Annotated in this window: 106 protein-coding genes and 1 pseudogene (2 of these 107 running past the window's edge); 45 read left to right on the top strand and 62 right to left on the bottom strand. The window is 70.1% G+C overall.

From position 1 onward, the window contains the following. The 3 genes and pseudogenes from LV780_RS07740 to LV780_RS07730 all read left to right on the top strand — a co-directional run. Positions 1-822 carry the 3' portion of a cytochrome c oxidase subunit II gene (locus tag LV780_RS07740; RefSeq protein WP_108220270.1) on the top strand. Its footprint begins 153 nt before the window's first position, so 822 of the gene's 975 nt are visible here — the last part of the coding sequence; its start codon lies beyond the left edge, outside the window; its stop codon occupies positions 820-822. Next, positions 819-2,545: pseudogene (gene ctaD, locus LV780_RS07735) on the top strand (cytochrome c oxidase subunit I); the annotation flags it as partial. The gene LV780_RS07740 and the pseudogene ctaD, both read left to right, overlap by 4 nt. Beyond that, on the top strand, positions 2,522-3,454 hold the full coding sequence (locus LV780_RS07730) for a c-type cytochrome (protein ID WP_233863957.1): 933 nt from the start codon (positions 2,522-2,524) through the stop codon (positions 3,452-3,454). The pseudogene ctaD and the gene LV780_RS07730, both read left to right, overlap by 24 nt. 3 nt (positions 3,455-3,457) lie before the next feature. Here the strand turns inward: LV780_RS07730 and LV780_RS07725 are convergent, their stop codons facing one another. The 15 genes from LV780_RS07725 to LV780_RS07655 form a co-directional block, all read right to left on the bottom strand. Next, entirely contained in the window at positions 3,458-3,811 is a 354-nt protein-coding gene (locus tag LV780_RS07725) for a DUF4112 domain-containing protein (protein WP_011908725.1), read from the bottom strand. Beyond that, a complete protein-coding gene (locus LV780_RS07720; protein ID WP_108220269.1) occupies positions 3,808-5,259 on the bottom strand; it encodes a phospholipase D-like domain-containing protein in 1,452 nt (483 codons plus the stop codon). The genes LV780_RS07725 and LV780_RS07720 overlap by 4 nt, the downstream gene beginning before the upstream one ends. Positions 5,260-5,338: 79 nt before the next feature. Further along, entirely contained in the window at positions 5,339-6,682 is a 1,344-nt protein-coding gene (locus LV780_RS07715; protein WP_108220268.1) for an NADH-quinone oxidoreductase subunit N, read from the bottom strand. Further along, positions 6,682-8,130: a complex I subunit 4 family protein gene (locus LV780_RS07710; RefSeq protein ID WP_180325204.1), complete on the bottom strand. Its 1,449-nt coding sequence runs from the start codon at positions 8,128-8,130 to the stop codon at positions 6,682-6,684. The genes LV780_RS07715 and LV780_RS07710 overlap by 1 nt, the downstream gene beginning before the upstream one ends. Further along, positions 8,121-10,223, bottom strand: a complete 2,103-nt coding sequence (locus LV780_RS07705; protein ID WP_108220267.1) for an NADH-quinone oxidoreductase subunit 5 family protein — start codon at positions 10,221-10,223, stop codon at positions 8,121-8,123. The genes LV780_RS07710 and LV780_RS07705 overlap by 10 nt, the downstream gene beginning before the upstream one ends. 1 nt (position 10,224) lies before the next feature. Then, positions 10,225-10,533 carry an NADH-quinone oxidoreductase subunit NuoK gene (nuoK, locus tag LV780_RS07700; RefSeq protein WP_011908720.1) on the bottom strand — a complete coding sequence of 103 codons (309 nt, stop codon included), beginning with the start codon at positions 10,531-10,533 and terminating at the stop codon, positions 10,225-10,227. Continuing rightward, positions 10,530-11,024, bottom strand: a complete 495-nt coding sequence (locus LV780_RS07695) for an NADH-quinone oxidoreductase subunit J family protein (RefSeq protein WP_108220266.1) — start codon at positions 11,022-11,024, stop codon at positions 10,530-10,532. Before LV780_RS07695 ends, nuoK begins: the two co-directional genes overlap by 4 nt. Next, positions 11,021-11,515, bottom strand: coding sequence for an NADH-quinone oxidoreductase subunit NuoI (gene nuoI, locus LV780_RS07690; RefSeq protein ID WP_011908718.1), 495 nt, complete (start codon positions 11,513-11,515; stop codon positions 11,021-11,023). The genes LV780_RS07695 and nuoI overlap by 4 nt, the downstream gene beginning before the upstream one ends. Continuing rightward, positions 11,512-12,468 carry an NADH-quinone oxidoreductase subunit NuoH gene (nuoH, locus tag LV780_RS07685; RefSeq protein ID WP_044248085.1) on the bottom strand — a complete coding sequence of 319 codons (957 nt, stop codon included), beginning with the start codon at positions 12,466-12,468 and terminating at the stop codon, positions 11,512-11,514. The genes nuoI and nuoH overlap by 4 nt, the downstream gene beginning before the upstream one ends. Before the next feature lie 103 nt (positions 12,469-12,571). Further along, positions 12,572-15,154 carry an NADH-quinone oxidoreductase subunit NuoG gene (nuoG, locus tag LV780_RS07680; RefSeq protein WP_108220265.1) on the bottom strand — a complete coding sequence of 861 codons (2,583 nt, stop codon included), beginning with the start codon at positions 15,152-15,154 and terminating at the stop codon, positions 12,572-12,574. Then, positions 15,151-16,401, bottom strand: a complete 1,251-nt coding sequence (locus LV780_RS07675) for a complex I 51 kDa subunit family protein (RefSeq protein ID WP_108220264.1) — start codon at positions 16,399-16,401, stop codon at positions 15,151-15,153. Before LV780_RS07675 ends, nuoG begins: the two co-directional genes overlap by 4 nt. Next, on the bottom strand, positions 16,398-16,871 hold the full coding sequence (gene nuoE / locus LV780_RS07670) for an NADH-quinone oxidoreductase subunit NuoE (protein WP_108220263.1): 474 nt from the start codon (positions 16,869-16,871) through the stop codon (positions 16,398-16,400). The genes LV780_RS07675 and nuoE overlap by 4 nt, the downstream gene beginning before the upstream one ends. Then, positions 16,868-18,610, bottom strand: a complete 1,743-nt coding sequence (gene nuoC / locus LV780_RS07665; RefSeq protein ID WP_108220262.1) for an NADH-quinone oxidoreductase subunit C/D — start codon at positions 18,608-18,610, stop codon at positions 16,868-16,870. The genes nuoE and nuoC overlap by 4 nt, the downstream gene beginning before the upstream one ends. Then, entirely contained in the window at positions 18,607-19,224 is a 618-nt protein-coding gene (locus LV780_RS07660; protein WP_011908712.1) for an NADH-quinone oxidoreductase subunit B, read from the bottom strand. Before LV780_RS07660 ends, nuoC begins: the two co-directional genes overlap by 4 nt. Then, positions 19,221-19,607 (bottom strand): NADH-quinone oxidoreductase subunit A, encoded by a 387-nt coding sequence (locus LV780_RS07655; RefSeq protein ID WP_011908711.1) that lies wholly within the window; start codon positions 19,605-19,607, stop codon positions 19,221-19,223. The genes LV780_RS07660 and LV780_RS07655 overlap by 4 nt, the downstream gene beginning before the upstream one ends. Positions 19,608-19,990: 383 nt before the next feature. Here LV780_RS07655 and LV780_RS07650 point away from each other — a divergent pair, with 383 nt between their 5' ends. Together LV780_RS07650 and LV780_RS07645 are read left to right on the top strand one after the other, a co-directional pair. Beyond that, complete coding sequence (locus LV780_RS07650) at positions 19,991-20,590, top strand: TRAP transporter small permease subunit (protein ID WP_011908710.1); 600 nt, start codon at positions 19,991-19,993, stop codon at positions 20,588-20,590. Beyond that, positions 20,587-22,551, top strand: a complete 1,965-nt coding sequence (locus LV780_RS07645) for a TRAP transporter large permease (RefSeq protein WP_117344978.1) — start codon at positions 20,587-20,589, stop codon at positions 22,549-22,551. Before LV780_RS07650 ends, LV780_RS07645 begins: the two co-directional genes overlap by 4 nt. Positions 22,552-22,719: 168 nt before the next feature. On the opposite strand, the gene LV780_RS07640 is transcribed toward LV780_RS07645, so the two are convergent. Both LV780_RS07640 and LV780_RS07635 read right to left on the bottom strand, forming a co-directional pair. Further along, positions 22,720-23,817: a TRAP transporter substrate-binding protein gene (locus LV780_RS07640; RefSeq protein WP_101341114.1), complete on the bottom strand. Its 1,098-nt coding sequence runs from the start codon at positions 23,815-23,817 to the stop codon at positions 22,720-22,722. Positions 23,818-24,056: 239 nt separating this feature from the next. Next, on the bottom strand, positions 24,057-25,511 hold the full coding sequence (locus LV780_RS07635) for a mannitol dehydrogenase family protein (protein WP_233863748.1): 1,455 nt from the start codon (positions 25,509-25,511) through the stop codon (positions 24,057-24,059). Here LV780_RS07635 and LV780_RS07630 point away from each other — a divergent pair. Continuing rightward, positions 25,462-27,606, top strand: a complete 2,145-nt coding sequence (locus LV780_RS07630; RefSeq protein ID WP_233863746.1) for a response regulator — start codon at positions 25,462-25,464, stop codon at positions 27,604-27,606. The genes LV780_RS07635 and LV780_RS07630 overlap by 50 nt on opposite strands. Positions 27,607-27,629: 23 nt before the next feature. On the opposite strand, the gene LV780_RS07625 is transcribed toward LV780_RS07630, so the two are convergent. Continuing rightward, on the bottom strand, positions 27,630-28,439 hold the full coding sequence (locus LV780_RS07625) for a hypothetical protein (RefSeq protein ID WP_181318451.1): 810 nt from the start codon (positions 28,437-28,439) through the stop codon (positions 27,630-27,632). Between the two features lie 94 nt (positions 28,440-28,533). Here LV780_RS07625 and flgB point away from each other — a divergent pair, with 94 nt between their 5' ends. From flgB to LV780_RS07560, 13 genes are all read left to right on the top strand, one after another. After that, on the top strand, positions 28,534-28,920 hold the full coding sequence (gene flgB, locus LV780_RS07620) for a flagellar basal body rod protein FlgB (RefSeq protein WP_044248733.1): 387 nt from the start codon (positions 28,534-28,536) through the stop codon (positions 28,918-28,920). Then, a complete protein-coding gene (gene flgC / locus LV780_RS07615) occupies positions 28,920-29,336 on the top strand; it encodes a flagellar basal body rod protein FlgC (protein WP_011908693.1) in 417 nt (138 codons plus the stop codon). The genes flgB and flgC overlap by 1 nt, the downstream gene beginning before the upstream one ends. Before the next feature lies 1 nt (position 29,337). Continuing rightward, on the top strand, positions 29,338-30,015 hold the full coding sequence (locus LV780_RS07610) for a flagellar hook assembly protein FlgD (protein WP_108220254.1): 678 nt from the start codon (positions 29,338-29,340) through the stop codon (positions 30,013-30,015). 25 nt (positions 30,016-30,040) lie between these two features. Then, the gene (locus tag LV780_RS07605; protein WP_101341123.1) at positions 30,041-31,312 is read left to right on the top strand and encodes a flagellar hook protein FlgE; all 1,272 of its coding nucleotides are present in this window, start codon (positions 30,041-30,043) and stop codon (positions 31,310-31,312) included. An 8-nt stretch (positions 31,313-31,320) separates the two neighbouring features. Next, the gene (locus LV780_RS07600) at positions 31,321-32,076 is read left to right on the top strand and encodes a flagellar basal body rod protein FlgF (RefSeq protein ID WP_011908690.1); all 756 of its coding nucleotides are present in this window, start codon (positions 31,321-31,323) and stop codon (positions 32,074-32,076) included. Between the two features lie 53 nt (positions 32,077-32,129). Next, entirely contained in the window at positions 32,130-32,918 is a 789-nt protein-coding gene (flgG, locus tag LV780_RS07595) for a flagellar basal-body rod protein FlgG (protein WP_108220253.1), read from the top strand. Positions 32,919-32,925: 7 nt separating this feature from the next. Continuing rightward, positions 32,926-33,594, top strand: coding sequence for a flagellar basal body L-ring protein FlgH (locus LV780_RS07590; protein ID WP_101341124.1), 669 nt, complete (start codon positions 32,926-32,928; stop codon positions 33,592-33,594). After that, positions 33,591-34,706, top strand: a complete 1,116-nt coding sequence (locus tag LV780_RS07585; protein WP_011908687.1) for a flagellar basal body P-ring protein FlgI — start codon at positions 33,591-33,593, stop codon at positions 34,704-34,706. The genes LV780_RS07590 and LV780_RS07585 overlap by 4 nt, the downstream gene beginning before the upstream one ends. Continuing rightward, a complete protein-coding gene (locus LV780_RS07580) occupies positions 34,706-35,008 on the top strand; it encodes a rod-binding protein (protein ID WP_101341125.1) in 303 nt (100 codons plus the stop codon). Before LV780_RS07585 ends, LV780_RS07580 begins: the two co-directional genes overlap by 1 nt. 95 nt (positions 35,009-35,103) lie before the next feature. Beyond that, the gene (gene flgK / locus LV780_RS07575) at positions 35,104-39,201 is read left to right on the top strand and encodes a flagellar hook-associated protein FlgK (protein ID WP_117344977.1); all 4,098 of its coding nucleotides are present in this window, start codon (positions 35,104-35,106) and stop codon (positions 39,199-39,201) included. A gap of 7 nt (positions 39,202-39,208) precedes the next feature. Continuing rightward, positions 39,209-40,438, top strand: a complete 1,230-nt coding sequence (gene flgL / locus LV780_RS07570) for a flagellar hook-associated protein FlgL (RefSeq protein ID WP_108220250.1) — start codon at positions 39,209-39,211, stop codon at positions 40,436-40,438. A 5-nt stretch (positions 40,439-40,443) separates the two neighbouring features. Further along, positions 40,444-41,238, top strand: a complete 795-nt coding sequence (locus LV780_RS07565; protein ID WP_108220249.1) for a transglycosylase SLT domain-containing protein — start codon at positions 40,444-40,446, stop codon at positions 41,236-41,238. 145 nt (positions 41,239-41,383) lie between these two features. Beyond that, positions 41,384-42,484 (top strand): sigma-54 interaction domain-containing protein, encoded by a 1,101-nt coding sequence (locus LV780_RS07560; RefSeq protein WP_011908682.1) that lies wholly within the window; start codon positions 41,384-41,386, stop codon positions 42,482-42,484. Positions 42,485-42,511: 27 nt separating this feature from the next. Here the strand turns inward: LV780_RS07560 and fliD are convergent, their stop codons facing one another. Beyond that, positions 42,512-44,164, bottom strand: a complete 1,653-nt coding sequence (gene fliD / locus LV780_RS07555; RefSeq protein ID WP_011908681.1) for a flagellar filament capping protein FliD — start codon at positions 44,162-44,164, stop codon at positions 42,512-42,514. A 10-nt stretch (positions 44,165-44,174) separates the two neighbouring features. On the opposite strand from fliD, the gene LV780_RS07550 reads away from it, so the two are divergent. Both LV780_RS07550 and rpoN read left to right on the top strand, forming a co-directional pair. Continuing rightward, positions 44,175-45,881, top strand: coding sequence for a flagellin N-terminal helical domain-containing protein (locus tag LV780_RS07550; protein ID WP_233863944.1), 1,707 nt, complete (start codon positions 44,175-44,177; stop codon positions 45,879-45,881). A gap of 193 nt (positions 45,882-46,074) precedes the next feature. After that, positions 46,075-47,400: an RNA polymerase factor sigma-54 gene (gene rpoN, locus LV780_RS07545; RefSeq protein WP_011908679.1), complete on the top strand. Its 1,326-nt coding sequence runs from the start codon at positions 46,075-46,077 to the stop codon at positions 47,398-47,400. Between the two features lie 5 nt (positions 47,401-47,405). Here the strand turns inward: rpoN and LV780_RS07540 are convergent, their stop codons facing one another. From LV780_RS07540 to LV780_RS07455, 18 genes are all read right to left on the bottom strand, one after another. Beyond that, on the bottom strand, positions 47,406-48,071 hold the full coding sequence (locus LV780_RS07540) for a hypothetical protein (RefSeq protein WP_108220248.1): 666 nt from the start codon (positions 48,069-48,071) through the stop codon (positions 47,406-47,408). Positions 48,072-48,077: 6 nt separating this feature from the next. Next, a complete protein-coding gene (locus LV780_RS07535; protein ID WP_117344976.1) occupies positions 48,078-48,818 on the bottom strand; it encodes a hypothetical protein in 741 nt (246 codons plus the stop codon). Between the two features lie 69 nt (positions 48,819-48,887). Continuing rightward, on the bottom strand, positions 48,888-50,030 hold the full coding sequence (gene flhB / locus LV780_RS07530) for a flagellar biosynthesis protein FlhB (RefSeq protein ID WP_117344975.1): 1,143 nt from the start codon (positions 50,028-50,030) through the stop codon (positions 48,888-48,890). Further along, positions 50,017-50,817: a flagellar biosynthetic protein FliR gene (fliR, locus tag LV780_RS07525; RefSeq protein WP_117344974.1), complete on the bottom strand. Its 801-nt coding sequence runs from the start codon at positions 50,815-50,817 to the stop codon at positions 50,017-50,019. The genes flhB and fliR overlap by 14 nt, the downstream gene beginning before the upstream one ends. Further along, on the bottom strand, positions 50,817-51,083 hold the full coding sequence (gene fliQ / locus LV780_RS07520) for a flagellar biosynthesis protein FliQ (RefSeq protein ID WP_011908674.1): 267 nt from the start codon (positions 51,081-51,083) through the stop codon (positions 50,817-50,819). The genes fliR and fliQ overlap by 1 nt, the downstream gene beginning before the upstream one ends. Further along, on the bottom strand, positions 51,083-51,823 hold the full coding sequence (fliP, locus tag LV780_RS07515) for a flagellar type III secretion system pore protein FliP (protein ID WP_011908673.1): 741 nt from the start codon (positions 51,821-51,823) through the stop codon (positions 51,083-51,085). The genes fliQ and fliP overlap by 1 nt, the downstream gene beginning before the upstream one ends. After that, positions 51,820-52,077 carry a flagellar biosynthetic protein FliO gene (locus LV780_RS07510; protein ID WP_101342208.1) on the bottom strand — a complete coding sequence of 86 codons (258 nt, stop codon included), beginning with the start codon at positions 52,075-52,077 and terminating at the stop codon, positions 51,820-51,822. Before LV780_RS07510 ends, fliP begins: the two co-directional genes overlap by 4 nt. Before the next feature lie 76 nt (positions 52,078-52,153). Next, on the bottom strand, positions 52,154-52,450 hold the full coding sequence (fliN, locus tag LV780_RS07505) for a flagellar motor switch protein FliN (RefSeq protein ID WP_011908671.1): 297 nt from the start codon (positions 52,448-52,450) through the stop codon (positions 52,154-52,156). 42 nt (positions 52,451-52,492) lie between these two features. After that, on the bottom strand, positions 52,493-53,464 hold the full coding sequence (gene fliM / locus LV780_RS07500) for a flagellar motor switch protein FliM (protein ID WP_011908670.1): 972 nt from the start codon (positions 53,462-53,464) through the stop codon (positions 52,493-52,495). A gap of 3 nt (positions 53,465-53,467) precedes the next feature. Then, positions 53,468-54,046 (bottom strand): flagellar basal body-associated FliL family protein, encoded by a 579-nt coding sequence (locus LV780_RS07495; RefSeq protein WP_011908669.1) that lies wholly within the window; start codon positions 54,044-54,046, stop codon positions 53,468-53,470. A 10-nt stretch (positions 54,047-54,056) separates the two neighbouring features. Beyond that, the gene (locus LV780_RS07490; RefSeq protein ID WP_233863956.1) at positions 54,057-55,031 is read right to left on the bottom strand and encodes a flagellar hook-length control protein FliK; all 975 of its coding nucleotides are present in this window, start codon (positions 55,029-55,031) and stop codon (positions 54,057-54,059) included. Between the two features lie 865 nt (positions 55,032-55,896). Then, on the bottom strand, positions 55,897-56,310 hold the full coding sequence (locus LV780_RS07485) for a flagellar biosynthesis protein FliJ (RefSeq protein ID WP_101342207.1): 414 nt from the start codon (positions 56,308-56,310) through the stop codon (positions 55,897-55,899). Position 56,311: 1 nt separating this feature from the next. Next, complete coding sequence (locus tag LV780_RS07480; protein WP_108220243.1) at positions 56,312-57,640, bottom strand: FliI/YscN family ATPase; 1,329 nt, start codon at positions 57,638-57,640, stop codon at positions 56,312-56,314. Beyond that, positions 57,637-58,431: a FliH/SctL family protein gene (locus LV780_RS07475; RefSeq protein ID WP_108220242.1), complete on the bottom strand. Its 795-nt coding sequence runs from the start codon at positions 58,429-58,431 to the stop codon at positions 57,637-57,639. The genes LV780_RS07480 and LV780_RS07475 overlap by 4 nt, the downstream gene beginning before the upstream one ends. A 3-nt stretch (positions 58,432-58,434) precedes the next feature. Next, entirely contained in the window at positions 58,435-59,454 is a 1,020-nt protein-coding gene (gene fliG / locus LV780_RS07470; RefSeq protein WP_011908664.1) for a flagellar motor switch protein FliG, read from the bottom strand. Between the two features lies 1 nt (position 59,455). Then, entirely contained in the window at positions 59,456-61,174 is a 1,719-nt protein-coding gene (gene fliF, locus LV780_RS07465) for a flagellar basal-body MS-ring/collar protein FliF (RefSeq protein ID WP_108220241.1), read from the bottom strand. A gap of 19 nt (positions 61,175-61,193) precedes the next feature. Next, positions 61,194-61,517 (bottom strand): flagellar hook-basal body complex protein FliE, encoded by a 324-nt coding sequence (gene fliE / locus LV780_RS07460; protein ID WP_011908662.1) that lies wholly within the window; start codon positions 61,515-61,517, stop codon positions 61,194-61,196. Between the two features lie 13 nt (positions 61,518-61,530). Continuing rightward, positions 61,531-62,667 (bottom strand): sigma 54-interacting transcriptional regulator, encoded by a 1,137-nt coding sequence (locus LV780_RS07455; protein ID WP_117344973.1) that lies wholly within the window; start codon positions 62,665-62,667, stop codon positions 61,531-61,533. Between the two features lie 426 nt (positions 62,668-63,093). Between LV780_RS07455 and LV780_RS07450 the strand changes: the two genes are divergently transcribed. The 12 genes from LV780_RS07450 (at position 63,094) to LV780_RS07395 (ending at position 75,210) form a co-directional block, all read left to right on the top strand. Next, on the top strand, positions 63,094-63,399 hold the full coding sequence (locus tag LV780_RS07450) for a hypothetical protein (RefSeq protein ID WP_011908660.1): 306 nt from the start codon (positions 63,094-63,096) through the stop codon (positions 63,397-63,399). 185 nt (positions 63,400-63,584) lie between these two features. After that, a complete protein-coding gene (locus LV780_RS07445; protein ID WP_108220239.1) occupies positions 63,585-64,784 on the top strand; it encodes a chemotaxis protein CheA in 1,200 nt (399 codons plus the stop codon). After that, on the top strand, positions 64,781-65,590 hold the full coding sequence (locus LV780_RS07440) for a CheR family methyltransferase (protein WP_011908658.1): 810 nt from the start codon (positions 64,781-64,783) through the stop codon (positions 65,588-65,590). The genes LV780_RS07445 and LV780_RS07440 overlap by 4 nt, the downstream gene beginning before the upstream one ends. Beyond that, positions 65,590-66,738 carry a protein-glutamate methylesterase/protein-glutamine glutaminase gene (locus LV780_RS07435; RefSeq protein ID WP_101341911.1) on the top strand — a complete coding sequence of 383 codons (1,149 nt, stop codon included), beginning with the start codon at positions 65,590-65,592 and terminating at the stop codon, positions 66,736-66,738. Before LV780_RS07440 ends, LV780_RS07435 begins: the two co-directional genes overlap by 1 nt. Next, on the top strand, positions 66,723-67,235 hold the full coding sequence (locus tag LV780_RS07430) for a chemotaxis protein CheW (RefSeq protein ID WP_011908656.1): 513 nt from the start codon (positions 66,723-66,725) through the stop codon (positions 67,233-67,235). The genes LV780_RS07435 and LV780_RS07430 overlap by 16 nt, the downstream gene beginning before the upstream one ends. A 3-nt stretch (positions 67,236-67,238) precedes the next feature. Then, entirely contained in the window at positions 67,239-67,976 is a 738-nt protein-coding gene (locus tag LV780_RS07425) for a ParA family protein (RefSeq protein WP_181318450.1), read from the top strand. Further along, positions 67,973-69,937, top strand: coding sequence for a methyl-accepting chemotaxis protein (locus tag LV780_RS07420; protein ID WP_108220238.1), 1,965 nt, complete (start codon positions 67,973-67,975; stop codon positions 69,935-69,937). The genes LV780_RS07425 and LV780_RS07420 overlap by 4 nt, the downstream gene beginning before the upstream one ends. An 84-nt stretch (positions 69,938-70,021) precedes the next feature. Continuing rightward, entirely contained in the window at positions 70,022-70,426 is a 405-nt protein-coding gene (locus LV780_RS07415) for a response regulator (protein WP_011908653.1), read from the top strand. Positions 70,427-70,454: 28 nt separating this feature from the next. Beyond that, the gene (locus tag LV780_RS07410) at positions 70,455-73,634 is read left to right on the top strand and encodes an Hpt domain-containing protein (RefSeq protein ID WP_108220237.1); all 3,180 of its coding nucleotides are present in this window, start codon (positions 70,455-70,457) and stop codon (positions 73,632-73,634) included. A 137-nt stretch (positions 73,635-73,771) separates the two neighbouring features. Continuing rightward, positions 73,772-74,368 carry a hypothetical protein gene (locus LV780_RS07405; RefSeq protein WP_233863942.1) on the top strand — a complete coding sequence of 199 codons (597 nt, stop codon included), beginning with the start codon at positions 73,772-73,774 and terminating at the stop codon, positions 74,366-74,368. A gap of 114 nt (positions 74,369-74,482) precedes the next feature. Then, positions 74,483-74,872: a flagellar export chaperone FliS gene (locus tag LV780_RS07400; RefSeq protein ID WP_101341914.1), complete on the top strand. Its 390-nt coding sequence runs from the start codon at positions 74,483-74,485 to the stop codon at positions 74,870-74,872. Then, complete coding sequence (locus LV780_RS07395; protein ID WP_233863941.1) at positions 74,869-75,210, top strand: hypothetical protein; 342 nt, start codon at positions 74,869-74,871, stop codon at positions 75,208-75,210. The genes LV780_RS07400 and LV780_RS07395 overlap by 4 nt, the downstream gene beginning before the upstream one ends. A 68-nt stretch (positions 75,211-75,278) precedes the next feature. On the opposite strand, the gene LV780_RS07390 is transcribed toward LV780_RS07395, so the two are convergent. Both LV780_RS07390 and LV780_RS07385 read right to left on the bottom strand, forming a co-directional pair. Next, entirely contained in the window at positions 75,279-75,467 is a 189-nt protein-coding gene (locus tag LV780_RS07390; RefSeq protein ID WP_044248074.1) for a hypothetical protein, read from the bottom strand. A 50-nt stretch (positions 75,468-75,517) separates the two neighbouring features. Then, on the bottom strand, positions 75,518-76,021 hold the full coding sequence (locus LV780_RS07385; RefSeq protein WP_011908648.1) for a hypothetical protein: 504 nt from the start codon (positions 76,019-76,021) through the stop codon (positions 75,518-75,520). Between the two features lie 180 nt (positions 76,022-76,201). Between LV780_RS07385 and LV780_RS07380 the strand changes: the two genes are divergently transcribed. Together LV780_RS07380 and LV780_RS07375 are read left to right on the top strand one after the other, a co-directional pair. Continuing rightward, complete coding sequence (locus tag LV780_RS07380) at positions 76,202-76,597, top strand: hypothetical protein (protein WP_011908647.1); 396 nt, start codon at positions 76,202-76,204, stop codon at positions 76,595-76,597. Next, positions 76,594-77,214 carry a tetratricopeptide repeat protein gene (locus tag LV780_RS07375; RefSeq protein WP_011908646.1) on the top strand — a complete coding sequence of 207 codons (621 nt, stop codon included), beginning with the start codon at positions 76,594-76,596 and terminating at the stop codon, positions 77,212-77,214. The genes LV780_RS07380 and LV780_RS07375 overlap by 4 nt, the downstream gene beginning before the upstream one ends. 91 nt (positions 77,215-77,305) lie before the next feature. On the opposite strand, the gene LV780_RS07370 is transcribed toward LV780_RS07375, so the two are convergent. Genes LV780_RS07370 through flgP form a run of 5 tightly spaced genes read right to left on the bottom strand, consistent with a single transcriptional unit; the run spans position 77,306 to position 80,337 of the window. Further along, positions 77,306-77,683, bottom strand: coding sequence for a hypothetical protein (locus LV780_RS07370; RefSeq protein WP_011908645.1), 378 nt, complete (start codon positions 77,681-77,683; stop codon positions 77,306-77,308). Between the two features lie 28 nt (positions 77,684-77,711). Next, a complete protein-coding gene (gene flgM / locus LV780_RS07365) occupies positions 77,712-78,011 on the bottom strand; it encodes a flagellar biosynthesis anti-sigma factor FlgM (RefSeq protein WP_011908644.1) in 300 nt (99 codons plus the stop codon). Between the two features lie 36 nt (positions 78,012-78,047). After that, positions 78,048-78,725, bottom strand: a complete 678-nt coding sequence (flgA, locus tag LV780_RS07360) for a flagellar basal body P-ring formation chaperone FlgA (protein WP_108220236.1) — start codon at positions 78,723-78,725, stop codon at positions 78,048-78,050. Continuing rightward, positions 78,722-79,804 carry a flagellar assembly protein T N-terminal domain-containing protein gene (locus tag LV780_RS07355; protein ID WP_108220235.1) on the bottom strand — a complete coding sequence of 361 codons (1,083 nt, stop codon included), beginning with the start codon at positions 79,802-79,804 and terminating at the stop codon, positions 78,722-78,724. The genes flgA and LV780_RS07355 overlap by 4 nt, the downstream gene beginning before the upstream one ends. Then, positions 79,801-80,337 carry a flagellar assembly lipoprotein FlgP gene (gene flgP, locus LV780_RS07350; protein ID WP_044248071.1) on the bottom strand — a complete coding sequence of 179 codons (537 nt, stop codon included), beginning with the start codon at positions 80,335-80,337 and terminating at the stop codon, positions 79,801-79,803. Before flgP ends, LV780_RS07355 begins: the two co-directional genes overlap by 4 nt. 188 nt (positions 80,338-80,525) lie before the next feature. Here flgP and flhA point away from each other — a divergent pair, with 188 nt between their 5' ends. From flhA to LV780_RS07325, 5 genes are all read left to right on the top strand, one after another. Beyond that, entirely contained in the window at positions 80,526-82,634 is a 2,109-nt protein-coding gene (gene flhA / locus LV780_RS07345) for a flagellar biosynthesis protein FlhA (RefSeq protein WP_117344972.1), read from the top strand. Positions 82,635-82,637: 3 nt separating this feature from the next. Continuing rightward, positions 82,638-83,657 carry a hypothetical protein gene (locus LV780_RS07340; RefSeq protein WP_117344971.1) on the top strand — a complete coding sequence of 340 codons (1,020 nt, stop codon included), beginning with the start codon at positions 82,638-82,640 and terminating at the stop codon, positions 83,655-83,657. Next, the gene (locus tag LV780_RS07335; RefSeq protein ID WP_011908638.1) at positions 83,654-84,373 is read left to right on the top strand and encodes a sigma-70 family RNA polymerase sigma factor; all 720 of its coding nucleotides are present in this window, start codon (positions 83,654-83,656) and stop codon (positions 84,371-84,373) included. The genes LV780_RS07340 and LV780_RS07335 overlap by 4 nt, the downstream gene beginning before the upstream one ends. 70 nt (positions 84,374-84,443) lie before the next feature. After that, positions 84,444-85,262 carry an aldo/keto reductase gene (locus tag LV780_RS07330; protein ID WP_117344970.1) on the top strand — a complete coding sequence of 273 codons (819 nt, stop codon included), beginning with the start codon at positions 84,444-84,446 and terminating at the stop codon, positions 85,260-85,262. A gap of 87 nt (positions 85,263-85,349) precedes the next feature. Further along, complete coding sequence (locus LV780_RS07325; protein WP_101341537.1) at positions 85,350-85,655, top strand: hypothetical protein; 306 nt, start codon at positions 85,350-85,352, stop codon at positions 85,653-85,655. A 5-nt stretch (positions 85,656-85,660) separates the two neighbouring features. Here the strand turns inward: LV780_RS07325 and LV780_RS07320 are convergent, their stop codons facing one another. From LV780_RS07320 to LV780_RS07285, 8 genes are read right to left on the bottom strand one after another with little or no spacing between them, the layout of a single operon-like run. After that, positions 85,661-86,905: an NAD(P)/FAD-dependent oxidoreductase gene (locus LV780_RS07320; protein ID WP_117344969.1), complete on the bottom strand. Its 1,245-nt coding sequence runs from the start codon at positions 86,903-86,905 to the stop codon at positions 85,661-85,663. Positions 86,906-86,922: 17 nt separating this feature from the next. Next, positions 86,923-88,068, bottom strand: a complete 1,146-nt coding sequence (locus tag LV780_RS07315; protein ID WP_108220231.1) for an iron-containing alcohol dehydrogenase — start codon at positions 88,066-88,068, stop codon at positions 86,923-86,925. Further along, complete coding sequence (locus LV780_RS07310) at positions 88,065-89,453, bottom strand: aldehyde dehydrogenase family protein (RefSeq protein WP_108220230.1); 1,389 nt, start codon at positions 89,451-89,453, stop codon at positions 88,065-88,067. Before LV780_RS07310 ends, LV780_RS07315 begins: the two co-directional genes overlap by 4 nt. 13 nt (positions 89,454-89,466) lie before the next feature. Continuing rightward, positions 89,467-90,846, bottom strand: coding sequence for a glutamine synthetase family protein (locus LV780_RS07305; protein WP_108220229.1), 1,380 nt, complete (start codon positions 90,844-90,846; stop codon positions 89,467-89,469). Positions 90,847-90,905: 59 nt separating this feature from the next. After that, entirely contained in the window at positions 90,906-91,943 is a 1,038-nt protein-coding gene (locus LV780_RS07300) for a TRAP transporter substrate-binding protein (protein WP_011908631.1), read from the bottom strand. Between the two features lie 57 nt (positions 91,944-92,000). Beyond that, positions 92,001-93,326 carry a TRAP transporter large permease gene (locus LV780_RS07295; protein ID WP_011908630.1) on the bottom strand — a complete coding sequence of 442 codons (1,326 nt, stop codon included), beginning with the start codon at positions 93,324-93,326 and terminating at the stop codon, positions 92,001-92,003. Beyond that, entirely contained in the window at positions 93,326-93,832 is a 507-nt protein-coding gene (locus tag LV780_RS07290) for a TRAP transporter small permease subunit (RefSeq protein WP_011908629.1), read from the bottom strand. The genes LV780_RS07295 and LV780_RS07290 overlap by 1 nt, the downstream gene beginning before the upstream one ends. Positions 93,833-93,835: 3 nt before the next feature. Beyond that, positions 93,836-94,615: an N-formylglutamate amidohydrolase gene (locus LV780_RS07285; RefSeq protein ID WP_117344968.1), complete on the bottom strand. Its 780-nt coding sequence runs from the start codon at positions 94,613-94,615 to the stop codon at positions 93,836-93,838. A gap of 126 nt (positions 94,616-94,741) precedes the next feature. Between LV780_RS07285 and LV780_RS07280 the strand changes: the two genes are divergently transcribed. Then, the gene (locus LV780_RS07280; protein WP_181318449.1) at positions 94,742-95,641 is read left to right on the top strand and encodes a MurR/RpiR family transcriptional regulator; all 900 of its coding nucleotides are present in this window, start codon (positions 94,742-94,744) and stop codon (positions 95,639-95,641) included. Between the two features lie 21 nt (positions 95,642-95,662). Here LV780_RS07280 and rodA read toward each other — a convergent pair whose 3' ends face one another. Genes rodA through LV780_RS07255 form a run of 5 tightly spaced genes read right to left on the bottom strand, consistent with a single transcriptional unit; the run spans position 95,663 to position 101,267 of the window. Then, positions 95,663-96,802 carry a rod shape-determining protein RodA gene (gene rodA, locus LV780_RS07275; RefSeq protein WP_108220226.1) on the bottom strand — a complete coding sequence of 380 codons (1,140 nt, stop codon included), beginning with the start codon at positions 96,800-96,802 and terminating at the stop codon, positions 95,663-95,665. Between the two features lie 7 nt (positions 96,803-96,809). After that, a complete protein-coding gene (mrdA, locus tag LV780_RS07270) occupies positions 96,810-98,756 on the bottom strand; it encodes a penicillin-binding protein 2 (protein WP_108220225.1) in 1,947 nt (648 codons plus the stop codon). Next, positions 98,753-99,292: a hypothetical protein gene (locus LV780_RS07265; protein WP_011908624.1), complete on the bottom strand. Its 540-nt coding sequence runs from the start codon at positions 99,290-99,292 to the stop codon at positions 98,753-98,755. Before LV780_RS07265 ends, mrdA begins: the two co-directional genes overlap by 4 nt. Then, positions 99,285-100,199 (bottom strand): rod shape-determining protein MreC, encoded by a 915-nt coding sequence (mreC, locus tag LV780_RS07260; RefSeq protein WP_011908623.1) that lies wholly within the window; start codon positions 100,197-100,199, stop codon positions 99,285-99,287. The genes LV780_RS07265 and mreC overlap by 8 nt, the downstream gene beginning before the upstream one ends. Positions 100,200-100,229: 30 nt before the next feature. After that, complete coding sequence (locus LV780_RS07255; RefSeq protein ID WP_011908622.1) at positions 100,230-101,267, bottom strand: rod shape-determining protein; 1,038 nt, start codon at positions 101,265-101,267, stop codon at positions 100,230-100,232. A 322-nt stretch (positions 101,268-101,589) separates the two neighbouring features. Here LV780_RS07255 and LV780_RS07250 point away from each other — a divergent pair, with 322 nt between their 5' ends. Beyond that, positions 101,590-102,546: an acyltransferase family protein gene (locus LV780_RS07250; protein ID WP_108220224.1), complete on the top strand. Its 957-nt coding sequence runs from the start codon at positions 101,590-101,592 to the stop codon at positions 102,544-102,546. Between the two features lie 57 nt (positions 102,547-102,603). Here LV780_RS07250 and LV780_RS07245 read toward each other — a convergent pair whose 3' ends face one another. Continuing rightward, complete coding sequence (locus tag LV780_RS07245) at positions 102,604-104,193, bottom strand: 2-isopropylmalate synthase (protein WP_101341547.1); 1,590 nt, start codon at positions 104,191-104,193, stop codon at positions 102,604-102,606. A 429-nt stretch (positions 104,194-104,622) separates the two neighbouring features. Between LV780_RS07245 and LV780_RS07240 the strand changes: the two genes are divergently transcribed. Continuing rightward, positions 104,623-105,084, top strand: coding sequence for a pseudoazurin (locus LV780_RS07240; protein ID WP_108220223.1), 462 nt, complete (start codon positions 104,623-104,625; stop codon positions 105,082-105,084). Positions 105,085-105,142: 58 nt separating this feature from the next. On the opposite strand, the gene LV780_RS07235 is transcribed toward LV780_RS07240, so the two are convergent. The 3 genes from LV780_RS07235 to LV780_RS07225 form a co-directional block, all read right to left on the bottom strand. Continuing rightward, a complete protein-coding gene (locus LV780_RS07235; RefSeq protein ID WP_233863940.1) occupies positions 105,143-105,937 on the bottom strand; it encodes a formylglycine-generating enzyme family protein in 795 nt (264 codons plus the stop codon). 221 nt (positions 105,938-106,158) lie between these two features. Further along, a complete protein-coding gene (gene nirK, locus LV780_RS07230; protein WP_181318448.1) occupies positions 106,159-107,283 on the bottom strand; it encodes a copper-containing nitrite reductase in 1,125 nt (374 codons plus the stop codon). Positions 107,284-107,499: 216 nt separating this feature from the next. After that, the gene (locus tag LV780_RS07225) at positions 107,500-109,002 is read right to left on the bottom strand and encodes an MORN repeat-containing protein (RefSeq protein WP_101341549.1); all 1,503 of its coding nucleotides are present in this window, start codon (positions 109,000-109,002) and stop codon (positions 107,500-107,502) included. A 182-nt stretch (positions 109,003-109,184) separates the two neighbouring features. Here LV780_RS07225 and LV780_RS07220 point away from each other — a divergent pair, with 182 nt between their 5' ends. Next, positions 109,185-110,849, top strand: coding sequence for an NAD+ synthase (locus LV780_RS07220; RefSeq protein WP_108220222.1), 1,665 nt, complete (start codon positions 109,185-109,187; stop codon positions 110,847-110,849). A gap of 210 nt (positions 110,850-111,059) precedes the next feature. On the opposite strand, the gene LV780_RS07215 is transcribed toward LV780_RS07220, so the two are convergent. Further along, positions 111,060-112,004, bottom strand: a complete 945-nt coding sequence (locus LV780_RS07215; RefSeq protein WP_011908614.1) for a 1-phosphofructokinase family hexose kinase — start codon at positions 112,002-112,004, stop codon at positions 111,060-111,062. Positions 112,005-112,146: 142 nt separating this feature from the next. Between LV780_RS07215 and wrbA the strand changes: the two genes are divergently transcribed. Beyond that, positions 112,147-112,665, top strand: the 5' portion of a protein-coding gene (gene wrbA, locus LV780_RS07210; protein WP_108220221.1) for an NAD(P)H:quinone oxidoreductase type IV. Its footprint extends 75 nt past the window's final position; the window shows 519 of its 594 coding nt (coding positions 1-519); the start codon lies at positions 112,147-112,149; its stop codon lies off the right edge, out of view.

Below are 112,665 nucleotides of genomic sequence, written 5' to 3'. Positions count from 1 at the left end.
TGGATCTCGCTGAACGGGCTCTTCTTCCATGTCACGCGGCGCCGCACCGGGCACATGTCGCGCAAGCTGGCCGAGGCGGTCATCATCGGCGGGGGCATCCTGCTGCCCGTGGTGGTCCTGACCGCGCTGCTGGCCTGGGGGCTTTCGATCATGCCGGATCAGCGGGCGCCGGGCGAGGGGCTGCGGGTGCGCATCACCGGCGAGGAATGGTGGTGGCGGGTCGAGTATCTGCCCGAAGGCGCGGCGGGGCCGGTGATCTCGGCCAACGAGCTGCGGCTTCCGGCCGGCCGGCGCACCGAGATCGAGCTTCAGGCCGGGCGCGTCATCCATTCCTTCTGGGTGCCGGGTCTCGGTGGCAAGACCGACATGATCCCGGGGCGGACCACGCGCATGTCGCTCGAGCCGGTGACGCCCGGCACCTACCGGGGCCAGTGCGCCGAGTTCTGCGGGGCCTCGCACGCGCTGATGGCGCTGAATGCGGTCGTGCTGGAAGAGGGCGACTTCGCCCGCTGGCTCGAGGCCGAGGCGGCGCCCGCCCGGCCGGAGGAGGGCGAGGGCCGCGCGATCTTCTTCCGCGAGGGCTGCGGCGCCTGCCACACCATCCGCGGCACACCGGCCGCCGGGGCCGTCGGTCCCGACCTCACCCATTTCGGCAGCCGCACCAGCCTCGCCGCGGGCATCCTGCCGATGGAGCGCGCGGCGCTGGTCTCCTGGATCGCCAACGCGGGCGCGATCAAGCCCGAGGCGCAGATGCCCGCCTTCGCACATCTGTCGAAGACCGAGCTGGACCGGCTCGCCGGCTGGCTGGAGGCGCTGGAATGACGCGCTCTCATGCCAGCGACGCGCCGCTGCCCGAGGGTGCGTTCCCGCCCACCGAGGCGATGCTGTCCGAGCCCGTGCCCTCTGCCCTGGCCGAGGCGCAGGCCGACCGGCTGCGCGCCGTCTGGGCCACGCCAAAGGGCTGGCGCTACTGGTCGGCGGTGAACAACAGCGAGGTGGGCGTGTGGTATGCGCTGACGGCGCTGGCCTTCATGCTCTGCGCCGGGGTGCTTGCGCTGCTGATGCGGGTGCAGCTGGCGGTGCCGGACAACGACTTCCTCTCGGCCGATCGCTTCAACCAGTTCTTCACCATGCATGGCTCGGCCATGATGTTCCTCTTTGCCGTGCCGATGTTCGAGGCGATCTCGATCATCCTGCTGCCCGCGCTGCTCGGCGCGCGCGACCTGCCGTTCCCGCGGCTGTCGGCCTACGGCTACTGGTGCTTCCTGATCGGCGGCGTCTTCGTGATGGGCTCGATCCTCTTCGACGCGGCGCCGAAATCGGGCTGGTTCATGTATCCGCCGCTGGCCACGCAGGACGAGGGGCTCGGCTCGGACATCTGGCTGCTGGGGCTGTCCTTCATCGAGGTGGCCTCGATCGCCGCCGCGGTCGAGCTGATCGTGGGCGTCCTGAAATGCCGCCCGCCGGGGATGCGGGTCAACCTCATGCCGCTCTACGCCTGGTATGTGCTGGTGGTCGGGGGCATGATCCTCTTTGCCTTCCCGCCGCTCATTGCGGGCGACCTCCTGTTCGAGATGGAGCGTGGCTTCGACTGGCCCTTCTTCGACCCCGAGCGGGGGGGCGATCCGCTGCTCTGGCAGCACCTGTTCTGGATCTTCGGGCACCCCGAGGTCTATATCATCTTCCTGCCCTCGATCGCGCTGGCGGCCATGATCGTGCCGACCGCGGCACGCCAGCCCATCGTGGGCTATTCCTGGATCGTGCTCTCGGCCGTGGGAACCGGCTTTCTCAGCTTTGGCCTGTGGGTGCATCACATGTTCACCACGGGGCTGCCCGCGCTCTCGCTGGGGTTCTTCTCGGCCGCCTCCGAGGCGGTGGTGATCCCGACCGGCATCCAGCTCTTTGCCTTCGTGGCGACGCTGATGGTGGGCCGCGTCAAGATGATCCTGCCGATGCTCTGGATCGCGGGCGGGCTTGCCGTCTTCACGGCCGGCGGGCTCACCGGCGTCATGGTGGCCATCGCCCCCTTCGACTGGCAGGTGCACGACACCTATTTCATCGTGCCCACCTGCATTACACGCTCTTTGGCGGCATGGTCTTTCCGATCATCGCGGGGGTCTATTACTTCTATCCCGTCATCACCAAGAAGGCCCTGTCCGAGCGGCTGGGGCGCTGGTCCTTCTGGCTGCTGTTCACCGGCTTCAACGTGACCTTCCTGCCCATGCACCTGACCGGGCTGAAGGGGATGCCGCGGCGGGTCTTCACCTACCCGGGCCATGTGGGCTGGGACTGGCTGAACCTGATCTCGACAGTGGGCGCCTTCGTGATGGCGGCGGGCTTCCTTGTCTTCGTGGTGGACCTGCTGCGCCCCAAGCGGACGAAGATCGGTGACCGCAACCCGTGGGGGGCGGGGACGCTGGAATGGTCGCTCGACCTCGAGGACGACAACTGGGGCGTGCGCTCCATTCCCCATATCGAGACGCGCTACCCGCTCTGGCAGCAGCCGAAGCTGGTGGAACGGATGGATGCGGGCCGGTTCTACCTCCTCGGGGCGCGCCACTACGACTCCGCCTGCCGCGTCTGCCATGGCGCGCCGGGGGTGACTCAGGGGGCGACGGTGCGCGCGATGCTGCCCGCGCCGCCGCCCATTGGCGACGCGGTGCGCGACTGGCGGCCGAACGAATTGGGCTGGATCGTCCGCGAGGGGGTGAAGATGTCTGGGATGCCCGGCTGGCCCTCGGCCCGCAACGACGAGGTCTGGCCGGTCGTGGCCTTCCTCACCCGCGTGCGGGGCATGAGGCCCGAGCACTATGCCGCCCTCGTGGGCCCGGCCACGGCAGAGGGCCCACCGGGCTTCGGCTCTTGCGCGGGCTGCCACGGCATCGACGGCCTCTCGGGCAACGAGCGGATCCCGAGGCTGGATATCCAGACACCGGACTATCTCGAGATGGCCTTGCTGACCTACCGCGACGGGCGCCGCCAGAGCGGCTACATGCGCCACGCGGCCAGCGCCGTGCCCGCCGAGACGCTGCGCCCGCTGGCGCAACGGTTCGGCCGACTGTCAGATGCAACCGCACGGGGGGCGGGGCAGGCCGCGAGGGCTGCCGGCTCGGGCGCGGCAGGGGCCGCCGGGGCGTCGGACGATCCCGTCGAAGAGGGCCGCAGGCTGGCCTTCGCCCTCGACCGCCGCCGCGACCTTCCGGCCTGTCACTCCTGTCACGGACCGGATGCCGAGCGGCGGCGTCCCGACACGCCCTCGCTGTCGGGCCAGTATCGCGGCTATCTCGAGACGCAGCTCATCCTCTGGCGCGACGGACTGCGCGGCGGCGGCCCGCGCGCGGAGCTGATGTCCGAGGCGGCGCGCCGATTGAACGATGACCATATTGCGGCGCTCGCGGCCTGTTATTCCTCGCTGGCGCCCGAGGTGCCGGCGGCGGGCGGCGCGGCGAACTGATAGTCAGGAAGTGCGCCCCTCTTCCTCGAGATGCCGGCGCAGGAGCGCCATGTTGCGCAGGTTCGACTTGAAGGCCACGTCGAAGATGGTGCCCAGCACCGGGACGCTGCCGCCGACGAAATCGATGCCCGTGTTCGCCGCCATCCGCAGGATGACCGGAGTGGGCACGCCCAGTTGCCGGGCCCGCCAGATCAGCCAGGCCCCCGGAACGAGGGTCACCGCATCGCCCAGACCCGGCACGATGCTGGCGATCCCGTCCCAGCCGAAGCGGATGCCGAAGAGGCGGAACCGCGCGTCAAGAAGCCGCGCGAGCGTATCCAGTCTGCGGATCTCGCGGTCGAAGTCCTGCCGGGTCATTTGGCCCTCCGCAAACGGGACCAGCCGCTGCGCCCGCGCCAGAATCGGGAGACGCGCTCGGGGTCGAGCATCTCGTTGTCGGCGATCAGGGTCTCGCCGATCGCGCCCAGTTCCGGCGGCTCGAAGGGGCGGAGCGACCGGCCCGGCCCCCGCAGCGATTCGATGGCGGCGATCAGCGACCCCTTGGCCCTCAGCACCGCCTCGAAGGTCTCGCGCGGAACGCCCAGATGCTCGGCGATCAGGTCGTCGCGCAGGGCGGCGATCCGCTCCTGCAGCCCGGTCTCTCCGGCCGCCGCCTCGACCGACAGGTCGCATTCCGTGTCAAAGCCCATCGACCGGTTGTTGAGGTTCGACGAACCGACCTTGAGCAGCCTCTCGTCCATCGCCAGCACCTTGGCATGGACATAGATCGGCTGACCCTGAACCGTCACCGGATGGTAGATGCGGAAGCGGTCATAGCGGTCGGCCTCGGCGATCATGCCCAGGAGCTTCGCGCGCGAGGCGCCCATCACCGTCTCCTCGAGCCAGCCGTCGGCCGTCAGCGGATTGACGATCACGATCTCCGGCCCGCCCTCCTCGCGCAGCCGCACGGCGATCGCCTCGGCGATGCGGCGTGCGGCGAAATACTGGCTCTCGATGTAGAGCGTGCGCTCGGCGCGGCCGATGATCTCGAGGTAGAGCTTCTCGATCTCATGCACGCCCGGCCGCTCGCCATAGTCGGGCAGCGTGCGCGAGATGCCGACCTCGGCGCCTTCCAGCAGCGGCTCGAGCCCGTCGAGCCAGCGGGTCTCGCAGGCCGGAGGCGGCTCGAGTCGCTCGCCCGTGGCCTGTTCCCATCGGTTGCGCGTGATCTCGCCCAGCGCCGCCGCCGCCGGCCCGTTCACCGCTGTCGTCACGTCGTGCCAGGGGCCATAGTGGCGCCGCGTGGTGGGGCGGCGGCGGCGCGGCTCCGTGTCGAGATGGTCCCGCGTGTCCCATCGGTCGGCGGTCATGTCGATCCCGCCGCAGAAGGCCAGCACATCGTCGATCACGACGATCTTCTGGTGATGCACCGAGGAGACGGGATGGGCACCGTCGAGGCGGAAATGCATCCGCTTGTCGCTGAGCCAGTTGAGCACGAAGAGGGGCGTCGATCCGCGTCCGAGCGCCTTGACCGTGCCGAGATCCCATTTCAGCACGCGGATCTCCAGCTCCGGCCGGTGGCGGATCACCCAGTTCAGGAACCGGCCGAGCGTGTCGGGCGCCTGGTCGGGCGGCGCGCGCGGGTCGAGCCGGATGCGCGCGTCGAAATCCCAGGCGACCATGATCACCGAATGCCGCGCCTCGAGGATCGCCTGCTTGACGCGGGCGAAATAGTCGGCGGCGTCGATGATCACGGCCAGCCGGTCTGCGCGCTCGATCCGCCAGCAGGTCTCGCCGGACCGGAGGATGGGGCGGTGCTGGTTCATGGCAAGAGGCTCCCTTGACGTCCCCTGTCCAATGAGCGCGACCCACCCCCGGTTCCTGCCGCTCACCGTCGGCGGCAGGTCAGGGAAGTGCGGCCCGGATCTGGTCGAGCAGCAGATCCGGCCGAATCCCAAGGACCAGGATGATGGCCGTGGCGGCGCCCAGAAGCGTCCTCTCGGGCCAGCGGACGGCCGGATCGGCCGGGTCGGGCGCGCGGCGGAAGATCAGGGCCACGAAGCGCAGGTAGTAATAGGCGCCCAGCGCCGACCCGGCGATGGCGAGCGCCAGGAGAGCCCAGGCCCGGCCCTCGATCAGGGCGGTGAAGATAACGTATTTCCCGAAGAAGCCCGCCGAGACCGGCAGCCCCGCCAGCGAGACGAGCGCGGCGGCCATGGCCGCACCCGCCAGCGGGCGCCGCCATACGATCCCGCGCAGGTCGGAAATGCGCGTCGCGCGCCCGATGAGCGCGGCCACGCAGAGTGCGGCCAGAAGGGCCGGCGCATAGGTGACGATGTAGAAGAGGGCCGCGGCCGGGGCCGACGCCGCGCCGGTGGCCAGCGCGGCCGCGATGTAGCCCGCATGGCCCACCGAGGAATAGCCCAGCATCCGCGCCACCCCGTCCTGACGAAGCGCCGCGAGGTTGCCGAGCAGGATCGAGACGCCCGCGAAGGTGCCGAGCCCCAGCGCCCAGACCTGCGGCAGCCCGACCGCGTCGAGGCGGACAAGGGCCGTGACGACCGCCACCTTGGAGGCCGCGCCCGCGAAGGCCGCCGCCGCCCCCGGCGCGCCGGTGAAGGCGTCGGGCGTCCACATGTGGAATGGCACGAGCGCGAGCTTGAAGGCGAGCCCGGCCAGCAGCAGGGCCGCGGCGAAGGTCAGCAGCGCCTCTCGGCCCCCGAATGCCTCCAGCGCCAGCGACCCGGTTGCGGCATGGCCAAGGGCGAGCCCCATCAGCAGCGTTGCGGCGGCGGCCGCGCCGAGGATGAGGAACTTGTAGCCCGCCTCCAGCGCCGGCCGGTCGAGCGGCAGGACGAAGAGCGCCACGAGCGCGAGCGTGATCAGCTCGAGCCCGAGGAACAGGCTGGCCGCATGGACCGCGCCTGTCAGCACCACGCCTCCGAGCGTGGCGAGAAGGAGCAGGGCCGGCCCCTCCTTCGACGGGCCGTCCGGGCGCAGGAAGGCGAGGCTGCCGAGGCCCGACAGACAGACGACAAGTCCCGTCAGCCGGGACATCCGGTCATCGGCGAGAAGCACGGACAGACCGTCGGGCGCGCCAAGCCGCAGGGCAAGGGCGACACACGCCGCGACGAGCGCGAAGCCCGCGATCCAGCGCGCCAGCCCCGGCAGGCGCGGCGCGGCGAGCATCGCCGTCACCGCTCCGGTGCCAAGCAGGATTACGGGCAGAAGGGCGGCAAAGCTGGGCATCAGGGGACCGTCACCGGGACAAGGGCCGCCTCGACCGCGCCTTCGAGCGCACCCATCAGGAGTTGCGGCAGCATCCCGAACAGAAGGGTCGCCACTGCGAGCAGCACGATCGGCCCCATCTCGCGCAGCGTCAGATCCTCGAGCGCCTCGGTCCGGCGCGACTTGCCGAACACCACCCGCTTGAACAGCCGCGTCGCATAGACGACCGAGATCACCAGCGAGATCAGCGTGATCGAGGCGAAGATCCAGTTCACCTGGAACATGCCGGTGATGACCAGCGCCTCGCCGAGGAAGTTCGCCGTGCCCGGCATGGCGAGCGCGGCCGAGAAGAAGACCGCGAAGGCCGCGGCAAAGCGGGGCGCGTTCTGCTGCAGCCCGCCCAGTTCGCGCAGGTCGCGCGTGCCGGTCCGGTCATAGAGCGCGCCGATCAGCAGGAACAGCGCCGAGGCCGAGAAGGCATGGGCCACCATCTCGACACCCGCGCCCATGAGCGAGAAATAGACGCCGCCGCAGATGCCCATCAGCACGATGCTCATGTGCGCGACCGAGGTGTAGGCCACCAGCCGCTTCGCGTCGGTCTGCCCGCAGGCCAGCAGCGCCCCGTAGATCGAGCCGAAGGCGCCAAGCGCAAGCCCGAAGGGGGCGAGCGTGGCGAAGCCCTCGGGGAAGAGCATCGGCGGGAAGCGGAAAAGCCCGTAGGCCCCGGTCTTGAGCAGAAGCCCCGCAAGCAGGATCGAGCCCGCCGTCGGTGCTTGCGTGTGCGCATCCGGCAGCCACGCATGCAGCGGCGGCACCGGAAGCTTCACGAGGAAGGCGGCGGCAAAGCCCAGAAGCAGCAGAACCTGCACCCCATGCGGGATCTGACGCTCGGCCACCTCGAAGGCGTCGAAGGTCACCGTCTCGCCGGTGGCTCCCAGATAGAAGACCGCCGCCAGCAGCCCGAGCCCCGCCACCGCGTTGAAGACGAGGAACTTCAGCGCCGCCGCCTCGCGGTCGCCGTGGCCCCAGACCGAGATCAGCAGGAACGACGGGACCAGCATCAACTCCCAGAAGAAGGCGAAGACGAGGAGGTCGAACGACAGAAAGACCCCGTTCGAGGCCGCCACCGTCCAGAGGAGCGCCGCGTTCAGCAGGCCCGAATATTCGGTGATCTTCCAGGAGACGATGACCGAGACGATCCCCAGGGCCAGCGACACGACCAGCAGCGCGCCCGAGAGCCCGTCCATGGCCAGGATCACCTGCAACCCGAGAGAGGGCGCCCAGTCGTAGCGCTCGATCGCGATCCAGCGGCCGTCTCCGTCCGAGAAGAAGCTCGAGATCAGGATCAGGAGCGCGAGCCCGAGGGCTGCGATCGCCACCCAGCGCTCGGCGTCCCGTCCCCAGCGCCCGGCGAAGAGCGCGGCGATCCCGCCGAAGAACGGCAGCAGGATGAGCGCGGTCAGTTCCATGTCGTACCCCATGCAATCACGAGAAGGGCGGCCGTCCCGAGGGCCGCGCCGAGCGCATAATCCCGGCTCCGTCCGGTCTGGATGGCGCAGACCAGCACCCAGAGCCGCACCAGCCGGTTGGCCAGACGCATCCAGAACCGGTCGAACCGGTCATGCGCCAGCCGCTCCACCAGCGCCTGCGTGCCCTGAAGCGCGAGGCTGACCGGAAATGTCCCCACCGGGTCCACCGTGCCGCCGCGATGGCCGTTCAGCCACCGGACGATGTTCACGAAGGGCCGCACGAAGAGCGCCTGATAGATCCCGTCCATCCGCGCGCCCCGGCTCAGCCAGCGCACGATCTGGACGTGGCGCAGCTCAAGCTCGGCCTCGGCCCGCGCGCCGATGCGGTTGCCCGCGAGGAAGCGGACGAGCCGGACGTAGGGCTCGATCACCCAGCGCTGGAACTTGCGGTCGAGCCGGGTGGGCCGGCGCATGTCGCGCGCGCCCGCCACGGCCGCGGCGAGGGCGGGAACGAAGGTGATGGCCGCGGCCCCGGCCATGCCGACGAAGGGGGCAACCGCCGCCACAAGCTCGGGCAGATGCGCGGGATGCGGCGCCTCGGCCCCGAGGAAGCGGATGATCGGCCCCACGATGATCCCGCCGAGCAGCGACCCCGCGGCGAGCAGCACGAGCGGCAGGGTGATGAAGCCGCTGCCCCAGCGCGGGCGGTAATGCAGGTCGAGCGCGACCGGATGGCCCCGCCGGGCGTGGCTGATGTGAGCGGGCTCGGGCTGGAGCGCCTCGAAGACCGGGCGGAAGGCGTAGATGGCGGTGCAGGTCGCCGTCAGCAGCGCCAGCACCCAGATCGCGATCCCGAAGGCGCCGCCCTCCCAGGCCGTGGCGAGGATGGCCTCCTTGGACCACCAGCCGGCGGTGACGATGGGCAGGCCGGCCAGCGAGGCCGCGCCCGCGACATAGGCCAGGAAGCTGATCGGCCGGCGCCGCAGCGCCCCGCGCATGGCCTGCAGGCTGGTGCCGAGGTCGGACCCGTGGGTGATGTCGCCCGCCGCAAGGAACAGGAGCGACTTGAACATCGCATGCACGACGAAATGCGCGATCGCCACCTCGGGCGCGCCCAGTCCGATCGCCAGCACCATGAAGCCGATCTGGCTGATCGAGGAATAGGCCAGAAGCCGCTTCACGTCGGTCTGGAAGATCGCCGACAGCGCACCGAAGGCCGCCGTGCCCGCGCCGAAGATCGCGGCGATGGTCTGGACGGCCGGCTCGGACATGACGATGGGCGAGAAGCGCGCCAGCATGAAGGCGCCCGCCGCCACCATCGTGGCCGAATGGAGCAGCGCCGAAACCGGCGTCGGCCCCGCCATCGCCGAGGGCAGCCAGGTGTGGAACGGCACCTGCGCCGACTTGCCGAGCGCGCCCGCGAGCAGCAGGAGCGCGATCACGACATGGCGCTCCTCCGTCATCATCGTCCCGGCGGGGATCAGCACGTCGAGCCGGACCGAGTTGGCCTCGAGGAACAGAAGCAGCAGCCCCGCGAGCAGGAAGGCGTCGGCAAAGCGGGTGATGATGAAGGCCTTGCGGCCCGCGGCCACCGCCTGCGGCAGGCTGGTGTTGTAGGCGATGAGGAAGAAGGAGCAGAGCCCCATCAGTTCCCAGCCGAAGAAGAAGGTGATCGTGTCGCCCGCCAGCACCATCGTCAGCATGGCGGCGAGGAACAGGTTCATCAGCGCGAAGAAGCGGCGCAGGTCGGCGATGCGCGCATCCGACATGTAGTCGATGGCGTAGGTGATCACGAGCGCGCCGACCGCCGCGACCGTCAGGCCCACCAGCGTGCTCATCGGATCGAGCAGCAGCGCCAGCGCCACCTCGGACTGGCCGAAGACCAGCGTGAAGATCGGCATGACGCCGTAGCATTCCGTGCCCAGGCACAGGCCCAGCAAAGGCAGCATGGCAAAGAAGGGCGCGATGCCCCCCAGCAGCGCCAGCGCCTGCACGGCCTTGCGGCGCAGGAAGAACGGATCGAGGCCGAGGATCAGGAAGACGGCCAGCGGCGGCGCCGGCACGAGCAGCAGGAGAAGATAGGGGCTCAGCATGTCAGTGCTTCAATCCCGTGATCGTGTCGCTGTCCTCGACATCCGCGCCCCGGCGCAGCGCCAGATAGAGCGCGAGCCCCAGCGCCACCTCGGCGGCCGCGAGGATGATGATGAAGACGAACATCGCCTGTCCCTGCTGGCTTCCATGCCACGCGCCCCCGGCGAGGAAGGCCAGCGCCGGGCCGGCCAGCATCATCTCGAGCGAGATGAGCTGGAACAGGATCGCGCGCCGCGCCATGAGGCCGAAGAAGCCCGTGGCGAAGATGCCGCCCGAAAGCGCGAGGAGGATCAGAAAGGTTGCGCCGCTCATGGCTCCTCCCTCCGCCGTCCGAGATGGCGCGCGCCCATCAGCGCCGCGAGCAGGAGGCCCGAGGCGACCTCGACCGCGACCGCCCAGGGACCGAAGAGGATGGCGCCGAGGCTCGGGCCGCTGTCCGGGGCGGCGGCGGGTGAGGTGCCCCCGGCCAGCAGGCCGAGCGCAAGCGGCAGCGCCACCAGCCCGACCGCCGCGGCCGGGCGGCGCCAGCCCTGCGCCAGCCGTGCCCGCTCGCGCGCCAGCGCCTCGGGCGAGGCATCGGCCGTCATCACCACGAAGACGAAGACCGCGACGATCGCGCCGGCATAGATCAGGATCTGGACGGCGCCGGCAAAGCCCGCTCCCAGCGCGAAGAAGCAGCCCGCCAGCGACAGGAGCGCCGCCACGAGCCAGATCAGCGCATGCACTATCGCAGGCCGCGTCACGGCGAGGATCGCGCAGGCCAGCGCCACCGAGGCGCACCAGATGGCCGCAAGGTCGCTCATGGGCACAGATCCTTCGGGTCGACGGGATCGCTCTGCTTGCCTGCAATGGCCTTGCCCGCCACGTCCCAGTAGCGGTAGCCGGGATGCTTGCCCTCACCGGAAATGAGCAGGTCCTCCTTCTCGTATTGCAGGGAACCGCGCCGGTAATCGGCCAGCTCGACATCCGGCGTGAGCTGGATGGCCGAAGTCGGGCACGCCTCCTCGCAGTAGCCGCAGAAGATGCAGCGGGCGAAGTTGATGCGGAAACTCTCGGGATACCAACGGCCGTCCGGCGTCTCGGCCTTGACCACGTCGATGCAGTCCACCGGGCAGGCGGCGGCGCAGAGGTTGCAGGCCACGCAACGTTCCTGCCCGTCGGGGTCGCGCGTCAGCACGATCCGGCCGCGGGTGCGGGGCGCGAGCGGCAGCTTGACCTCGGGATATTCCACGGTCTTCGTGGGCGCGAAGACCATGCGCCCCACCCGAAGGATGCTGTCGAGGATACCCTTCATGCGCTCCTCCCCACGGCGATCCAGGCCGTCAGCAGAAGGTTCAGCAGCGCCAGCGGCAGCGCGACCTTCCATGCGAAGGCGATGAGCTGGTCGTAGCGCGGGCGCGGCAGGGCGGCGCGCAGCCAGACGAAGATCACCGCGATCGCCGCCACCTTCAGCCCGAACCAGATCGGCCCCGGCAGGATCGGCCCCGCCCAGCCGCCGAGGAAGAGCGTGGTGAAGAGCGCAGCCACCAGCAGGATCGCGATATATTCGCCAAGGAAGAAGAGCGCGAAGCTCATCCCCGAATATTCGGTCATGAAGCCCGCCACGAGGTCCTGCTCGGATTCCTGAAGATCGAAGGGCAGGCGGTGCGCCGCCGCAAGGCCCGCGATGAAGAAGAGCCCGGCGCCGAGCGGCTGAAGCAGGATGAACCAGAGCCCGCCCTCCTGCGCCGCCACGATGTCGCCCATGCGGAAGCTGCCGGCGAGCAGCACGCAGCCCATGAGCGACAGGCCGAGAAAGCTCTCGTAGGCCAGCATCTGCGCCGCGGCCCTGAGGCCGCCCAGCATCGCATAGCGGTTGCGCGAGCCCCAGGCGCCCAGCACCAGCGCCCAGACGGTCAGGGCAAGCATCCCCATCACGAAGAGCACGCCCACATCGAGATCCGAGATGACAAGGCCGGGGCCGAAGGCCACCACGCCGAAGGCGGCCAGCATCGGCAGGGCCGCGAGGGCGGGGGCGAGCCGGTAGGCCGCGAGGTCGGCGCCGGCGGGCGGCGCATCCTCCTTCGTGATCAGTTTCACCGTGTCGGCCACCCACTGCAGGAAGCCGAAGGGCCCGACCCGGTTCGGCCCGAGCCGCTCCTGCAGGAAACCCAGAAGGCGCCGCTCGCCCCATGTGAAGACGCCCGCCGCGCCGAGCAGCCCCATGAGAAGGATGGCCGAGAACAGGACGATCAGCAGGACGCTCATGCCCGATCCTCCGCCCCGGGGGACTGGTGGCGCGAGGGCGCGCCACAGTGGCCGAGGGTCGCGGTCGGCGCGCGCCCTTGCGACGGATGCGTGCGGCGGTCGGTCATGGCGCCACCTCCAGCGTGACGAAGCGGGCGTAACCCCGCGCGCCCGTAAGGGCCACATGCCCCCTCGGCACCGCCGGGTCCAGCGCCAGCGACGCGGGCGCGGGCAGCCCATCCACCAGCAGGCGCACGCCCTCGGCCGCGCCGAGTGCCGCCGCATCCTCCGGGTGCAGCACAAGCCGCGGCCCCGGCGCGCGTTCGGCAAGGGGCGGGCTGGCGCGGTCGGCGGCCGTCGCCGCAAAGGGATCGTGGAGGGGCAGGGTGCGGAAGCCCTCGCCCGGCATGTCCTCGAGCGGCGTGCCCGGCCCGGTGCTGCCCGGCCCGGTGCCGCCCGCCATGAGCAGCGCGACGCCCGGATCGCCGCCCCGCACCGGCCCGCCCACGCCTTCGGTGCCGACCCAGGCGCTGCTGGCCGAGTGGAGCCCCGGCCGCTCCGCACGGGTGCGCAACGCCGGCGGGGCATCGAGCCCCTGTGCGCCCTCCATCGACCAGGCGAGCGCGGAGTCCGCATCAATGCGCGGCTGACCTTCCGGCACACGTCCTGCGAGATCGAAGGCGGTGCGCCCCGAAGCGCGCGCGGGCAGGCGCGCGACCGGCGCGGCCTCGGCCCCGGGGGCCGCCTCTCGCACCACGGCAAGGTCCGGGCAATCGTGCGCCAGCGCGGCGAGGATCTCGTCGAGCGTCGTCTCGGTTGCTCCGCACAGCGGCGCGAGCAGCCGCCAGGCCGGCACCAGATCCGACGGCCGGCCGGTGAAGAACCGTTGCGCGCGCCCCTCGTGGTTGATGTAGGTGCCCGACGTCTCGGCCGGCGCCGTGACCGGCAGCATGAGGTCCGCCCGCGCCGCGAGCGGGCCGTCGAGCCAGTCGAGCAGCATCACCTCCGTCGCGGCGGTCATCAGCCGATCGACGATGTCCGCCGGGGCGCGGTCGGGCAGCGAGGCGTCGAGCAGGATGACGGGCCGCGGATCGGCCTCAAGCTCGGCCACCGCCCGTTCGAGTCCGGTGCCGCCCAGAAGAGCCAGACCCACGCTGCCCGCTTCGGGCGGGAAGAGCGCGATCCGCGCGCGCGCACCCAGCGCCGCGGCCACGGCCGCCGCCGCCTCGGCGGGACCGGCGAGGCCGAGACCCGCCCCTGCGATCACCACGGGCGCCTCGGCCGCGGCCAGCGCCTCGGCTACCGCGCGCGCCTCGGGCGCGGCCTCCTCGCCCCGAAGGGCCGCGGCCACGGCCTGCCCGAAGGCGCCCACTTCGGCCGGCGCACGGCGGAGCGGCCATAGGGCCACCTCGTCGAGCACGTCGGGCAGGGGCGTGACCAGCGCCACCGGCGAGCGGCGGCCTTCGCCCGCGACCCGGACCGCGGCATCCATCCACTCCGGCACGCCCTTTTCGGCGGCAAGGCGCCGCTCGGCGTCCCGCGCGGCCTGCCGCAGGGCGAGTGCGGCCCGCGGCGCGGTGCCGGTCAGATCCTCGCCCAGAACGAGGACCGCATCGGCGCGCTCGATGTCGCGGATCGAGGCGATCCCCGCCGGTCCCTGCCGCAGGATCGCCGCCATCCGGGCCACCAGCGCCGCCTCGGCCGCGCCGCATCCGGCGAAGAACCGATCCTCCCCCACCAGCCTGCGCAGCGCGAAGTTGGTTTCCAGACAGGCGCGGGGCGAGCCGATGCCGACAGCCCCACGCGCGACAAGGGCGCGGGCGCCGGCAATGGCATCGGTCCAGAGGATCTCGGCGCCCTTCCGCGTGGGATGGGTCGGACGGGCCGCCTCGGCCGCAAGCGCCCCGAACCGGCCGCGGTCACAGAGGAACGAGCCGTTGATCGCGCCGTGCGTCCGGTTCTGCGCCTTTCGCAGCGTGCCGCCGCGCTCGAAGAGGGTGATGTTGCAGCCGACCGAGCAGTTCGCGCAGATCGAGGGCGTCTCGGCCATGTCCCAGGGCCGCGCATAGTGGCGCGACCACCAGCGGTCGTCGAAGACGCCGGTGGGGCAGACCTCGGCGAGGTTGCCCGCAAAGGGGCTCTCGAGCGCGCCGGGCTCGGTCCGGCCGAACCAGACCCGGTCATGAGCGCCCAGAACCTCGAAATCCTTGCCGCCCGTGTAGTCGCGGTAGAAGCGCAGGCAGCGGTAGCAGCCGATGCAGCGGTTCATCTCCTGCGTGAGGAACGGCCCGTGATCCTGATTGCGGTGGGTGCGCTTCGGCACCTCCGCCCGGCGGCGGTGATGGCCCGAGGCCACCACCATGTCCTGCAGATGGCAGGCGCCGCCCTCTTCGCAAACCGCGCAATCGTGGGGATGGTTCACCATCAGCCATTCGATGATCCGGGCGCGGAAGCGCTCGGCCTCGGGATCCATGACCTCGATCCGCTGGCCCTCGCGAACAGGAGTCATGCAGGCCATCTCGATCCGGCCCTCGGTGTCCTCGGGGCCGTCATGGACCCGCACCGCGCAGAGCCGGCAGGCGCCGACCGAGCCCAGATCGCCGTGCCAGCAGAAATGCGGGATCTCGATGCCCGCCGAGAGACAGGTGGTGAGCAGGTCCTTCGTGCCCTCCACCTCGAGCGGACGGCCGTTGACGGTGATCTTCATGCCCGCTCTCCCTCGGCCAGACGCGCTTCGAACTCGGCCGCGAACATCCGCAGCCCCGAGGCGAGCGGCGCCATCGCGCCCCCCATCAGGTCGCAGAAGCTGCGCCCGCGGGGGGCGGCCTCGGCGGCGGTCATCTGCAACAGCTCCAGATCCGCGCGGCGGCCCCGGCCTTCGGCGAAGCGGTCGAGGATCTTCGCCACCAGCGGCAGCCCCTCGCGGCAGGGGGTGCACCAGCCGCAGCTTTCGCGCGCATAGAACCGCATGTGCCGGGCGAGGAAACCCACGGGGCAGGCGCTGCCGTCGAGCACGATCAGCATGCCCGTGCCGAACATCGAGCCCGCCCTGGCCACATGGCCGAAATCGAGCGGCAGGTCGAGCTGGTCGGGGCCGAAGAAGCCGCTCGCGCCCCCGCCGGGCTGGAAGGCCCGCAGCTGCCCGTCGCCCGAGACGCCGCCCGCGCGCTCGATCAGCTCGCGCGCGGTGGTGCCCATCGGCGCCTCGAAGAGGCCCGGGCGCTTCACCCGGCCCGAGACGCCATAGAGCTTGGTGCCGCCTTCCTCGGTGCGCGAGAGGGCGCGGAAGCGCTGCGGTCCCAGCGACAGGATGTGGGGGACGAGCGAGATCGTCTCGACGTTGTTCACCGTCGTGGGACGGCCCCAGAGCCCCGATTGCGCCGGGAAGGGCGGGCGCTTGCGCGGCACGGCGCGGTGGCCCTCGAGCGCGGTGATCAGCGCGGTCTCCTCGCCCACGATGTAGCGCCCGGCCGAGGGGTGGACGCGGATCGTGAGGTCGCCCAGCAGGCCCGCAGTTCGCGCTTCGTGAATGGCATGTTCCACCGCGGCGATGCCGGGGCGGTATTCGTCGCGGATCAGCACGATCGCTTCGTCCGCATGGGTGGCGCGGGCGGTGATGATCGCCCCCTCGATCACCTGATGCGGCATGGCTTCCAGCAGGAAGCGGTCCTTGAAGGCGCCGGGCTCCATCTCGTCGCCGTTCACGATCAGATAGCTCGGACCATCGCCGGGCGAGGTTCCCCGTTCGGGCATGAAGCGCCACTTGCGCCCCGCCGGAAAGCCCGCGCCGCCGCGGCCGTTCAGATGCGCGGCCTCGACCATGTCGATGATCTCGGAGGGGGTCATGGTCCGCGCGCGTTCCACCGCCTCGTAGCCGCCCTCGGCCCGCCATTCGGCGAGCGTGTGCGGGCGGCGGTCGGGGCGGGCGCGGCCGGTCAGGGGCAGGTCGGTCACAATCCGTCCTCCAGCAGCGCCGCGACGCCTGCGGGCGAGAGCGGGCCCACGAGGCGCCGGTCGCGGCCCACGACGGCGGCGGGCGCTCGGTCGCAGCCGCCAAGGCAGGCCACGTTCAGAAGCGTGTAGCGCCCGTCGCGTGTGGTCTCGCCGAACCCGATGCCGAGGCGGCGCTTGAGTTCCTCGCGGACCTCCTCGGCGCCGTTCAGCCAGCAGGAGGCGCCGTCGCAGAGCAGGATCACCGTCTTCCCGACCGGATGGCGGAAGATCAGCGAGTAAAAGCTTGCCAGCGCTTCCATTTCCGCGCGGTTGACCCCGAGCGCGGACGCCGCTTCGGCCAGATGGCCATCCGAGACCCAGCCGTGTTCGTGCTGGATCAGCTTCAGCGCCTCGAGCATGGCGGCGCGGGGGCCGCCGTGCTCGTCCGAGGCGGCGCGGATGCGGGCGAGGAGATCGGGCGAGAGGCTCATCGGTCAACGTCCGACATGACGAAATCAATGCTGGCGATATGGGCCACGAGGTCGGCCACGGTCATGCCGGGCACGATCTTCGGGATCATCTGGAGATGGGCAAAGGAGGGCGTGCGGATCCGCGTCCGGTAGCTCTGCGTGCCGCCATCCGAGACGATGGCATATTGCGTGAGCCCGCGGTGGCCCTCGATCTGGCCGGTGGCCTCGCCCGCGGGCACGACGGTGCCCCAGCTCGACTGCAGGAAGTGGGCGATCAGGGTCTCGATGTCCGTCTGCATTGCGCCGCGCGGGGGGGGCGTGGTCAGCGGATGGTCGGCCTTCACGGCACCTTCCGGCATGTTCTCAAGACATTGGCGGATGATCTTCAACGACTCTCTCATCTCGTCGGCGCGCACCCGCGTCCGGTCGAAGATGTCGCCGCGCTGGCCCAGCGGCACCTCGAAGTCGAACTGCTCATAGCCGCAATAGGGGCGCTGCTTGCGCAGATCCCAGTTGCAGCCGGTGGCGCGGAGGCCGGGGCCGGTGGTGCCCCATGTCAGGGCGGTGTCGGTGTCATAGGCGCCGACGCCCACGGTGCGCGCGCGGAAGAGTTCGGAGCGCAGCACCATCCGTTCATATTCGTCGAGCCGACCCGGCATCCAGTCGAGGAAGTCGCGCACCATCGCGTCCCACCCCCTGGGCAGGTCCATCGCCACGCCGCCGATGCGGAAGAAGGCCGGATGCATCCGCGCGCCGGTGATGGCGTTCAGGATCTCGTGCCCCTTCTCGCGGTCGGTGAACATGTAGAAGACGGGCGACATGGCGCCCACGTCCTGCGCCATCGTGCCATAGAACAGCAGGTGGTTCATGATGCGGTAGAATTCGCAGAGCATGACCCGGATCATCTGCGCGCGGGGCGGCACCGCGATGCCGCAGAGACGCTCGACCGCCAGCAGATAGGGCAGTTCCGAGATCACGCCGCCAAGGTAGTCCACCCGGTCGCAATAGGGGATGAAGCCGTGCCAGGTCTGGCGCTCGGCCATCTTCTCGACGCCGCGGTGGTGGTAGCCGATGTCCGGCCAGGCCCAGACCACCTCTTCACCGTCCAGCCCGAGCAGAATCCGGAAAACACCATGCGTGGAGGGGTGATGCGGGCCGAAGTTGAGAACCATCAGCTCTTCGCCGTCGCGCAGCCCGGGCAGACCGAGCAGATCGGGATCGGTGATGGTGGCGCGCTCCTCCGCCTCGAAGAGACGGTCGGTCAGCACGAAGGGCGGCTTCTCGGTCGCCCGCGCGTAATGGGTCTTGAGCAGCGGATGCCCCTCCCAGGTGGGCGGCATCAGCAGGCGGCGCGTCTCGCGGCCGAAGTCGAGGCCGAACATGTCGTGCGCCTCGCGTTCATACCAGTCGGCGTTGGCATAGACACCCGCCACCGAAGGCGCGTGCCCGTCGGTCGCGAGCTTGAGACGCAGGTCGGCGTTGCGCTCAAGCGAGACGAGGTGAGAGCAGAGCGTGAGCCGCGAGTCGGGCTGACCCGCGCGGTGCTGCCGCTGGCTCTCGTCGATCGCCCAGAGGTCGGCGAGCAACGGGAAGGGCGCGGAGATCTCCTCGCGCAGGAAGCGGTGGGCGGCCTCCCATGCCGGGGCGGCCAGCCAGAGGACGGGAAAGCCCTCGCCGGTCACCTGCTCGGACAGGATGTCTGCGCCGAAGCGCGATCGGAGCGCCTGAAGCGCGTCCGCAATAACCTGATCGAAGCTCATGTGGACTCCGGATCGGCCAGGCGGGCGACGGACATGCGCCCCTCGCGCAGCGCGTCGCGGCGCGGAACGGGGTCGAAGGGCCGGGCAGGGCCGGTCTCGCCCATGCGGATCTGAAGGGGGCGCGCCTCGGTCGCGATCTTGGACTGCAGCAGCACCAGCGCCTCCATCAGCGCCTCGGGCCGCGGCGGGCAGCCGGGCACATAGACATCGACCGGCAGGAAGCTGTCCACGCCCTGCACCACGGAATAGATGTCATACATGCCGCCGGAATTGGCGCAGGCGCCCATCGAGATCACCCAGCGCGGCTCTCGCATCTGCTGGTAGAGGCGGTAGAGCGGCACGGCCATCTTGCGGAAGACGGTGCCCGACACGATCAGCAGGTCGGCCTGCCGCGGGGTGGAGCGGATGACCTCCGCCCCGAAGCGGGCTTGGTCGTAGACCGGCGTCAGCGCCGTCGCCATCTCGACATAGCAGCAGGACAGCCCGAAGTTGAACGGCCAGAGGCTGTGCTTGCGCGACCAGGCCACGAGATCGTCGAGGCGCGTGAAGAGATGGGATGCGGCCATGCGGTCTTCCGGCGCCTCGGCGCCGGGCCGCCCTATCGTCCAGCTCATGCCCGGTCCTTCCGCGGAGCGGTCTCGAGCGCGCCCTCCATCCAGAGCCAGGCGAGGGCGGCCAGAAGCACGAGAATGAAGATGGTCGCCGCGATCAGCCCGGAGGTGCCGAGTTCGAGGGCCGAGACAGCCCAGGCAAAGAGGACGGCCACCTCGACGTCAAAGATCATGAAGAAGACGGCGATCAGGAAATATTGCGTGGCGACGCGCCCGCGCAGCGGCCGCCCCGAGGGCGCCCCGCTTTCGTAGGTGCCGAATCCGTCGCGCGACGGCTCGCGCAGCGCGCCCGCCACCAGAAGGATCGCGGCCACCGTCACCGCAACGACCGCAAGGTGCAGCGCAAGGGCGGCCCTCGGATCGAGGCTGTTCATCAGTTCGAGCATGTCGCTGCGTCCTTCCAAGCGGAAAGAAACCGGCAGGAGGGAGTCACCTGCGCTGTCTTGTCCGTCTGTATCATCCGCTGATTAACCATTCGTGTGAGGGTGGCGCCTTGATCTGCATCAGAATTTCTCAGATAGGTCCATGGACCGCGCCCGAAAGATACGCGGCCTGCGCCAAGACGTCGCGCCCCGAATCATCGGCCGCCCTGGCGCGCCTCCGATCTGCCCAAGCCGTGGGCGCGGCCGACGGGTCGCGCGGCCCTGCGGCTTTCCGCAGGCTGGAAAGCCGGGCTGCGCGCCGTCCGCGCATTGACGGTTGAAGGTGCTTCGACATAGGTAGCCGCGGGAGCCGGCACTTTTCCACATTGACCGGGAGAGGGAGGAACATGGGAGGGCTACTCGGCCTGTCGCGGTTTATCGACCGCATGAACGAACTCATCGGTCGCGGGGTCTCGTGGCTGATCCTGATCGCGATCTTCATCAGCGCGGGGAACGCCACCGTCCGCAAGGTTCTGAACACCTCGTCCAACGCCTGGCTCGAGCTTCAATGGTATCTGTTCGGCGCGGCCTTCCTGTTCGCCGCAGCCTACACGCTGAAGCAGAACGAGCATATCCGCATCGACATCGTCTACGGGCTCTTCTCGCGGAAGGTGCAGCACTGGATCGACCTGTTCGGCCATCTGTTCTTCCTGATGCCCTTCGTGGTCCTGATGCTGATCTATCTCGGCCCCTACGTCGAGCGGTCCTGGAGGATCGGGGAAGTCTCGACCAACTCGGGCGGCCTGATCATCTGGCCGGCGAAGACGCTGCTTCTGATCGGCTTCTTCCTGCTCGCGCTGCAGGGCGTGTCCGAGATCATCAAGAAGATCGCGGTGATGCGGGGCATCATCCCGGATCCGACGCCCTTCGTCTCGGCCCATGAGGCGGCCGAGCGCGAGGGCGAGATGCTGGCCGGCGACGTGAAGCTGGGCGAGGTGAAGAAATGATGGAATTCATCGCGGTGAACATGGCGCCGATCATGTTCGCCTCGCTCGTCATGTTCCTGCTGCTGGGCTATCCGGTGGCCTTCGCGCTGGCGGCGAACGGCTTGCTGTTCTTCTTCATCGGGGTCGAGCTTGCGCCTCTGTCGGATGGGACGATCACGCTGGGCTGGAACCTCCTCGGCACCATGCCGGACCGGTTCTGGGGGGTGCTGTCGAACGAGACGCTGCTGGCCATTCCCTTCTTCACCTTCATGGGGATCGTGCTCGAGCGATCGGGCATGGCCGAGGATCTGCTCGACACGATCGGGCAGCTCTTCGGGCCGATCCGGGGCGGGCTCGCCTATGCCGTGATCATCGTGGGGGCGCTGCTCGCGGCCACCACGGGGGTCGTTGCGGCCAGCGTGATCGCCATGGGTCTGATCTCGCTGCCGATCATGCTGCGCTATGGCTATGACCGGCGCATCGCCTCGGGGGTGATCGCCGCCTCGGGAACGCTGGCTCAGATCATCCCGCCGAGCCTCGTGCTGATCGTGCTGGCCGACCAGCTCGGCCGGTCGGTGGGCGACATGTACAAGGCGGCGCTGATCCCGGGTATGGTGCTGACCGGCATCTACATGGGCTATGTGCTGGTCATGTCGATCCTGCGCCCGCAATCCATGCCGGCCCTGCCGCTCGAGGCGCGGACGCTCGGCTCGGGCGTGACCTCGCTGATCGTGGCGCTGGCGGTGGCGGTGGCGGTGGCCTTCGGCGCCCACTACTGGCTGGCCGAGACCTACGGCGCCAAGAACGCCGACATCCTCGGGGCCGTGGCGGGGATCGTGGTGATCTACATCGCCGCCATCCTCGACCGGGCGGCGGGCGGCAAGCTCATGTCGCGGCTGGCCCAGCAGGTGATCATCGTGCTGATTCCGCCGCTTGCGCTGATCTTCCTCGTGCTGGGCACGGTCTTCCTCGGGATCGCGACACCGACCGAGGGCGGCGCGATGGGCGCGGTGGGCGCGCTGCTGCTGGCAGCGGTGAAGGGCCGGCTGAACCTCGGCGTCGTGACGCAGGCGCTGGCCTCGACCACGCGGCTCTCGTCCTTCGTCATGTTCATCCTGCTGGGCGCGCGGATGTTCTCGCTGACCTTCTACGGCGTGAACGGGCATATCTGGGTCGAGCATCTGCTGACCTCGCTTCCGGGCGGCGAGACGGGCTTCCTGATCGCGGTTTCGGTGCTGGTGTTCCTGCTGGCCTTCTTCCTCGACTTCTTCGAGCTGGCCTTCATCATCGTGCCGCTGCTGGCACCGGCGGCCGAGGCGCTGGGGATCGACCTGATCTGGTTCGGGATCATCCTCGGCGTGAACATGCAGACCTCGTTCATGCACCCGCCGTTCGGCTTTGCGCTCTTCTATCTGCGATCGGTGGCGCCCCGGCAGACCTACACCGACCCGGTGACCAAGGCCCGCATGGCGCCGGTGACGACCGGGCAGATCTACTGGGGCGCGGTGCCGTTCGTCTGCATCCAGATCGTGATGGTGGCGCTGGTGATCATGTTCCCGCAGATGGTCATGCACTACAAGGGCGCCCCGGTGGACACGTCGAACGTGACCATCACCCTGCCGCAGATGCCGGGTCTCGGTGGCGGTCTGGAAGGCGGCCTCGGCGCGCCGGGTGGCCTGCCCGCTCCGGGCGCCGGTGGTCTGGGCACGCCGCCCGGCCTCGCGCCGGCCCCGGGAGGTCCGGGCGTGCCGCCGGGCCTTGCACCCCCGAACGCTCCGGCGCCGGGAGGGCTGGGGGTGCCGCCGGGCCTTGCGCCTCCGACGCCCACCGCTCCGGCTCCTGCTGCGCCGGCACCGGGTGGGCTGGGCGTGCCGCCCGGTCTGGCTCCGCCCGCGACGGGCGAGGTCACGCCACCGGACGCAGGCCCTGGTCTGGCTCCGGGAGGGGTGCCTCCGGGCCTGGCTCCTCCGGCGCAGGACTGAGAACGGCGGGATGACAGAGGCGGCGGCACCGAAGGGGTGCCGCCGTTTCCGTTCATGGAAGGGACGTCCGACGCAGCCGCTCCGTCCTGCCGTCCGTGCCCGGAAGACCCAAGGAAAAGACCCCGGAGCCGAGGCTCCGGGGTCTCTTGTCTTGCGGGAGGTTCGGGATCAGAGCTTGCCCGCGTTCTGCTGCACCATCATGAAGGTGTCGTAGTTGTATTCCGCGATCTGCGCCCAGGTGTAGTTCTCGGAGCGGAAGGCCTTGATCGAATCCCAGATCTTCTTGAAGGCGGGGTTCGCGGCTTCCATCTCGGCATAGACCGCGTTCGCGGCTTCGAAGCAGGCTTGCAGGATCTCGGGGCTGAAGGGCCGCAGCTGGGTGCCCTGCGCGACGAGCGACTTGATCGCGGTCGGGTTCTTGTAGTCGTACATCTGCAGCATGTTCGCATCCGTCGCCTGGCAGGCGGTGCGCAGCAGCGCCTGGTAGGCGGGCGGCAGGCCCTCGAAGGCGGCCTTGTTGAACATGAAGTGGACGGTCGGGCCACCTTCCCACCAGCCGGGGTAGTAGTAGTAGGGCGCGACCTTGAAGAAGCCGAGCTTCTCGTCGTCATAGGGGCCGACCCATTCGGTCGCGTCGATCGTGCCCTTTTCCAGCGCCGGATAGATGTCGCCGCCGGCGATCTGCTGCGGCACGACGCCCAGACGCTCCATCACCTTGCCGGCAAAGCCGCCGACCCGCATCTTCAGGCCCTGCATGTCGGCCACGGTGTTGATCTCGCGCCGGAACCAGCCGCCCATCTGCACGCCGGTGTTGCCGCCCGGGAAGCCCACGATGTTGTGCTGCGCGAGGAACTCGTTGTAGAGGTCGATCCCGCCGCCGTGATAGTGCCAGGCGTTGATGCCGCGCGCCGAGAGCGAGAAGGGCACCGCCGCGGCCAGCGCGAAAGTCGGATCCTTGCCCCAGTAATAGTAGCCGACCGTGTGGCAGCATTCGACGGTGCCCGAGGTCACGGCGTCGGCGGCCTGCAGGCCCGGCACCAGCTCACCCGCCGAGAAGACCTGGATCTGGAAGTTGCCGTCCGAGGCTTCGCTGACCATCTTCGACAGCACTTCCGCGCCGCCAAAGATCGTGTCGAGCGATTTCGGGAAGGACGAGGTGAGCCTCCAGGTGACCTTGGGCGCGGTCTGGGCGATGGCGGGCGCGGCGAGGCTGCCGGCCACGGCGCCCCCCACGGCGGCCTTGGTGATGAATGAGCGACGGTCCATGGTATTCCTCCCTTGTGGACGGGGCGGGCCGGCTTCTGCCTCCGGCTACGCGCTGCGCGCAGATTACACCGGAAGGGGCCGCTGTCCAGAAGCGAGGAGCGCGGCTTTCCGCACGGCCGATCCGCGGGCGGCACGGCCCGCCGCATGGCGTGGCGGAGGGCTGCATCTGCCCATGCGTCAGACAGATGCAGCCGTTTGGTGCTTCGATTGCGCAGGCGGGGGACGCTGCCCCGGCCCGGTCACTCTGCCAGAAAACGGCGGAGCACGGCCTCGGCGCCATCGCGCCAGACGGCTTCGAGCGCGGCACCGAATTCACCGACCAGCGCCGGGTGGCGGCCAAGGTCGCCATAGACCTCGGTCATGGCAAGCCAGTCGGCCGGGTTGGCGCGCGCCCGCTTGGACCGTTCCTGCAGCGCGGACCAGTTCGGGTCGTTCGGCGCGACCACCTGACCCGAATCCGTGGTGCCGAAGCAGTAGCGGCACCAGAGCGCCGACAGCAGCACCAGCCCCTTCGGCATTCGGCCCGCCGCGAGATTGTCGCGCAGCGAGGGCACGATGAACTTCGGCTGCCGGTTCGAGCCGTCCAGACAGAGCCGGCGCGTCGTGTCCGCGATCTCGGGGTTCGAGAAGCGGCTCTCGATCAGCGAGAGATAGGCCGGAATGCTCGTGTCGGGCACCGGCGGCACATGGGGCAGGATCTCCTCGACCTCGATCCTGTGCAGGAAGGCCGCCACCAGAGGGTTCGCCATCGCTTCGTGGACGAACTCGATGTCCATCAGGGCCGAGGGATAGGCGATCACCGCATGTCCGCCGTTCAGGATGCGGATCTTCATCGCCTCGTAGGCGTGGACATGCGGGGTGAAGGTCACGCCGACCTTCTCCAGCGCCGGGCGGCCGGCGGGGAAATGGTCCTCGACCACCCATTGCCGGAAGGGCTCGCAGGTGACGGGGACGGGGTCGGTCAGGCCGAAACCCTGCGCCAGGTCGCGCTCGTGCGGGCCGGTCGCGGGGGTGATGCGGTCCACCATGCCGTTCGGGAAGGCCACATGGCTTTTCACCCAAGCTGCCAACTCGGCGTCTAAAAGCTCGGCAAGGCCCACCACGGCGCTGCGCGTCACATGCCCATTGCCGGGAAGGTTGTCGCAGGACATCACGGTGAAGGGCGCCACGCCCGCGGCGCGCCGGGCGCGCAGGGCCGCCAGGATCGCGCCGAAGGCCGTGGCGGGGGCCGAGGGGCGGGCCGCATCGGCCACGATGTCCGGGTGCGTCGGGTCGAAGGCGCCGGAGGCATCGACATAATAGCCGCCCTCGGTCACCGTCAGCGAGACGATGCGGATGCGCGGATCCGACATGGCCTCGATCAGCGCGGCATTGTCGGCCTCGACCGGCAGGAAGCCGATCATGGCGCCCACGCGCCGGGCCCGGTGACCCGCCGGGTCCAGCTCGATCACCGTCGAGAGATTGTCCTGCGCCGCCAGCGCCTCGCGCATCCGCGCGTCGGTCGGGCGGACGCCCGCACCGAGGATGCCCCAGTCGTGCCCTTCGCCGAGCGCGAAGAGATCGTCGAGATAGACGGCCTGATGCGCACGGTGAAAGTTGCCCACGCCGATATGGACGCCGCAGCTGATCGTCGATCTCGAGGCCGTGAGCGGGATCGTCCGGTCGGGCGTGGTCGAGTCGCTGGCCGATGTCATGCAGATCTCGGACGAGCGGCGATCGGTCCTGCGCAGTTCGTTGCAGACCTTCGCCTTGGCCTCGCTCGGGCTGCTCGCCCTGATGGGGGTGCTGATCGTGATCGTCATCGTGCAGAGCAACGCGCGTCGGCGCCGGGGCGTCCTGCTCGAGCGGTCGGTCCACAACCTGCGTGCCACGATCGAGTCGTCCCTCGATGCGGTGGTCGTGCTCGATCACATGGGGCGGGTCGTCGAATGCAATCGGGCGGCGCTCGACATGTTCCGCTGGTCGGCCGAAGCCGCGCAGGGCGCGAACTTCGTGGAATATATCCGCACCGACGATGCCGACAGCCTGCTGCGTCCGCAGCCGCGCGCCGAGGACGAACCTGACCCCGGCCTTTCCGGGCGCGACGGGCGCATCACCATGATGGCGCAGCGCACCGACGGCACGACCTTTCCGGTCGAGGTCTCGGTGGCCGAGGCCCAGGGCGCCTCGCAGGATCCGTTCTTCATCGCCTTCATCCGCGACATCTCGGAGCGTCTCGAGCGCGAGGAGAGCCTGAAGAAGGCCCGCAACGACGCGCTCAAGGGCGAGGAGGCGAAGTCGCGCTTCCTGGCCGTGATGAGCCACGAGATGCGCACGCCCCTCAACGGCCTCATGGCCGCGTCGGACCTTCTGCAAAGCTCGACCGACCTGACCGAGCGGCAACGCTGGCTCACCGACATCGTGATCGGTTGCGGGTCGGCGGCGCTCGATCAGGTGAACAACGTGCTCGAACTGACACGTCTCTCCGATCGCGACGGGGCGAGCTACGCGCGCTCGGTCTTCTCGCCGGCCGAGGTCATCGAGGGCCTGATCCGGCAGAACCAGCCGCAGGCGGACAAGCGCGGCAACAAGCTGTGGTTCGCGCCCCCCAAGGGAGAGGTGCCTCTCATCCTGGCGCAGCGCCACCTCTTCCTGCGGGTGATGTACAACCTGATCGGCAATGCCATCAAGTTCACGGACCACGGCAAGGTCTCGGTCGAGCTTCTGTGGCGCGCGGGGACCCGGCCGGGCACCCTCGATCTCTGCATCCATGTCAACGACACCGGCATCGGCATCGCCGAAGAGCATCTCGATACGATCTTCCGGAACTTCGAGACGCTCGATTCCTCCTACGGCCGCATCCGCGAGGGAACGGGTCTGGGCCTGGGGATCGCGAAACTGGCCAGCGAGACGATGGGCGGCGCCATCACCGTCCAGAGCAAGCTGGGGCTGGGCTCGGTCTTCACCCTCCGGGTGACGGTGCCGCTCGCCGAGGCGAGCGACCTGTCCGCCGAGGAGTTCGCCGACGAGGCCCCGCCGGCGGACGATGTTCGCCGTTCGATCCTCGTGGTGGAGGACAATGCGATCAACCGTCAGCTTCTGGCCGAGATCCTGCGGATGGCGGGCCATGAGGTGACGCTGGCCGAAGACGGCGCCGAGGCAATCGAGGCGGCGGCCGTGCGGCGCTTCGACCTGATCCTGATGGATGTGTCGATGCCGCGGGTGGATGGTCTCGAGGCGACACGGATGATCCGGCAGGGCGGCCCGTGCGCCACGACGCCCATCGTGGGCGCGACGGCCCATGCCGATCCCGACCGGGTGCCGGAGTTCCTTGGCGCCGGGATGAACGACGTCCTGGTGAAGCCGATCACGCGCAGCGCCCTGTTCCGCGCGGTCCGGCAGTTCGCCGGGTGCGGGCAGGCCGCCGAGGAGACGGAGGCGGCCACGCCCGAACCCGCGCCCGCCGAAGGACTTCCCCTGATCGACAGCGAGCTTCGGGCCGATCTGGAGGGCAATCTCGGGCCCGACTACATTGCAGGCATGATCAACCGCGTCCTGACGGAGGCCGGCGCGGCGCTGCCCGAAATGCGGCGCCTGCACGAGGCGGGCGACCACCATGCCGCGGCCCGGCTGGCGCATCGCACCGCGGGCGCTGCGGCGGCCGTGGGGCTGGTGGCCCTGCATCGCACGCTGTCCGGCTACGAGACCGCGGCCGATGCGTCCGACTCCGATGCGGCCGGGCGCGCCCTCGAGAGCCTGCCCGTCACGATCGAGCGCACGGCTGCGGCGATCCAGCCTGACGCCGCCTGATCCCGCCGATCCCGGCGCCGCGGTCAGTCCTTGGCCTCGGGCGGGGCTTCTTCCGCGGCCTTCTTGCGCGGGTTCCGGCGCGGCGAGCGTCGGCTGCGCGGTTTCTTGGCAGGTGCCGGCTCCGAAGCCACCACGGGCGGGGCGGAGGTCTCGGCGGGCTCGGCCGCAGGCTCTTCGACCGGGTCCGCATCGCCGAACGCAGCCAGCGCGGCGAAGGCCTGATCCATGTCCGGGATCGGGGCTGCGGTCGCGTCGGCCTGAACCTCCGCGGCCGGGGCCTCCTCTTCCTCCAGCTCTTCGGCAATGCCCGCCATCAGCAGACGCGCCGCATCCTCGAGCTTGACCGAGAGCGAGGCGCCCTTGGGGAAGCTGGCCGGGCCGCGCGGGCCATCCTCGGTCAGGCGGATGCGCGTCCAGCCCTCCGCAGGCGCGTCCGGTTCGGGGTCGGGCTCCGGTTCGGGCGCCGGTATCGGGGCCTCCTCCTCGTCTTCCTCGGGCTCGTCGAACAGGGACATCATCGCCGCCAGATCCAGTTGCGGAATGACCACGGGTTTCGGCGGCGGCGGAACGGGCGTTTCCTCGACGACGGGCTCGGGCTCGGGGGCGGGCGGTTCGGGTTCGGGCGGTGGCAGCGCGAAGGCCGGCCCGTCCCGCAGGAGCGCCACCCGTGCCGCCAGCAGCGCACGGCGGGCCGGACCGGGGGGCGTTCCCGCATGCAGTTCCTCGAGCCGCGCCAGTCCCTGCGCCCGGCCGAGCGGCTCCATGAGGGCCAGGATCTCGCGCGCGGCGGCGTCGAGCAGCGGGTGGCGGGCAAGGGCAGGCGGAGTGCGCATCGCATTCTCCTCGCGAGGGCGGCATCTGGCATCCTCCTTGCAAGTCCCGGTCCAGATGCCGCGTTGGCGGCGGGCGACGGAGGATCGGATGTCAGTGTCGGGGTTCCGCGATCATATCGGGCTTCATGCCGAGGCGCTGGTGCTGCGTGAGACGCGCAACAACCTGCTGACCTCGAACATCGCGAATGCGGCGACCCCGCATTACAAGGCGCGCGACATCGACTTCACGGCCGAGCTGGCCCGCGCGACCGGAGGCGGCGCGCTGCGCACCACCGAGGCGCGCCACATGGCGGTGGGTGGTCCCGCCGCCACCGGCAAGGCGCTCTACCGCGAGCCGGTCACGCCCTCGCTGGACGGCAACACGGTCGAGATGGCCGTGGAGCAGATGGAATTTTCCGAGAACACCCTGCGCTATCAGACCAGCCTCGCGCTGCTGAACCGGCGCATTTCTGGCCTGATGACGGCGATCAAGGGGGAATGATGAGCGGCATCAACAACATCTTCGATGTCGGCGCCCGGGCACTCTCGGCCCAGATGGTGCGGATGAACACGGTGGCGAGCAACCTGGCCAACGCGGGCACGGTCTCGGACACGGCCGAGACGGCCTTCCGCCCGCTGCGGCCGGTGTTCGAGACGACCTACGCCGATGCGGTGGGCAAGAGCGGCCTCTCGACCACGGATGTGGCGGCGGTGGTCAGCCTCGACCGCGAGCCGGCCCGGACCTACCGGCCCGACCATCCGCAGGCCGATGCCGAGGGCTATGTCTGGGAGGCCCCGGTCTCGGTCGACGAGGAGATGGTCGAGATGATGGAGGCCAGCCGCCAGTATCAGAACACGCTCGAGGCCGTCTCGACGCTGCGCTCGCTGATGGCCCGCACCGCCAGCATGGGACAGTGACATGACCACCACGACGCCGGTTGACCGCTCTTACGCCGCCGGGCTTGCGATGAAGACGGCGACGCAGGCCAAGGGCAGCTCGAACCTGGGGCAGGAGGATTTCCTCAAGCTCCTGACGACGCAGCTTCAGAACCAGGACCCGTTCCAGCCGATGGAGAACGGCGAGTTCCTCGCCCAGATGGCGCAGTTCTCGACCGTCTCGGGGATCGAGCAGCTGAACGGCACGCTCAGCGGCATCGGCGAGGGGCTCGGTTCGTTCCGCACCGCCACCGCCGCGTCGCTGATCGGGCGCAGCGTGCTGGTCCCCGGCACGCTGGCGCGCGCGGACGAGGCGGGCGGCGTCCATGGCGCGGCCACGCTCACCGATCCGGCCGAAGCGGTTGTCGTCACCTATTCCCACAGCGTCACCGGCCAGCTTCTGCACAGCCAGACCCTCGGGCCGCAGAAGGCGGGGCAGGTGAACTTTGGCTGGGACGAAGTGCCCGCCTCGCTCGTCTCGTCGCGCGTGCCGCTGCGCGTCAGTGTCTCGGCCGCCAATGCCGATGGCTCCGTGCCGCTCGCGCCCTCGGTCTATGCCCGTGTCCTGTCGGTCGGTTCCACGACCGATGGTCGGGGCACGCTGCTCGAGGTCGAGGACCAGGGCCGCGTCCCCGCCGAGTCCGTCACGTCCTTCCGCTGATCCCGCCCCCAAAGGAGCCCTTTCCATGTCGATCAACACCGCCCTTTCGGGTCTCTCCGCCGCCCAGCACGATATTGCCGCCACCTCGCACAACATCGCGAACGTGGGCACCATCGGCTTCCGCGGCAGCCGCGCCGAATTTGCCGATGTGTTCAACTCGTCGCCCTACAGCATCGCCCGGACGGCGGTGGGATCGGGCGTGCAGACCCTGCGCACCGCGATGCAGTTCAGCCAGGGCTCGGTCGTGGCCACGGGCAACACGCTCGACCTCGCCATCGAGGGGCAGGGCTTCTTTGCCACCGAGCCCGCCGTGGGCCCGAACTCGGCCAAGCCCGAGCCGATCTACACGCGCGCGGGCGCCTTCGGGCTGAACGACAAGGGCGTTGCGGTCAACGCCTCGGGGCAGAAGCTGCTCGCCTGGCCCGTGAGCGTCGAGGGCGACGCGCTGAGCCAGGTGCCGGGCACCGCCGTGCCCCTCACCATCCCGCTCACGATGGGCTCGCCGGTCGGCACCAAGGCCGTCAGGATGACGGTGGACCTGCCGACGGATGACGCCATGCTGGGCCAGCAGGCGGCGGTGCCTCCGGCTGCGGCCTTCGACGCGGCCGACCCCACCACCTATGCCGCCGTCACGGCGATCCCGGTCTTCGATGCGAAGGGCAATGCGGTCGAGGCGGCGGCCTATTTCATCAAGACCGAGAACCCCGCGGCGGGCAGCCCGGACACGGGCTGGGCGGTGCGGCTCGTCGTCGCCGGCGAGACGCTGACGCCGGCCGAGGGCGATCTCGCCTTTGACGCGACCGGCGCGCTGGCCGGGGGCACCGGCAGCCTCAGCTTCACCACCGGCATCGGCACGCCCTACACGCTCGATCTGACCGGCACCGCGCTGACCAACCGCGGCTTCGAGGTCAACACCGTCAACCAGGACGGCAAGAGCGCGGCCGCGCTGACCAGCCTCGAGGTGGATGCCAGCGGCACGGTCTGGGCGGCCTACGGCGCCGGCGACTCCGTCGCCATGGGGCAGGTGGTGCTGGTGACCTTCGCCAACCCGCAGGCGCTGCGCCAGCTCGGCGCCTCGGGCTTCGCGGCCACCGCCGATTCCGGCCAGCCCGTCGCGGGCACGGCGGGCGACTCGGGCTTCGGGATCATCCGGGCCGGCGCGCTCGAACATGCCAACGTCGATCTGACCGAGGAACTCGTCCATCTGATCACCGCGCAGCGCAACTACCAGGCCTCGGCCAAGGCGATGGAGACCTCGAACTCGCTGATGCAGACGATCATGAACATCCGCAGCTGAGGCGGATCATGGACCGGCTGATCCACACCGCCCTGAACTCGCTGGCGAATCTGCGCGACACGCGGGTGATCCAGGCGCAGAACCTCGCGAACCAGACCGTGCCGGGCTTCCGGCGCGACCTGACGAACGAGGGCGACCCGCGCTTTCTCAAGGCGATGGAGACGGCGTCGGCCCGTGCCTTCCAGACCGAGCGGGGTCCGCATCTCTTCTCGAGCGCGCCGGGCCTTCTCAACCAGACGGGCGAGCCGATGGACGTGGCCATCGCCGAGGAAGGCTGGTTCTTCGTCCAGCCCGAGGGCGGCGAGCCCGCCCTGTCGCGCCGGGGCGACCTGCGGCTCACGGCCGAGGGGCAGCTCGTGAACGGCGCGGGCGAGGCGATGCTCGATCAGGCGATGCAGCCGATCGAGCTGCCGGCCGTCCGCTCGCTCGTGATCGACGAGGTGGGCCGCATCCTCTACGAGCCGATGGACGGTGCCCCGGGCGAGGAGGTCGAGGGCCCGGTCATCGCCACGGTGATCCCCGAGGGCGTGGCGCTGCGCAAGGATGCCGACGGGCAGATCCGGGCGGGGGACGAGCCGCTGCCCGCGCCCGATCAGCGCGCCCGCATCCTTCAAGGCGTGCTCGAAGGCTCGAACGTCAACACGATGGAAGAGCTGGTCTCGTCCATCGAACTCCAGCGCACGTTCGAGCTGAACCTTCGCATGATCTCGGCCGCCAAGGAACTGGACGAGAGCGGCGCGCGTCTGTTGCGCCCGCCGGAGTAGGGCGTGGCACGGGGCTTGCAGCAGGCCGGACGTAGCGCCTGAAGGAGCCCCGAATGTCCACGAACGCGATGCATGTCGCCAAGACCGGCCTGAACGCCCAGCAGACCCGGATGCAGGTGATCTCGAACAACCTCGCCAACGTCAACACCACGGGGTTCAAGCGCGACCGCGCCAATTTCGAGAGCCTGCTCTACCAGACCTGGAAGCCGGGCGGTGCCCAGACCTCCGAGGCGACCGCCATGACCTCGCCCTCGGCAGTGGGGACGGGGGTCCGGGTGGTCTCGACCGAAAAGCTCTACACCCAGGGCTCGCTCGCCAACACCGACAACGCGCTCGATCTCGCCATCGACGGGCCGGGCTTCTTTCAGGTCCTGCTGCCCGACGGCCGCATGGGCTACACCCGCAACGGCACCTTCTCGCAGAACGCCGAGGGCACGATCACCACGCCTTCGGGCTATGTCGTCCAGCCCGAGATCCAGATCCCCGAGGGCGCCGTGTCGGTCACGATCTCGGCCGACGGGATCGTGTCCGTCCTGATGCCCGACGAGACCGAGGCGCAGGAGGTGGGGCAGATCACCATCGCCACCTTCGCCAACCCCCGCGGCCTTCAGCCGGTGGGCGAGACCTTCGCGGTCGAGACCGCGGCCTCGGGCGAGGCCGCCATCGGCAACCCGGTCGAGCCCGGCTTCGGCAAGCTCGTGCAGGGCGCGCTCGAATCCTCGAACGTCAACGTGGTGCAGGAGCTGGTGGACATGATCGAGACCCAGCGCGCCTACGAGGTCAATTCCAAGTCCATCTCGGCCTCCGACGAGATGATGCAATTCCTTGCCAACAAGCTCTGAGGCGCCGATGTCCCGCCGCATGTCCCTGTCCGCGCTGGCCCTGCTGCTCGCGCCCGCCGCCTGCTCGACCTATGTCGAGGACCGCGCCTCCGAAGCCTGGGCGCCCGTCTATCCGGTCGAGGAGCCCGCGCGCCTCGACAGCCTGCCCACGGGCGGGATCTACAGCGCCAGCGCCCGCGGCCTCTTCGTGTCGGACCGGCGCGCGGCGCGGGTGGGCGACATCGTGACCATCGACTTCGCCGAGAAGTTCTCGGCCTCCAAGTCGCAGACCGCCACCGGGTCGCGCAGCAACGACTATGCGCTCGACCTGCCGGACGCGCTCACGCTCGGGCTGGACGACGGGGCGCTCGACAATTCCACCAGCCAGAGCTTTGCCGGGCGGGGCGCCGCGTCCCAGTCCAACTCGCTGCGCGGGCGGATGTCGGTGTCGGTGACGCGCGTGCTGCCGGGCGGCAACCTCGAGATCATGGGCCAGAAGCTGCTCACGCTGAACAACGGCAACGAATATGTCCGGCTGAAGGGCGTGGTCCGTCCCGAGGATATCGGCCCCGACAACGTGGTCAGTTCGGACCGGATCGCGCACGCCGAGATCAAGTATGTCGGCGCGGGCGACACCGCCGACACGGCCAAGCCCGGCTGGCTGCGGCGCGGCCTTGCCGTGGTCTCGCCGCTGTGAGGGGCGCGCTGATCCTGGCGGTGCTGATGGCGCTGGCCCCCCCCGCATGGGCTGACCGACTGAAGGATCTGACCAGCGTGGCGGGCGTGCGGGCGAACCCGCTGGTGGGCTATGGCGTCGTGGTGGGCCTTTCGGGGACGGGCGACGGCAATTCGCAGCTCACGCAGCAGTCGATGCAGTCGCTGATCTCGCGCCTCGGCCTCTCGGTCGAGACGGGCGATCTCAAGGCCAAGAACGCGGCGGCGGTGATGGTGACGGCCGATCTGCCGCCCTTCCTCAAGATCGGCCAGACGCTGGATGTCACGGTCTCCACCGTGGGGCAGGCCAAGTCGCTCAAGGGCGGCACGCTGCTGATGACGCCGCTCATGGGCGCGGATGGCGAGGTCTATGCCATCGCGCAGGGCAATCTCGTGGTCGGCGGGCTTGGCGTCGAGGGCCGGGACGGCTCGTCGCTGACCGTCAACATTCCGACGGTGGGCCGCGTGCCCCGCGGCGGCATGGTCGAGCGCATGGTCGAGACGCCGTTCCTCGAGACCGATCACCTGATCCTGAACCTCAACCGCGGCGACTTCTCGACCGCGGCGGCGGTGGCCGAGGGCGTGAACCGCACCTTTGGCCCGGATGTGGCGGTGGCGCTTGACGGCACCTCGATCCGGGTCCGCGCGCCGGCCGATCCCGCGCAGCGCGTGACCTTCATGAGCCTGCTCGAGAATGTCGAGATCGACCCCGCCCCCCCGGTGGCGAAGGTGGTGGTCAATGCGCGCACCGGAACGGTCGTGATCGGCGGCACGGTGAAGGTGACGCCCGCCGCCGTCACCCACGGCTCGCTGACCGTCCGCGTGACCGAGGATCAGCGCGTCTCGCAGGGGGCCAGCGTGGTCGTGGGCAACAACGCAACGGTCGTGGCGCCGGGCGAGCCGGTGATCACCCCCGACAGCGGCATCGACGTGACCGAGGAACCGGCGCGCGCCTTTGTCTTCGATCCCGGCGTGTCGCTCAGCTCGCTCGTCGATGCGATCAACGCCGTGGGGGCGAGCCCCTCGGATCTGGTGGCGATCCTCGAGGCGCTGCGGGAAGCGGGCGCGCTGCGTGCCGAGCTGGTGGTGATCTGATGGAGGTGAAGCTTCAGGGTCTGACGCCCCTTTCGCTCGCCGGCAGCCGTCCCCAGCCCTCGGGGTCGGCGGATCTGAGGCAGGCGGCCGAGGGCTTTGAGTCGCTCTTTCTGACCCAGCTGCTCAAGTCGGGCCGGGCAGGCCTGCCGGGCGATGACCTGCTCGGCTCGGCCGGTGTCGATACGGCGCGCGACATGCTGGACATGGAGCTTGCCCGAAGCTCCGCCGGCCGCGCGGGTCTGGGCATCGCGGACGCGATCGAGCGCCAGTTCGCCCCGCTTGTGAAGGGACGCCCGGAATGAGGCGGCCCGCACCGGCCGATCCGGGCGCCCGTGCGGCGTCCGGCCCGCAGCGCGCGCGGCCCCTTGCGCCCCCGCCATTCGTGGAGAGTTGACCCTTGTCCATCCTCGACATCGCCCGCTCGGGCATCCTGTCCTACCGCTCGGCGCTCTCGGTGACGGCCGAGAACATCGCCAACGTGAACACCGAGGGCTATGTGCGCCGCGAGGTGGTGCTTGCGCAGGTGCCCGGCGGGCAGGTGAGCCCGACCAGCGCCGCAGGGTCCGGGCAGGGGGTGCGGGTCGAGGATGTGCGCCGCGCCTTCGATGGTCTCGTCGCCCAGCGGCTGCGCACGGCGGACTCGGCCGCCGCCTCGGCCCAGAGCCTGCAAACCGCGACGGCGGCGGTCGAAACCCTGTTCCTGTCGGGGCCGGGCAGCGTGCCCGAGGCGCTGACCGGCTTCTTCGGCGCGGTGAACCGCCTGAGCACGAACCCCAACGACGGCGCGCTCCGGCAGCTGATGCTGGCGGCGGGCGACACGCTCGCGGGGTCTTTCATGACGGTGGCGAGCGGTCTGCAGGGGCTGCGGGCGGATGTGGCGGACCTGTCGGCGCAGGCGGCCGCGCGGGCCACCAGCCAGCTCCGGCAGCTGGCCGAGCTGAACGGGCGCATGGTCGGCTCTTCGGGGTCCGCGATGAACCCGCTGCTGGACGAGCGCGACCGGCTGCTGCGCGACCTGTCGCAGACGATCGGGATCACCGCGAGCTTCGACCCGATCGGCCGGGCGACGGTGACGCTGGGCTCGACGCCCGGCGGGCCGCTCCTTCTGGAAGGGGCGGTGGCCAGCACGATCGGCACGGCCGAGGCGGGCGGGCTGGTGCTCGAGGTGAGCCGGAACGGCACGACGCTCCAGAGCCGGCAGATCACCGGAGGCACGCTGCAGGGGCTGGCCTCGTCGCTGTCGGCGGTGGACAATGCCACGGCCGAGCTTGACCGGCTGGCGCGACAGGTGGCCGGCGAGATGAACGCCATCCATGCGCAGGGGATCGACCAGACCGGGGCCGCGGGCAGCGATCTGTTCGCGCTTCGCGGATGGCAGGTGTCGGCGCAGCCCACCAACCGGGGCACGGCCGGGGCCATCGTGGCGGGCTTCGACCTGCCGGTTGCCCTGGGTCCGGTGACGCTGGTGCATGATGCGGCCGAGGGGATCTGGCGGGCCATGGACGCCGACGGGGCGGAGCTTGGCCGCGGGGCCGAGACGATCACCCTGCCGGGCCTGACCCTGCAGATGACGGGCCTGGCCAGGGACGGCGACCGGCTGACCATCTCGCCGCGCGAGGGCCGTGCCATCGACATGCGCTTCCTGACGACCGACACGAAGAAGATCGCGGCCTCGGCCGCGTTCCTCGTGTCGGCGGCAGCGGGCAACACCGGCAACGCGCAGGCCAGCATCCTGCCGGTGACGACGGAGCCGGCCTTGAGCGACGCGATCGGCGGGTTTCTGACGGGGCCGGGCGGCGCCGACGCCGTCTCGTCGCTCCACAGCGGCAGCGGCTATGTGGGCTACATCCCCGCCGGAACCGGATCCGTCACCCTCGCCAGCCTCGGCTCGCAGTCGCAGCAGCAATTCCTGCTGTCGGACGCCGCCGCCGCAGGAGCCGCCACCCTGACCTTCTCGGCGGGCGGGGCCTTGCACCAGTTCGACCTCTCGGCCCTCGGCGCGGGCAGCGTGACGGGGCTGGTCCAGGCGCTCAACACGGGTGCGACGAGCCTCGGCGGGCTCACCCTCGCCGAACTCGGCATCACGGCCAGCGGCAGCGGCGGACAGCTCACCCTCACGCTGGGCAACGGCGACTTCGATCCGGGCGCCACCGTGGCCGGCGCGGGCGGCACGGTGGCGGGCAGCCTCTCGCGGGCCGAGCCCGCGGGCGGCACCATCCAGATCATCACCCGCGAGGGACGCCACATCGCGGGCACGCCCCTTTCGGCGGCCGAGGCGGCGCTCTTGCTGACCGAGGCGAACGGCTTCCTTCCGGGCGCGGTCTATGATGCCTCGACGCTCAACGGCGCGGACGGGGCGGGCTACCGCGGCACCGGCATCGACGGGGCGATCCTGCCCGGAGCGAACAGCCTTTCGCTGCGGCTGTCGGAGCCGGCCACGGGATCTTCGGGGGTGCCGGCCGCCGCATCGGGCAGCCGCGAGCTGACGGTGGAGGTCGGGGCCGAGCTGCCCGTGGCCCTCTCGCTTCCGGCGGGCACTTCGGCCAAGCGCGCGGCCGAGGCGATCGGCGCCGCGCTTGGCGGTGTCGCGGCCGAAGCCCGCACGGCGGTCCTGCTCGAGGCGCCCGCCGACGGGCCGCTCTCGTTCCAGCTCACCGGCAGCAACCTCACGCCGCTGCGGATCAGCGGTGCGGTCTCGGGCGGGCGGATGGATGCGCTGGCGCAGGCCGTGAACGCGGCCAGCGCCGCGACCGGCATCCGGGCCGAGCTGTCGCCCGACGGGGCCCGGCTTCTGCTGGTCCATGAAACGGGCGAGGATATCGGGATCGGCAGCCTCGTCCACGGTGGCGGGGCGCCGGTGACGCTGCAGGGCGCCACGCCCGAGGGCCAGCCTTCGGGCGGTGCCGTCACGCTGTCGGGTGCGACGGACAGCGCGCGTTTCACGGGCGAGGTGAGGCTGGCCTCGGCGGGCCGTCTTTCCACGGTTCTGGACGGGCTGCGACAGGATGCGGTGCCCGATCCCCTGACGGGCGGCCTCATTTCGCGCAGCGTGAATGGCGCGGGGGCCGTCCAGAGCTACGCCTTCACCTACGACCCCGCGTTCGACGGGGCGGGCCTGTCTGCGAACGGGCTGCAGGCGCAATCCGGTTCGGCGCGCTATGCGGTGACGCTGGGCGGCCTGACCGTCACGCTCGACGCGGCGGCGGCGGGCGTTTCCGACGGTGCCGGAGTGGCCGCCGGTCTGGCGGCCCTGCTGCGCGCCGAGGGCCCGTCCGCGACCCTGACGGGCGGCACGGTGGCCGCGCGGCCTGCGGAGGGCCGGACGGTGGCGCTCTCCTACGAGGGCCAGAGCTACCGGCTGCGCATGACGGGCGACACGGTCGTCGTCGAGGGCGGCGAGCCGGGACTGCTGACGGCGGAGTTCGACGCCTCGAACCGGCTCGTGATCCGGGCCGCGGGCTCGCTCGACGGGGCGAGCATCCGCGTCGAGGGCGGATCGGCCGAGGCGTTCGGGCTTGGCGCGGCGGATGGCGCGACGGCGACCCTCACCGGGCAGCCCGCCGATCCGGCCGGGCTGCCGGCCAGCTTCGATGTCGAGGTCGGGGGGATCCGCTACGGCCTGACCGCCAATGCGGGCGCCATCAACGTTCCCGCGGGGTTTCCCGGCACGGCGGCATGGGACGCCGAGGGGCGGCTGGTTCTGTCGGTGCCCGCGACGGCCGGCGCCGTCCGCGTGCCGCCCCAGGCCGGGGCCCGTGCCGCGGGGCTTGCGACCGAGGGTGCCACGGTGGCGGTGCGAGCCGGAGAGCTGGTTCTCACATCGACGACCGCCGCGCCGCTCTCGGCCACGGCGGAGGCGAGCGCGCTGGCCGGCCAGCGCCTCACGCTCACCGATCTTCCGGACGAGGATCTGATCGTGCTGACGACCGGCACGGGCCGGCTGCGGCTGGCGGGCTCGGTGACGGCGGGCACGCCTTCGCCGGCACCCGACGCGGTCGAGGTGCGGGTGCTCGACGGGGCCAGCCGGCAGATCGAGCTGATCGACAGCGTCACGGGCCATTCCATCGGCACCCGCTATCTTGGCGCCGACGGCTCGGCCACGGTCGGCGGGCTGCGGATCACGCTGAACGGCACGCTCGCCACGGGAGACAGCTTTGCCCTGACGCCCGCCAACGGCCGTTCGGGTGGCGCCGAGACGCTGGGCCGGCTGCTCGAACTGGCGACCGGGAACCCGTCCACCGGGCAGGGCGGCTACGGCGCCGATTACGCCCGCCTTCAGGCGCGGATCGGCACGCAAGCCTCGGCCGCCAACGGGCGCGTCGCCTCCTCTTCCGCGGCGCTGGAAGTGGCCGAGCGGGCCGCCGCCGCCGCGGGGGCGGTCGATCTCGATGCCGAGGCCGCGCGACTGATCGAGCAGCAGCAGGCCTATCAGGCCTCCTCGCAGGTGCTGTCGGTGGCGCAGACCCTGTTCGAAACCCTTATGAACGCGCTGTGAGGCGGCCATGACCCTTGGAACCACCCTCTTCGCAACCCTCGCCAGCCGGAACTTTGCCCGGATCCAGACCGAGATCGGCGGCTTGCAGGAACGGATCTCGGCCGCAACGCAGGATCCGCGGCCCTCGGCCGATCCCGCCCGCGCCCTGCAACTGTCGGCCGCGCGCGAGGTGCAGGACGCGCTCTCGCGCTTTTCCGTCAATGCCGGGACGGCGGCCGAACGGCTGGCCCATCTGGACGTGACGCTGGGCGATGTCGCCAGCCATGTGCGCGACCTGAAGGACATCGTCCTCCAGATGGGCAATGCCAGCCTGACGGACGAGGGCCGGGCGGGCCTGCGCATCGAGGCCGAGGCGCTGCGCGAGGCGATGCTGGCCGCGGCCAACCGCAAGGACGGAACGGGGCAGGGGCTGTTCTCGGGCTATGCCACGGGCGCGGCCTTCGAAAAGACCGCTACGGGCGTGCGGTTTGCGGGCAACGCGGGCCAGCCCGTCGCGCAGCTGTCCGAGAGCCTGCGCGTGGCCACGAGCCTCGGAGGGAACGAGGTCTTCATGACCGTCGAGACCGAAGGGGGCGTCCGCAGCCTGTTCGATCTTGCCGACGATCTGGTGGCGGCCCTCTCGCCGCCCATCAGCAAGGCCACTACGTCCCGCACCTCGGTCGGCACGGCGAGTCTCTCGATCGAGCCGGTTCAGGGCGAGGCCACGCTGCGCTTCACCCTGACCGGGCCCGGCGGATCGGCCGAGATCGAGCAGCGTCTGCCCGGTTCGGTCGAGGAGGCGATCAACGCCGCCGCGGCGACGACCGGCATCACCGCCACGACGGCTCCGGATGGCTCGCTGCGGCTGGCGTCGCTGGGCACGATCGAGCTGTCGGGCATGAGCCGGAGCGACGGGGCGCGCGAGGTGCTGGCGACCCTCACGGATGAACGGGGCCGCGAGGGCTGGGTGGTGGACAAGCGGTTCGGCGCCTCGCCCATGACGGCCGCCTTCGACGCCGCCATCGGCCACATGGCCGAGCAGCGGGCGCGGGCGGGGTCTCTGGCCGCGAGCGTGGACAGCCAGATGGAGGCGATCAAGGGGCGCCAGACGCGGATGACGCAGACGGTGGCCGGGCTCGAGGATCTGGATGTGGCGGCGGCGGTGACACGGCTTCAGGCGCTTCTGCTGACGCAGGAGGCGGCGCAGCAGACCTATGTGAAGATCGCCAGCCGAAGCCTCTTCGACTATCTGCGCTAGGCGGGATGGCACGCCGCTTGCCCCTGTCCGGCATGAGGCTCGTGCTGTTCCTTGTCCTGCTTGTGCTGACCGCGCCCGCCCTTCGGGCTGCGGAAAGCTGCGAAGAGCTGGCCGCCCGTGCCGGCGCCGAGGCGGGCCTGCCCGAGGGGCTCATGCCCGCGATCGCCCGCGTCGAATCGGGCCGCGGTGGCCGGGCCTGGCCCTGGACGCTCAATCAGGGCGGGCGGGGCATGTTCTTCGAGAGCCGGGACGAGGCGCTGGCAATGCTGCGCTCGGTCGTGACGTCGGGGGTCACGAACATCGACGTGGGCTGCATGCAGCTCAACTGGCGCTGGCACGCGCCCGCCTTCGCTTCGCCCGAAGAGATGATCGACCCGGTCCGCAACACCCGCCATGCCGCGCGCTTTCTGGTCGAGCTTCACGCGCGGCTGGGATCCTGGGAAGCGGCGACGGCCGCCTATCATTCGGCCGATCGGGCGCGCGGCGCATCCTATCTCGCGAAGGTCACGGCCGAGCGCGGCGGCTCGCGTCTGGCCGAAGCGGGCGCGATCCTGCCGGACGAGCGCACGATGGAGGCCGCGCGGGTGCAGGGCATCCTGGTCCTCGCGCCGCAGCCGATGGTGAACCTTGCGGGGGCAGCCTCCCTGCCGGATGCGGCGGCGGTCATTCCTTCGGGCGGGCCCCTCCATCTCGATGCCCCTCAGCCGGGCCTTCTGGCGAAGTCCGAGCTGCCGCCGCGGCTTCGCGCGCGCTGGCAGGCGGTCGAGTCCTTCCGGGCGCTGCTTGCGGAACAGCCCTGAAATGAAAACCCATCCAAAAGGATGGGGGCATCCTCCCAAGGTTGGAGATCCGACTTTTGGGCTGGGCACCTAGCCGTCAATGCAGTTGCAGCATCGGGGCCATCTAGAGAATTTTAACCATCTTTTCCGGTAGGGTTCCGAGCGCATGACCAGTCACTTCTCGCTTGATACGATCCGCTCGCGGCCTCTGCCTCCTCCGGAAGGGTTGGTTGACAGGGTGATCCCCGGCGAGTCCGTCGCGATCCGCCGGGTCAAGCAGCTGATCGGAGCCGTCGCGATCAGCGAAGCGCCGGTTCTTGTGCGGGGCGCGACCGGGACGGGCAAGGAACTGGTGGCCGAGGCCCTGCACCGCGCGTCGGGCCGGGGCGGCAACCTTGTCGCGGTGAACTGCGCGGCGATCCCGGCCGAGTTGCTCGAATCCGAGCTGTTCGGCCATGAGAAGGGCGCCTTCACCGGAGCCGAACGGCAGCGGATCGGCCGGATCGAGATGGCCCACGGTGGCACGCTCTTTCTCGACGAGATCGGCGACATGCCGCTCGCGCTTCAGGCCAAGCTGCTGCGCGTGCTTGAGAGCCGCCGGATCTCGCGCGTCGGGGGCACGGGCGAGATCGACGTGGATTTCCGTCTGGTGACGGCCACGCACCGCAATCTCGATGCGCAGGTGGCCAAGGGCGGGTTCCGCAGCGACCTTTACTACCGGATCAACGTGTTCCCGCTCGAGCTGCCCGACCTGCGCGAGCGCACCTCGGACATCCCCCTGATCCTGGCCCGGATGCTCGACGATCATCTGGCGCGCAATCCCGCGGCCGATCTGCCGCATTTCGATGCCGGCGCACTCCGGGCTCTGGGCGCGCATGACTGGCCGGGCAATGTGCGCGAGCTGCGCAACGTGCTGGCGCGGGCTCTTGTGCTCTTTCCGGGCCGCATGGTCTCGGCGCGCCATGTGCGCGAGAACCTCCTGCAGCTGGCCATGCCCGAGCCCGAGGGCCAGTCCGAACTGCCCCCGGCCGCCTTGCCCGCGGCGCAGGGCCTGCCGGAGCCGGGCCAGTTCGGGGGCATGCTGGAGGGGCGCACCGATCTCGACCTGCGGGGCTATCTCCGCGACATCGAGGTGGCGCTGATCGAGGCCGCGCTGGCACAGCACGACGGCTGCGTCAGCCGCGCGGCCGATGCGCTGCGCCTCCGCCGCACGACGCTCATCGAGAAGATGAAGAAGTTCGGCATCATGCGCGGGGTCGAGGCCTGATCCCGCGCCCCGAACCTCACGCGCCCATCAGTCCTTGTTCCAGGCCGAAATGAGGTTCTCGAGATAGGTGCCCGTGCTCTTCATCCGCGAGACGGCCTGCTCCATCGCGGTGAACTGCGCCAGATACCGGCTCTCGAGCTTCGCGGCGCGCGCATCCAGGGCCTCGATCACCTTCGCCTGCTCTTCGGCGACCTTGCCGATCTGGCCCTCACGATCCGAGATGGCGCCGTTCTGGCCTGCGGCCGTGTCGAGCAGCGCCTGAAGCTGGGTGGCAAAGCTGCGGCCGAACCGCAGGGTGGCGTCCGTCACGCCGCTCTCGACCGAGACCATGACGCCGGCCAGACCGCCCGAAAGAACGAGATACTGCGACGCCCCGTTCGCGCCGGGCAGGGCAAGCGTCGCCCCGCCGCCCACCGTCGCCTCGCCCGTCACCGGATCGAGCCGGAAGATGTAATCGCCCGAGGCGGCCGACGAGGCTGCCTTGCCCGCGATCGACGCTCCGGGCGTGATTGCGGTCAGGCTGTCGGTGAACATCGCATCGAAGATCTGCGGGGTCTTCTCGAACGCCTTCTGGAAGGCGCTGGCATTGAAGGACAGCGAGCCGTCGCGGTTGGTCGAGACCCCGAGCTGCGACAGATAGACCGGCTTCTCGCCGTGCCCCGTCAGCGGCTGCCCGATGAGCGCCGTCACCTGCCGCTTCAGGGTCTCGACGACCCGATCGCCGGCAAGCTCGCCCGAACCGGATCCGTCGGTCGAGCGGCGCGTCAGCTCTCCGAGCAGCTTCATCGTCGCGTTCAGCTCTTCGACCATGTAGGTCATGGCCGCTTCGGCAAGCTGCGTGTCGCGGCTGACGGACAGGGTGGCCGGGTCCGTGGTCTTGCCCGAGAGCGCCAGCGTGGCCCCCGGGATCAGGTCCGTGATCTCGTTCGAACTGCGCGCCACGATGATGCCATCGACGGACAGGACGGCGTCCTTGGCCTCCTGCACCTGCGCCGTGAGATTGCTGGCGGTCGTGTCGAAGCGGGCGAGCCCGTTGCCGGGCACCGACTCCGTCACCGTGAAGCGCAAGGCGTTCCCCGCACCCGGCTCGGAGACGACGCCAAGCGAGAAGGTGCCGTCGCCCTTGTCGAGGACGCGCGCCGTGACGCCCGGGATCGAGGTCAGGGCGGTCGCGAGATCCTGCAGCGTGGCGCCCGTGCCCACGGCGATCGATGAGGCCGCCAGTGCGGGGTTCTGGGCGAAGCTGGTCGCCGCTTCCTCGCCCTCGGGGGCGAACCAGACGCCGAAATCGACCGACACCGAGCCCGAGCCGAGCACGGCGTCGGCCGACGTGAATCCGCCGAACTCCAGCACCTGGCGCTGCGCGATCTGCAGAACCTCGATCTCGGTCCTCTGGGTCGCCACGAGGCTCTTGTCGGTCACGCTGATCGCCACCGCAGGGTTGGAACTGGTGGCCTTGAGCACCGAGGACTGGCCGATCGTGGCCAGCGCGCCCGACAGCGACTGGAACTGCGCCCGCACCTTGCCCAACGCCGACACCGACACTTCCGTGGCCGCGATCTTCTTTTGTGCCGCGCTGCGCTTCACGGCCGTGTCGGCCTCGACAAGGCTCTTGGTCAGCTCGCGGATGTTCAGGCCCGAGCCCGACGCGCCGAGGGCGTTCAGATAATCGGTCGCCATGGGATGCTCCTTGCGCTCTGCCAGTGGAATAACGACCTGCACGGCCCGGCCTTTAGCCTCGGTTGCAAGAAACGTGCGCAGTGCGCGCCGTTCCCCGTTACCGATGCCGCGGTCAGCCGGTGCGTCGCGGATTTTTCGGTCCGGCGCTAAAAGTTTCCGGGACGGGTCGTTGAAGGGGCAGAGCGCCGGGGGGCGCGATGCGAGATCAGGAGGCTCTTCCATGACGACGATCAACACGAACATCGGTGCCATCGCCGCCCAGGCGAACATGACCAAGGTGAACGACCAGTTCAACACGGCCATGACGCGCCTCTCGACCGGCCTGCGCATCAACGCGGCCAAGGACGACGCGGCCGGCATGGCCATCGGCGAGAAGATGACCGCGCAGGTGATGGGCCTGAACCAGGCGGTCCGGAACGCCCAGGACGGCAAGAACCTGGTGGACACGACCGAAGGTGCGCACGTCGAGATTTCGTCGATGCTGCAGCGCCTGCGCGAACTGGCCGTCCAGTCCTCGAACGACACCAACACCGCCGCCGACCGCGGCTCGCTGGCGTCCGAAGGCAAGCAGCTGATCGCCGAGATCAACCGGGTGGCCGAAAGCACCACCTTCAACGGCATGAAGATCCTCGACGGCTCCTTCGCGGGCAAGCAACTGCAGATCGGGGCGGATGCCGGCCAGACGATCACCATCAACGTGGACAGTGCGGCCGCCACCGATATCGGCGCCAACTCCGTCCGCAGCACCTCGCTCATTGCCGCCGGCACCGACAGCGACATCGCTGATACGACCGACATCATCATCACCGGCTTTGCCGGCAGCGAGAAGGTTACCACCTCGGCCGGCCAGTCGGCGAAGTCCCTCGCGACCGAGATCAACAAGCTGACCGCGAGCACGGGTGTCGAAGCGTCCGCCGTCTCGAAGGCGAGCCTCTCGGGCTTCGTGACCGACACGTCCGTATCCTTCAAGATCGGAACCGCGGGCGGCACCGACGGAAACTCCGTCTCGATCGGGACCGTCGCCATCACCGACAGCAGCGATGTGCGCGCGCTTCGTGACGCGATCAACGCGGTGTCGGGCCAGACCGGGGTTACGGCCTCGATGAAGTCCGGCGACAACGGCACGATCATTCTGACCCATGCCAGCGGCGAAGACATCGTCCTGGAAGAGGCGGCATTCACCGGGACCGGCGCCGAGTTCACCGTGACGGCTCTGGATGCCGATGGCAAAGAAACCGAAGCGGCAACCACTGCTGTCACGCTGGACGGCACTGCGGCCGAAGCGACCGTGACCGGTCAGGTCGAGCTTACCTCGACCAAGGCCTTCTCCGTCTATACCGAAGACGGGGCTGATGACGCATCGACGCACTTCACGGACGTGACCAAGGCCTCGGAACTGGAGTCGGTCGCCGCCATCAACCTGACGACGGCCGAAGGGGCCGGCAAGGCGATCAAGGTGATCGACGTGGCGCTGTCGAAGATCAGCCAGTCGCGCTCGGAACTCGGTGCCGTGTCGAACCGTCTCGACTCGACGATCTCGAACCTGACGAACATCTCGACCAGCGTTCAGGCCGCCAAGTCGCAGGTGATGGACGCCGACTTCGCGGCGGAATCGACCGCGCTTGCCCGCGGGCAGATCCTCAGCCAGGCGGCGACCGCCATGCTCGCGCAGGCGAACTCGTCGAAACAGAACGTGCTGAGTCTGCTTCGCGGCTGACGGAAAACCGACGGCACGAAAATTGCCCTCCGCCCCTCGCCGGGCGGAGGCATTTCGCGTCAAGGGTTTACGCGCATCGCGCGAGGGCGGCACTGTCGGCTCTCCGTCGTTTTATGCCCGTCAAACGGATTTTTTGCGCCATCGGCGATTTCTGGCCAATGTCTGCCAAAGACAGGTCAGGGAAGGCGCCGGGATGCAGCTTTATACCGCTCAGAGCTTCGCGCAGCGTCAGTCGCTCGTCGTGACCGCACAGTTGCAGCAGGCGATCTGCCTGCTCCAGATGCCCAATGCGGAACTGTCCTCGTTCATCGAGACACAGTCCGAGGAAAACCCGTTCCTCGAGCTGCGGCTGCCCCCGGCGCCCGCGCCGTCCTCGGCGCTGCCCCGCAGCCAGGCGGCGGCGGGCGACGACTGGGACCGTGTGGCGGGCCTTGCCGCCGATCCGGGGCCGTCGCTCTATGTCCATGTCACCGCCGAGATCGCCCGGCTGGGTCTCACGGCCGAGGAGAGCGCCGCCGCCTCGGTCTTTCTGGATGCGCTCGAACCCTGGGGATGGCTTGGCCAGCCGCTCGAGCTGCTGGCCCCGCGCGCGGGTCTCTCGCTCGAGGCGGCCGAGCGGCTGCTGGCGAAGCTGCACAGGATCGAGCCGGCCGGTCTCTTCGCCCGCTCGCTCGCCGAGTGCCTGCGGCTGCAGGCCAGCGAGCAGGGGCTTCTGACGCCGCTCTTTGCCGCCGTGCTCGACCATCTGTCGCTGCTGGCCGCCGCCGACCTGCGCGGCCTCTGCCGCGCCTGCGGCTGCGGCATGGAGGAGCTGAAGGCCGTCCTGCGCCAGCTGCGCGGGCTCAATCCCAAGCCGGGTGCGCTTTTCGATGCCGCGCCCTCGCCGCAGCGGCCGCCGGATCTGCTGGTCAGCCCCGGCCCCGATGGCTGGCGCGTGGATCTCAACCGCTCGACACTGCCCACGGTTGTGGTGCGCGCCGACACGGCGCAGGACTTCGCCGGAAGCGCCGCGCCCTATGTCGGCGAGCGGCTCTCGGTGGCCCGCTGGCTGGCCCGCGCGGTCGAGCACCGGAACCAGACGACGCTCAAGATCGGTGCGGAAGTGGTGCGCCGGCAGCGCGGCTTCCTCGAGGAGGGCCCGGCGCGGATGGAGCCGATGACGCTGCGCGAGGTGGCCGATGCGGTGGGCGTGCACGAAAGCACGGTGAGCCGCGTGAGCTCCGGCCTGATGATCGCCACGCCGCAGGGCACCTTTCCGCTGAAGTCGTTTTTCACGGCCGCTCTCTCGGCGCGCGAGGGGGACACGGCCGGTTCGGCCGCGGCCGTCCGCCATCGCGTGCGCCAGCTGGTCCAGGCGGAGTCGCCGGATGATCCCCTGAGCGACGATGCCATCGCCCGCATCATCTCGGACGAGGGCGTGACGCTGGCCCGCCGCACGGTGGCCAAATACCGCGAGCAGCTCAACATTCCGTCCTCGGTCCAGCGCCGGCGGCAGGCGCTGGTGACGGGCGCGCTCTAGGATCGTCAGGCGGAGGCCGGCTCCGGCAGGGCTGCCGTCCGCGCGAAGAGAAAGCGGGCGCGGGGTTCGAGCAGGGCCCAGGTGGCGTGCACCTCGCCCTCCGATCGGGCCGCCAGCACGGCGCGTGGCATCAGCCCCCGCAGCTTGCGGTCGGCGCGCAGATAGGCCGCGCCCGCACGACCCACATGGATGGCGGCGAGCACATAGACGCCTGCCGCGAACCAGGGCTGTACGGCAAGAGCCAGCGCCACGCCGGCCGCCAGAGCCGCGGCCAGCCCCCAAAGGCGCATCTGAAGCAGCCATAGCGGTGTGGCCAGCAGGGCCAGAGACGAGCAGGGCAGCGGCTGGATGTCGTAGGTGCCATCCGGCGCGGCCAGCACCTCCCAGTTGCGCAGGGCCTCGGGATGCAGTCGCGGCCCCTCGGCCAGAGCCGGAGCGGGGGCCGGTTGCCACCGTCCCAGCGCCGCGGTCTCGGCCAGCACGGTGAAGTCGATCTCGCCCCGTCGGAACCCCAGGGCCAGCGGCCCGGTCCCGAAGCGGGCGGCCAGATCCTCGGGGCTGCCGGTGAAGGGCCGGCCGTTCACCCGGCAGAGCCGGTCGCCGGGCTGGAGATGCAGGGCGCTGCCGGCCGGCAGCAGCGAGGCAAGGTCAAGGCAGGTTGCGTCGGTCATGTCAGCTCAGGGATAGCGGATCGGATTGTCGGCGGGCTTGGCCGCGGGCCGGGGTGCGGCGGGCGGGGCCGCCTTTGCGGGGCGGCTGGTCGCGGCAGGCTTGGGGGCGGGTGCCGCGGCGCGCGGGGCAGGGCGGTTCGCCCGCATCTCCTCGATCAGCGCCCGAAGCTCGGGGCTGGTGCCCGCGCCGCTCTCGATCGCCTTGCGCAACGAATTGTCCACCTCGCCCAGCGCCAGGATCAGCGCCTCGCGGGTGGCGGCCAGCCCCTGATCCACATGGCTCTGGATCGCGGTGGCGAACTGCGGCTCGATCGCGGCGGCCTGGCCCGAGAAGGTCTCGAGGTCGCCCGCGAGGCGCTCGCCCACGGCCTCGATCGCGGTCTTGAGCGTGGCCTCCTGCGTCTCGATCCGGTCGGCGAGACCCTCGACCTTCTCAATCGCCGCGCCGAGGTCGGAGAGGCGCGTCACCATCAGCTCGCCCGCCTGCGCCTGGATCTCGGAGGTCTCGCGCAGGTCCGCGACCGAGCGGAAATAGACCAGCCCGCCCAGCAGGATCGCCACGCCCGCGCCCGTCAGCGCCCCGAGCGACAGCGCCTGCATCCGCTTCTGGCTGCGGATCATCCGGTCCATGAAGGCCCGATGCTCAATCTGCAACTGCTCGAGGTCCTGGGCCGCATCGTTCGCCGCATTCGCCGCACCGAGGGCGCGCGCGATTCCGTCGCTGAGGGGATCGGTCTCTTCGGTCATCGCCTGCTCTCCGTCACTGTCCGCACCGCTGCAAGTTCCGCGCCATCCGGTGTCCGGCCGCTGCGCCCGTCACATCGGCCGCCCGAACTCGTCGAAGGCGAGCGCATCGGGCACCTCGACCTCGGGCAGGTCGCCCGCCTCGCCCCGGTCGAGCCGATAGACATGGGCGAGAACCGCCGCCACCGCGCCATAGAGCTGATCGGAGATCTCCTGCCCGATGTCGCCGGTGAAATAGAGGGCGCGCGCAAGGACCGGGATGCGCAGGGTGCCGACCCCCGCCTTCCGGCCCCGCTCGATGATGTCGAGCGCCATCGGCCCCTTGCCGAGGGCGAGGATGACCGGCGCGGTGGTCTCTCCCGGCACATAGCGCAAGGCGACGGCGAAATGGGTCGGGTTGGTGACGATGGCCGTGGCCTGCGGCACATTCTCGAGTGCGGCCCGGCGCTTCGCGCCGTTCTGCGAGGCCTCCATCTGCATGCGCCGCATCCTGCCCTTCACCTCGGGCGAGCCGTTGGCCTCCTTCGACTCCTCCTTCAGCTCCTGCCGCGACATCTTCATCGAGTTGGTGAGGCTCCAGGCCTGCCACACGAGATCGAGCCCGCCGATCAGCGCGAGCACGATCAGAAGCGCCGAGACCAGCCGGATGAGCCCCACTCCCATGACGGCCGCGGCATCCGCTGGGGCCGACGTCCAGAGGCGGTCGAGCGGGGCCAGCTCGTCCCGCAGCACCAGCACCGCCACCCCGATCAGCAGCGACACCTTGGCAATGGCCTTGCCAAGCTCCACCAGTGCCTTCATCGAGACCATGCGCTTGAGCCCCGCGCCGGGATTGATCCGGCTGGCCTTGAAGGCCATCGCCTTGGTCGAGAAGTTGATGCCGCCCATCCCGTATTGCACGAGCAGCACCACCACGAGCAGGGGCACCGACACGATGAGGCCGGCCAGCAGCACCTCGCGCCAGACCTGACCGAGGCGCAGCATCATCACCCGGTCGAGATCCGCGCCGGGTTCGAGCACCAGATAGCCTGACCAGCCACGGACGAGGGCAGGCAACATCCCCTGCAGCATCACCAGAAGCGCAAGCCCCCCGGCGAGCGTGGCGAAGACGAACACCTCCTTCGAGGTGACGATGGATCCGTCCTCGCGCGCCTGATCGCGGCGCTTCTGGGTCGGCTCCTCGGTCTTTTCCTGCCCGTCGTCACCCTCGGCCATCGGTCACCTCGAGCAGTTGCGCGAGCGCGGCGAGGCTGTCGGCCACCAGCGAGGAAAAGGCGCCCATCGTGCCGGGCACGGTGAGGAACAGCAGGATCAGCGTGGCCGACATCGTCACCGGAAAGCCGAAGGAGAAGACGTTGAGCTGGGGCGCCGAACGGGTGATGACGCCGATGGTGATGTTGATGAGGACGAGCGCCGCAACCACCGGCATCATGATCTGCAGGCCGACCAGGAACATCCGCCCGCCCGCGCCGATCCCGGCCTCGAGGAAGGGGCCGGGGGCGAAGGGGGCGCCGGGCGGCAGGCTCTCGTAGCTGCGCAGCAGGATCTCGAAGGCCAACAGGTGCCCGTCGAGGGCGAGGAACACCGTGGTGAGGGCCAGCCCGAAGATCTGCGCCACCACCGGCGTCTGCCCGCCCGCCGACGGGTCGATCTGGGCCGCAAATCCAAGGCCCGCCGTCGCGGCGATCCGGTCGCCGGCCAGTGCCGCGGCCGAGAACAGCACCGTCAGCACGAGCCCCGCCGAAAGGCCGATCGCGATCTCCTGCATCATCATCGGCACGGCCGAGAGGCTGGCCAGCGCCTCGGGCCCCGGCAGATCGGCGCGCCCGAGCACGGGCAAGGTCAGCACGACGGTCGCCATGATCCGCACGGGAAGCGGCACGAAGCGGCCCCCGAAGGCGGGCGAGGCCAGAAGGAAGGCGCCGATCCTGAGGGTGGCGAAGAAGAGGCTCGTGAGGCTTCCCAGCAGCCCCGGCAGGTCGAGGGCGGGCAGGCTCTCCATCAGCGGATCGTGGCGATCGTCTCGAAGACGAAGGCGAAATAGTCGGTCATCCGCGTCAGCATGAAGCTCGAGGCCAGCGCCATGGTCAGCAGGACGATGGCAAGCTTCGGCACGAAGCTGAGCGTGGCCTCGTTGATCGAGGTGGCGGCCTGCAGAATGCCGATGACAAGGCCCACCGCAAGCGCCACGCCCAGCACCGGGCCCGCCGTCAGCAGGATGTTCCAGTAGGCGATGCGCAGATGCTCGATGCTGCCGTCGAAATCCATCATTGCCCCCCGTAGGTCGCGGCGAGCGAGCCCACCGTCAGCGCCCAGCCATCCACCAGCACGAAGAGCAGCAGCTTGAAGGGCAGCGAGACCAGCATGGGCGACAGCATCATCATGCCGAGCGCCATCAGGATCGAGGCGATCACCATGTCGATCACGAGGAAGGGCAGGAACAGCAGGAAACCGATCTGGAAGGCGGTCTTGAGTTCCGAGGTCATGAAGGCGGGCAGGAGCGTCGAGAAGGGCACGTCGCGCGGATCCTCGTAGGGTCCGGCCCCGGCGAGGTCCGAGAACATCAGCAGGTCGTTCTGCCGCGTGTTGGCGATCAGGAACTCCTTCATGATGGCGCCGCCGCGCTCGATGGCGGGTTCGGCGGCAAGCCGGCCGTCAAGGAAGGGCGAGAGCGCCTCGGCATAGAGCGTGCCGAGCGTCGGCTGCATCACGAAGAAGGTGAGGAACAGCGCCAGCGCGATCAGCACCTGGTTCGGCGGCGTCTGCTGGGTGCCGAGCGCCTGCCGCAGGATCGAGAGCACGATGATGATCCGCGTGAAGGCCGACATGCCCAGCACCAGCGACGGCAGCACCGTCAGCGCCGTCATCAGCGCCAGGATCTGCAGCGACAGCGAATAGCTCGTCCCGCCCGTGCTCTCGGTGATGGTGAGGGCGGGCAGCCCCTGCGCGAAGGCGGGCCCGCTCAGCAGCAGGGCCGCGACAAGGGCGGTGACGCGAAGGGCCGTCACGGCCGTGCCTCCAGCGGAAGGACGGTGGGGGCGGCGCCCCGGCTGGTGAGGATCAGGAACTCCCGCCCGTCCACCGCAAGCAGGACCGCGCGCTCCTGCGGGCCGAGCGCGGCCGCTTCGGCCACACGCAGCCGCCCGCCGCTGGCGAAGCGCGAAATGCCGGGCGCCTTGAGCTTCACGACGAGCCACAGAAGGCCCAGAAGGCCGAGAAACAGGCCGAGCGTCAGGATCTGGTCGGGGCGAAGGATGTCCAAGCGGGCGCTCCAGGGATGCGGTTGCCCACCCGCTGCAACATCCGTGCCGGTTCCCGCCGCAGGCGCGGCGGGTCGGTCAGAGGCTTTCGGCGCGCTTCTCGGGCTCGATGATCTGGCCGAAGCGGATGCCGAACCGCTCGCCCACCATCACCACCTCGCCCTTGGCGATCGGCGTGCCGTTCACCAGCACGTCGAGCGGGTCGCCCGCCAGGCGGTCAAGCTCGACCACCGAGCCTTCCGACAGGCGCAGGAGGTCGCGGATCGTCATCTCGGTGCGGCCGACCTCGACGGTCAGGCGCACGCCGATGTTTTCCAGCAGGCGCAGATTCTCGGCGCCGAGACGTTCGGTGAGGGGGCGGGCTGTGTCGGTCATGCGGGCTCCGGTCGGAAGGGGCGGCGAGGCCGCGGGAAAGGCTCAGGTGCGGGCGCGCCTGCGGGTGAGGTTCAGCGCGGCCTGCCCGCCGCGCTCGCCGGGGACGCCCTCGAAGATGGGCTCGTTCTCCACCAGCAGCGAGACCGCCTCGGTCAGCTGCACCGGAAGCACGTCCCCCGGCTGGATCTGCATGAGCTGGCGCAGCGGCACCTCGGGCTCGCAGAGCCGCGCCGACAGGGTCAGCGGGATCGACAGGATCGCGCGTTCCAGCTTTTCGCGCCAGGTCCGGTCGTCGTCCACGAAGTCCGACTGCATCCGCGAGCGCAGCTGCGACGAGATCGGCTTGAGCGTCTGGAGTGGATAGAGAATGTCGAAGCTCGCAGGCTCGGTGTTGGGCAGCTGCACCATGAACGAGCAGTTCACCACCATGTCCTCGCCATCCACGAACGAGGCGAACTGCATGGATTCCTCGCGGCTGACCACCGTGAAGCTGAGCGCCATCAGGTCGCGCCAGGCCACCTGCAACGCCACGTTCAGCCGGTCTGTCACCAGCTCGATGACCCGCTGCTCGGTGGCGGTGAATTCGGTGCGCGTCGTGGGGATGTGGCGGATCTGCCCGCCGTAGTAGCTGTCGGTCAGAAGCGAGATGAAGGGCGGCGGGATCACGATCATCTGGTTGCCGCGCAGTTCCTCGATGCGGCTCGCCGTGATCGAGACGAAATTGTCCTGGCTCGAGCGGTAGTCGTCGAAGCTGCGCACCTCGGGCGGGAAGGAGGAGATCCGCGGCTGAAGCCGCAGCATCGGCAGGAAGACGTCGCGCGCCGTGCGGCAGAAGCGTTCGTTGATGATGCGCAGCGCGTGGTAGTCGCCGAGCAGGTTGAGGTCGTTGTCGCCGAAGGCAAAGGGACGGACTTCCTGTCCGTTCTCCATGCTCAGGCTTTCGCTCGCCTCCATGAGGTTGCCGACGAGGGCTGCGACCTCCTTGGACGAGAGTTTGCGCGGGGTGGCGGCCATGGCTTACTGCAGGATGAAGGAGGGGAAGAAGACGGCCTCGATGCCCCCGAAGCCCTCGAGTTGCTGAAGCCGCGCGTTCACCGCACCGCGCAACGCCTCGGCCAGCCGGTCACGACCGGCCTTGTCCTGCAATTCCTCCTCCGAGAAGGTGCCGATGATGGCCAGCATGTCCGACCGCAGCGCCACCTCGTTGCGGGCGACGTTGTCCATCACCTTCTGGTCATACTGGGTCGAGAGGCCGATGCCGACCTGCAGGAAGCGGCGCGAGGCGCGCAGGTTCGTCGTCAGCGGCTCCTTGAACTGGTAGTAGCTGGTGACGAAGGCTTCCTTGTTGGGCGTGGGCCGCGGCACCTTCTGCGGGGCCTTGGGGTCGATGGCCGCGGGCGTCTCCTCGTCGGCGGGTGTGCGCTCGATCAGGCGCATCACATCCTTGGCGGGGGAAAGCGGATTGGCGAAGTAGAAGAATCCCGCGCCGAACCCCAGCGCCAGCAGCACGACCGAAAGCAGAAGCAGGCCGAGCATGCGCAGGAGGCCGCGTCCGCGGCGGGGCTTGGGATCAAGGGTGGCGGTTGCGTCGGTCACGGTCGGGTCCTCAGGCGATCAGGTTGACGAGCCCGGCCGCAGGGGCGGCGGGTTCGGGCAGGACGGGAGAGGGGCGGAAGGTCCGGCGCGCAGGGCCCTGTTCGGGGCTGTCGCGCCGGGCGCCGGTGTCGCCCTGTCCCGCCTCGTGACGGGCCAGCGACAGGCCCTGCTTCTCGAGCAGGTCGGACAGGCGCCCTTCCTGCCCCGCAAGGAGGCGGGCCGCCTCGGCGGTCTCGGTGACGAAGCTCACCTGCGCCGCGCCCTCGCGCATCTCGACCCGGATGCGGAGCCGGCCCAGCGTCTCGGGCGCGAGGACGATCTCGATCTCGGAAGTGCCGGCCTCGGCGGCCTCGAGGACATGCTCCTGCACCTCGATCGGCCAGTCAGGGTCCCCGAGCGCAAGTCCCTCGGCGGGGCCCGAAGGCTGGGTCTCGTCGGCCCTGTCCGTTCCCGAAGGCGGCAGGGCGGCCGTGTCCACACCGGCGGGCGGCCGCTCGGCCATGGGCGCGCGGGGAACGGAGGCCTCCGCCGGTTCCGGCGCCCGATCCGGCTGCGGGGACAGGTCCCCCGTCCGCTTCGGTGCGGCCTCGAAATCCGCGCGCGGCGCGGCGGCGGAAGGCTCGACAGCCTGTGCCTTGGGCTCCGACGCCGGCTCCGGTCCGCGCTCGGCCATGGTCGGGCCGAGTCGCTCCCGCGGCGGTGCCGATTGCGGAACGGGTGCCGCCGTCAGGGCCGCATCGGGCGCGCGCTCGCCCGAACGGGCCGCGGGGGCCGACCGGACGGGCTCGCGTTGGGCGGCCGGCCGCTCTCCGGGCTCGCGGACAGGGGCCGTCTCATCCGGCATCGCCGGCGTGTCGGGCAGGACATCCTCCGGCTTGCCCGCCGCGACGAACGCCTGCCGATCCCCTTGGTGAACCGGGCCCATGCCGGACGGCGCACGCGGCAGATCCTCTGCCCGCCCCGCGCGGTCCGCCAGGATCCTCACGCGCTCCGGCGTCGGCGCTGTCGGCGCAGGTGTGTCCCTGCCCGGCGCAGCGGTCGTGGCAAGCGCGCCGGGCTCCTGAGCCGGGACGGTCAAGGCAGGCGCAGGGGCCAGCGTCTCGGCCGGCCGGTCATCCTGCGAAGGCGCCGCGGCGTCCGCTGCGGCCGGCGCCTCTCGAGGCATCTTGGGCTCTTCGGCCGGCTCGGGCTCATGTCTCGAAGGCGGCGCGGCGTCCGCTGCGGCCGGGGGGGCGAGCGACACTCGGGGCGTCTTGGGCGCCTCCCTCGAAGGTGACACGTGGCTCTCGGGCCGGATGTCATCCCCGGGCTGCGCGGCGGTGTCCGGCGATGGAGGCGCAGCCTCGGACCGCGCAACGGCAGGGGCCGCGCCTTCAGGTGCTGAGGCCCCGGGCCCCACGGGCAGCGCGGGAAGGATCGCCCCGTCTCCCGCAGCTTGCAGGGCACCGGCGTCTGTTCCCACCGTGATCGACAGGCGGCCTGTCGGCCAGCGCAGGGACGCGGAGGGTTCGGGTTGCGCAGCCACGGCCGAGGGGTCAACCGGGCGCCGTCCGAGCGGTGCGGGCAGCTCGGCGGCAAGCTCCTCCACAGGAGGCGCGTCGTCGGCCGGACATCGGGACAGGTCGCCGGGGGCCGGCACGGTGGGAACGGCAGGCGCCCGCGCCGGAGCGGCCGAGTTGGCCGCCAGCAGGGCCGCGAACAGATCGGGCGCCGCCGATGCCGTGGCAACCGGCCCCGCGATCGCGCGCCAATCCTGTGCTTGTGCCTCGGCGACCTTCATGCCTGCCTCCTGAACTGCTTTCCCGTTTGCAAGATCGGTGCCAGACCGGGCGCTCTTTCCGCAGCGCCGCTCAGCCCCGGCGCAGGGCCGGGCGCGCGGCTTCGGCGCGTGCGATGCGCTCTTCCGTCTCGGCGGCAAGCGCGGTCGCGGCGCTCTCCTGAAGGAGGCGCGTCCGGTGATCCTGCCGTGCCATCTCGGCCTGCGCCACGCCGAGCGCGGCCGACAGTTCGGCCGCCCGCTGCGCGCTGCGCTCCGCCTGTTCGGCGATCTGGAGGGTCAGCCGGTGCGCGCGGAACAGGTCGGCCGCCGCCACCGGCCCCTGCGCCGTCGCCCGACGGCTTTCCAGCATCTGCGACAGCCGCTCCGAGATCGCCTCGGCCTCGGCGTGGCGGTCGCGCGCCTCGCGCAGCGCGCCCTGCACCTGCATCAGGCGCACCGTCTCGCGCCGCGACATGAGGGAGAGAAGGTGGCTCTTGGTGGTCATGTCACATCCCTGTCAGATCCAGCAGCGCCGTGCGGCTGGCTTCGAAATCCGATGGCTCGTGCGGGCCCTGGCCGATCAGCGCCCGGATCTTCGGCCAGAGCTGCACCGCCTGGTCGAGGTCGGCGTCCTGCCCCGGCGCGTAGCCGCCCATCAGCATCAGGTCCCGGTTGTCGGTGTAGAGCGAGATCAGCTGCCTCAGCCGCGCGGCGGCCTTGCGGTGACGCTCATCCACCACGTCGTTCATGGTGCGGCTGACCGAATGGGGGATGTCGATGGCGGGATAGAGCCCCATCTGCGTCTGCCGCCGCGACAGGACGAAATGGCCGTCGAGAATGGCGCGGGCGGTATCGACGACCGGATCGTTCGTCGTGTCGTCGCCGTCGGCCAGCACGGTGTAGATCGCGGTGATCGCACCCTCGCCGGGCAGACCGGGCCCGGTGCGCTCGATCAGGCCCGGGATCATCGAGACGACGGACGGGGGGTAGCCCTTGGCGGTCGGCTGCTCGCCGAGCGCAAGGCCCACCTCGCGCTGCGCATGGGCCACGCGCGTCAGGCTGTCCATGATCAGCAGGACCTGCTTGCCCTGCGCGCGGAAATGTTCGGCGATGGCGGTGGCGCGTCGGGCGGCGCGCAGGCGCAGCAGCGGCGAGCGGTCGGCGGGCACGGCCACCATGCAGAGCTTGCGCGCCGCCTCACCCTGCATGACCGAGGCCGCGAAGGCGCCCACCTCCCGCGCGCGCTCGCCGATGAGGCCCACGACGATGACATCGGCCGCGGTGTAGCGCGTCATCATCTCGATCAGCACCGACTTGCCCACGCCCGAGCCCGCCACGATGCCGATGCGCTGGCCCTGACCCACCGTCAGCGCCGCGTTGATCGCGCGCACGCCGACGTCGAGCGGACGGCTGACGGGCGTTCGCGCCAGCGGGTTCATCGTCCGCCCCGCGAGCGGCCATTCCGCCGAACAGTCCGGCGGGGGCAGACCGTCGAGCGGCGCGCCCTCGGCGTCGATCACGCGCCCTAGGAGTTCCGGCCCCACCGCCGCCATCTGGCCGCCCGGCACCAGACGGACGCGCGCGCCCGCGATCACCGGGGCGCGCGTATGGTCGAGAAACAGCAGGTTGCTGCCCTTGGCAAAGCCGATCACCTCGCCCTGGACCTCGGAGCCGTCCTCGGTGGCGACGCGGCAGAGCGCGCCGGGGCTGGCCGGAAAACCCGCACATTCGAGAAGGAGACCGTCGTAGCGCGAGACGCGCCCCGTCACCTCCGGCGCCTGCCGCTGCGGCAGATGCGCGAGATGATGGGCGAGGCTGTCGATCAGCGCGTTCATGAGGCCGCCGCGGCCGAAGCGCCGATGGCGTCGGCGGGCGCGGTCTCCGGATCGCGGCCGGGGGCGGCGGCCAGAGGCGCGACTCCGATCAGGTCGGCGAGCACGATCCCCTCGGCGCGCACCTCCAGATCGCCGCGGGCCAGCCTCGGATCGGCCGTGATCCGCGCCGGCGGACAGATCCCTCCGGCCTCGAGATGCGGGGCTACGGCGCGCAGATCCTCGGCATTGAGCCGCAGCGTCACCTCGCGCAGGCCATGCGCCACCCGGTCGGCCAGCGTCTCGATCCGGGCGGCGAAGGCCTCGGGGTGGGCGTCGATGGCGAGGCCCGCACGCTGGCTCGCCAGGGCCCGGACCGCGCCCTCGATCAGCTGGGCAAGCCGCGCCGTATCGGCGGGGGTGGGCGCCGACAGCCGGGCGGCGAGTTGCAGGAACGTGTCGCGTGCGGCGCCGAGCGCGGCCTCGGCCTCGGCACGGCCCGCCGCACGGCCCTCGGCCAGACCCTCCGCATGGCCCTCGCGGCGACCCTCGGCGCGGGCGGCCTCGAGGAGCGCGGGATCGGGCGGCACAGGATCGGGCAGGGCGGGGGCGGGCGGCGCCGGCGGTTCCGGTTCCAGCACCGGCAGGGCGGCCCCTTCGGGGGCCACGTCGCGCACCAGCCCCGCAAGGGGCGTGGGGCGGAACGGTTCGGCCGGCGCGCGCACCGGCACCGCCGAGCGGCCAAATCCGCGCGCGTTCGACTCGCGGATCAGCGCCAGCACATCCTCGGGTCCCATGGGCGTCCGCGCGTTCATGCCTTACACCATCTGCTCGCCGCCGCGCCCCGCGAGCACGATCGTGCCCTCGTCCGACAGCTGCCGCGCCACCGCGATGATCTGCTTTTGCGCGGCCTGGACGTCCGTCAGCCGCACCGGCCCCATCGCCTCCATCTCGTCGCGCACATTGGCCGCCGCGCGGGTGGACATGCAGCCGAGGATCTTGGCCCGCAGCATCTCGTCCGCGCCCTTCAGCGCCAGCACCAGCGTCTCGTTGTCCACCGACCGCATCAGCGTCTGAAGCGAGCGTTCGTCGGACTTGATGAGGTTGTCGAAGACGAACATGTTGTCCTGGATCGCCTGCATCAGATCCTTGTCGTCCTTGCGGATGTCCTTGAGGATCCGGGCTTCGGTCGCCGTGCGGGTGAAGTTCATGATCTTGGCCGCGGCCTTCACGCCGCCGATCTGGCTCGCGCGCATCGTGGTCGAGGCCTTGAACTTGCGCTGCATGACCTGCTGGAGATCGGCCAGCGCCTCGGGCTGCACCGTGTTGAGCGAGGCGATGCGCTGGACCACCTCGGGCTGGATCTCCTCGGGCAGGAGGGCCAGCACCTGGGCGGCCAGCGCGTGATCGAGGCAGGCCACCGTCAGCGCCATGATCTGAGGGTGCTCGTCCACCAGCAGCTCGGCGATCGAGGGCGCATCCATCCAGTCGAGGATCTCGAGCGGCCGCTCGGAGGCGGACTGGCCGATGCGGCTGATGACCGTCTCGGCCTTGTCCTCTCCGAAAGCCGCCGACAGGACGTTGCGGATATAGCCCGCCGCGCCGAAGCCCAGACCCGTCTGCAGCCGGAGCGTCTCGAGGAAATCGTCGAGCACGAGGCTCAGCGTGTCCTGATCCACCCCGCGGACCGTGTACATGGCGGCGCCCAGATGCTGCACCTCGCGCGGCGAGAGGTTGCGCATGATCTGCGCGGCGGTGGTCTCGCCGAAGAGCATGAGCAGGATCGCGGCCTTCTGCGTTCCCGAGAGCGTCTTGAAGTGATCGGCGGCTTTCGACATCTCAGTTCACGGTATCAAGCTCGGAGGCGATCATCTGGCGGAAGGTCGTGGCGATGCGCCCCGAGTCCTCCTCGACCAGCTTGCGGATCACGAGGATCTGCTCTTCGTGGCTGCGCGCCGCGTCGAGCATGTTCTTCGTGAGCGCGCCCTGCCGGGCCTTGAGACGGGCGCGCACATCGTCCAGCGTCTCGCCTTCGCCCACCTCGACGGCGGCCTCTCCGGGCGAGAGCGGCAGCGCGCCGGCCGCGGCGGGGGCGGGCAGCAGGACGCGGTTCAGGATGGGCCGCACGACACCCAGCGCCACCACGGCCAGGGCTGCCAGCAGGAAGGCCTGACGGGCCAGATCGGCCACCCAGGGCTGCGAGGTCCAGCCCGGCGGCTCGGGCATGATCGTGTCGAGGAAGGGCTGGGCGGTGATCGTGACCACGTCGCCGCGGGTCTCGTCGAAGCCGATGGCCGAGCGGGTCAGCCGGTCGAGATCGGCCTGCAGCGCCTCGGGCAGGAGCGGCGGCGGAGGCGCCTCGGGGTCGGCCGGGGCGGGCTGCGGCTGGGCACGGATCACCACGGCGGCGCTGACGCGGGCGATGCGGGCGGTGGCGGGCAGCGTGGTCTCGACCTTCCGGCTGATCTCGAAGTTGCGGGTCGAGTTCTGCGAGCGCGACCGCAGGGCCGGCGGGGCCGCTCCCGCCTCGGTGGGCGGCGCGCCTTCGGCCAGGGCGGCCTCGGGGGGCGGCGCGTTGGCGACGGCGCCCGGGATGCCGCGGGCCTGCGGATCGGCGCTTTCCTCGACCTGGCTCTGCTCGGACAGGATCGCGGTCCGGTCGGGATCGACCTGCTCCTCGCGGATCTCCTGACGGGTGAAGTCCATGTCGATCGTGACCTGGACCGCAAGGTTGCCCGGGCCGGTGATCGGCGACAAAAGGCTCTCGATCCGGTTGCGGTAGAGCGTCTCCATCTGGACGCGGTGCTGGAGCTGGCGGTCATTGAGCAGCACCGCCGGATCGTCCGAGCCGCGCGACAGCAGGCGGCCCATCTGGTCCACCACCGTCACATCCTGCCGCGCCATCCCCGGCACCGAGGAGGAGACGAGGTTCACGATCGCCTCGACCTGCGCGCCGTCGAGGGCGCGCCCCGGCGCCACCTGCAGGAAGACGCTGGCGCGCGGCGGCTGGCTGTCGCGCAGGAAGGCCGACCGTTCGGGCAGCGCCAGATGCACCCGTGCCGCCGAAACCGCCGAGATCTCGGTGATGGAGCGCGCAAGGTCGAGTTCCTGCGCCTGCCGCAGCCGCGCGGTCTCGACCGATTTCGAGGTGCCCATCGGCAGGTCGCTCAGCATGGCGTTGCCGTCGGGCAGGCCCTGCGGCAGCCCCTGCGCGGCCAGCAGCATCCGCGCGCGGTGGTAGTCGCCGCCGGGCACGGCCACCTCGCCGGTGCGCTCGTCGATGACGGCCGCGATCCCGCCCCCCGTCAGCGTGTCGATCACGCGGGCCTTCTCGGCTTCGGGCAGGCCGGGATAAAGCGTGACCCGCGAGGGCTCGCGCATCAGGATCCAGCCGGCGAGGGCCAGCACCGTGACGCTGAGGATCACGATGGCGGGCATGGCGCGGCGCAGCCCCGGCTGGTCGCCGAACTGGCGCAGTTGCGAGACCATGCCGCGCATCTGGAGCGCCAGCGGGCTGTCGGCGCCGCGCACCGCGGGAGGGGTGGGAGAGAGGGCCATCGGTCGCTTTCCCCGGATCTCAGACCGGCATGTTCATGATGTCGCGGTAGGCGCCGAGCGCCTTGTTCCGCACGTTCAGCGCCAGCTGGAACCCGAGCGAGGAAACCTGCTGCGAGACCATCACCTCGGCCAGGTTGCCGCCCTCGCCGCGCTCGAAGGCCGAGGCCTTCTCGGCCGCCTCGGTCTGCGACTTGGCGAGCCCCTCGAGGGCGCTGCCCAGCCGCTCGCTGAAGGCCGGGGCCTGCGCGCGGTCGGTGGATGAGACAGGCTCGGGCCGCTGGCTCGCCGAGGGGCCCTGAAGCGCCACCAGCGGCGAGGCGCCGGAGATGCCGTTGATGCTCATGGGCCGCGCTCCGTCAGACCGCGGCGAGATGCAGCGCGCGCACCGGCAGCTGCGGCACGGCGTCGATCACGATGTCGGCCGCGGTGATCCGGCTGTCCTCGTGCAGCACCAGCGCGCGCTGGATCACGTTCTCCAGCTCGCGCACGTTGCCGGGCCAGTCGTGGGCCAGCAGCACCTCCATCGCCTCGGGCGTCACCAGCGGCAGCGCCACGTCGGCGGGGCAATGGCGGCGCAGAAGCGAGACGGCAAGCGCGGGAATGTCGTCCTCGCGCTCGCAAAGGGGCTTCGTCGTCAGCGGGAAGACGTTCAGCCGGTACCACAGGTCCTCGCGGAAGCGGCGGGCGCGGACCTCTTCGGGCATGTTGCGGTTCGAGGTGGCGATGATGCGCACGTCCACGGGCACCTCGGTCTGGCTGCCAAGGGGCGTGACGCGCCGCTCCTGCAGCACACGCAGAAGCTTGGACTGCAGGCCCATCGGCATTTCCGACACTTCGTCGAGCAGGAGCGTGCCGCTCTCGGCCGCGCGGATGATGCCCTTGTTGGCGCCCGAGGCGCCGGTGAAGGCGCCCTTCTCGTGGCCGAAGAGGATGGCCTCCAGCATGTTTTCGGGGATGGCCGCGCAGTTGATCGCGATGAAGGGGGCGGCGGCCCGGCGGCTGGCCTCATGCACCTTGCGCGCGAGCACTTCCTTGCCCGAGCCGGTCGGCCCGTTGATGAAGACGGTGACATCGGTGCGGGCCACGCGCGCCGCGAGGTCGATCAGCGCCCCGGTGGCCGCATCCGCCGCCACCATGGCCGACACCTGCGAGGCGAGCACGTCGGCCAGCATCAGAAGCGCCGCGTCCCGGTGCGCCGGCTGGCCGGAGGCTCGCGGCAGCGCCACGCGCAGCAGCCGGCCGCCCATCTCGCCGGAGATGGCCAGCGCGTCCGCGCCTTCCTCGACGATCACCACCGCCCGGGCGCCGGCGGCGCGTGCCAGCGCGGTGATGCCCGGCGCACCGCCCGAGGCGGCCTCGTGGCGCGCCGAGCAGGCCAGCACCGCCACCGGCCCGCCCGTCCCGGCCTGCAGGCGGACACGGCGACGCGCGAGCAGCCCCTCCAGCGCGTGGGCGGCGGCGAAGTCGGTTCCGATGATCTGGATGGCGGCCATTTCTGCTCCTCGACGTTTCTTGCCTGTCGCGGATGAAGAGGCAGAAATCGTGCCACCTGCGCGCTCGGCGCCGGAAAAATTTTCGCCGCCCTCTAAAACGGCCGCGGATAAGGCCGATGGAGCTCGGAACCGGATGGCTGCGGCGGACGTTGTCGGATGTTGGACGCCCCCGGGCCGTCGGCCGCCCGTCGGATGGAGCCAAGGCGCGGACAGCGCGCGCTTTTCCGACAGCACTTTCGGCTCGCGGGTGGGCATGCAACCGGACGAAGCCCCGACTTCCGCCGGTGCGCTTCCTCCTTCGGCCACATCCGGGCGCGCCATCCCATACGAAGGGATGTATCCGTTCCATCCGTCCGGCATCTCACATTTCGGGCCACCCGGTCGTTTCCCGTCGAACGGAACAAAGATTGCGGGGCCCCAAGCGTCATGTTGTCCAAGACCTACCACCTGAAATTTCCCAGCCTGGATGCCGCGCAGATCGCCGTCCCCTTCGTGATCGAAGCCCTCGGCAACGCCATCCCCACCTGCAACCTGAGCGGGCTGAACGTCCTGATCTCGAAGGAGGGGGATGTTTCGATCAATGTCTTCTTCCCGGCGATCGGCGAGCTCAAGAATTTCGAGAAGAAGCACGGCGGCTTCCTCGACACGATGAAGAAGACCTTCCTGTTCAAGTCCACGGGCTTCGACGGCGTCTGCATCTTCAACTTCGACCGGAACGAAGAGGCCGCCTGACGGCGGTCCGCAAGGCATTTCCCAGACATGTGCCCGCCCGTCTCACCTCCTCGTCAGGCCCGCAGGCCCGGCCGTCTCCGGACCGGAGGGGCGGGTTTCGCCATCCGGCCGTCCGTGCCCGGACCGGCCGGTGCGCCGTGCCTGCAGGATCCGACCGACGTGGCCCGCCACGCGGGGATGCCCGCATGAGCGCGATGACCGAGACCGGCGCCGATGGCGGGCTGATGCGGGTGTCCTCCGACAAGATCAGCCGTCTGATGGATCTTGTGGGGGAGCTGTCGCTGTCGGTGGCCGAGACGGTCCATTCGCCCGATCTGGCGGGGCTCGAGCTGACCTCCTTCGATGCGGCCGTGCACCGGCTGACCATGATCGTGCGCGAGGTTCAGGACGCGGCGACCGAGCTTCGGCTCGTCCCGGTCGAGGAGGTGTTCAAGCGCCTGCGCCGCATGGTCCGCGAGCTGGAGCGCCAGACCGGCAAGAAGATCGAGATGGTGCTCGAGGGCGAAGAGACGGCGATCGACAAGCTCGTGGCCGACCAGCTCTACGATCCGCTGCTGCATGTGGTGCGCAACTCGGCCGATCACGGGCTCGAGTCGCCCGCCGAGCGGCTGGCGGCGGGCAAGCCCGAGACCGGGCGCATCACCCTGTCGGCCGCGCAGGTCGGCTCGGAAGTGCGGATCACCGTGGCCGACGACGGCCGCGGCCTCTCGCGCGACAAGATCCTGAAGCGGGCGCGCGAGCGCGGCCTCTTCGGACCCGACGAGGAGCCCGAGCCTTCGGTGCTCTGGAAGGTGATCTTCCAGCCGGGCTTCTCGACCGCAGAGGCGGTGACGAACCTCTCGGGGCGCGGCGTCGGCATGGATGTGCTGAACACGACCATGACCGCGCTGCGCGGCCGGATCGGGGTGGAGAGCGCCGCCGGGGCGGGCAGCGAGGTGTCGCTCCATATCCCCGTCTCGCTCGCCTTCCTCGATTGCATCATCCTGCGCCTCGGCCAGCGGCTCTATGCCCTGCCGATCGACGTGGTCTCCGAGATCGTCCAGCCCGCCCCCGCCGACGTGATGGGCGTGGGGGCGGCCGGCGGCTCCGAGATGCTGCGGCTGCGCGGCCGCTGGATCCCGGTCTGCCGGCTCGAGAAGTTCTACGACGAACCGACGGCCGGATTGCCGCCGCTCTCGTCGCAGGTGCTGGCCGTGGTCGGCACCGCCTCCGGCGCGATCGCCGTGCCGGTGGACGAGGTCCTCGACCGTCAGCAGGTGGTGATGAAGCCCCTGACGGGGCGCCTCGCGCGGGTGCGGGCAAGCTGGGGCTGCGCGCTTCTGGGAACCGGAGAGGTCGCGCTCGTGCTCGACGGCAACCGCCTTGCGGGCGGAGGTGGCGCATGACCATCCGCGAGGAAGCGGGATACGAGGCGATCCGCATCTGGCTCAGCCGGCGCTGCGGCATCGCCTATCCCGAGCACAAGGGAGAGATGCTGCGCCAGCGCCTGTCGCGGGTGCGCCGGGCCTATGACCTCGGCAGCCTCGCCGATCTGGCCATCCGGCTGAACGCCGCCGGGTCGCACGATCTGGAACTGGCGGTCATGCACGCCGCCTCGACCAACCACACCTACTTCTGCCGCGAGCCCGACGTGCTCGACGCCTTCCGGGCGATGGTGCTGCCCGTCCTTGCGCGGCGCGACGAGATCCGCATCTGGAGTGCGGCCTGCTCGAGCGGCGACGAGGTCTATACGATCGCCATGATGATCGCCGAGACGCTGGGGCCCGAGGGCCTCGCGCGGACGCAGATCCTCGGGACCGACATCAGCGCGCCCATGGTCGAGCAGGCCGAGCAGGGGATCTACCGCCGCCGCCATCTCGAGCAGGTGCCCGACGCCGTCCTGCGGCGCTGGTTCGTGCCGCTGGGCAACGACACCTTCCGGGTGGCGCCCGAGCTGGCCGCGGCCTGCGTCTTCCGGCGCATGAACCTCAAGACCCGGCCCTTTCCGTTCCGCAAGCCCTTTCAGGCCATCTTCTGCCGCAACGTCCTCTACTATTTCGACCGTGCCGACCAGGCCGAGACGCTGCGCGCCCTGCATGACGCCACCGAGCCCGGCGGCTGGCTGGTGACGAGCGTCACCGAGAGCCTGCGCGACCATGACAGCGGCTGGCGTTCGATCGGCGGCGGGCTGCACCAGAAGGAGGCCCGCTGATGCGCGAGCGGGGCTGGGGCGCAGTGCCGGTCAGGGAACGCGAGGGCGCGACCCGCGTGCTGATCGTGGATGATTCCGCCATGGTGCGCCAGGTCCTGTCGCAGGGCCTCGCGACCGATCCGCGGCTCGAGGTGGTGGGCACGGCTTCGAGCGCCGCCGCCGCGCGCGAGCGGATGGCCGAGCTGAAACCCGATGTGGTGACGCTCGATCTCGAGATGCCGCAGATGGACGGGCTGACCTTCCTCAGAAGCTACATGGCCGATGCGCCGGTGCCGACCGTCGTGATCTCGTCGCTCACCCGCGCCAGCGGCGAGGTCGTCATGCGGGCGATGGAGGCCGGCGCGGTGGACATCATATCGAAACCCTCGCTGGGGGTGGGCGAGGGGCTGCCCTCGATCATGCGCGACATCTGTGCGCGGGTCTGGGCGGCGGCCCGTGCGCGCCCGACGCTGCCTTCGGGCGCGGTGCCGCCCTCGATGCCGCCCGAGGCGTCGGACGACTGGATCCATGTGATCGGCGCCTCGACCGGCGGGGTTCAGGCGCTGAGCCGCATCCTGCCCTTCTTTCCGGCCCGCTCGCCGGGGGTGGTCATCGTGCAGCACATGCCGATGGGCTTCACCGCGCCCTTCGCCCGCAGGCTCGACGCGATCTGCCGGATGCGGGTGCGCGAGGCCGCCGACGGCGACCTTGTGCTGCCGGGCCTCGTGCTCATCGCGCCGGGTGGCCTGCGGCACATGGAGCTCGAGCGGGCCGACCGGGGCTATCGGGTCCGGCTCGTTCCGGGCGATCCGGTCTGCTACTCGCGGCCCTCGGTCGATCGGCTCTTCACCTCGGTGGCGGGCGTGGCCGGACAGGCCGTCTCGGCGGCGCTCCTGACGGGGATGGGGCGCGACGGCGCGGCGGGGCTCCTCGCCATAAGGAGGGCGGGGGGACGTACCTTTGCTCAGGACGAGGCCTCGTCGGTGGTTTACGGCATGCCCCTTGCAGCGCGCGACCTGAACGCCGCCGACGAGATCGTCACGCTCGACGACATCCCCGCCCGCATGATGCTGGCCTGCGCGGCCGCGGCCCGCAGCCCCGCCACCGCGGCTTGCGCGCCGCGGCTCACGACTGAACGAGAGGAGACGGCGACATGGCCGAGGATCTGACCCGCACCGCCCGCGCCGAGGGCAAGCCGCTCTCGGAGACGGACAATGTGGATGACATGTATCTCACCTTCGCCCTTGGCGGCGAGGAATACGGGGTGGGCATCGGCGGCGTGACCGAGATCGTCGGCATGCAGCGGATCATGGGCGTGCCGGACGTGCCCGTCTGGATCAAGGGCGTCATCAACCTGCGCGGCAAGGTGATCCCGCTGCTCGACGTGCGGCTGCGCTTCGGCATGGCCGAGCGCGCCTATGACGAGCGGACGGTGATCATCGTGCTCGACGTGGCCGAGGCGCCGGTGGGGCTGATCGTGGACGGGGTGAGCGAGGTGCTCGACATTCCGCCGGCACAGATCGACCGTCCGGGCCAGTTCGGCCGTGGCGGGCGCAGCCCGGTCATGGGGCTGGCGCGGGTGGGGGATCGGGTGACGATCCTTCTGGATGCGGACGTTTTGGTGGCCGATGGCGATCTGTCGCTGCCCGCGGATCTGGTGGCCTGACCCATGCGGGTGATGATCTGCAACCAGAAGGGCGGGGTCGGCAAGACCACCACGGCCGCGAACCTCGGGGCGGCGCTGGCCCGCGCCGGGGCGGGGCGGGTGCTGCTGGTGGACCTCGACCCGCAGATGCACCTGACGGCGGGCCTCGGTCTGCCGGCCGAAGGTGCGGACTGGACGGTGGCCGACTGGCTCGCCGGCCGTCCCGGAGAGCCGCTGCCGGTACCGGGCGAAGCCGGCCTCTGGCTCGTGCCGGGCGCGGCCGAGCCGCTCGCCGCCCTCGGCGCGGGCGTGCCGACCGAGGGCCTTGGCGCCTCGTTCGACTGGGTGCTGATGGATGCGCCGCCGACCTGGTCGGAGGCCATCGCCGATCTCATGCGCGGCTCGGATCTGGTGATCTGCCCGCTCGAGCCGGACTTCCTCGGACTTCAGGGCCTCAACCGGCTGCTGCGCACCATGCAGGGGGCGGGCCTCGACTGGAGCCGGCTGCGCCTGCTCGCCACCCGCGTCTCGGACCGGCTTGCCGTCCACCGTGAGGTTCGCGCCCGCCTCGCCGAACGGTTCGGCGAGAGCTTCCTGCCGGTCGCCATCCGCTCTTCGGTCAAGCTGGCCGAGGCACCCGGACGCGGCCGGACCATCTTCACCCATGCGCCCGCCAGCACGGGCGCTGCCGACCATGCCGAGCTCGCCCGCCTGCTGATGCGGGGCGGCCGAGGCGCCAGACGAAAGGGAACCAGGACATGACACGCCGCCCCAGAACCGCCCCGGCGCCGGCCGCGACACAACGGCTGACCAACGATCCGCTCGACTGGCTGGCCGGCCCGCCGGAAGCCGCCGCAGCGCCCGAGGCACCGGCCGCGCCCGAGCCGGCGGCTGCGCCCGCCTCCGCATCCGGGGAGCCCACCCGGAACCGCCGGTCCGCCCGGTCCACCACGCCCGCGAAAAGAACCGACACCATGCCCGCCGCCCAAGACGCCAAAGCCGCTTCCCCCGACACGACCGACCATGCGCCGGTCCAGCGCCTGCTGGCGGACATGAAGAAGATGGCCACCGCCCACGTTCAGGGCGACATCGACCATTTCATGGACCCGTCCGCCTATCCGCAGGAGCTGGCCGCCGTCGCGGGCCTCGTCAACGAGATGGTGCAGAGCCACATCGGCACCATCGGCGAGGCGCTCACCTGTTTCCGCCGGCTGGGCGAGGGCGATCTCGACGCGCCGGTCTCGCGCTTTCCGGGGGCCAAGTCCGGGGCCAACGATGCGATCGAGGCGGTGCGGTCGAACCTGCGTCATGCGGCCTCGGCGGCGGCCGAGTCGGATGCGCAGATCAACCGCCTGATGGCCGAAGTGCGCAGCATGTCCGCCGCCCATGTGGCCGGCGATGAGGATGTGCGCATGGATGCGGCCGCCTATCCGGGCGAGCTTCGCCATGTCGCCGAGGCGCTCAACGAGATGGCCGATGCGCAGGTCCAGTCGATCGAGGAGGCGATCCGCTGCTTCGAGGCGATCGGCGAGGGCAACTTCGACGCCCCGATCCGCCAGTGGCCCGGCAAGAGGGCCATGGTCAACCGGGTGATCGACCGCTTCCGCACCAACATGAAGGCGGTGACGGCCGAGGTCGCCATGCTGTCGGACAGCATCGTGGAAGGGCGGCTCGACCGCGAGGTGGACCTGTCGAAGTTCTCGGGCGATTTCGTCGAGATCGTGCGTTCGTTCGAGCGGACCTACGCCAGCCTGAACGGCGTGTTCCATTCGCTGTCGGTCCAGCTCGAGCAGACGGCGCAGACCGTCATGCAGGTGAGCCAGGCCTCGCAGTCGCTGGCCACCAACTCGGCGGTGCAGTCCTCCTCGGTCGATGAGGTCTCGGCCTCGGCCGAAGAGACCGACAGCCAGGTGAAGGCCAACGCCGCCGCCGCCCGGTCCGCGAGCCTTCTGGTCGAGGGGGCGGCCACCGTCGCCGCCGAGGGCCGCGAGAAGGTGACCGAGATGGTGCAGGCGATGGAGGGCATCCGCGTCTCGTCGCAGGGCATCGCCAAGATCATCAAGGTCATCGACGAGATCGCCTTCCAGACCAACCTTCTGGCGCTGAACGCGGCTGTCGAGGCGGCGCGCGCGGGCCAGCACGGCCGGGGCTTTGCGGTCGTGGCGCACGAGGTGAGGAACCTTGCCGGCCGCTCGGCCAAGGCCGCGCGCGAAACCTCGGAGCTGATCGAGGACGCCGGCAGCCGCGTGCAGGCGGGCGTGCGGATCGCCACCGAGACCTCGCGCTCGTTCGTCTCGATCGTGGACGATATCGAGAAGGTGAAGGCGCTGGTCCAGGACATCTCGCGCGCTTCGGACGAGCAGACGCGCAACGTGGCCCAGATCTCGAGCGCGATCGGCGAGGTGGCCAAGTCGGCGCTCTCGACCAGCCAGCAGGCGGACGAGCTGGCCTCGTCGGCCACGCAGATGCAGGCCGCGACCGAGGCGATGCGGACCGAGATCGGCCGCTTCAAGCTGCGCAAGGTGCGCGAGCTTGTGCAGGCGCTGCCCTCGCTCGAGGCGCTGCCGCCCGAGATGCTGGCGCAGCTTCAGCAGATGGTGGCGGCGCAGATGGGGCTGGCCTCCGCGCGTCCGATCACCGCCTCGGCCCCGCCGGCCGCCCGCACCAACGGCCACGGCACCCATCTGACGGACCGCGACGAGCGCGGCTTCGCCGACTTCTGAGATCCGCGCCGGCCCGCCCGGTCCGGCATTGCCAATCCCTGCGCCGGACCCTCCGGTCCGGCGTCGCCAAGCACGGAGAGACCCATGCCCTACAATGTCATGATCGTGGACGATGCCGCCATGATGCGGCTCTACATCGCAAGCTTCATCAAGACCCTGCCGGACTTCAAGGTGGTGGCGCAGGCGGCCAACGGGCAGGAGGCGCTCGACAAGCTCGCCGCCCAGCCCAATGTCGATCTGATCCTGCTCGACATCGAGATGCCGGTGATGGACGGGATGGAGTTCCTGCGCCACGCCAAGCTGAAGACCCGCGCCAAGATCTGCATGCTGTCGTCGGTGGCCGTCTCGGGCTCGCCGCACGCGGCGCGCGCCCGCGAACTGGGCGCCGACGGCGTGGTGGCCAAGCCCTCGGGCACGGTCTCGCACGATCTGGAGGAGAAGACGGGCGACGAGCTTGCCCGCACGATGCGGACGCTGATGGCCGCCTGAGGCGGTCGGCGAAAGGGGGAGGCTGGCCATGTCGGACGATTTCGACGAGATGGACGAGATCTGGGCGCTGTATGCCGATGACGGCGCACAGGCGCTTGATGCAATGGAGGCCTCCCTTCTGGCGCTGAAGGCGGGGGCGGAACCGGGCGAGCATGTGGGCCCGCTGTTCCGCGCCGTCCACACGTTCAAGGGCAATTCGCGGGTGCTGGGGCTCTCGGTCGTCGAGAGCCGGGCGCACCTTTCCGAGGATCTGATCGGCCTCGTCCGCGACGAGGGCGTGCCGATGGACGCCGAGATCGTCGAGATCCTTCTCTTCGCCTCGGACGTGCTGCGCACCATGCTCGAGGAGACGGCGGCCACGCGGGCCGATGTGTCGCCCTCGGGTTCGGAAGAGCTGATGGACCAGCTCCGGGACAAGATCGCCCGCTGCAAGACGGGCGGGGGCGGCGAGGCACCGGCGCCCGAGCCCGAGCCGGGCCCGCCCTCCAGCGCCGAAGCGGGCAGCGATGAAGGGCAGGGGGAGGCGGCGGACATGTCGCCCCCGCCCACTGCCCCGGCTGCCGTTCCGACCACCGCAGACATCCTCGCGCTGCTCGATGACACGGAGGCCGAGCCGGAGCCGGAGCCCGTGGTGTCGGCACCGCCAGTCGCGGCCGAGGCTCCGGCCGCCCCGCCTCCGGCTGCTTCGCCTCCGGCCGCTTCGGTTCCGGCCGAGCCGGCCCGCGCCATCACGCGACTGGCCGACGATCCGACCTATCGCGCGATCTTTCGCGACATGGCGCACGGGTCGCTGACCCGTTTCCGCGCGCAACTGGCCCAGTTCGGCAGCGATCCCGCCGTGGCGGCCGCGTCCGCCCGGTCCGAGGCGGACGGGCTGAAGCACGCCGCCCGGCAGATGGGCCTTGACGACTGGGAGGAGGCGCTGGCGGCCTTCCTGTCGGAACATGTCGATCTCGAGCGGCTGTCGGCCCTCATCCTGCGTCTGGACGAGCTGATGGACGCGCCGCCCGCCGCCCCTCCGCCGCCGCCCGGTGATTGTCCCTTCTTCGAGGCCATCGCCGAGCCGCTGGCGAAGGTGACCCATCTGGGCGTGCGGATCTCGACCGGAGAGACCCCGGCCGCCGACGAGTTGAGGACCGTGCTCGACAGGCTGTGCACGGCGGCCCGCGCCGATGGCTATGTGCGCGTCGTCGAGGCGGTCGAGGGCGTCGGCTCGGCGACGGGCGCCGAGGGTTTCCGCGCCGCGGAACTGAAGCTCTACGAGGAGTTGTCGGCGGTCGAGGCGGTCATGCCCGAAGCGGCCGAGGCCGCGGGCGTCAGCCCCCGCCGCATCCTGCGCAGCTGGTGCGCCAGCCACGCGGCCGAGACGCTGGCGGCCCTCGACGGGGTGCTCAACAGCCTGCGGTCCGCCGCGACCGACGAGACCTTCCGGCGCTTTGACCGGCTCATGCGCCTCGTCCACCACGCCTGCGAGCATTATGCGCTCGACACCGCGGCCCAGCTGGCCATGTCGCTGGTGGACCTCTTCAGCCGGGTCCATGCGACGGGGGCGGCGCCGGATGCGATGCTCGTCCACATCGCCCGCGGCTTCATCGAGACGATCGAACTTGCGTTCGACGCGCTCGATCAGGGCGAGAAGCCGGCGATGGAGGTGCTCGACCGTCTGTTCGAAGAGGCGGCGAATGTCTGCTTCGTCACGGACGGGCTGATGACGGCCGGCGCGGTCGAGCGGCGCCTCGGCCTGCCGCCGGACTTCCACCGCGTCCTGTCGCCCGAGAGCGTCCGCGCGGCGGCCGAAGAGATGGAGAAGGGCCAGCGGTTCTACATCATCCGCACCGACATCAACACCGACGACCGCACCGCCGAAGCCTTCCTGGAGTGGTTGAGCGGCGATCAGGCCCGCTCGATCACCAACGTCACCGTCTTCCGCGGCACAGAGACGCTGTTCGACTTCCTGATCTCCTCGCGCCTCGACGAGCCCGACCTGATCGAGGCCCTGGTTCGGATGGACCCGTCGGGGCGCCGGCTGGCGCTGACCCATGCGCTGCGGCCGGGGGCCGCCGAGGCGCCCGTCACCGAGGCGCCGGGCGATGCGCCGCTGGCGCAGGGCGCCACGATCACGCCCGAGATGCTCGAGACCATCGGCGAGATCTCGGCCAGCCATGCGATGGTGCATCACCTGCTGGCCGAGCTTGCCGAGAACGACCTCGCCGAGGAGATGGAGGCGCTGATGCGGCAGGCGGGCGGCGACTGGCGGGCCGCCCGGCCCGCCGTGCGCGCGCTGCTCGATGCCCACGCGGCCCGCCTGCAGGAGATCGCGCAGGCCGGCACCGCGCTGACCTCTCAGCTGGCCGCGCTTCAGGAGGAAACGGTCACGCTGCGCGCGCGCCCCGCGAGCACGGTGCTCAGGCCGCTGCGGACCTTTGTCGAGACGCTCGCCCGCCGCCACCGCCGGGAAGCCTGCCTGACCACCGCCGGGGATGAGCTGTCGCTCGATCTGGCGCTTCTGGAACGGCTGCGGGGCCTGCTGCGGGGCCTGGTCGCGATCCGCCTCGAACGTCCCGAGCGGGCGCCGTCGTCGCTCCATGTCACGCTGCGGCGCGATGAGGAGAGGGTGATGGTGACGCTGCAGGACGACGGCGCGCCGCAGCCCGACACGCCGGCCCTCGCCGATCTTGCGGCGGGGATCGCCCGCTCGAACGGCAGCTTCCGCGCGGTGCCGCTTCCGGGGGGCGGCATGCGCTTCCATCTGGCGCTGCCGCTGTCGATGGTGGTGCTGGAAGGGATGGTCGTGGGGGTGGACGGGGTGCGCTACGTCCTGCCGGTCGACTCGATCCGTACCATCCTGCAGGTCGAGCCGAGCGCCGCCATGACCATCTCGGCCGCGGGCGGCCAGCGCGTGCTGCGGATCAGCGAGACCGAGATCGTGGCGATCCACGCGCTGCGCGGGCATCCGGCCGAGGGGCGGCGTGATCGTCCCTGGCCGGCCAGCCGCCGCGTCTTCGTGATCCTCGGGACAGGGGCGCGGTCGGTGGCGGTGCCGGTGGATGAACTGGTGGGCCAGCAGCTCGTGCTGCTCCGCCCGCTGAGGGGCGTTCTGGCGCGTCTGACGCATCTGACGGGGCTTGCGCTTCTGGCCGGCGGCGACGTGGGAATGGTCCTTTCGGCCAATCGGATCTGCGAGCCGGCTCAGGCCGAAGCGGTCTGACCCACCCCTACGGATGGTTGTCCCCCTTCCCAAGGAAAGGTGCGCGGGGGCATCCGTATCGAGGGCCCGCGCCAGCGTTGATCGGCGCGCCCGGGTGGAGCAGGTTTGCTGCAACACCAGTTGGAAAGGGGTATTCCATGCGCAGCACCATCGACGGCCACACCCCCTCTGTCGCGCGTGCCGTTCGAGGCCTTGGCGCTGCCGTGGCCAACCTGCGTCGCGCCCTTCCCGCGGCGGACCGTCCGCGGCTTCTGGACGGGCTGCGGGTGGGCCTGCTGGGCGATGCCGCCAGCCCCGGACTGACCGCCATCCTGCGCTACATGGGGGCGCATCCCGAGACCGTCGCCCTCGACGGCCGCAGGCTCGCGGCCGATCGCCGGCCCGATGCCGTCGTCGTCTCCTGGCCCTCGGCGGCCGGATGCGAGTCCGCCGAATGGCGGCAGGTCGCGCGCATGAAGCTCGACAATCCGCGGCTCGTCGTGATCCTGCTCGACTGGAGCCGCGGCCGGATCGCAGCACCCCTCCATGACCTGCGCATCGGGCGCGGCGCATCGACCGCCGAGGTCCGCGCCACGCTGGCCGAGTTGCGTCGGCTGCGCCGCGAACAGGCCATCGCCCTTGCCGCGCGCTCTCATGCCGACGCCCCGGCCGAACCGCTGTTCCGCCGGCCGCAAAGGCCCTCGGCCGCACCTCGTTACCCGCTGGCCGAGACGGTTCTCGCCCGCGCCGCCTGACGCGCGGCCGTCACCTGCCGGGGCCTGCAAAGATACCGCCGGACTCTCCTAAAAAGCGTTTCGCACCGGCCGTTTAATCCTCCGAACCCGCCGCAACCCGGAAGGAGACAGAGGATGACTTTCGCAGATGCGCGTGCCCGTTACCGGCGTACCGAGACCGTCGATTTCCAGGTTGTCGATGACCCGCACCAGATCATCCTGGTCACCCTGCGCGAGCTGCTGCGGTCGCTGCGCGCGCTGGCCGCGGCGTCGGAGGCGGGTGGATCCTATCCCGACCAACATCTGAACCGGTCCCTGACCGCGATCTACATCCTTCAGAGCAGCCTCGATTTCGAGAAGGGCGGCGAGATCGCCGACAACCTCTTCTCGGTCTACGAGTTCTGCCGCGCGCAGGTGGCCGCCGCCTTCCGGCGCGAGGCCGGGGCGAAGCTGGGCGAGGCCGCGGGCCACATCGGCACTATCCTCGACGCGTGGGAGCAGATCGGCCCGCAGGGGCGCCCGTGACCGGGGCGGGTCCGGCCCCCGGCCCGGGGGATGACGTGCAGGCGCTCTGCATCGGGATCGCCGCGATGGCGGGTGCGCTGCGCGGCGCGATGGAGCGCGGCGACATCGGCGCCCTGATCGCACGCGAGGCCGAGCTGCGGGCGATGGCGGGGCAACTGCCCGTGCCGGGCCAGCCCGGCGTGACGAGCGGCCAGGTTCTCGGGGTGCTGGTCGAGGCCTTGTCCGCGGTGCGGGCGGCAGAGGCGTGGCTCGAGGCGCGCAGGGCGCGCGACAAGGCCGATGCGCGGCAGACCGAGCGGCTGCGGCTGGCCTACGGTGACGGCGGGCGGCGGTTCTGACGCCGCCGGCCACGCCGGGTCCACGGACCGCGTGTGACTTTGTTCGACAGGGGTGCTGCTGGCGGGCCTCAGACCCTGAACACGCCCCGACGGCGGTGGCGCAGCGGGCCCAGCAGCGCCTGCAGGGGCAGGCGGCGCCGACGCGCTTCCTCGCCACGCTCATCGAAGAAGACCGTTTCGATCATCATCGTCTCGAACGGCAGATCCGGCGCGAGCGGCGCAATCTCGTGGGGCTGGACAGTGGCTTCGATCGGCATGGAACTCTCCCGGACTGGTCTTCGGAAGCGGCCTGCAAGGTTCGTGCCGTTCAGTAGAGGACGAAGTGGGGGATCATCACCTCGAACACCGGATCGGGCAGATCCTCGGTGCCATAGCGCCCGTTGGCCACCGCACGCAGCGCCTCGGGCAGCGCGCGCCGAAAGGCGTCGATCGAGGGTTCGGCCTCGTCGCAGGCCCGCAGCGCCTCGGTGAGGTCCAGCACCAGAAGCGGCACGTCCTTGCGCAACATGTCCGCCATGGCGAGCAGGTCGAGCCGCTGGCCCTCGACGGCGAAGGCCAGCTTCAGCGTCAGCTGGCGACGGCCGCCCCGGATCGTGGCATGGATGGGGTCGGGCAGCGGCATGTAGGTCAGGGCCCCCACGGGCAGCCGCGGGCCCTGGATCTCCGCCTCTTCGGCGGGCGGCACGAGCTGCACCGACGGACGGTCGAACAGCATCCCCAGCCCGAGCGCAAAGAGGCACAGCGCGCCGCCGAGCCCGGTGGCGAAGGCGATGCGTCCCGGGGCGGGGGTGCGGGCGGCTGGGTTGATCATGGCTCTCCGATGCTCGGGCCCATCCTAGCGCGGACCCGCCCCGCGGGGCATCCCTTCCGACGGAGGGGGCCCCCTGCGGAAGTCGGGGGCCGCGGCCTAAGAAACCGCGCGCGCCGGCCGTTGCAGGACCAAAGACCGCGCGCGCGCCCGGTGGGTGCGCCGTTCCGGAAAGGGAGACGGATGAGACTGAACCTGCCGCAGGTGCTCGCTCCGCTGGCCAAGCGGCTGCCCGCCGCGCCGCGGCCGGGACGCGAGGGGGACGACACCGACGCCTTCGATCTCGTGCGCACCGAGACCCGGCTGAAGAACCGCGCGCAGGTGGAACGCTACCTGCCCGACATCCTGGGCCGGGCGCTGGCGCGGATCTGGATCGACCCGCTGTTCCGCGATCGGTTCGCGGTCGATCCCGTGGCCACGCTGGCGGCCTACGGCGTGTTCCTGCCCGAGACGATCAGCATCGTCTTCGAGACCGAGGGCAACGCCCGGCCGCGTCTGGTCGTCTATGAGCAGAAGGGGCCGCTGCGCCCCCGGCAGCGGATGCTCTACCTGCAACTGGTGATGATGGCCGGAAAATGAGGACGGCGCTCCCGCTCTGCCTGCTGCTTGCCGTGGGGCTGCCGGTCGCGGCCGATCCGTTCGATGCGGCGGTCGCGGCCTTCCGGCAGGGCGATGCCGGGCGCGCGGCTGTCCTGTTCAAGGAACTGGCCGAGGCGGGGGATGCCGAGGCGCAGTTCAATCTGGCGCTGATCTACGCCGAGGGGGCCGGCCTTCCGCAGAACCCGCGCGAGGCGCTTTACTGGGCATGGCGGGCCAAGCTCGGCGGCGTGGCGATGGCCGAGGATCTCTCGGTGCGGCTCGAGGGCGGTCTTCCGCCCGAGGTGCGCGACGCCCTCGCCGCCCGGCTCGAGGCGGTGCTGGCGCCGCGCGTGGCGGCCGGAGAAGCGAGCGCGATGTTCGGGCTGGCGCGCGTGCTCCTCCAGCTTCGGTCCCAGCCCGATCCCAAGCGCGCCTACGAGTGGCTGGCGATCGCGGCGGCCCTCGGCCTGCCCGAGGCGCTGGCCGCGCGCGACGCGGCCCTGGCGCAGGTGCCCGAGAAGGAGCGGTTCGCCGTGCAGGACGGGGCCTTGGGCGCCTTTGCCGACTGGTGCCGGTCGGCCAGCAAGCCCGCCGTTGCCTGCGCGGCGGCGGGCTGAGGATCCTGCACGAGCGTCCCACTTCAGGACCAGCGGTTTTTCCGGCTGTCCCCCCGCCGCGCCGTCCACGGCGCCGGAGCAGGCCAATCCCTCAGTGACGGCGGAGGCGGGCGATGGCGCGGGCTTCCTCGAGATCGAGCCCGACCTCGGCGGCGATCGCCTCGGGCTGCTCGCCCTTGCGCGCCAGCGAGATCGCCTGTTCGATCATCCGTTCCCCGGTAAGCCAGTCGAGATCGGATTGCAGGCTGTCGGTCGTCGCGCTGATCCGGTCGAGGACGCTGGCATGGCGCCAGTCCATGTCGTGCAGCCGCTCGGCGATCCGCTGTTCGAGGGCGGCAAGCTGCTCCTCGATCGGGCGCGGCGCGGTCGCGGCCAGGGCCACGGCGCGCTGCCGGCGCCTCAGCGCGATCACGACGGCACCAGCCGCCGCGAGCGGCAGCGCAAGGGACAGGACGAGAAGGGGGCTCATGCCAGACGATGCTCCGGTGTTCGGGGTCTCAGAGCTTCAGATCCAGGTAGTCCGCGAAGAGCGCATCGGTGATGCGGTCGAGGTCGATGGGATATTTCCCTTCGGCTATCGCGTCCTTGATCTTCTGCACCATTTGCAGATCCACGGGCGGCCCCGAGCGCAGCTCTTCCGGCGTGGCCAGAGCGGCGGCACTCAGTTCGACCGTTTCACCTTTTGCCTGTGCGGAGCCCGCAACGGCGCCCGCAAGGGATCGGTCCACCCGGGTCTGGGTGTCCTTCAGGCGTTCGAGACGGCTCGGGCCGGATGTGGGGACGACGGATTCGACCATGTGACCCTCCTTCATGCCTCTCGTAACGACTGCGGTTCAGCGCATGTTAGGCCGGAGCTCGGCCATATTTCGCGCGGTGACGGTGGCGCGCAGGATCGCGCCGCTGGAAAGGTTCCTCACCTCCACAAGATCGCCGAGCGCCGCGTCGGCCAGGGCCTCGCCGGCGGTCAGCACTTCGATGGGCCCGACCGCGACGCGAAGTGCGACGGGGCCTCCGCGGGTGACCAGCCAGTCGGGTTCGAGATGGCGGGGCAGGATCGGCTGCCCCGGCGCCAGCGCCACCTTCAGGCGGCGGCCGATCAGCGCCTGCTGCCACCGCTTCTGCTCGGCGCTGCCGTCCCCCGGCGCGAGATCCTCGGCGGCAAGGGCGCTGCCGCGCGCGACCGGCCGGGCCAGGGTCACCTCTCCCGCCTCGGGCCGGGGGGCGCCCGCCGCGCGCGCCGGGGCGGTTGCGTGCGCCTTGGTGCGCAGGGCGCGCTTCCAGACGGGATCCTCGCAGCGCAGCTCGGCCGTGGTCCAGCTTCCGTTCAGCGGCTCGACATGGGGTGCATGTCGGCAGGGGGGGAGCGAGCGGAGCGGGGCGGGTGGCGCGCCTGCAATCCCCGCATCGCGCATGGCGGCCGCCACCAGCGCCGCCGTCTCGGGCCCGCTGAGCCCGCCGGGTCCCGCGACTGCGGGAGCGGCCAGACATGCGACCAGCAGGATCGCCCTCATCGGCCGGTCTCCACGAACTGGACGCGGCGGCCCGCGAAATGCGAGGGGCCAAGCGTGGGGTCGAGCGGGCGGAGCCGCGCCGAGCTGCCCCGCAGCTCCACCACCTCGAGGATCTGCGTCGAGCCGCCATCGGCGGTGAAGGCCAGGCTGCCCTGCGTCAGACCGTTGGCGCGTCCCACCGGCACCTCGAGCAGCCCGCCCGCGGACGAAAGGCGCGCCGAGACCGGCTCGCAACCCGCCCGGTCGAAGAGCGCGTCGAGTGCCCGGTCCGATCCGTCGAGCAGCGCCGCCGCAAGCGCCTCGCGCTGCGGCTGGACGAGCACCGACAGGCCCCCCGCCAGCGACGGACGGGGCAGCGGCACGCGACGGATGAAGTGCTGGAGCGACGAGGTTCCGTCCGCCCCCACGAGCTTCAGCTCAAGCTCGAGTTCGAGTTTCGGGCCGGCGGTCCGGGTCAGGCGGATCGTCGGCACGAAGCCATGCCCGTTCCCCGGCAGCCGGACCGAGCCGCGCGTCAGCACGTCATAGTCGAAGGCGTCGCCACGCCGCGAGGTGCGGGGGAGCGGGCGGTCGGTGACGCCGGCCAGCGAGACGGCCGGATGCCGCGCCAGCCGCTGGACGAGGCGGCGTGCGATCGTGTCCGCCAGCTCTCCCGACCATTCCGGCGCGTGGGGATCGACCTCGACCCGCGGAGCGTAGGCCGTGACGACGAGCGTGCGGATCGGGCAGAGCGGTCCTGGTCCGTCACCGACGAGGGCCTCGATCCGCACGCGCCAGACCTGTCCCGAAAAGCTCTCGGACAGGATGCGGTGGCTGAGGATGCGCCCGACGGTGCGGACGATGGCCACGTCCGAGGTGACGATGCCGCGGTTCGTGGCCGTGCGGCCCGACACATCGGCCCCGCCGGCCAGCGCCGCGGCCAGCAGCGCGTCTGCCACCGCGCGGCGGCGCGCGGCGTCGCGGTCGCCCGCGCCCGTGACGGTGCCGAAGCCCACCGCCTCGACACGGATCGCGGGCCTGTCGGCCAGCGCCGCGGCCGGAACCAGCAGCAGCGCCAGGATCAGGACCAGCCGTCTCACCGCTGTCGCGCCGCCTTGACGATGTATCCCACCGCGTCGGCATCGAGCGCGAGTTCGACCTCGTAGCTGTCCTCGCCCTTGGGCGTGATCCGCACGAGGCGCGCGCCCCGGATGCTGCCCGACACCGCGCCCGCAATCTGGTCGTTGACCGCCACGGCGTCGCGCACCGTGGTCCGGCTGTCGAGGCGCAGGCCATGGACCTGCTCGGCCAGGTCGCGCATCGCATCGAGGCGCGCCGCGCGCATCGCCATGAGGCGGCGTTCGTTCAGGGTGCGGCCGGGCTGGCCCGCCACCTGCGAGAAGCCGATCCCCGTCACCAGCGGCCGGGCCGCGACCGCGGCCGGGGCCGAGCCGCGCCGGGCCGCCTGCGCGTCGAGGCTGTCGTTGGCATCCTTCATCCGCGCAAGCTCGGCCATGCGGGGACCGGCATCGCGGGGCAGCGCATCGACCGCCCGCGGCCCCGGGGCGCAGGCGGCGAGAACCGGCAGGGCCAGGCCCGCCATGAGGCGGCCGAAGCACAGGCGGGCGGGCATGGGGCAGCCTCCTAGTCTGGAACTCTCGGGGCGCCGGGCTGCAAGCGGCGTGCCAGACGCGGCGGCGCCGGCGATGCGGCCATCGCCCCCGGCGGGCACCCGCTGGCACGGCGCTTGCAGCGGGAGAGGCGACAACGAGCCAGCGAGTGACCTGCCATGTTCCTTTTCCGCGCCCCGGAGCCCCGCGCATGAGCACGGTCTCGGCCAGGCAAGGCTGGAGCGCGCAGCTGGGCGGCATGACGCTGCCGCTGGGCATCCTCGCGGTGGTCGCGATGATGGTGCTGCCGCTGCCGGTGGTGCTGCTCGACATCTTCTTCGTCGGCAACATCCTTCTGTCGCTGCTGATCCTGATGGTGGCGCTGCACACCTTCCGGCCGCTCGATTTCTCGAGCTTCCCCAGCATCCTTCTTGTCGCCACCGTCCTGCGCCTGGCGCTGAACGTGGCCTCGACGCGGATCGTGCTCAGCAACGGGCACACCGGGGCGGATGCGGCGGGCAAGGTGATCGAGGCCTTCGGCTCCTTCGTGATCGGCGGCAATTTCGTCGTGGGGACCTTCGTCTTCGCGATCCTCGTCATCATCAACCTTGTCGTCATCACCAAGGGCGCGGGTCGGGTGTCCGAAGTCTCGGCGCGCTTCACGCTCGACGCGATGCCGGGCAAGCAGATGGCCATCGACGCCGATCTGAACGCGGGTCTCGTGACGCCCGACGAGGCGCGCGAGCGGCGGGCCGACGTGGCGGCCGAGGCGGACTTCTACGGCGCCATGGACGGGGCCTCCAAATTCGTGAAGGGCGACGCGCTGGCGGGCATCCTGATCCTGATCATCAACATCGTGGGCGGCATCGTGATCGGCACGCTGCAGCACGGTCTGGGGGTGATGCAGGCGGCCGAGACCTATGTGCTGCTCTCGATCGGCGACGGGCTGGTGGCGCAGATCCCTTCGCTGCTGCTGTCCATCGCCACGGCGATCATCGTCACGCGCGTCTCCTCGAGCACCGACATGAGCGTGCTCATCGGCAAGCAGATGGGGATCGGCCGGGCCTGGGTGCCGGTGGCGGCGGTGATGCTGATCCTCGGGCTGACGCCGGGGATGCCGAACCTGCTGTTCCTGATCGGGGGGGGCGCCGCCGCCGCCATGGCCTGGGTCACGCTTTCGCGCGATCGCACGGGGACCGAGCCCGCCCCGGCCGCAGCCGGAGGGCAGCCCGCGGCCGACGCCCGCCCCGCGGCCGGCCCCGAGGCGATCACGGCCGAGGAGGTGACCGACTATGCGCCGGTCTCGCTCCAGATCGGCTACGGGCTGATCCCGCTGGCGGGCGACAACGGCGGCGCACTGGTGGCGCGCATCACCGCGATCCGGCGCGACGTGTCGAAGGCCCTTGGCTTCGTCGTGCCGGGGGTGCGCATCCGGGACGATCTGGCCCTTGCGCCGAACCAGTACCGCATCCGGGTGGGGCAGGCGATCCTGGCCGAGGACACGGTCTATCCCGACCGCAAGCTCGCGCTGCCCGGGGGCGGCTCGCGCAGGAAGCTGAACGGGATCTCGGTCAAGGACCCGAGCTTCGGCCTCGACGCCACCTGGATCCTGCCGCATCAGGTGGCCGAGGCCGAGGCGGACGATCATGTGGTGGTCGAGCCCGAGTCCGTCATCGCGACCCACCTGAGCCAGATCCTCGTCAAGCACGCGGCGCAGCTGATCGGGCAGGACGATGTGCAGGGGCTGGTGGACAATCTCGCCCGCTCCGCGCCGACGCTGGTGCAGTCGGTGGTGCCCAAGCTGGTGCCGCTGCATGTGCTGACGGCGGTGCTCAAGGCGCTTCTGGCCGACCGCATCCCGGTCTCGGACATGCGCCGCATCCTCGAGGGCCTGTCGGATCTGGCCGGGCGCAACCTCGCCCCGGCCGACATGGCCGAGGCGTTGCGCCCGGCCCTCGTGCCGCTCCTGCTGCAGCAGATGGGGCCGGTCAGCCAGCCGCTGCCGCTGATCACGCTCGAGCCGGATCTCGAGCAGCTCCTGCTGCGCTCGCGCCGGCAGGGCGACGAGATGCTGCTGGTGGACAACGGGCTGGCCCAGTCGCTGCTGACGGCCCTCTCGGAACGTCTGGAGGCGGCGTCGGGTCAGGGCAAGCAGGCGGTGGTGATCGTGGCCCAGCCGCTGCGGCGGGCTTTTGCGGCCTTCATACGGCCGCATCTGCCCGATGCCGTGGTGATCGGCATGGGCGAGCTGCCCGAGGCACGGCGGGTCGAGGTGCTGGGCACCGTGGGCGGCGCCTCGGCGCTGCCGCCGGGGAGGTAATCCATGGGGATCCTCACCGTCCGCGCCCCCGACAGCCAGCAGGCGATGGAGGAGGTCCTCCGCCGCCTCGGGCCCGAGGCCTACATCCTGTCCACCACCCAGCGCGATGGGTTGGTGGAGATCCGCGCCGCCCGCGATCTGCCCGTCGTGACGCCTCCCGCGCCGCGCCCGGTGCGCAAGGACGATCCCGACGCGGATGAGGCCGGGGACTTTCGGCGGCTGACCCTCTCGGGGTTGTCGTTCGGTGCCGCCCGGGAGGCGCCGCCCCTGCGCCGGGAGCCGCGGGTGCAGACCTTCGCCGAGATGCTCGAGGACCGTCAGCGCCAGCAGGCGAGGCCCGCCCTCGTGGCCGAGCGGAACCCTCAGCCGCCGCTGCCCGCGACCGATCCTGACGAAGGGTTCGAGGCGCTGGTGCGCCACCTCCTGCCGTCGCGGCCCGCGACGCTGCCGCCGCGCCTTGCGATCGTGGGGCCGGCGGGGGCCGGCAAGACGATGCTCGCGCTGCGCTTCGCCGCGCTGATGATGGAAGAGCGCCCCGGCGCCGAGCCGGTGATCCTCGCGCCCCGGATCGGTGGCGAACCGGCCGATGCGCGCCTGCGCCACTGGACGCGGCTGCTGGCCGTGCCTCTGGAACGGCCGCCGCTGGACGGGATCGGGCAGGCGCTGCTGCCCCGGCCCGATCCTTGGCGGCCCGAGATCCTGGACCTCTCCTGCAGTCCCGGAGTGACGCCCGAGGCGCTGGCCGAAACGGGCGCGAAGGTGGTGCTGGCGCTGCCGGCGGGTCTGTCGCCCCGCGCCCTGCGGCACTGGACCCAGGCGCCGGCCGGCAGCCTGATCTGCCTCACCCGCACCGATCTGTGGCTGCCCGACGGGGCCGAGCTGGCGGCGCTGGCGGCCTCGGGCCTCAGGCTCGGCTGGGAGAGCGGGGGGACAGGTGTGGTGGATGCGCTCTGGCGTGTCGATGCGGACCGGCTCGGCCATTGGGTCGAGGCGGGGGAAGTGCAGGGGGAAGAGCGGTCATGATCCATTCGCGCGGCTATGCCGAGCAGGCCCAGACGCCCGAGCGCCTCGTGCGCGCGCACATGGATCTGGTGCGCCGCATCGCCTGGAACCTTCACGCCCGGATCGGCCGCAAGGTCGAGATCGACGACCTGATCCAGATCGGCTACATGGGTCTGGTGGACGCGAGCCGCCGCTACGAGCCCCGCGATGGCGTGACCTTCGCCGCCTACGCGGCCATCCGCATCCGCGGCTCGATCATGGATTTCCTCCGGTCGAACTCGGCGCTCTGCCGCACGACGATCCTGATGCAGCAGAAGGTCAAGGCGGCGGTGCAGCGTCTCGAGAGCCGTCTGATGCGGGCCCCCGAGACGCCCGAGGTGGCGGCCGAGCTGGGCATGCCGGTCGGCGAATATCAGGACTGGCTGGCCCAGTTCGCCGGCAGCCAGACCGCGTCGCTTGATGAAGTCTATGACGACCAGTCCTCGCTGTTCCAGGGCAGCGAGCCCTCGGCCGAGGACCGGCTTCAGGCCACGCAGATGCGGGGCCTCCTGCGGCAGGCGCTGGGGAAGATGCCCGAGCGCGAGGCGCTGCTGCTGCAACTGATCTTCGTCGAGGAGATGAACGTCTATGAGGTGGCTGAAATTCTCGGCGTGACCACCGGACGGGTCTCGCAGATCAAGAAGGCGGCGATCGAACGGCTGCGCGGCTTCATCGACACCCTGCAGGGCGAGGACTGAAGCCGTCCTGCCCCTTGACGGCTGCCCGGCCCGGACCACCTTCCAGCCCCCGACGGGCAGGAGGTTCCCCATGAGCGCCATGATCGAGTTCCACGACGGAAGCCGGATCCCGCAGCTTGGCTTCGGCCTCTGGCAGGTGCCCGAGGACCAGACGGCGCGGGTCGTGCGCGAGGCGCTTGAGTTGGGCTACCGCCTGGCAGACGGTGCGGCGATCTATGGCAACGAGGCCGGCCTCGGCGAGGGTCTGCGGTCCTCGGGCCTGCCCCGCGATGAGGTCTTCGTCACCACCAAGGTATGGAACGACGCACAGGGCTACGAGCCGACCCTCCGCGCCGTGGCCCAGAGCCTCGAGCGGATCGGGATCGACCGGCTGGATCTCTGCCTGATCCACTGGCCCGCCCCCCGGCAGGATCTCTATGTCGAGACCTGGCGCGCGCTGATCCGGTTGCGCGACGAGGGCAGGATCACCTCGATCGGCGTCTCGAACTTCGACCTCGCCCAGATCGACCGGCTGACCGCCGAAACGGGCGTGACGCCGGTGCTGAACCAGATCGAGCTGCATCCGATGCTCCAGCAGGCCGAGTTGCGCGCCGGGCACGCCGAGCGCGGGATCGTCACCCAGAGCTGGAGCCCGCTCGGCCGGGGCATGGCCTTTGATGCGCCGGCCATCCGGCGGATCGCCGAGCGGACGGGCCGCAGCCCGGCGCAGGTCGTGCTGCGCTGGCACATCGAGCTTGGCTGCTCGGTCATCCCGCGCTCGTCCCGCCGCGAGGGATTGGCGGAGAATCTCGATCTCTTCGACTTCGAACTGACCGAGGCCGATCACGCCGCCATCGCCGCGCTGGATGCGGGCGAGCGCACCGGGCCCGATCCGCAGACCTTCGGGTGAGGCGCGAGGGAACCGGACGCCTGCGCCGATGTTGGCTGGCAGACGGCAGGCGGCTCAACCTGCCGTTGTCCGTGCCCCGGAGGTCTCATGCAGCACCTGCTCCGACCCGCAGCCGTCCTTGTCCTCGTCCTCGTGCCCGCGGGCGCCTTCGCCCACGACTGGTATCCCTTCACCTGCTGCTCGAACCGCGACTGCCATCCCATCGCCGCCACCGAGGTGACGGCCGGGCCCACGGGCTGGGTGATCCGGCGCACCGGAGAGGTCATCGGCTACGACGACGAGCGGCTGATGCCGACGCCGAAGCGGGCGGGGAACGACTTCCACCTGTGCACCACCGACGGCAAGCCGGACGGCAAGACGATCTGCCTCTTCGTTCCCGAATTCGGAAGCTGAGCGACCTAAGCGAACCGCGAGGGCAGGCAGGGCGTGATGTCGAGTTCGGGCGGCTTCCCATCCAGCAGGTCGGCGATGATCCGTGCGGTGATCGGCGCCAGCGTCAGCCCGATGTGCCCGTGGCCATAGGCGTGGAGGATCTCGCCTCCGGCGCGCGAGGGGCCGATGACTGGCAGGCTGTCGGGCATCGAGGGGCGGAATCCCATCCAGCTGCGCGAGGGCTCGGGCAGGTCGGGGAAGATCGCCCGCGCCCCCGCGACGAGCCGCGCGATCCGGTGCGGCGAGGGCGGGGCGGTCAGGCCGCCCAGTTCGACCGTGCCCGCGACCCGCAGCCGTCCGGCCATGGGGCACAGGTAGAAGCCGCGCGCGGTGGGGCAGGTGGGGCGCGAGACCGGCGCCTTGGCCATGTCCCACTCGACATGATAGCCCCGCTCGGTGTCGAGCGGCACGCGGTCGCCCGCGTTCAGCGCCAGCGCCCGCGAATGGGCCCCCGCCGCGATCACCACCCGCCGCCCATGGACCTGCAGCGCCGGGCCCGAGACGATCACCCCGTCCACCCGCCGCTCGAGCGCCTGCGCGCGCGCCTTCACGATCCGCACTCCAACCTTGCGCGCGGCCTCGGCGATCAGCCCGACCATGTGGCCAGGATCCGAGAGGAACACGGCCTTCGGGAAGAAGGCCGCGCCGGCCATCGGCGGCAGGGTGGGTTCCATCGCCGAAAGCTCGGCCGCAGACAGCAGATCCACCGTCACCCCCAGCGAGCGGCGGAAGGCCATGTCGGCTGCGGCCGCCCGAAAGGCCTGCGGGCTTTCATAGGCGTAAAGGCAGCCGCGCCGGTTCAGAAGCGCCGCGCCGCCGACCTCGACCGCCAGATCCTCCCAGCCCTGCGTGGCCGAGCCGAGCAGAGCCGCGAGGGCCTGGGCGTTCCGTCGCGCGGGCGCGGGCAGCGACTGGCGCAGGAAGCGGATCAGCCAGGGCGCCAGCGACGGCAGCGCCGCGTGACGGATGGCGAGCGGCGAGTTCCGGTCGAACATCAGGGACGGCAACTGCTTAAGCACATCCGGCGTGCCGACCGGCAGCACGGCATAATCGGCAATCGTGCCCGCATTGCCCCAGGAGGCGCCCGACCCCGGCTCTTCGGGATCGAGCAGGATGACCGAGCGGCGGCGCTGCGCCACGGTGAGCGCGATGGTCAGACCCACCACGCCCCCGCCGATGATGACCGTATCCGTGGAAAGGTGCTGGATCATCCGCCGCCCGCCTGGTCCTAGAGGCAGGCCTCGAACAGCGCGCGCGTGTTCTCGCGCGTCATCTCGACCGGGTTGCCGCCGCAGGAGGGATCCTCCAGCGCCATCCCGGTCAGCTCATCGAGCCGAGCGGCCTCCACGCCCATTGCGGAAAGGTTTTCCGGGATGGCAAGCGTGGAGCGCAACTCCATGATCTTGCTGCGGAACCCGTCAAAGTCGCCCTCGATGCCCAGATAGGCCGCTGCGCGAATGATTTTTTCTTCGATGGTCGCGCGGTTGAAGTCGAGCACCATCGGCATCACCACGGCGTTCGTCGTGCCGTGGTGGGTGTTGTAGACCGCGCCGACCGGGTGGCTCAGCGAATGGATCGCGCCGAGGCCCTTCTGGAATGCCACCGCCCCCATGGCCGCCGCCGCCATCATGTGGGCGCGGGCCTCGAGGTCGTTGGGGTTGGCATAGACCTTCGGCAGGTTCTCGAACACCAGCCGCATCCCCTCCAGCGCGATGCCCTGGCTCATCGGATGGTAGAAGGGCGAGCAATAGGCCTCAAGGCAATGCGCCAGCGCATCCATCCCGGTGCCGGCGGTGATGAACTTCGGCATCCCCACCGTCAGTTCCGGATCGCAGATCGTGACGGCCGGCAGCAGCTTCGGATGGAAGATGATCTTCTTCTTGTGCGTGACCGAGTTGGTCAGCACGCCTGCGCGCCCCACTTCGGAGCCGGTCCCCGCGGTCGTCGGCACCGCCACGATCGGCGCGATCTTCGACGCGTCCGCTCGGGTCCACCAGTCGCCGATATCTTCCAGATCCCAGACCGACATTGTCTGGTCGTGCATCAGCGCGATCATCTTGCCGAGGTCGAGCGCCGAGCCGCCGCCGAAGCAGATCACCCCGTCATGCCCGCCCGCCTTGTAGGCGGCGATGCCGGCCTCCATGTTCGTCTCGTTCGGGTTCGGATCGACCTGCGAGAAGCAGGCGCGCCCCAGCCCGGCCGCCTCCAGCTGGTCGAGCGCGGCCAGCGTGATCGGCAGCGACGCCAGCGCCTTGTCCGTCACCAGCAGCGGCTTCTTCAGCCCGATCGCCTGGCACTGCTCGGCCAGTTCCGCGATGCGGCCCGCGCCGAACTTGACGGCGGTGGGATAGGACCAGTTCGCCCGGAGGGTCATTTCGTCACCTTCTTGAGATGGTAGGATTTCGGCCGCGTGACCGACATGTATCCAAGGCTGGACAGCGCCGCGCCGCGCCCGGTGTCCTTGCAGCCCGTCCAGCAGAGCGCAGGGTCGAGATAGTCGCAACGGTTCATGAAAACGGTGCCGGTCTCGATCCGCGCGCCGATGGCGGCGGCGGCCTCGGCATCCTGCGTCCAGATCGAGCAGGTCAGGCCATAGGGGCTGTCGTTCATCAGCCCGATCGCTTCCTCGTCGCCCGAGACCTTCATGATGCCGACCACCGGGCCAAAGGATTCCTCCTTCATCACCCGCATGTCGTGGCTGACGTTCACCAGGATCTGCGGCGCAAGATAGGCGCCGCCATCGTCGGCCGGGAACAGCGCGGGGTCGATCAGCGGCGTGGCGCCCGCGGCGATGGCCTCGGCCACCTGCTCGCGCACCACGCGGGCGAAGCGGACGTTCGCCATCGGCCCCAGCGTGCTGTCGGCGTCGAACGGGTTACCCAGCTTCAAGGCCTTGACCCACGCCACCGCCTTTTCGACGAAGGCGTCATAGAGGCTGTCGTGGACATAGATCCGCTCGATCCCGCAGCAGCACTGGCCGGCGTTGAACATCGCGCCGTCCATCAGGCTGTCCACCGCCGCGTCCAGATCGGCATCGGAGCGGACATAGCCCGGGTCCTTGCCGCCCAGTTCCAGCCCGAGCCCTGTGAAGGTGCCGGCCGCCGCGCGCTCGATCGTCGCGCCGCCGCCGACCGAGCCGGTGAAGTTCACGAAGTTGAACGCGCGGGCGCCGATCAGCGCCTCGGTCGTGGCATGATCGAGGACGACGTTCTGGAACACATCCGCCGGCACGCCCGCGGCATGGAAGGCTTCGGCCAGACGCTCGCCCACCAGCAGGGTCTGGCTGGCATGTTTCAGCACCACCGTGTTGCCGGCGATCAGCGCCGGCACCAGCGTGTTGATCGTGGTCAGGTAAGGGTAGTTCCACGGCGCGATGATGAAGACGACACCCACCGGCTCGCGCAGGATGCGGCGCTCGAACCGGTCCGATGTCTCGACGACGGTGGGTGCCAGCGCGCTTTCCGCAATTTCGGACATGTAGGCGGTGCGGTCGTTCACGCCGCCGAACTCGCCGCCGAAGCGGGTGGGGCGGCCCATCTGCCAGGCCAGTTCCTCGACGATCCGGTCCTTCATCTCGTTGAGCTTCGCCACCCCGGCCTTGACCAGCGCGATGCGCTCGGCCAGCGGGCGCGCGGCCCATGCGGGTTGCGCCGCCTTCGCTCGGGCGGCCACGGCCTTGGCCTCGTCCAACGAGAGCGGCATCCGCTCGGCATAGACCCGCCCGTCCACGGGCGAGATCAGCTGGATCGGTTTCGTCATGATGTTCCCCGTGTCAGGCGCGCTCGAAAAGGCGGGCCAGTTCGAAATCGGTGACCACGCGGTCCTGCTCGGAGATCTCCCACTCCGCCGCGTGGTGGTAGTGCTCGACGACCTCGTCTCCCATCGCTTCCCGCAGCATCGCCGAACCCTTGAGAAGTTCCGCCGCCTCGCGCAGCGTCTTCGGGATCTCGCGGATGCCGGCGGTCGAATAGATGTCGCCGCGCATTTCGGCTTCCAGATCCATCTTCTTCTCGATGCCGTCAAGACCTGCCGCCAGGAGCCCCGCGCAGGCGAGATAGGGGTTCAGGTCGGCCCCGCCGATCCGGCATTCGACGCGGACGGATTTCGTGCCCTCGCCGCAGACGCGGAAGCCCGCGGTGCGGTTGTCGCGGCTCCAGACCGCCTTGGTGGGTGCGAACATGCCGATGCAGAAGCGCTTGTAACTGTTGATGTAGGGCGCAAGGAAGGCCGTGATTTCCTGCGCGTGCGCAAGCTGCCCCGCAAGGAACTGTTTCATCACCTCGGACATGCCGTTCGGTTCGTCCGCATCGAAGAAGGCGGGCTCGCCGTCCAGCGTCCAGAGCGACTGGTGGATGTGGCTGGACGAGCCCGCGCGGCGGTGGTCGTACTTCGCCATGAAGGTGACCGACTTGCCGGCGGCATGGGCGATGTCCTTCACCGCCATCTTGGTGATCGCGTGATTGTCGGCCGTGTCGAGCGCGTCCGAATATTTTACGTTGATCTCTTCCTGCCCGGCCTCGGCCTCGCCCTTCGAGCATTCCACCGGGATGCCCGCGCCATAGAGGCCGTTCCTCAGGCTGCGCATCACCGCCTCTTCCTTCGTGGTCTGGAAGATGTGGTAATCCTCGTTGTAGGCCGAGATCGGCTTCAGGTCGCGGATCTGGCCCGATGCCTGCATCGAATCGCGCACCTGGTTGAACGAGGTCTCGAACAGGAAGAACTCGAGTTCCGTGGCCATCATCACCTTGAAGCCCATCGCCTCGGCGCGCGCCACCTGCCGCTTCAGGATCGCGCGGGGGGACTGGGGCACTTCCTGGTGATGGTGGTCGAGCAGGTCGCAGAGCACCAGCGCCGTGCCCACCTGCCAGGGCAGCACCCGCAAGTTGCCCATGTCGGGCTTCATGACGTAGTCGCCATAGCCCTTTTCCCAGCCCGAGCTCTTGTAGCCGGGCACGGTGGTCATCTCCATGTCGATCGCCAGCAGATAGTCGCAGCAATGGGTCTCGTGATGCGCGCTGTCGATGAAATGCTGCGCATGGAACCGCTTGCCCATCAGGCGGCCCTGCATGTCGACGCAGGCGACCAGAACCGTGTCGATCTCGCCGCGCTCGGTGGCTTCCTTCAATGCGTCGAATGTCATGTTGCCGGGCATGTCTGTCCTCGTTCACTCGCAGGCGGGGTGGGGCGGCGCATGGCCGCCCCGGTCAGGCGTCAGGAGAAGCGGTAGGGCGGGCCGGCCTTCTTCATCGTCTCGTTGTAGTCCTTGATGATCTGCACCACCTTGGCCTTCACCTCGGATTCCTGCGCGATCTCGTCCCAGAACTCGACGGCGGCATTCTCGACCTGCGCCCATTCCTCATCGGGGATGGTGGTGAGCTTCAGCTTGGTCTCGTTCACCCGCAGATGCGCCTCGCCGGCCCAGTACCAGTGCTGGCGGTAGTAGTGCGACTGCTCGAAGCAGACGCGGAGCAGCTCCTGCAGGTGGGGCGGCACCTCGTTCCAGCGATCCATGTTGGCGAAGAAATGGCCGATCCAGGCGCCCGAGATGTTGTTGGTCAGGAAGTAGTCGGTGACGTTGGCCCAGCCGACCGTATAGACCTCGGTGATGCCCGACCAGGCGAGGCCGTCGAGTTCCCCGGTCTGCAGCGCGACCTCGACATCCTCCCAGGGCAGCGTCACCGGCACCACGCCGAAGCGGGTCAGGAAGCGCCCCGCGGTCGGGAAGGTGAAGACGCGCAGCCCCTGCAGGTCGGCCAGGCTGTTGATCGGCTTCTTGGTCGAGAAGTTGCACGGGTCCCACGAGCCCGCCGAGATGTGCTTGACGCCGACCTTGGCATATTCCTCGGCCCAGATCTCGCCCAGCCCGTATTTGTTGAACAACGCCGGCACGTCGAGCGAATAGCGCAGCGCCATGGGGAAGTAGCCGCCGAACACCGTCACCTCGGTCGGCGAGGCCATCGAGTCGTCGTCGGATTGCACGCAGTCGATCGTGCCGCGCTGCATGGCCTGGAACAGTTCGGCCGTGGGCACCAGCTGGTCGGCGTAGAACAGCTCGATCTCCATCTGGCCCTGGGCGATGGTGTTGAAGGCCTCCACCGCCGGTTTCACGACATGCTCGCCAAGGGCGGCCCCGGCATAGGTCTGCATCCGCCACTTGATCGGTGCCTGCGCGCGGGTGACGGCGGGGGCGGCAAGGCTGGCCGCACCGGCCAGCGCGCCGGTGGTGATGAACTTCCGTCTGGTCGTCATGTCATACCTCCATTGAGTGAGCGGAAGCGGTTCGGGCCGCCTCTCGTTGATGGGCTGTCATCTGGCGTAGAGCGTCTGAGGCAGCCAGAGTGCAATCTGCGGGAAGGCCATCACCAACGCCAGCGCCACGACCATTACTGCGACGAAAGGTATGATCGAACGGTAAATATCGCCGATGCTGACCTCGGGCGGGGCCATGGCCCGCATCAGGAACAGGTTGTAGCCGAAGGGCGGCGTCAGGTAGGCGATCTGGCAGGTGATGGTGTAGAGCACGCCATACCAGATCAGGTCGAACCCCAGCACCCCCACCAGCGGCACGTAAAGCGGCGCCACGATCACGAGCATCGCCGTATCGTCGAGGAACATCCCCATGATGAGGTAAGAGAGCTGCATCATGATCAGGATCGTCCAGGGCGACAGCTCCAGCCGGTCCACGAAGAAGCCCTGGATCGCCCGCACCGCGCCCAGTCCGTCAAAGACCGCGCCGAAGGCGAGCGCCGCGAGGATGATCCACATGAACATGCACGAGATGGCCAGCGTCGCGCGCGTCGAGGTCTCGAACACCTCGCGGGTGAAACGTCCCTTGACCACCGCCGCCGCCACCGTGACCAGCGCCCCGATGACCGAGCTTTCCACAAGGCTCGTCCAGCCGTTGACGAAGGGCACCATCATCGAGGCGAAGATCCCCAGCGGCAGAAGGCCCGCCGCCAGCAGGCGCATCTTCTCGGCGCGTGAGACGGTGGCCAGCTCTTCGGGCGGCAGGACGGGCCCGAGAGAGGGGTTCAGCCGGCACCGCAACCAGATGTAGGCCACGAAGAGCGAGGCCATCAGCAGCCCCGGCAGGATCCCCGCCAGCCAGAGCTGCCCCACCGGCTGCCGCGCGATCATGGCGTAAAGCACCAGAACGACCGAGGGAGGGATCAGGATGCCGAGGCTCGATCCGGCCTGGATCACGCCCGTGACCATCCGCTTGTCGTAGTTGCGGCGCAAAAGCTCGGGAAGGGCGATGGTCGCGCCAATGGCCATGCCCGCCACCGACAGCCCGTTCATCGCCGAGATCAGCACCATCAGGAGGATCGTTCCGATGGCGAGGCCACCCGGAACCGGGCCGAACCAGACATGGAACATCCGGTAGAGATCATCGGCCAGCCGGCTCTCGCTCATGACATAGCCCATGAAGATGAACATGGGCAGGGTCAGCAGCGGATACCATTTCATCAGCTTCATCGCCGCCGAGAAGCCGAGGCTCTGCCCGCCCGTGCCCCAGAGAGCGAGCGAAGCCACCACGGCGACAAAGCCGATCACGCCGAAGACGCGCTGCCCGGTCAGCATCATCAGCAACATGGCCGAGAACATCAGGATTGCGATCATCTCGTAGGACATCAGATCGTCTTCCCGCGCAGCGTGGCGATGTCCCGGATCAGGATGGCGAGACACTGCAGGATCATCAGCACGAAGCCCAGGCACATCACCAGCTTGATCGGCCAGAGATAGGGCCGCCAGGCGGTGGGGCTGCGCTCGTTGTATTGCAGGGAGTAGGCGGTGCTGTCGATCGCGCCCCAGAGCATGACACCGAGATAGAGGATCACGGCGAAGATGGTGACCGCGTCCCACCAGCTCTTTTTCCGCAAGGGCCAGTCGGCATAGAGCAGATCCATCCGCACATGGCTGCCCATCTGCAGCGAATAGGGCCCGCCGAGGATGAAGTAGGCCACCATCACGAACTGCGCCATCTCCAGCGTCCAGAGCGACGGGTTGAAGAAGACCTTGGACACCGAGGACCACAGCAGCACGCCCATCAGGACGAACAGGAGATACATGGCGAAGCGGCCGATCCCGTAGTTCAGCCGATCCACCAGCCGGACGAAGGCGACAAGGACCCGCGGCATCGCTCAGCCCGCCCCGTGCGGCGCCGGCAGCGCGGCAAGCGCCCGCCCGAGGATCGGGGCGAGACGGTCGGCCATGGCCTCTTCGGCCTCGGGCGTGGCGATCAGGTCGTTGCGGATCTCGAGCATCACGTTCGCAAGGCCGTAGGGCAGCGCCTGAAGACGCAGCGTGTGGGTCACGTCATCGGCGGCAGAATAGGGCTCGTTCAGCCCGCAGACGAGTCCGCTGTCGCGGCTCTCTGCGAAAACCGCGCGGGCCAGACGGTCGTCCCGGTCGTGGATGATGCCGAACTCGACCCTGCGGGGCAGGCCATGCCACAGGGGCGTGAAGGAATGGATCGTCACCAGCACCGGCGCGGAGCCTTGCGCGATGCGCCGCACGATCTCGGCCCGCAGGTCGGCGTGGAACGGGGCATAGACCGCCGCGGTCCGGGCCGCCCGCTCCTCGGGCGACAGGCCGATGTTGCCGGGGATCGCGTGCATCTCGGACCGCTCGGCCATCGCTCCGGGCTGGTCGGGCGCCCGGTTGCAGTCATAGACGAGACGCGAGACCGGCGCATGAACCAGCGCCGCATCGAGCCTCCGGGCCAGCGCCCGCGACAGGCCGAGCGCGCCCGGATCCCACGCGATATGCGCGCGCCGGAGATCCTCGGGCAGCCCGAGGTCTCCCCAGACTTCGGGCAAGCAATGCGAGGCATGTTCGCACACCAGCACGAACCGGCTGTTTCCCGCGGGATTTTCCACCGTGGCGGGATATCGGAGCGGCGCTCTCTCGGCGAAGGTCATTCTTGTTCGATTCATTCCCTGTTGCGACAAAGGCTCCACTGCGGCCCTCTGTCCTGTCAAGAATATTTCTGCGTGGCACAGTTTGTTAAGATATTTACCATGACATGAGGTGCCGGCGGGGCGGACATGCCTGCGATGCGGGCGGAAGCGAGGAGGCGAAGGCGGTTGTCCACGATCGAGGAACTGATGAGGTCGGCGCTGCCGGACCTGACCCGGGCCGAGCGTCAGCTGGCCACCCATATCCTGCGCCAGTATCCGGTGGCGGCGCTCGGCTCGATCACCGCGCTGGCCAAGGCGGCGGATGTCTCGACGCCGACCGTGGTCCGGCTGGTGCAGAAGCTCGGGTTCAAGGGCTACCCCGACTTTCAGGCGGGCCTGCGCGGCGAGGTCGAGGCGATGCTGATGTCCCCGCTCGCCAAGCATGAGCGGTGGGCGGGCGGCGTGCCCGACACGCACATCCTCAACCGTTTCGCCGATGCGGTTGTGGCCAATCTCGAGGCGACGCTGGGCCAGATCGACCATGCCGAATTCGACGCCGCCGCGCGCCTGCTCGCCGATCCCGGGCGGCGGGTCTTCGTCCTCGGCGGCCGGATCACCCACGCGCTGGCCGACTATTTCGTCACCATGATGAAGGTGACACGTCCCGAGGTCATGCTCATGTCCGACATGTCGAGCACCTGGCCGCCGGCCCTCCTCGACATGGGCAAGGGCGACATCCTCCTGCTCTTCGACATCCGCCGCTACGAGAACACCGTGCTGCAGGTGGCCGAGATGGCGGTCGAGCAGGGGGTGGAGGTGGTGCTGATGACCGACCGCTGGATCTCGCCCGCCGCGGTCCATGCCCGCCACACCTTTTCCTGCCAGATCGAGGTGCCGTCGGCGTGGGACTCGACGGTGGCCATGCTGGTGCTGCTCGAGACCCTGATCTCGGCCGTCCAGAGCCTCACATGGGAACAGACCGAAGCGCGGATGAAGCGCCTCGAGGAGCTTTACGCCCGCTCGCGGGTCTTCCGCCGCCACCGCTGACACGGGAGGCGGCGCGCCGCCTCACCTCAGCCGGTGGACATGGGCGCTCTGCACCAGACCGAAGGCCGCCATCAGCACCAGCATGGCCGAGCCGCCGTAGCTCACCAGCGGCAGCGGCACGCCCACGACCGGCGCCATCCCCATCACCATCGACAGGTTGACGGCCAGATAGAAAAAGAAGTTCGCCGCGATCCCGAGGATCAGGAGCGACGAGAACCGGTCCTTGTTCTGCAGGGCCGAGGCCACGCAGAAGGCGATCACCAGCGCATAGAGCACCAGCAGCGAGGCCGCGCCCACGAAGCCGAACTCTTCGGCGAGGGTGTTGAAGATGAAGTCGGTGTGCTTTTCGGGCAGGAAGTTCAGCCGGCTCTGGGTGCCCTGCATGAAGCCCTTGCCCCCCCAGCCGCCCGAGCCGAGCGCGATCTTGGCCTGGATGATGTTGTAGCCCGCGCCCAGCGGGTCGGCCGTCGGATCGAAGAACGTGTCGATCCGGCGATACTGGTAGTCGTGCAGGAACTGCCAGGGCGTCCCGCGGAGGGTGAAGACCGAGAAGATCGCCCCGGCGCCCATGGCGGCGATGATCCCGAAATACCACAGGCTCACCCCGGCCAGGAACATGACCGCCGCACCCACCATCAGCAGCAGCAGCGCCGTCCCGAGGTTCGGCTGGATCACCACCAGCGCCGTCGGCACCAGGATCATCAGCGCCGGGATCAGCACCCAGAGCGGACGCGAGACCTTCCGGGGGTCCAGCCAGTCGTAGTAGGCGGCCAGCATCATCACCAGCGTGACCTTGGCCATCTCCGACGGCTGGAGCACGAGCGGCCCCAGCGCGATCCATCTCTGCGCCCCCATGCCGACGGTGCCGAACATCTCGACCACCACCAGCAGGGCCAGCGAGACGAGATAGGCCACCCCCGCCATGTTGCGCCAGAACCAGATCGGCACGAAGGCGATCACGAACATCAGCACGAGGCCCACCGCGAACCGCTTCATCTGCGGCGCGGCCCAGGTGTCGATGTTCCCGCCCGCCACCGAGGTCAGCATGAGCCAGCCCACCGACGCCGTGGCCGTGATCAGCAGGACCAGCGCCCAGTTGACATGCAGCACCTTCGACAGCCCGGTGGGCGCGGTCTTGACGCGGTATTCGAGGAAACTCATGGCGGCCTCAGGCTCGCGAACGGGCGGTGGCTTCGGGTTCGATCTTGCGCAGCGGCAGGCTCGTGAGCAGCGTCTCGATCCGGGCGCGCTGGCTCTCGGGATAGGCCGAGAGCGGGGGCAGGGGGCCGGGGGTCAGGCAGCGGAGGACCACGTCGCGCACGATCGGCCCCGCGACGGACGAGCCGCCGCCGCCATGCTCGACCACCACGGCCACCGCGACCCGCGGCGCATCGTAGGGGGCAAAGCCCACGAAGAGCGCATGGTCCCGCCGGTTCCAGGGCAGCTGGTCGTTCGAGATCACGCCCCGCGCACGCTCGGCCGCCGAGATGTTGCGCACCTGGCTCGTGCCCGACTTGCCGGCCAGCACGAGGGTCGGGTCCACCACGCGGGTCGAATAGCCCGTCCCGCGCCGGTCGTTGATCACCGAATGCATCCCCTGCCGCACCGCGCGCAGCTGCGAGCCGCTCACCTCCAGGGGCGGCGCCTCGGTCACCGGCAGTTCGGCCCCCCCCACGGACCGCACGAGACGCGGCCGGATCGCCCGCCCGCTGGCGATCCGGGCGGTCATCACCGCCAGCTGAAGCGGCGAGGCCAGCACATAGCCTTGCCCGATCGAGGCGTTGATCGTGTCGCCGATCCGCCAGTCCTGCTCGTAGCGTTGCCGCTTCCAGGCCTTGTCGGGCATGATGCCTTCGGTGATGGCCGACATGGGCAGGTCGTGGCGCATCCCGAGGCCCAGCCTGCGGCCCATCTCGGCGATCTTGTCGATGCCGACCCGCTGGGCAATGTCGTAGTAATAGACATCGCAGCTTTCCGACAGCGACCGCGAGAGCGACACCATCCCGTGCCCGCCGCGCTTCCAGCAGTGAAAGCGCCGCCCGCCCGTCTCGTAATGGCCGGGGCAATAGACCGACGTGTCCGCGTTGATGACCCCCGCCTCGAGGGCGGCGAGAGCCGTCACCATCTTGAAGGTCGAGCCGGGCGGATAGGCGCCCTGCACCGCCTTGTTGGCCAGCGGCCGGTGGTCGTTCTCGGTCAGCGCGGAATAATCCTTGTAGGAGATGCCGCGCACGAAGAGGTTCGGATCGAACGAGGGCGACGAGCAGATGGCGAGGATGTCGCCCGTCGTCACGTCGATGGCCACCGCCGCCGCACTTTCACTGCCCAGACGCGCCTGCACGAAATCCTGGATCTCGGCGTCGATCGTCAGGCGAATGTCGTCGCCCGCCTCGCCCTCGACCCGGTCGATCTCGCGCATCATGCGGCCGAAGGCGTTGACCTCGATCCGCTTGGTGCCCGCGCGGCCGCGCAACGTGCTCTCCATCCAGGTCTCGACGCCGATCTTGCCGATCTGGAACTCGGGGATCTTCAGCAGCGGGTCGGGGTCCTCGATCCGGGCGAGGTCACTTTCGCTCACGGGGCCCACATAGCCCACCACATGCGCGAAATCGGTGTCGAGCGGATAGGCGCGGCTGAGACCCACCTCGGGCGTCACGCCCGGCAGCGAGGGCGCGTTGATCGCGACCTTCGACAGATCCTCCCAGGCCATCCGGTCGGCCACGATGATCGGCACGAAGGGGCTGTGCCGCTTTGCCTCGGCCAGCACGCGGTCGATGTCGGGCTCGGTCAGGGGGATCACGCCGGCCAGACGGCGCAGGACCGCTTCGACGTCGCCGGCATCCTCGCGGGTGATGACGACGCGGTAATTCTGCTCGTTCCCCGCGATCAGGCGGCCGTTGCGGTCGAAGATCTGCCCGCGCGTGGGCGGGATCAGCCGGATGTTGATCCGGTTCTCCTCGGCCAGAAGCTTGAACTCGTCGGCCTGGTCCACCTGCAAATAGCGCATCCTCGCGCCCAGCACGGCGAACATGGCGGTCATGGCGCCGCCCATGAAAAGCGCGCGGCGGTTCACCTTGCGGGCGCTGTCCTCGGAATCGCGGGCGGATCGTCTCACATGCGTCTCCCGAAAGCATCGAGCTCGCCCGTGGCGGGCTTGCGCAGGTCGAGCAGCAGCCAGCAGCAGCCGACGATGAGAGGATAGCAGAGGATCGTGGTCGCCGTCTGCTGCAGATGCTGACCGAGCGCCGGCTGGGGCAGGAAGGCAAGCGCCGCCACCATCCGTTCGGCAAAGCGCAGCGCGAGCATGATGCCCGAGACGAGCATCCATTCGACGGGAAAGCTCAGCTCGCGCGTGAGGGCGGCCCGGGTGCGCAGGAACTCGGTCGCGATCAGGACGAGGGCGGCCCAGAGGCCGGGGGGGCGCATCAAGAGCAGATCCTCGAGCAGCAGGACCAGGGCCAGCAGCAGCGCGGGCAGATAGTCGGGCCGCCGCATGACCCAGGCGAGGATCAGGCAGAGCAGGAGGTCGGGTCCGGGCCAGGCGCCCGCCTCGAAGCCGAGCGGCAGCAGGCGAAGCATCACGAGGAAGCCCGCGATGCCGACGAAGACCGTGGGATAAAGCCAGACGCGGCGGCGGATGCCCTCAGCCATCGGCGCCCTCCGCCGTGGCCGTCATCGGCGGGCCGGCCGGAGGGGCCGGCGGCTGCGCCACGAGGCCGCCGGGGTCGCTGATCGGCTCAAGCTCGTGGCTGCGCAGGACGCGCAGGAACTCGAGCCGCCCGTAATCGGCCGCAAGGCGCACCCGCAGCCGCCGGTCCGGCCCCTGCGCGACCTGACCGACCAGAAGATCGGCCGGAAAGACCCCGCCATCGCCCGAGGTCACCACCCGGTCTCCGGGGCGCACCAGATCCGGCTTGTCGAGGAACTCGAGCGGTGGAGAGGGCGAGTTGTCACCGGTCAACAGCGCGCGCTGGCCGGAGGGCTGCACCGTCACCGGGATGCGGCTGTTCGTGTCGCTGAGCAGGATCACCCGGCTGGTCCTGCGCCCCACGCCCGAGATCCGCCCCACCAGCCCGATGCCGTCCATCGTGGCCCAGCCGTCGCGGATGCCGTCGCGCGCGCCCACGTTCAAGAGCACCGACTGCCGGAAGGGCGAGCCCGAGTCGGCCAGCACCACGCCCGTGACATGGGTCAGCTTCGGGTCGAGCCGCACCTGATTGAGGTCGAGGAGCCGGGCGTTCTTCTGTTCCAGCTGGAGGGCCGCTTCCTTCCAGGCCTTCATCTGCTGAAGCTCGCGCCGAAGCTCCTGATTCTGTTCGTAGATCCTCGTGTAGGACTGGAAGTTCTCGACCATGCCCGCGACTTTGGTCATCGGCGTCATGAGCCATTCGAACGAGGGCACCACGCGGTCGATCAGGGCGGCGCGGAACTGCTCGACCCGCGGGCTGTCGATCCGCCAGATCAGGAAGATCCCGAGCAGCAGCAGAACCAGCCCGCCGACGAGGATGCGGCGGAGCGGACGGGTGAAATCCTCCGGTCTGGTCCGGTCGCGGGCCACGGTTGTCCCTCGTCAGAAGCCGACGCGCCGTCAGCTTTCGTAGTCGATCACATGCCGAAGCTGCTTTTCGTATTCCAGCGCCTTGCCGGTGCCGAGCGCCACACAATTCAACGACTCGTTGGCCACCGAGATCGAAAGCCCGGTCTGTTCGCGCAGCGCAAGATCGAGATCGCCGAGAAGCGCGCCGCCCCCCGTCAGCATCACGCCCCGGTCCACGATGTCGGCGGCGAGGTCCGGGGGCGTGGCCTCCAGCGCCTGCATCACCGCGTCGCAGATCTGCTGCACGGGTTCGGCCAGCGCCTCGGCCACCTGCGCCTGGTTGATCTCGGTCTCCTTCGGCACGCCGTTCAGAAGGTCGCGGCCGCGGATGGTCATGGACTGGCCGCGCCCGTCGTCGGGCATCCGGGCGGTGCCGATCGAGGTCTTGATCCGCTCGGCCGTCGATTCCCCGATCAGCAGGTTCTGGTGGCGGCGGAGATAGGCGATGATGGCATCGTCCATCCGGTCGCCGCCCACCCGCACCGAACGGGCATAGACGATGTCGCCCAGGCTGAGGACGGCCACCTCGGTCGTGCCGCCGCCCACATCCACCACCATGTTGCCGGTGGGGTCGGTGATCGGCATGCCCGCGCCGATGGCCGCCGCGATGGGTTCCGCGATCAGGCCCGCGCGCCGCGCACCCGCCGACAGGACCGACTGGCGGATCGCCCGCTTCTCCACCGGGGTCGCGCCGTGCGGCACGCAGACGATGATCTTCGGCTTCGAGAAGGTCGTGCGCTTGTGCACCTTGCGGATGAAATGCTTGATCATCTCCTCGGCGGTGTCGAAGTCGGCGATCACCCCCTCGCGCATGGGCCGGATGGCCTCGATCGAGCCCGGCGTCCGGCCGAGCATCAGCTTGGCATCCTCGCCCACGGCCAGAACCTGCTTCTTGCCGTCCTTGACGTGGTAGGCCACCACCGAGGGCTCGCTGAGGACGATGCCCTTTCCGCGGACATAGACCAGCGTGTTCGCGGTTCCGAGGTCGATGGCCATGTCCGACGAGAAGAGGCCGGTGAGAAACCACATGCTGCGCTGATCCTGTCCTGCGAAGAAGGAAACACCCGCGACTCTGGCGAGGCAGGCGCCCTGCTTATAGGAAGCGGGCGGCGAGAGGGAAAGGGCCCTGTCGGGGCGGGCCGGCGTCAATCCGCCCGCGGGCGGGGCGGCGCGGGCCGTCCTGCCGGTGTGCGAGGGAACTGTCGCCAACTCCCTCGTGCCCGTCGCCTCCGCCGGTTGGACCTGTCCATGTGCGGGAAATTGCGGGGGTTCCGCAGCGCCCGCCGCCCGCCCTTTGACCCGGCGCGGGCACGGCTTAGGTTGCGGGCGGTTGAAACGACGAGGCCTTCGATTGATCCGCTCTGCCACCTCGGGGCCGCAGCCCCGGAACCTGTCTCTGGATGCTCTCAAGATCGTGATGGCCATGATGGTCGTGGGGCTTCATGCGGGCTTCCTGCGCGATGTCCATCCGGGCCTGTCGCACTTCTTCACCAACGGCCTGTTCCGGGTGGCCGTGCCCACCTTCCTCGTGATCAACGGCTATTTCCTCGAGCGTCAGCTCGATCAGGGGCTCGGGGCGTGGGTGCGGCGCGTGGCGCTGCTCTACGGGCTCTGGATGGCGATCTACGCGCCGCTCTGGCTGCCCGGTGCGCTGGCGGTGCCGTCCTTCGGCCGCGAGGTGCTGCTCTTTGGCTACTATCACCTCTGGTATCTGCTGGCGCTGCTCCTTGGCGGGCTGCTGGTGGCGGCGCTGCGGCCGGCGGGCGAGACGGTGCTCGTCGCGGTCGGGGCGCTGACCTTCGCGGCGGGCGTCGGGATCCAGTATGCCGGGAACCTGCACCTCTTTGACGGGCCGCTCGACCAGAGCCTGAACCGGGTGCACACCTACCGCAACTTCCTTTTCATGGGTGTCCCCTTTCTCATCTGCGGCGTTCTTGTCGCGCGGCACGAGGGGCGGCTCGCGCGGCTTGGATCGGGCCGGATGCTGGCGTTGGCGCTGGGGCTGCTGGCGGCGGAATGGTCGGCGAACATGATCTGGAACCGCGACGATCCGGTGTTCGAGATCTTTGTCTCGCTGGCCATCGTCTGCCCGGTCCTGTTCCTGACCGTGAAGGGCTGGCAGCTGCGGGGGTCGAGCCGCTCTCTCGGGCAGCTTGCGACGGCCCTCTACCTTGTGCATGTCGCGGTGCTGCACTTCACCTACGACGTCGAGATGGGCGACACGCTGCGGACGCTGGTCGGGCTCGCAATCGGGTCGCTTGTCGCCGTGCCCGTCGTTCTTGCGGCGCGCAGGGTGCCGCTGCTCTAGCCGGTGCGGGGGCCCCGCCATTCGCGCTTCGTGAATGGCGGGGCCCCGATGCCCGTGTCAGGCGTGCGAGCTGTAGTGGACGTCCTTCATGTCCGCGCCCGGCGCCGATTTCTGGCGCCGGTGGATCAGCCGGTTCAGAGCATTGACATAGGCCTTGACGCTGGCCACCACCGTATCAGTGTCGGCGGCCTGGCCGGTCGCGATCTTGCCGTCTTCTTCCAGCCGGACCGAGACCGTGGCCTGCGCGTCGGTGCCTTCCGTCACCGCATGGACCTGATAGAGATGCAGCCGTGCGTGATGCGGATAGAGCATCTTGACCGCGTTGAAGGCCGCATCCACCGGGCCGTCGCCGGTCGCGTCGATGGAATGATCGACCCCCTCGACCGAGAGGGTCATCTCGGCCTCCTGCGGGCCGTCGGTGCCGCAGACCACGCGCAGGCGCTTGAGTTGCAGGACGTCATGTTCGGCCGAGGTGGCCTGATCCTGGATCAGCGCCACGATGTCGTCGTCGAACACTTCCTTCTTGCGGTCGGCCAGGGCCTTGAAGCGCACGAAGACGTCGTTGAGCTGGTTCTCGCCCAGATCATAGCCCAGATCCTTGAGCTTGGCGCGCAGCGCCGCCCGGCCCGAGTGCTTGCCCATCACCAGCGAGGTGTCGGCCAGACCCACATCGGCCGGGCGCATGATCTCGAAGGTCTGGGCGTTCTTCAGCATCCCGTCCTGATGGATGCCGGATTCGTGGGCGAAGGCGTTCTTGCCGACGATGGCCTTGTTGAACTGCACCGGGAAGCCCGAGACCGTCGCGACCTTGCGGCTGATGTTCATGATCCGCGTCGTGTCGATGCCGGTGCGGTAGGGCATGATGTCATTTCGGACCTTCAGCGCCATCACGACCTCTTCCAGCGCGGTGTTGCCCGCGCGCTCGCCGAGGCCGTTGATCGTGCATTCGATCTGCCGCGCGCCGGCCTCGACGGCGGCCAGCGCATTCGCGGTCGCCATGCCGAGGTCGTTGTGGCAGTGCGTGGCGAAGATCACCGTGTCCGCGCCCGGCACCCGCTCCAGCAGCATGCGGATCAGGTCGGCGCTTTCGCGGGGCGCGGTGTAGCCCACCGTGTCGGGGATGTTGATCGTGGTGGCGCCCGCCTTGATCGCGATCTCGACCACGCGGCAGAGGTAGTCATGCTCGGTCCGCGTGGCGTCCATCGGCGACCATTGCACGTTGTCGCAGAGGTTGCGCGCGTGGCTCACCGTGTCGTGGATCCGCTCGGCCATCTGGTCCATGTCGAGGTTCGGGATCGCGCGGTGCAGCGGCGAAGTGCCGATGAAGGTGTGGATGCGCGGGGATCTGGCGTGCTTCACCGCCTCCCAGCAGCGGTCGATGTCCTTGTAGTTCGCCCGCGCGAGGCCGCAGATCGTGGAAGTCTTCGATTGCCTCGCGATGGCCGAAACCGCCTCGAAATCGCCTTCGGACGCAATGGGGAAGCCCGCCTCGATGATGTCCACGCCCATCTCGTCGAGCAGCGCCGCGATCTCGAGCTTTTCGTCGTGGGTCATGGTCGCGCCGGGCGACTGCTCGCCGTCGCGCAGCGTGGTGTCGAAAATCAGGACGCGGTCCTGCTCGGAGGCGGTCTTGGTCGTGTCGGTCATGTGAATTCTCTCGTTGTCCTCAGCTTCGGTCCCGGGCGCTGGTCACCTCCGAGCGGTCGCGCCCAAGGGCACGCTCAGAGGCAGCTAAGGAGAAGAAGCGCACGGGTGGCCATCGCCCGGAGGGGCGGGGCAATAGTGATCGCAATGGAGCGGTCCCGTGTCATGGCGCGGATATTACGGAGGACGGTGCAAAAGGGAAGCGGGAAAATGACCCTGCGCCCTCGGATCCGGGTCGCACCGTGCGTCCAGAGGGTGTCGGGGCGGCCCTTGCTTCGGGCGCAAGGCTGCCATGCGAAAATTGCCCGCGCGGGCAGGTCGCAGCCCCTGTCGGGGCGGAATTGATGCAGCGCAACCGCCGCGGGTCCGTGCCGGCGTAGATCTCTCGCTGTGAGAACCACAACGGCTTGCAGCGCAGAAAGGACGACTGAGATGCTTGCGAAACTCCCGATGATCGGCCTTGCCGCGGGGTTCGCCGCGGCCCTTGCCGCGCCCGCCGCCCTTGCGACCCATTACGAGATCGCGATGGTGCACAACGGCTCGACCGGCGCCAAGGCCTTCGAGCCCGCCTTCGTCCAGGCGAGCGTCGGCGACACCGTCACCTTCGTGCCCGTGGACAAGGGCTTCAACGCCGAGATCATCCCCGGAATGCTGCCGCTGGGCGCGCGCGGCTTCAGGGGCGGCATGAACGAGCCGGTGACGATCACCCTGACGCAGGAAGGCGTCTGGGGCGTCAAGAGCATGCCCTACTACGGGATGGGGATGGTGGCGGTGATCCAGGTCGGGTCGCCCGTCAATCTCGACGAGGCCATGTCGATACCGCAACCGGCGCGGGCGCAGGCCCGGATGGAGCCGATCTTCGCGCAGGTGCTGCAGAACTACGAGGCCAACTGATCCTGCGCCACCGCAGGCAGGGCCCGGCCGCTCTGGCCGGGCTTTCGCTTGCACGGCCTCAGGGAATGTCCCGGACCAGCCGGAAGCCAAGGAAGTCGGGCGGGATCCCGGCCGCGCAGCCGCCCGATCGCGCGTCGCGGATGAAATCGACCATGAAGGCCCGGTGCTTGCCCTGCGCGACGCGCACGCCGCAGAACCGCTCGGACGCGATCTGCTCGCCCGTGGACGACAGCGAGATCTTCTCGTCGCAACTCGTCGTCCATTCCCAGACGTTGCCGGCCAGATCCCGCAGCCCGAGGCTGTTCCGGCCGAAATGCCCGGAGGGGCGCGGCACGAGATCGGCGCTGCCCCGTCGATCCACCTCCGAGCGGTAGCTGGCCAGCCAGCGGTCGGACGGGTTCTCGCCTTCCGCGCCCAGAGCGCCGTCAAAGCCCCGCTCGGCCGCGGCGCGCAGCCATTCGGCGTCCGAAGGCAGCCGCCACTCCTGTCCGGTCCGCTCGGACAGCCAGGCCGCATAGGCGGTGGCGTCCGACCAGTTCACGCCGGTCTGCGGCAGGTGGGCGCCGGGCGTCCTTGTGGTGGGCTGGCAGGCGCCCTCGGCCACGCAGCGCGCGTATTCCTCCTGCGTCACCTGGCCTGCCATGATGTCGAAGGCCCGGATCTCGATATGGGTGGGCGGAGGGTCGATCCGCCGCGTGCCGATCCGGTATTCGGCCGACGACCGATAGAGCGCGGGTCCGGGCGGAATGGATACGGTCTCGGGCGGGGGCAACCGTGGCGCGGAGGGGGCGAGGCCGAAGCCTCCGAAGGCGGCGAGGGCTAGCAGGCCCGAGGCGAGGGCGGCGCGCAACATGGCACGGGTTCCTGTTCGAGAACGGCTCCGGGCCGGCGGCCGCCTGTCCGGCGTGGTCATGCGGGCCCCGAGCAAGGCGAGGGTCAGCGCCTCCCGCGACGGGACGCACATCGGCCGAAGCGGTGCCGGTGCCGCGGGAGGGCCGGAGCGGGACCGCAGGGCAGGCGCCCCTTGTCCCGGGAGGGGATCGGCCGGTGGGTGCCGGCCGATCCGGAGCCGGGTCAGCCGGTGAGGCCGACCGGCGCCACGACCTGTTCCATCAGGTCGTTGTCCCACTCGCCCTCGACGAGGACGTGCGCCGTGGCGCCCTTGTGGACCGCCTCGATCAGGTTGTGGTTGACGTAGGCGTAGACGCCCGGCTGGAGGAAGCGGTAGAGGGCCGCCCCCGCCGAGCCGCCGCGGATGAACCAGGTCTCGAGGTCACGCTCGGGCGCGTTGTGGAACTTGCCGGTTTCCCAGACGAGATCGCCGTGCCCGCCGATGAGGTGCGGGCGCGAGTCGCGGTTGGGCTGGCTGTGGACGAAGAGGACGTTGTCGCCCACCTTGGCCTTCAGCGCGCCCTCGCCGGTCAGGGCGCCCACCGCGCCGTTGAAGACGATGTGGCTGGGGATCAGCGTGTCCATCACCGCGACCATGTCCTCGTAGCCCTCCGACGGGTCGGAGAAGCGCATGTAGGTGCCGTTCTCGTCCTTCGGGATGTAGTGGTCGCTCTCGCCGATGTAATAGACGGTGTCATAGCGCACCGGCTTGCCCTCGTGGTCCTTCAGGCCGTCGCGCGGCAGCACCATGATGCAGCCCGCCATGCCCGAGACGACGTGCCAGGGGATCATCGGGCCGCCGGGGGCGCAGTGATAGACGAAGGCGCCCGCGCGCGTGGCCTTGAACCGCAGGACGACCTTCTCGCCCGGATTGATGAGCGTGAGCCCGCCGCCTCCCAGCGCGCCGGTGGCGGCGTGGAAGTCGATGTTGTGGGGCATGGTGTTCTCGGGCGGGTTGATCAGGGTGAGTTCGACATAGTCGCCCTCATGCACGATCATCAGCGGGCCGGGGATCGAGCCGTCGAAGGTCATCGCCTGCAGGTAGGCATCTTCGTCGAGCTGCACTTCCTTCTCGATGATCCGCATCTCGAATTCGTTGATGACGGGGCCGCTGGCGGCCACCTGCTCGTGGGCATGCGCGAAGGGCGGAGGCACGAGCGTGTGCTTCACGCGGGGCAGGTTGCTGAGATCGACGGGAGCTGCACTGGCAAGCTGGGCCGGAGCTTCCTCGGCGCCTGCCGTCCGGATCACGAGCGGCGCTGACGCGAGCGCGGCGGCTCCCACGAGGGCGGCGCGGCGGGTAAACATCGGGTTCTCTCCTTCGATGGATGATGCCTATGACCCGATCGGTAGATCCTCTGGAGAGGCCGGAGTTTGCGGTTGCGCAACAAGCGCCGGCAGCGGCCGGAGGCCGGTCGCAAATGTCGCACCCTGTAAAACAAGGGCCCTGCGTCGCACGGCGCGCCAATGGCGACCGCCGCGGCGCCACGCATGCCCGGCGTGCCGCTGGCGGCGCGTGCGAGGTCAGTTGGCCGGAATGGACTCGGCGGGCGGAGTGGCGTCCTCGGCCGGGGCGGGAGTGTCCCCCGCCTCTTCGGTGGCGGGCTCGGCGAGGATGCCGTCCTTCCATTCGCCCGCGCTTTCCTGGCCCGTGGCGTACCGCATCACGCCCTGGCCCTGGCGCTTGCCGGCGCGGAAGGTGCCCTCGTAGATGTCGCCGTTGGCGTAGGTCGCGACACCTTCGCCGTCGATCTCGCCCGCCTTCCAGCCGCCCTTGTAGCGGAAGCCGTCGGCCATCGTGATCTCGCCCTGGCCCTCGCGTTGGCCCCGGACGAACTGGCCGGTGTAGATCGTGCCGTCGGCGTAGGACGCGACGCCCTGGCCGTGGCGCTGGCCCTCGTGCCAGTCGCCCTCGTAGCGGTAGCCGTCGGGATAGGTCATCACCCCGCGGCCGTGGTTCTTCGCGGCGCGGAACTCGCCCTCGTAGACGAGGCCGTTGGCGTAGGTGGCCGTGCCGCGCCCCTCGATCACGCCGGCCTTCCAGTCGCCCTCGTAGGTCGAGCCGTCGGGATAGGTGATCTTGCCGCGTCCCTCGGGCTGGTCCTCGTGGAACTGCCCGACATAGACCGAACCGTCGGGATAGGTCACGCGGCCTTCGCCCTCGATGCGGCCATCCACCCAGTTGCCTTCATAGACATAGCCGTCGGAGCCGCGGAAGGTGCCCTGTCCGTGGCGGCGGTCGGCGTGGAACGCGCCCTCGTAGATGTCGCCGTTCCGGTGGGTGACGCGGCCCGTGCCTTCGCGCTGGCCGTCCTTCAGCTCGCCCTCATAGACGTCGCCGTTGGGCTGGGTGAGCTTGCCCGTGCCGTTGATCTGGCCGTTCTGCCAGGCGCCGACATAGATCAGCCCGTCCGGCATGGTCAGCGTGCCCTGACCCTGCCGCTGGCCCTTCACCAGATCGCCTTCATAGACCGCGCCGTCGGGGTAGGTGATCCGGCCGCGGCCCTCCTTGACCCCCTCGACCCAGTCGCCCTCGTAGCGGTAGCCGCCCGGATTCTCCATCGCGCCGCGGCCATGATGCACGGCGTTGCGGAACTCTCCGCGATAGACCGAGCCGTTGGCATAGTGCGCGGTGCCCTCGCCGGTCATCTGGCCGCCAGACCACTGGCCCTCGTAGGTGCCGCCGTCCGAGAAGGTGATCTTGCCCTGACCCTCGGGCTTGCCCGCGGCAAAGCTGCCCTCGTAGATCGAGCCGTTGGGAAAGCGCGCGCGGCCCTGGCCGCTGATCTCGCCATCGACCCACTCGCCGGTGTATTCGTAGCCGTTCGGCAGGCGGTAGGTGCCGGTCCCGTGCTGGAGTCCGTTGCGGAAGGTGCCCTCATAGACCGAGCCGTCGTCATATTGCTTGGTCGTGACCGGGCCCGGCTCCTGCGCCGGGGCTGGCGCAGCCCCCAGCGTGGCTCCGATGGCCACAGCGATCAGACCGCCCCCGAGGACCTGCCCGATCCGTTCCTTCGTCTTCCGCATCCGCTCTTGCCCCGTTCGCCGACTGTCCTGCATGCTGGCTTCAAGCTGGCCGGGGGCAGAGCCTAGTGGCTGCCCCCCCGGCTGACAAGCGCCTCGGCCGCTATCGCCTTTCCCTTGCCCGGCAGTCTGCTAGAAGACAAGCCAAACCCGCGTGAGCCGGGATCGCAGACGGACCAGGGACCATGACAGAACGTTTCCGCCTCACCCTCGCGCAGCTCAACCCGACGGTGGGCGATCTTGCCGGCAACGTGGCGCTGGCCCGCAAGGCGTGGGAGGCCGCGCGCGCCGCGGGTTCCGACATGGTGGCGCTGACCGAGATGTTCGTCACCGGCTACCAGACGCAGGATCTGGTGATGCGGCGGGCCTTCGTGCGGGATGCGATGGCGGCGATCGAGCGGCTGGCGGCCGACTGCGCCGAGGGTCCCGCCATCGGGATCGGCGGCCCCTGTCTCGTGGGCGACCGGCTGATGAACGGCTACTGGCTGCTCGAGGGCGGGCGCGTCACCGCCACGGTCTTCAAGCATCACCTTCCGAACGGGGAGGTCTTCGACGAGAAGCGGCTGTTCTCTTCGGGCGAGGTTCACGGGCCCTGCCGGGTGGGGCCGCTGCGCATCGGCATCCCGATCTGCGAGGACAGCTGGCATCCCGACGTCTGCGAGACGCTGGCCGAGACCGGGGCCGAGATCCTGCTGGTGCCCAACGGCTCGCCCTATCACCGCGAGAAGCTCGACGTGCGGGTGAATCTGATGGTGACGCGGGTGGTCGAGACCGGCCTGCCGCTCGTCTATCTCAACATGGTGGGCGGGCAGGACGATCAGGTGTTCGACGGGGCCTCCTTCGTGCTGAACCCGCACGGCCGGTTGATGGCACAGCTTCCCGCCTTCGAGGAGGCGCTGGTCCATGTCGATTTCGAGGCGACGGACGAGGGCTGGCGCGCGCTGCCCGCGCCGATCGTGGCCCAGCCCGACCTGTGGGAGGCCGACTATCACGCGATGGTCGTGGGCTTGCGGGACTACCTGGGCAAGAGCGGCTTTTCGCGCGCGCTGCTGGGCCTGTCGGGCGGGATCGACTCGGCGCTGGTGGCGGCGATCGCGGCGGATGCGCTCGGCCCCGAGGCGGTGCGCTGCGTGATGCTGCCCTCGCGCTACACGTCGCGCCATTCGCTCGAGGATGCGGCGGCGGTGGCCCGTGCCCTGGGCTGCCGGCTCGACGAGGTGGGGATCGAGGGGCCGCAGGAGGCGGTGGGGGCGGCGCTCGGCCCGCTGTTCGAGGGCACCGCGCCGGGGATCACCGAGGAAAACATCCAGAGCCGCCTGCGCGGGCTGCTGCTGATGGCGCTGTCGAACAAGTTCGGCGAGATGCTGCTGACCACCGGCAACAAGTCCGAGGTGGCGGTGGGCTATTGCACGATCTACGGCGACATGAACGGGGGCTTCAACCCGATCAAGGATCTCTACAAGACCCGCGTCTTCCAGATGTGCCGCTGGCGCAACGCGCATCACCGGCCCTGGATGAAGGGACCTGCCGGCGAGGTGATCCCGCCGAGGGTGATCGACAAGCCCCCCTCGGCCGAGCTGCGCGAGGGCCAGAAGGACGAGGACAGCCTGCCGCCCTACGCCACGCTCGACGCGATCCTCGAGGGGCTGGTGGACCGCGAGGAGAGTGCGGCCGAACTGGTCGCCCGGGGCTTCGACCGCGAGACCGTGACGAAGGTCGAGCGGCTGATCTTTCTCAGCGAATGGAAGCGGTTCCAGTCCGCGCCCGGCACGCGCCTGACGCGGCGCGCCTTCTGGCTCGACCGCCGCTACCCGATGGTGAACCGCTGGCGGGACGAAAGCGCGAACTGACGGCCGGCGCCATCGCCGGCCAGCCGGAAGCTGCGGGTGCCTGTGGGTGGGGCGGGGCCTTTTGGAGGCCGGGCGGCGTTTGGCCGGGTCAAGGTTCGGCCGAGACGGGGGCGTCAGCGACGGGGCCGCCGGAGGCGGGGGCTTCGCGCCCCCGGCCCGGCCTGCGGCCGGGCTCCCCCGCGGGATATTTGGGCCAGAATGAAAGGCGCGTCAGACCGGGTGCGGGGCACAGGAGGGGAGCAGACGCTCGACATCCTCGGGGTGGCAGAGTTCGGTGGCCTCGGTGATGACGGCGGCGGCGGCGGCGGCGACGCCGTGGGCGAGGGCGGTCTCGGGCGGCGCGCCGCGGGCCAGTGCGAGGACGAAGGCGCCGACGAACGTGTCGCCGGCGCCGACCGCGCTGACCACCTCGACCGGCTCCGAGCGCGAGTGCCAGCGGCCGCGGGCGTCGGCAAGCACCGAGCCGTCGGCGCCCCGGGCGATGATCACGCATCCGGCCACGCCGCGGGCCACGAGGGCCGAGGCGAAGTCCGCGGTCTCGGCCACGCTGTCGAGTGGTCGGCCGGCGAGGCTCGCCGCCTCGCCATCGTCCATCCGCAGGATGTCGAGATCCGGCACGCCCCCGGCCGCGAGATGGGCGAGGGGGGCGCCCGACGTGTCCACCAGCAGACGCGCGCGCTGGCCCAGAAGGTTCGACACGAGGGCCGGGAAATCGGCCGGAACCCCCGGCGGCAGCGAGCCCGAGAGGACCACCATGCCGCCCTTGGGCACGGCGCGGTCGATGCGGGCGAGGGCGGCCTCGACGCGGGCGGGGCTCCAGCGGGCGCCGGGCAGCATGAAGCGGAACTGCTGGCCGGTGCCGGTCTCGGTCACCGTCAGGCTCTCGCGCGTCTCGCCGGGGCCGGCGAAGGCCACGATCTCGATGCCCGCCGCCGCTATCAGCGCCGCAAGCCGCCCCCCCACGTTGCCACCGAGCGCCACGAAGGCGGTGCTCTGGCCGCCCAGGATGCGGATGGCGCGGCTGACGTTCAGCCCGCCGCCGCCCGGATCGACCCGAGGCTCGGTGCAGCGCAGCTTGATGCCGGGCAGCACCTGCGGCACGTCGGCGGCAAGGTCGATCGCCGGGTTCAGCGTCAACGTCAGGATGGGGATCATGGCTCGGTTCCCGTTTTGGCCACAGTGCCAGAGCCGCCCGCCGGGCACAATGCCGCGTTGCGGCGGCGTGGACGGGGCCGCGGGCCGGGAACCGGGGACGGGGGCCCCCGGTTGAGGCGGGCGACCCGGAAGGAGGAATCCCATGCCCGTCAAGCTTGCCATCCTGTTCTACTCCACCTACGGCACGAACCACCGCATGGCGCAGATGGCCGAGGAGGCGGCGCACGACACGGGGGCGGAGGTCCGCCTGCGGAAGTTCGCCGAGACCGCGCCCGCGTCGGTCGTGAACGGGCAGGACGCCTGGAAGGCGCAGGTGGAGCGCATGGCGGACATTCCCGAGGCGAGCCCTGAGGACATGGAGTGGGCGGACGCCTACCTCTTCTCGGCCCCCACACGGTTCGGACAGGCGCCGTCCCAGGTGCGCGCCTTCATCGACACGCTGGGGCCGCTCTGGGCGCAGGGCAAGCTCGCCGACAAGGCGGTGAGCGCGATGACCTCGGCGCAGAACCCGCACGGCGGGCAGGAGGCGACGATCCTTGGCCTCTACACCACCTTCCTGCACTGGGGATCGGTGATCGTCGGACCCGGATATACCGACCCGGTCCTCTACAAGGCGGGCGGCAATCCCTACGGCTACAGCCACACGCAAGGCGCGGATTTC

The organism is Cereibacter azotoformans (assembly GCF_021391315.1).
Classification (GTDB): domain Bacteria; phylum Pseudomonadota; class Alphaproteobacteria; order Rhodobacterales; family Rhodobacteraceae; genus Cereibacter_A; species Cereibacter_A azotoformans.
This window is presented reverse-complemented; position numbering and strand designations above follow the sequence as displayed.

Coding starts and splice junctions, on each gene's coding strand:
- flgL (WP_108220250.1), top strand. CDS start 39,209: ATGACCCTTGGAACCACCCTCTTCGCAACCCTCGCCAGCCGGAACTTT.
- LV780_RS07660 (WP_011908712.1), bottom strand. CDS start 19,224: ATGAGCTGGACGATAGGGCGGCCCGGCGCCGAGGCGCCGGAAGACCGC.
- LV780_RS07650 (WP_011908710.1), top strand. CDS start 19,991: ATGGGAGGGCTACTCGGCCTGTCGCGGTTTATCGACCGCATGAACGAA.
- LV780_RS07370 (WP_011908645.1), bottom strand. CDS start 77,683: ATGAGCCCCCTTCTCGTCCTGTCCCTTGCGCTGCCGCTCGCGGCGGCT.
- LV780_RS07265 (WP_011908624.1), bottom strand. CDS start 99,292: ATGGCTGAGGGCATCCGCCGCCGCGTCTGGCTTTATCCCACGGTCTTC.
- LV780_RS07720 (WP_108220269.1), bottom strand. CDS start 5,259: ATGAACCAGCACCGCCCCATCCTCCGGTCCGGCGAGACCTGCTGGCGG.
- LV780_RS07330 (WP_117344970.1), top strand. CDS start 84,444: ATGAGCGCCATGATCGAGTTCCACGACGGAAGCCGGATCCCGCAGCTT.
- flgG (WP_108220253.1), top strand. CDS start 32,130: ATGTCCACGAACGCGATGCATGTCGCCAAGACCGGCCTGAACGCCCAG.
- LV780_RS07410 (WP_108220237.1), top strand. CDS start 70,455: ATGTCGGACGATTTCGACGAGATGGACGAGATCTGGGCGCTGTATGCC.
- nuoG (WP_108220265.1), bottom strand. CDS start 15,154: ATGAAGATCACCGTCAACGGCCGTCCGCTCGAGGTGGAGGGCACGAAG.
- LV780_RS07225 (WP_101341549.1), bottom strand. CDS start 109,002: ATGCGGAAGACGAAGGAACGGATCGGGCAGGTCCTCGGGGGCGGTCTG.
- fliG (WP_011908664.1), bottom strand. CDS start 59,454: ATGTCGAAAGCCGCCGATCACTTCAAGACGCTCTCGGGAACGCAGAAG.
- nuoI (WP_011908718.1), bottom strand. CDS start 11,515: ATGAAGGGTATCCTCGACAGCATCCTTCGGGTGGGGCGCATGGTCTTC.
- LV780_RS07485 (WP_101342207.1), bottom strand. CDS start 56,310: ATGACCACCAAGAGCCACCTTCTCTCCCTCATGTCGCGGCGCGAGACG.
- LV780_RS07710 (WP_180325204.1), bottom strand. CDS start 8,130: ATGGAACTGACCGCGCTCATCCTGCTGCCGTTCTTCGGCGGGATCGCC.
- flhB (WP_117344975.1), bottom strand. CDS start 50,030: ATGGCCGAGGGTGACGACGGGCAGGAAAAGACCGAGGAGCCGACCCAG.
- LV780_RS07290 (WP_011908629.1), bottom strand. CDS start 93,832: ATGCCGCGGGTCCTTGTCGCCTTCGTCCGGCTGGTGGATCGGCTGAAC.
- LV780_RS07440 (WP_011908658.1), top strand. CDS start 64,781: ATGACCATCCGCGAGGAAGCGGGATACGAGGCGATCCGCATCTGGCTC.
- fliD (WP_011908681.1), bottom strand. CDS start 44,164: ATGGCGACCGATTATCTGAACGCCCTCGGCGCGTCGGGCTCGGGCCTG.
- LV780_RS07645 (WP_117344978.1), top strand. CDS start 20,587: ATGATGGAATTCATCGCGGTGAACATGGCGCCGATCATGTTCGCCTCG.
- LV780_RS07695 (WP_108220266.1), bottom strand. CDS start 11,024: ATGAGCGACCTTGCGGCCATCTGGTGCGCCTCGGTGGCGCTGGCCTGC.
- LV780_RS07540 (WP_108220248.1), bottom strand. CDS start 48,071: ATGACCGACGCAACCTGCCTTGACCTTGCCTCGCTGCTGCCGGCCGGC.
- nuoH (WP_044248085.1), bottom strand. CDS start 12,468: ATGAGCGTCCTGCTGATCGTCCTGTTCTCGGCCATCCTTCTCATGGGG.
- LV780_RS07590 (WP_101341124.1), top strand. CDS start 32,926: ATGTCCCGCCGCATGTCCCTGTCCGCGCTGGCCCTGCTGCTCGCGCCC.
- LV780_RS07235 (WP_233863940.1), bottom strand. CDS start 105,937: ATGTTGCGCGCCGCCCTCGCCTCGGGCCTGCTAGCCCTCGCCGCCTTC.
- LV780_RS07325 (WP_101341537.1), top strand. CDS start 85,350: ATGCAGCACCTGCTCCGACCCGCAGCCGTCCTTGTCCTCGTCCTCGTG.
- LV780_RS07725 (WP_011908725.1), bottom strand. CDS start 3,811: ATGACCCGGCAGGACTTCGACCGCGAGATCCGCAGACTGGATACGCTC.
- LV780_RS07450 (WP_011908660.1), top strand. CDS start 63,094: ATGTTGTCCAAGACCTACCACCTGAAATTTCCCAGCCTGGATGCCGCG.
- LV780_RS07580 (WP_101341125.1), top strand. CDS start 34,706: ATGGAGGTGAAGCTTCAGGGTCTGACGCCCCTTTCGCTCGCCGGCAGC.
- nirK (WP_181318448.1), bottom strand. CDS start 107,283: ATGTTTACCCGCCGCGCCGCCCTCGTGGGAGCCGCCGCGCTCGCGTCA.
- LV780_RS07705 (WP_108220267.1), bottom strand. CDS start 10,223: ATGCTGAGCCCCTATCTTCTCCTGCTGCTCGTGCCGGCGCCGCCGCTG.
- LV780_RS07445 (WP_108220239.1), top strand. CDS start 63,585: ATGAGCGCGATGACCGAGACCGGCGCCGATGGCGGGCTGATGCGGGTG.
- flgP (WP_044248071.1), bottom strand. CDS start 80,337: ATGCCCGCCCGCCTGTGCTTCGGCCGCCTCATGGCGGGCCTGGCCCTG.
- LV780_RS07255 (WP_011908622.1), bottom strand. CDS start 101,267: ATGTGGTTTCTCACCGGCCTCTTCTCGTCGGACATGGCCATCGACCTC.
- LV780_RS07475 (WP_108220242.1), bottom strand. CDS start 58,431: ATGAACGCGCGGACGCCCATGGGACCCGAGGATGTGCTGGCGCTGATC.
- LV780_RS07415 (WP_011908653.1), top strand. CDS start 70,022: ATGCCCTACAATGTCATGATCGTGGACGATGCCGCCATGATGCGGCTC.
- LV780_RS07400 (WP_101341914.1), top strand. CDS start 74,483: ATGACTTTCGCAGATGCGCGTGCCCGTTACCGGCGTACCGAGACCGTC.
- flhA (WP_117344972.1), top strand. CDS start 80,526: ATGAGCACGGTCTCGGCCAGGCAAGGCTGGAGCGCGCAGCTGGGCGGC.
- fliN (WP_011908671.1), bottom strand. CDS start 52,450: ATGACCGACACAGCCCGCCCCCTCACCGAACGTCTCGGCGCCGAGAAT.
- flgC (WP_011908693.1), top strand. CDS start 28,920: ATGAGCGGCATCAACAACATCTTCGATGTCGGCGCCCGGGCACTCTCG.
- LV780_RS07605 (WP_101341123.1), top strand. CDS start 30,041: ATGTCGATCAACACCGCCCTTTCGGGTCTCTCCGCCGCCCAGCACGAT.
- LV780_RS07380 (WP_011908647.1), top strand. CDS start 76,202: ATGAGACTGAACCTGCCGCAGGTGCTCGCTCCGCTGGCCAAGCGGCTG.
- fliR (WP_117344974.1), bottom strand. CDS start 50,817: ATGGAGAGCCTGCCCGCCCTCGACCTGCCGGGGCTGCTGGGAAGCCTC.
- LV780_RS07435 (WP_101341911.1), top strand. CDS start 65,590: ATGCGCGAGCGGGGCTGGGGCGCAGTGCCGGTCAGGGAACGCGAGGGC.
- LV780_RS07305 (WP_108220229.1), bottom strand. CDS start 90,846: ATGCCCGGCAACATGACATTCGACGCATTGAAGGAAGCCACCGAGCGC.
- LV780_RS07455 (WP_117344973.1), bottom strand. CDS start 62,667: ATGGCCGCCATCCAGATCATCGGAACCGACTTCGCCGCCGCCCACGCG.
- LV780_RS07560 (WP_011908682.1), top strand. CDS start 41,384: ATGACCAGTCACTTCTCGCTTGATACGATCCGCTCGCGGCCTCTGCCT.
- LV780_RS07425 (WP_181318450.1), top strand. CDS start 67,239: ATGCGGGTGATGATCTGCAACCAGAAGGGCGGGGTCGGCAAGACCACC.
- LV780_RS07300 (WP_011908631.1), bottom strand. CDS start 91,943: ATGACGACCAGACGGAAGTTCATCACCACCGGCGCGCTGGCCGGTGCG.
- LV780_RS07295 (WP_011908630.1), bottom strand. CDS start 93,326: ATGTCCTACGAGATGATCGCAATCCTGATGTTCTCGGCCATGTTGCTG.
- LV780_RS07375 (WP_011908646.1), top strand. CDS start 76,594: ATGAGGACGGCGCTCCCGCTCTGCCTGCTGCTTGCCGTGGGGCTGCCG.
- LV780_RS07625 (WP_181318451.1), bottom strand. CDS start 28,439: ATGCGCACTCCGCCTGCCCTTGCCCGCCACCCGCTGCTCGACGCCGCC.
- LV780_RS07320 (WP_117344969.1), bottom strand. CDS start 86,905: ATGATCCAGCACCTTTCCACGGATACGGTCATCATCGGCGGGGGCGTG.
- LV780_RS07315 (WP_108220231.1), bottom strand. CDS start 88,068: ATGACCCTCCGGGCGAACTGGTCCTATCCCACCGCCGTCAAGTTCGGC.
- LV780_RS07430 (WP_011908656.1), top strand. CDS start 66,723: ATGGCCGAGGATCTGACCCGCACCGCCCGCGCCGAGGGCAAGCCGCTC.
- fliE (WP_011908662.1), bottom strand. CDS start 61,517: ATGAGCATCAACGGCATCTCCGGCGCCTCGCCGCTGGTGGCGCTTCAG.
- nuoK (WP_011908720.1), bottom strand. CDS start 10,533: ATGAGCGGCGCAACCTTTCTGATCCTCCTCGCGCTTTCGGGCGGCATC.
- LV780_RS07730 (WP_233863957.1), top strand. CDS start 2,522: ATGGATGCGGGCCGGTTCTACCTCCTCGGGGCGCGCCACTACGACTCC.
- LV780_RS07240 (WP_108220223.1), top strand. CDS start 104,623: ATGCTTGCGAAACTCCCGATGATCGGCCTTGCCGCGGGGTTCGCCGCG.
- LV780_RS07640 (WP_101341114.1), bottom strand. CDS start 23,817: ATGGACCGTCGCTCATTCATCACCAAGGCCGCCGTGGGGGGCGCCGTG.
- LV780_RS07385 (WP_011908648.1), bottom strand. CDS start 76,021: ATGATCAACCCAGCCGCCCGCACCCCCGCCCCGGGACGCATCGCCTTC.
- LV780_RS07635 (WP_233863748.1), bottom strand. CDS start 25,511: ATGACATCGGCCAGCGACTCGACCACGCCCGACCGGACGATCCCGCTC.
- LV780_RS07310 (WP_108220230.1), bottom strand. CDS start 89,453: ATGACGAAACCGATCCAGCTGATCTCGCCCGTGGACGGGCGGGTCTAT.
- LV780_RS07340 (WP_117344971.1), top strand. CDS start 82,638: ATGGGGATCCTCACCGTCCGCGCCCCCGACAGCCAGCAGGCGATGGAG.
- fliF (WP_108220241.1), bottom strand. CDS start 61,174: ATGGCCCTCTCTCCCACCCCTCCCGCGGTGCGCGGCGCCGACAGCCCG.
- flgA (WP_108220236.1), bottom strand. CDS start 78,725: ATGAGGGCGATCCTGCTGGTCGCATGTCTGGCCGCTCCCGCAGTCGCG.
- LV780_RS07655 (WP_011908711.1), bottom strand. CDS start 19,607: ATGCTCGAACTGATGAACAGCCTCGATCCGAGGGCCGCCCTTGCGCTG.
- LV780_RS07390 (WP_044248074.1), bottom strand. CDS start 75,467: ATGCCGATCGAAGCCACTGTCCAGCCCCACGAGATTGCGCCGCTCGCG.
- LV780_RS07600 (WP_011908690.1), top strand. CDS start 31,321: ATGGACCGGCTGATCCACACCGCCCTGAACTCGCTGGCGAATCTGCGC.
- LV780_RS07280 (WP_181318449.1), top strand. CDS start 94,742: ATGCCTGCGATGCGGGCGGAAGCGAGGAGGCGAAGGCGGTTGTCCACG.
- LV780_RS07565 (WP_108220249.1), top strand. CDS start 40,444: ATGGCACGCCGCTTGCCCCTGTCCGGCATGAGGCTCGTGCTGTTCCTT.
- fliM (WP_011908670.1), bottom strand. CDS start 53,464: ATGGCCGCCACCCCGCGCAAACTCTCGTCCAAGGAGGTCGCAGCCCTC.
- LV780_RS07535 (WP_117344976.1), bottom strand. CDS start 48,818: ATGACCGAAGAGACCGATCCCCTCAGCGACGGAATCGCGCGCGCCCTC.
- rodA (WP_108220226.1), bottom strand. CDS start 96,802: ATGAGTTTCCTCGAATACCGCGTCAAGACCGCGCCCACCGGGCTGTCG.
- fliQ (WP_011908674.1), bottom strand. CDS start 51,083: ATGGATTTCGACGGCAGCATCGAGCATCTGCGCATCGCCTACTGGAAC.
- LV780_RS07480 (WP_108220243.1), bottom strand. CDS start 57,640: ATGAACGCGCTGATCGACAGCCTCGCCCATCATCTCGCGCATCTGCCG.
- LV780_RS07715 (WP_108220268.1), bottom strand. CDS start 6,682: ATGCCCAGCTTTGCCGCCCTTCTGCCCGTAATCCTGCTTGGCACCGGA.
- LV780_RS07245 (WP_101341547.1), bottom strand. CDS start 104,193: ATGACCGACACGACCAAGACCGCCTCCGAGCAGGACCGCGTCCTGATT.
- LV780_RS07610 (WP_108220254.1), top strand. CDS start 29,338: ATGACCACCACGACGCCGGTTGACCGCTCTTACGCCGCCGGGCTTGCG.
- nuoC (WP_108220262.1), bottom strand. CDS start 18,610: ATGAGCTTCGATCAGGTTATTGCGGACGCGCTTCAGGCGCTCCGATCG.
- LV780_RS07335 (WP_011908638.1), top strand. CDS start 83,654: ATGATCCATTCGCGCGGCTATGCCGAGCAGGCCCAGACGCCCGAGCGC.
- LV780_RS07420 (WP_108220238.1), top strand. CDS start 67,973: ATGACACGCCGCCCCAGAACCGCCCCGGCGCCGGCCGCGACACAACGG.
- LV780_RS07215 (WP_011908614.1), bottom strand. CDS start 112,004: ATGATCCCCATCCTGACGTTGACGCTGAACCCGGCGATCGACCTTGCC.
- LV780_RS07220 (WP_108220222.1), top strand. CDS start 109,185: ATGACAGAACGTTTCCGCCTCACCCTCGCGCAGCTCAACCCGACGGTG.
- rpoN (WP_011908679.1), top strand. CDS start 46,075: ATGCAGCTTTATACCGCTCAGAGCTTCGCGCAGCGTCAGTCGCTCGTC.
- nuoE (WP_108220263.1), bottom strand. CDS start 16,871: ATGAGCCTCTCGCCCGATCTCCTCGCCCGCATCCGCGCCGCCTCGGAC.
- flgM (WP_011908644.1), bottom strand. CDS start 78,011: ATGGTCGAATCCGTCGTCCCCACATCCGGCCCGAGCCGTCTCGAACGC.
- LV780_RS07285 (WP_117344968.1), bottom strand. CDS start 94,615: ATGACCTTCGCCGAGAGAGCGCCGCTCCGATATCCCGCCACGGTGGAA.
- LV780_RS07405 (WP_233863942.1), top strand. CDS start 73,772: ATGCGCAGCACCATCGACGGCCACACCCCCTCTGTCGCGCGTGCCGTT.